This is a genomic window from Rhodococcus sp. UNC23MFCrub1.1, from assembly GCF_000686025.1.
Lineage (GTDB): Bacteria > Actinomycetota > Actinomycetes > Mycobacteriales > Mycobacteriaceae > Rhodococcoides.
Map to the genome: position 1 here is coordinate 398,199 of NZ_JMLQ01000004.1, position 115,343 is coordinate 513,541.

General features: G+C 69.3%; 108 protein-coding genes, 2 pseudogenes and 1 riboswitch (2 of these 111 cut by a window edge). Of the genes and pseudogenes, 67 read left to right on the forward strand and 43 right to left on the reverse strand.

The genetic code is table 11. From position 1 onward, the window contains the following. The 3 genes from BR07_RS0112830 to BR07_RS0112845 form a co-directional block, all read left to right on the forward strand. Positions 1-292, forward strand: partial view of an alpha/beta hydrolase gene (locus BR07_RS0112830; protein ID WP_027505788.1) — the 3' end only. Its footprint begins 1,298 nt before the window's first position; only the last 292 of its 1,590 coding nucleotides appear in the window; its start codon lies off the left edge, out of view; it ends in the stop codon at positions 290-292. A 103-nt stretch (positions 293-395) separates the two neighbouring features. Next, positions 396-1,736 (forward strand): type I glutamate--ammonia ligase, encoded by a 1,341-nt coding sequence (glnA, locus tag BR07_RS0112835; RefSeq protein ID WP_027505789.1) that lies wholly within the window; start codon positions 396-398, stop codon positions 1,734-1,736. A gap of 175 nt (positions 1,737-1,911) precedes the next feature. Beyond that, complete coding sequence (locus BR07_RS0112845; RefSeq protein WP_027505790.1) at positions 1,912-4,926, forward strand: bifunctional [glutamine synthetase] adenylyltransferase/[glutamine synthetase]-adenylyl-L-tyrosine phosphorylase; 3,015 nt, start codon at positions 1,912-1,914, stop codon at positions 4,924-4,926. Between the two features lie 87 nt (positions 4,927-5,013). On the opposite strand, the gene BR07_RS0112850 is transcribed toward BR07_RS0112845, so the two are convergent. The 5 genes from BR07_RS0112850 to glnA (BR07_RS0112870) all read right to left on the reverse strand — a co-directional run bounded on the left by BR07_RS0112850 (position 5,014) and on the right by glnA (BR07_RS0112870) (position 10,320). Continuing rightward, complete coding sequence (locus BR07_RS0112850) at positions 5,014-5,988, reverse strand: glycine betaine ABC transporter substrate-binding protein (RefSeq protein WP_027505791.1); 975 nt, start codon at positions 5,986-5,988, stop codon at positions 5,014-5,016. Next, complete coding sequence (locus tag BR07_RS0112855; RefSeq protein ID WP_027505792.1) at positions 5,988-6,800, reverse strand: ABC transporter permease; 813 nt, start codon at positions 6,798-6,800, stop codon at positions 5,988-5,990. The genes BR07_RS0112850 and BR07_RS0112855 overlap by 1 nt, the downstream gene beginning before the upstream one ends. Next, entirely contained in the window at positions 6,797-8,002 is a 1,206-nt protein-coding gene (locus BR07_RS24445; protein ID WP_051613360.1) for an ABC transporter ATP-binding protein, read from the reverse strand. Before BR07_RS24445 ends, BR07_RS0112855 begins: the two co-directional genes overlap by 4 nt. Further along, positions 7,995-8,645, reverse strand: a complete 651-nt coding sequence (locus tag BR07_RS0112865) for an ABC transporter permease (RefSeq protein ID WP_027505793.1) — start codon at positions 8,643-8,645, stop codon at positions 7,995-7,997. The genes BR07_RS24445 and BR07_RS0112865 overlap by 8 nt, the downstream gene beginning before the upstream one ends. 238 nt (positions 8,646-8,883) lie before the next feature. After that, positions 8,884-10,320 carry a type I glutamate--ammonia ligase gene (gene glnA, locus BR07_RS0112870; protein WP_027505794.1) on the reverse strand — a complete coding sequence of 479 codons (1,437 nt, stop codon included), beginning with the start codon at positions 10,318-10,320 and terminating at the stop codon, positions 8,884-8,886. Positions 10,321-10,546: 226 nt separating this feature from the next. Here glnA (BR07_RS0112870) and BR07_RS0112875 point away from each other — a divergent pair, with 226 nt between their 5' ends. Continuing rightward, complete coding sequence (locus BR07_RS0112875) at positions 10,547-11,020, forward strand: RDD family protein (RefSeq protein WP_027505795.1); 474 nt, start codon at positions 10,547-10,549, stop codon at positions 11,018-11,020. A gap of 69 nt (positions 11,021-11,089) precedes the next feature. Here BR07_RS0112875 and BR07_RS0112880 read toward each other — a convergent pair whose 3' ends face one another. The 5 genes from BR07_RS0112880 to sucB form a co-directional block, all read right to left on the reverse strand. Continuing rightward, positions 11,090-11,842 (reverse strand): DUF4191 domain-containing protein, encoded by a 753-nt coding sequence (locus BR07_RS0112880; protein ID WP_027505796.1) that lies wholly within the window; start codon positions 11,840-11,842, stop codon positions 11,090-11,092. 82 nt (positions 11,843-11,924) lie between these two features. After that, a complete protein-coding gene (gene lipA, locus BR07_RS0112885) occupies positions 11,925-12,962 on the reverse strand; it encodes a lipoyl synthase (protein WP_027505797.1) in 1,038 nt (345 codons plus the stop codon). A gap of 24 nt (positions 12,963-12,986) precedes the next feature. Then, complete coding sequence (gene lipB / locus BR07_RS0112890) at positions 12,987-13,754, reverse strand: lipoyl(octanoyl) transferase LipB (RefSeq protein WP_027505798.1); 768 nt, start codon at positions 13,752-13,754, stop codon at positions 12,987-12,989. Positions 13,755-13,778: 24 nt separating this feature from the next. Then, on the reverse strand, positions 13,779-14,666 hold the full coding sequence (locus tag BR07_RS0112895; RefSeq protein WP_027505799.1) for a TIGR01777 family oxidoreductase: 888 nt from the start codon (positions 14,664-14,666) through the stop codon (positions 13,779-13,781). 138 nt (positions 14,667-14,804) lie between these two features. Next, a complete protein-coding gene (gene sucB, locus BR07_RS0112900) occupies positions 14,805-16,664 on the reverse strand; it encodes a 2-oxoglutarate dehydrogenase, E2 component, dihydrolipoamide succinyltransferase (RefSeq protein ID WP_027505800.1) in 1,860 nt (619 codons plus the stop codon). Between the two features lie 310 nt (positions 16,665-16,974). On the opposite strand from sucB, the gene BR07_RS0112905 reads away from it, so the two are divergent. Continuing rightward, positions 16,975-17,307 carry a hypothetical protein gene (locus BR07_RS0112905; protein WP_027505801.1) on the forward strand — a complete coding sequence of 111 codons (333 nt, stop codon included), beginning with the start codon at positions 16,975-16,977 and terminating at the stop codon, positions 17,305-17,307. Between the two features lie 22 nt (positions 17,308-17,329). Here the strand turns inward: BR07_RS0112905 and BR07_RS0112910 are convergent, their stop codons facing one another. Continuing rightward, positions 17,330-18,838: a leucyl aminopeptidase gene (locus BR07_RS0112910; RefSeq protein ID WP_027505802.1), complete on the reverse strand. Its 1,509-nt coding sequence runs from the start codon at positions 18,836-18,838 to the stop codon at positions 17,330-17,332. A gap of 105 nt (positions 18,839-18,943) precedes the next feature. Between BR07_RS0112910 and gcvT the strand changes: the two genes are divergently transcribed. Further along, the gene (gcvT, locus tag BR07_RS0112915; protein ID WP_027505803.1) at positions 18,944-20,059 is read left to right on the forward strand and encodes a glycine cleavage system aminomethyltransferase GcvT; all 1,116 of its coding nucleotides are present in this window, start codon (positions 18,944-18,946) and stop codon (positions 20,057-20,059) included. Between the two features lie 33 nt (positions 20,060-20,092). Then, a complete protein-coding gene (locus tag BR07_RS0112920) occupies positions 20,093-21,196 on the forward strand; it encodes a branched-chain amino acid aminotransferase (RefSeq protein ID WP_027505804.1) in 1,104 nt (367 codons plus the stop codon). Between the two features lie 4 nt (positions 21,197-21,200). Here BR07_RS0112920 and cobS read toward each other — a convergent pair whose 3' ends face one another. From cobS to BR07_RS0112940, 4 genes are read right to left on the reverse strand one after another with little or no spacing between them, the layout of a single operon-like run. Beyond that, a complete protein-coding gene (gene cobS, locus BR07_RS0112925) occupies positions 21,201-21,947 on the reverse strand; it encodes an adenosylcobinamide-GDP ribazoletransferase (protein WP_197027798.1) in 747 nt (248 codons plus the stop codon). A gap of 5 nt (positions 21,948-21,952) precedes the next feature. Next, positions 21,953-23,008: a nicotinate-nucleotide--dimethylbenzimidazole phosphoribosyltransferase gene (gene cobT / locus BR07_RS24450; RefSeq protein ID WP_037185716.1), complete on the reverse strand. Its 1,056-nt coding sequence runs from the start codon at positions 23,006-23,008 to the stop codon at positions 21,953-21,955. After that, positions 23,002-23,568: a bifunctional adenosylcobinamide kinase/adenosylcobinamide-phosphate guanylyltransferase gene (locus BR07_RS0112935; RefSeq protein ID WP_051613362.1), complete on the reverse strand. Its 567-nt coding sequence runs from the start codon at positions 23,566-23,568 to the stop codon at positions 23,002-23,004. The genes cobT and BR07_RS0112935 overlap by 7 nt, the downstream gene beginning before the upstream one ends. 11 nt (positions 23,569-23,579) lie before the next feature. Continuing rightward, positions 23,580-24,248 (reverse strand): DUF3043 domain-containing protein, encoded by a 669-nt coding sequence (locus tag BR07_RS0112940; protein WP_027505807.1) that lies wholly within the window; start codon positions 24,246-24,248, stop codon positions 23,580-23,582. 85 nt (positions 24,249-24,333) lie between these two features. On the opposite strand from BR07_RS0112940, the gene BR07_RS0112945 reads away from it, so the two are divergent. From BR07_RS0112945 to BR07_RS0112955, 3 genes are all read left to right on the forward strand, one after another. Then, positions 24,334-25,383 (forward strand): glycerate kinase family protein, encoded by a 1,050-nt coding sequence (locus BR07_RS0112945; RefSeq protein ID WP_027505808.1) that lies wholly within the window; start codon positions 24,334-24,336, stop codon positions 25,381-25,383. A gap of 97 nt (positions 25,384-25,480) precedes the next feature. After that, positions 25,481-25,861 (forward strand): HesB/IscA family protein, encoded by a 381-nt coding sequence (locus BR07_RS0112950; protein ID WP_027505809.1) that lies wholly within the window; start codon positions 25,481-25,483, stop codon positions 25,859-25,861. A gap of 166 nt (positions 25,862-26,027) precedes the next feature. After that, positions 26,028-27,002, forward strand: a complete 975-nt coding sequence (locus tag BR07_RS0112955) for a carbohydrate kinase family protein (protein ID WP_027505810.1) — start codon at positions 26,028-26,030, stop codon at positions 27,000-27,002. A gap of 14 nt (positions 27,003-27,016) precedes the next feature. Here the strand turns inward: BR07_RS0112955 and asnB are convergent, their stop codons facing one another. Then, complete coding sequence (gene asnB, locus BR07_RS0112960; protein ID WP_027505811.1) at positions 27,017-28,942, reverse strand: asparagine synthase (glutamine-hydrolyzing); 1,926 nt, start codon at positions 28,940-28,942, stop codon at positions 27,017-27,019. 295 nt (positions 28,943-29,237) lie between these two features. Here asnB and ctaC point away from each other — a divergent pair, with 295 nt between their 5' ends. The 3 genes from ctaC (at position 29,238) to BR07_RS24455 (ending at position 32,004) form a co-directional block, all read left to right on the forward strand. Then, positions 29,238-30,284 carry an aa3-type cytochrome oxidase subunit II gene (gene ctaC, locus BR07_RS0112965; protein ID WP_371831725.1) on the forward strand — a complete coding sequence of 349 codons (1,047 nt, stop codon included), beginning with the start codon at positions 29,238-29,240 and terminating at the stop codon, positions 30,282-30,284. Between the two features lie 6 nt (positions 30,285-30,290). Further along, complete coding sequence (locus tag BR07_RS0112970; RefSeq protein WP_027505813.1) at positions 30,291-30,707, forward strand: cytochrome c oxidase subunit 4; 417 nt, start codon at positions 30,291-30,293, stop codon at positions 30,705-30,707. A 214-nt stretch (positions 30,708-30,921) separates the two neighbouring features. Further along, complete coding sequence (locus tag BR07_RS24455; RefSeq protein ID WP_081821260.1) at positions 30,922-32,004, forward strand: alpha/beta fold hydrolase; 1,083 nt, start codon at positions 30,922-30,924, stop codon at positions 32,002-32,004. 113 nt (positions 32,005-32,117) lie between these two features. On the opposite strand, the gene qcrB is transcribed toward BR07_RS24455, so the two are convergent. The 4 genes from qcrB to ctaE all read right to left on the reverse strand — a co-directional run bounded on the left by qcrB (position 32,118) and on the right by ctaE (position 36,657). Further along, entirely contained in the window at positions 32,118-33,854 is a 1,737-nt protein-coding gene (gene qcrB, locus BR07_RS24460; protein WP_037185718.1) for a cytochrome bc1 complex cytochrome b subunit, read from the reverse strand. Beyond that, on the reverse strand, positions 33,851-35,086 hold the full coding sequence (gene qcrA, locus BR07_RS24465) for a cytochrome bc1 complex Rieske iron-sulfur subunit (protein ID WP_081821261.1): 1,236 nt from the start codon (positions 35,084-35,086) through the stop codon (positions 33,851-33,853). Before qcrA ends, qcrB begins: the two co-directional genes overlap by 4 nt. Continuing rightward, positions 35,083-35,964 (reverse strand): cytochrome bc1 complex diheme cytochrome c subunit, encoded by an 882-nt coding sequence (gene qcrC, locus BR07_RS0112990; protein WP_027505814.1) that lies wholly within the window; start codon positions 35,962-35,964, stop codon positions 35,083-35,085. Before qcrC ends, qcrA begins: the two co-directional genes overlap by 4 nt. A gap of 78 nt (positions 35,965-36,042) precedes the next feature. Next, positions 36,043-36,657: an aa3-type cytochrome oxidase subunit III gene (gene ctaE, locus BR07_RS0112995; protein ID WP_027505815.1), complete on the reverse strand. Its 615-nt coding sequence runs from the start codon at positions 36,655-36,657 to the stop codon at positions 36,043-36,045. Positions 36,658-36,944: 287 nt separating this feature from the next. On the opposite strand from ctaE, the gene BR07_RS0113000 reads away from it, so the two are divergent. Both BR07_RS0113000 and trpD read left to right on the forward strand, forming a co-directional pair. Further along, positions 36,945-37,436, forward strand: coding sequence for a hypothetical protein (locus BR07_RS0113000; protein ID WP_027505816.1), 492 nt, complete (start codon positions 36,945-36,947; stop codon positions 37,434-37,436). Between the two features lie 11 nt (positions 37,437-37,447). Further along, positions 37,448-38,491 carry an anthranilate phosphoribosyltransferase gene (gene trpD / locus BR07_RS0113005; protein ID WP_027505817.1) on the forward strand — a complete coding sequence of 348 codons (1,044 nt, stop codon included), beginning with the start codon at positions 37,448-37,450 and terminating at the stop codon, positions 38,489-38,491. Between the two features lies 1 nt (position 38,492). Here trpD and BR07_RS0113010 read toward each other — a convergent pair whose 3' ends face one another. Further along, positions 38,493-38,768, reverse strand: coding sequence for an Lrp/AsnC family transcriptional regulator (locus BR07_RS0113010; RefSeq protein ID WP_027505818.1), 276 nt, complete (start codon positions 38,766-38,768; stop codon positions 38,493-38,495). Positions 38,769-38,832: 64 nt separating this feature from the next. Beyond that, entirely contained in the window at positions 38,833-40,575 is a 1,743-nt protein-coding gene (locus tag BR07_RS24470) for a DEDD exonuclease domain-containing protein (RefSeq protein ID WP_231476318.1), read from the reverse strand. A gap of 259 nt (positions 40,576-40,834) precedes the next feature. Here BR07_RS24470 and BR07_RS27620 point away from each other — a divergent pair, with 259 nt between their 5' ends. The 5 genes from BR07_RS27620 to BR07_RS0113040 all read left to right on the forward strand — a co-directional run bounded on the left by BR07_RS27620 (position 40,835) and on the right by BR07_RS0113040 (position 45,635). After that, positions 40,835-41,041: a hypothetical protein gene (locus tag BR07_RS27620; RefSeq protein WP_231476319.1), complete on the forward strand. Its 207-nt coding sequence runs from the start codon at positions 40,835-40,837 to the stop codon at positions 41,039-41,041. A gap of 113 nt (positions 41,042-41,154) precedes the next feature. Further along, positions 41,155-41,320: riboswitch (cyclic di-AMP (ydaO/yuaA leader) on the forward strand. 16 nt (positions 41,321-41,336) lie between these two features. Further along, a complete protein-coding gene (locus BR07_RS0113025; protein WP_027505820.1) occupies positions 41,337-41,906 on the forward strand; it encodes a C40 family peptidase in 570 nt (189 codons plus the stop codon). Between the two features lie 290 nt (positions 41,907-42,196). Further along, complete coding sequence (locus BR07_RS0113030; protein WP_081821287.1) at positions 42,197-43,198, forward strand: C40 family peptidase; 1,002 nt, start codon at positions 42,197-42,199, stop codon at positions 43,196-43,198. After that, entirely contained in the window at positions 43,168-44,484 is a 1,317-nt protein-coding gene (locus BR07_RS0113035; RefSeq protein WP_027505822.1) for a hypothetical protein, read from the forward strand. The genes BR07_RS0113030 and BR07_RS0113035 overlap by 31 nt, the downstream gene beginning before the upstream one ends. A gap of 26 nt (positions 44,485-44,510) precedes the next feature. After that, positions 44,511-45,635 (forward strand): glycosyltransferase family 4 protein, encoded by a 1,125-nt coding sequence (locus tag BR07_RS0113040; RefSeq protein WP_027505823.1) that lies wholly within the window; start codon positions 44,511-44,513, stop codon positions 45,633-45,635. Here BR07_RS0113040 and BR07_RS0113045 read toward each other — a convergent pair. After that, a complete protein-coding gene (locus BR07_RS0113045) occupies positions 45,623-47,431 on the reverse strand; it encodes an AMP-dependent synthetase/ligase (RefSeq protein WP_027505824.1) in 1,809 nt (602 codons plus the stop codon). The genes BR07_RS0113040 and BR07_RS0113045 overlap by 13 nt on opposite strands. Before the next feature lie 135 nt (positions 47,432-47,566). Between BR07_RS0113045 and BR07_RS0113050 the strand changes: the two genes are divergently transcribed. The 6 genes from BR07_RS0113050 (at position 47,567) to BR07_RS0113075 (ending at position 52,102) form a co-directional block, all read left to right on the forward strand. Next, the gene (locus BR07_RS0113050) at positions 47,567-47,944 is read left to right on the forward strand and encodes a hypothetical protein (RefSeq protein ID WP_027505825.1); all 378 of its coding nucleotides are present in this window, start codon (positions 47,567-47,569) and stop codon (positions 47,942-47,944) included. A gap of 124 nt (positions 47,945-48,068) precedes the next feature. Further along, complete coding sequence (locus BR07_RS27625; RefSeq protein ID WP_027505826.1) at positions 48,069-48,506, forward strand: SRPBCC family protein; 438 nt, start codon at positions 48,069-48,071, stop codon at positions 48,504-48,506. A gap of 29 nt (positions 48,507-48,535) precedes the next feature. Next, positions 48,536-49,762, forward strand: coding sequence for an ArsA family ATPase (locus BR07_RS24475; RefSeq protein WP_269320099.1), 1,227 nt, complete (start codon positions 48,536-48,538; stop codon positions 49,760-49,762). Continuing rightward, positions 49,755-50,153, forward strand: a complete 399-nt coding sequence (locus BR07_RS24480; protein ID WP_051613367.1) for a hypothetical protein — start codon at positions 49,755-49,757, stop codon at positions 50,151-50,153. Before BR07_RS24475 ends, BR07_RS24480 begins: the two co-directional genes overlap by 8 nt. Positions 50,154-50,190: 37 nt before the next feature. Next, positions 50,191-51,174 (forward strand): ROK family protein, encoded by a 984-nt coding sequence (locus BR07_RS0113070; protein WP_027505827.1) that lies wholly within the window; start codon positions 50,191-50,193, stop codon positions 51,172-51,174. Positions 51,175-51,364: 190 nt separating this feature from the next. Further along, the gene (locus BR07_RS0113075) at positions 51,365-52,102 is read left to right on the forward strand and encodes a lysophospholipid acyltransferase family protein (RefSeq protein ID WP_027505828.1); all 738 of its coding nucleotides are present in this window, start codon (positions 51,365-51,367) and stop codon (positions 52,100-52,102) included. Position 52,103: 1 nt separating this feature from the next. On the opposite strand, the gene BR07_RS0113080 is transcribed toward BR07_RS0113075, so the two are convergent. Next, positions 52,104-53,381, reverse strand: coding sequence for a glycosyltransferase 87 family protein (locus BR07_RS0113080; protein ID WP_081821264.1), 1,278 nt, complete (start codon positions 53,379-53,381; stop codon positions 52,104-52,106). A gap of 39 nt (positions 53,382-53,420) precedes the next feature. On the opposite strand from BR07_RS0113080, the gene BR07_RS0113085 reads away from it, so the two are divergent. Both BR07_RS0113085 and BR07_RS0113090 read left to right on the forward strand, forming a co-directional pair. Continuing rightward, a complete protein-coding gene (locus BR07_RS0113085; RefSeq protein WP_027505830.1) occupies positions 53,421-53,930 on the forward strand; it encodes a polyadenylate-specific 3'-exoribonuclease AS in 510 nt (169 codons plus the stop codon). Positions 53,931-53,976: 46 nt separating this feature from the next. Continuing rightward, positions 53,977-55,362 (forward strand): class II 3-deoxy-7-phosphoheptulonate synthase, encoded by a 1,386-nt coding sequence (locus BR07_RS0113090; RefSeq protein WP_027505831.1) that lies wholly within the window; start codon positions 53,977-53,979, stop codon positions 55,360-55,362. A 15-nt stretch (positions 55,363-55,377) separates the two neighbouring features. Here the strand turns inward: BR07_RS0113090 and pknB are convergent, their stop codons facing one another. Further along, positions 55,378-57,399, reverse strand: a complete 2,022-nt coding sequence (pknB, locus tag BR07_RS0113095) for a Stk1 family PASTA domain-containing Ser/Thr kinase (protein WP_027505832.1) — start codon at positions 57,397-57,399, stop codon at positions 55,378-55,380. Positions 57,400-57,560: 161 nt separating this feature from the next. Between pknB and BR07_RS0113100 the strand changes: the two genes are divergently transcribed. Further along, on the forward strand, positions 57,561-57,929 hold the full coding sequence (locus BR07_RS0113100; RefSeq protein ID WP_027505833.1) for an Rv2175c family DNA-binding protein: 369 nt from the start codon (positions 57,561-57,563) through the stop codon (positions 57,927-57,929). Positions 57,930-57,941: 12 nt separating this feature from the next. Here BR07_RS0113100 and BR07_RS0113105 read toward each other — a convergent pair whose 3' ends face one another. The 4 genes from BR07_RS0113105 to BR07_RS0113120 form a co-directional block, all read right to left on the reverse strand. Beyond that, positions 57,942-58,934 (reverse strand): phytoene/squalene synthase family protein, encoded by a 993-nt coding sequence (locus tag BR07_RS0113105; protein ID WP_027505834.1) that lies wholly within the window; start codon positions 58,932-58,934, stop codon positions 57,942-57,944. Continuing rightward, positions 58,931-60,595, reverse strand: coding sequence for an alpha-(1->6)-mannopyranosyltransferase A (locus BR07_RS24485; protein ID WP_051613368.1), 1,665 nt, complete (start codon positions 60,593-60,595; stop codon positions 58,931-58,933). The genes BR07_RS0113105 and BR07_RS24485 overlap by 4 nt, the downstream gene beginning before the upstream one ends. 101 nt (positions 60,596-60,696) lie before the next feature. After that, positions 60,697-62,265, reverse strand: a complete 1,569-nt coding sequence (gene crtI / locus BR07_RS0113115; RefSeq protein ID WP_027505835.1) for a phytoene desaturase family protein — start codon at positions 62,263-62,265, stop codon at positions 60,697-60,699. Continuing rightward, positions 62,262-63,365 carry a polyprenyl synthetase family protein gene (locus tag BR07_RS0113120; RefSeq protein WP_197027790.1) on the reverse strand — a complete coding sequence of 368 codons (1,104 nt, stop codon included), beginning with the start codon at positions 63,363-63,365 and terminating at the stop codon, positions 62,262-62,264. The genes crtI and BR07_RS0113120 overlap by 4 nt, the downstream gene beginning before the upstream one ends. A gap of 222 nt (positions 63,366-63,587) precedes the next feature. On the opposite strand from BR07_RS0113120, the gene BR07_RS24490 reads away from it, so the two are divergent. Beyond that, positions 63,588-64,634, forward strand: a complete 1,047-nt coding sequence (locus tag BR07_RS24490; protein ID WP_081821267.1) for a methylenetetrahydrofolate reductase — start codon at positions 63,588-63,590, stop codon at positions 64,632-64,634. Here the strand turns inward: BR07_RS24490 and BR07_RS0113130 are convergent. Genes BR07_RS0113130 through BR07_RS24500 form a run of 5 tightly spaced genes read right to left on the reverse strand, consistent with a single transcriptional unit; the run spans position 64,566 to position 69,532 of the window. After that, positions 64,566-65,744: a glycosyltransferase gene (locus tag BR07_RS0113130; RefSeq protein WP_027505837.1), complete on the reverse strand. Its 1,179-nt coding sequence runs from the start codon at positions 65,742-65,744 to the stop codon at positions 64,566-64,568. The genes BR07_RS24490 and BR07_RS0113130 overlap by 69 nt on opposite strands. Beyond that, the gene (locus tag BR07_RS0113135; protein ID WP_027505838.1) at positions 65,741-66,472 is read right to left on the reverse strand and encodes an LppM family (lipo)protein; all 732 of its coding nucleotides are present in this window, start codon (positions 66,470-66,472) and stop codon (positions 65,741-65,743) included. Before BR07_RS0113135 ends, BR07_RS0113130 begins: the two co-directional genes overlap by 4 nt. 23 nt (positions 66,473-66,495) lie before the next feature. Next, the gene (locus BR07_RS0113140) at positions 66,496-67,347 is read right to left on the reverse strand and encodes a carotenoid biosynthesis protein (RefSeq protein ID WP_051613369.1); all 852 of its coding nucleotides are present in this window, start codon (positions 67,345-67,347) and stop codon (positions 66,496-66,498) included. Then, positions 67,344-68,960, reverse strand: a complete 1,617-nt coding sequence (locus BR07_RS24495; protein ID WP_051613370.1) for a phytoene desaturase family protein — start codon at positions 68,958-68,960, stop codon at positions 67,344-67,346. The genes BR07_RS0113140 and BR07_RS24495 overlap by 4 nt, the downstream gene beginning before the upstream one ends. After that, positions 68,957-69,532: a GNAT family N-acetyltransferase gene (locus tag BR07_RS24500; protein ID WP_231476337.1), complete on the reverse strand. Its 576-nt coding sequence runs from the start codon at positions 69,530-69,532 to the stop codon at positions 68,957-68,959. The genes BR07_RS24495 and BR07_RS24500 overlap by 4 nt, the downstream gene beginning before the upstream one ends. Before the next feature lie 397 nt (positions 69,533-69,929). Here BR07_RS24500 and BR07_RS24505 point away from each other — a divergent pair, with 397 nt between their 5' ends. The 26 genes from BR07_RS24505 (at position 69,930) to BR07_RS0113285 (ending at position 99,099) form a co-directional block, all read left to right on the forward strand. Then, positions 69,930-70,370, forward strand: coding sequence for an SAV_6107 family HEPN domain-containing protein (locus BR07_RS24505; protein ID WP_231476320.1), 441 nt, complete (start codon positions 69,930-69,932; stop codon positions 70,368-70,370). Between the two features lie 167 nt (positions 70,371-70,537). Next, complete coding sequence (locus BR07_RS0113160; protein ID WP_027505840.1) at positions 70,538-70,966, forward strand: DUF3040 domain-containing protein; 429 nt, start codon at positions 70,538-70,540, stop codon at positions 70,964-70,966. Positions 70,967-71,478: 512 nt separating this feature from the next. Further along, positions 71,479-71,910: a division/cell wall cluster transcriptional repressor MraZ gene (gene mraZ / locus BR07_RS0113170; protein ID WP_027505841.1), complete on the forward strand. Its 432-nt coding sequence runs from the start codon at positions 71,479-71,481 to the stop codon at positions 71,908-71,910. A 201-nt stretch (positions 71,911-72,111) separates the two neighbouring features. Continuing rightward, complete coding sequence (gene rsmH / locus BR07_RS0113175; protein ID WP_027505842.1) at positions 72,112-73,116, forward strand: 16S rRNA (cytosine(1402)-N(4))-methyltransferase RsmH; 1,005 nt, start codon at positions 72,112-72,114, stop codon at positions 73,114-73,116. Beyond that, the gene (locus BR07_RS0113180) at positions 73,113-73,913 is read left to right on the forward strand and encodes a hypothetical protein (protein ID WP_027505843.1); all 801 of its coding nucleotides are present in this window, start codon (positions 73,113-73,115) and stop codon (positions 73,911-73,913) included. The genes rsmH and BR07_RS0113180 overlap by 4 nt, the downstream gene beginning before the upstream one ends. After that, on the forward strand, positions 73,910-75,817 hold the full coding sequence (locus BR07_RS0113185; RefSeq protein WP_081821268.1) for a peptidoglycan D,D-transpeptidase FtsI family protein: 1,908 nt from the start codon (positions 73,910-73,912) through the stop codon (positions 75,815-75,817). The genes BR07_RS0113180 and BR07_RS0113185 overlap by 4 nt, the downstream gene beginning before the upstream one ends. Positions 75,818-75,903: 86 nt before the next feature. Beyond that, complete coding sequence (locus BR07_RS0113190; protein ID WP_081821289.1) at positions 75,904-77,601, forward strand: UDP-N-acetylmuramoyl-L-alanyl-D-glutamate--2,6-diaminopimelate ligase; 1,698 nt, start codon at positions 75,904-75,906, stop codon at positions 77,599-77,601. Beyond that, the gene (locus BR07_RS0113195; RefSeq protein WP_027505846.1) at positions 77,598-79,049 is read left to right on the forward strand and encodes a UDP-N-acetylmuramoyl-tripeptide--D-alanyl-D-alanine ligase; all 1,452 of its coding nucleotides are present in this window, start codon (positions 77,598-77,600) and stop codon (positions 79,047-79,049) included. The genes BR07_RS0113190 and BR07_RS0113195 overlap by 4 nt, the downstream gene beginning before the upstream one ends. Next, a complete protein-coding gene (gene mraY / locus BR07_RS0113200) occupies positions 79,046-80,125 on the forward strand; it encodes a phospho-N-acetylmuramoyl-pentapeptide-transferase (RefSeq protein WP_027505847.1) in 1,080 nt (359 codons plus the stop codon). Before BR07_RS0113195 ends, mraY begins: the two co-directional genes overlap by 4 nt. Before the next feature lie 7 nt (positions 80,126-80,132). After that, positions 80,133-81,623 carry a UDP-N-acetylmuramoyl-L-alanine--D-glutamate ligase gene (gene murD / locus BR07_RS0113205; RefSeq protein WP_027505848.1) on the forward strand — a complete coding sequence of 497 codons (1,491 nt, stop codon included), beginning with the start codon at positions 80,133-80,135 and terminating at the stop codon, positions 81,621-81,623. Then, the gene (gene ftsW / locus BR07_RS27375; RefSeq protein ID WP_081821269.1) at positions 81,620-83,179 is read left to right on the forward strand and encodes a putative lipid II flippase FtsW; all 1,560 of its coding nucleotides are present in this window, start codon (positions 81,620-81,622) and stop codon (positions 83,177-83,179) included. The genes murD and ftsW overlap by 4 nt, the downstream gene beginning before the upstream one ends. Next, positions 83,176-84,297 carry an undecaprenyldiphospho-muramoylpentapeptide beta-N-acetylglucosaminyltransferase gene (gene murG, locus BR07_RS27380; RefSeq protein WP_027505849.1) on the forward strand — a complete coding sequence of 374 codons (1,122 nt, stop codon included), beginning with the start codon at positions 83,176-83,178 and terminating at the stop codon, positions 84,295-84,297. Before ftsW ends, murG begins: the two co-directional genes overlap by 4 nt. Continuing rightward, positions 84,294-85,769, forward strand: coding sequence for a UDP-N-acetylmuramate--L-alanine ligase (murC, locus tag BR07_RS0113220; protein WP_027505850.1), 1,476 nt, complete (start codon positions 84,294-84,296; stop codon positions 85,767-85,769). The genes murG and murC overlap by 4 nt, the downstream gene beginning before the upstream one ends. Before the next feature lie 14 nt (positions 85,770-85,783). Then, positions 85,784-86,575, forward strand: coding sequence for a cell division protein FtsQ/DivIB (locus tag BR07_RS0113225; RefSeq protein ID WP_081821270.1), 792 nt, complete (start codon positions 85,784-85,786; stop codon positions 86,573-86,575). A gap of 174 nt (positions 86,576-86,749) precedes the next feature. Beyond that, on the forward strand, positions 86,750-87,931 hold the full coding sequence (gene ftsZ, locus BR07_RS0113230) for a cell division protein FtsZ (protein WP_027505852.1): 1,182 nt from the start codon (positions 86,750-86,752) through the stop codon (positions 87,929-87,931). A gap of 2 nt (positions 87,932-87,933) precedes the next feature. After that, a complete protein-coding gene (pgeF, locus tag BR07_RS0113235) occupies positions 87,934-88,659 on the forward strand; it encodes a peptidoglycan editing factor PgeF (RefSeq protein WP_027505853.1) in 726 nt (241 codons plus the stop codon). Further along, the gene (locus BR07_RS0113240; RefSeq protein ID WP_027505854.1) at positions 88,656-89,381 is read left to right on the forward strand and encodes a YggS family pyridoxal phosphate-dependent enzyme; all 726 of its coding nucleotides are present in this window, start codon (positions 88,656-88,658) and stop codon (positions 89,379-89,381) included. The genes pgeF and BR07_RS0113240 overlap by 4 nt, the downstream gene beginning before the upstream one ends. A gap of 81 nt (positions 89,382-89,462) precedes the next feature. Continuing rightward, positions 89,463-90,170 carry a cell division protein SepF gene (locus tag BR07_RS0113245; RefSeq protein WP_027505855.1) on the forward strand — a complete coding sequence of 236 codons (708 nt, stop codon included), beginning with the start codon at positions 89,463-89,465 and terminating at the stop codon, positions 90,168-90,170. A 139-nt stretch (positions 90,171-90,309) separates the two neighbouring features. Further along, positions 90,310-90,588, forward strand: coding sequence for a YggT family protein (locus BR07_RS0113250; protein WP_027505856.1), 279 nt, complete (start codon positions 90,310-90,312; stop codon positions 90,586-90,588). A 216-nt stretch (positions 90,589-90,804) separates the two neighbouring features. Next, entirely contained in the window at positions 90,805-91,665 is an 861-nt protein-coding gene (gene wag31, locus BR07_RS0113255) for a DivIVA-like cell division protein Wag31 (RefSeq protein WP_027505857.1), read from the forward strand. Positions 91,666-91,731: 66 nt separating this feature from the next. Beyond that, complete coding sequence (locus BR07_RS27385; protein WP_027505858.1) at positions 91,732-91,890, forward strand: hypothetical protein; 159 nt, start codon at positions 91,732-91,734, stop codon at positions 91,888-91,890. 245 nt (positions 91,891-92,135) lie between these two features. Further along, complete coding sequence (ileS, locus tag BR07_RS0113265) at positions 92,136-95,270, forward strand: isoleucine--tRNA ligase (RefSeq protein ID WP_027505859.1); 3,135 nt, start codon at positions 92,136-92,138, stop codon at positions 95,268-95,270. A gap of 55 nt (positions 95,271-95,325) precedes the next feature. After that, complete coding sequence (locus tag BR07_RS0113270) at positions 95,326-96,618, forward strand: DNA polymerase IV (protein WP_081821271.1); 1,293 nt, start codon at positions 95,326-95,328, stop codon at positions 96,616-96,618. Positions 96,619-96,756: 138 nt separating this feature from the next. Then, positions 96,757-97,395, forward strand: coding sequence for a hypothetical protein (locus tag BR07_RS0113275; RefSeq protein ID WP_027505861.1), 639 nt, complete (start codon positions 96,757-96,759; stop codon positions 97,393-97,395). A gap of 232 nt (positions 97,396-97,627) precedes the next feature. Beyond that, complete coding sequence (locus BR07_RS0113280; protein WP_027505862.1) at positions 97,628-98,275, forward strand: cutinase family protein; 648 nt, start codon at positions 97,628-97,630, stop codon at positions 98,273-98,275. A gap of 311 nt (positions 98,276-98,586) precedes the next feature. Further along, positions 98,587-99,099, forward strand: coding sequence for a hypothetical protein (locus BR07_RS0113285; RefSeq protein WP_027505863.1), 513 nt, complete (start codon positions 98,587-98,589; stop codon positions 99,097-99,099). Positions 99,100-99,161: 62 nt separating this feature from the next. On the opposite strand, the gene BR07_RS24515 is transcribed toward BR07_RS0113285, so the two are convergent. Next, positions 99,162-99,917: a sensor domain-containing protein gene (locus BR07_RS24515; RefSeq protein ID WP_037185720.1), complete on the reverse strand. Its 756-nt coding sequence runs from the start codon at positions 99,915-99,917 to the stop codon at positions 99,162-99,164. Further along, positions 99,908-100,849, reverse strand: a complete 942-nt coding sequence (locus BR07_RS0113295) for a hypothetical protein (protein WP_027505864.1) — start codon at positions 100,847-100,849, stop codon at positions 99,908-99,910. The genes BR07_RS24515 and BR07_RS0113295 overlap by 10 nt, the downstream gene beginning before the upstream one ends. Positions 100,850-100,918: 69 nt before the next feature. On the opposite strand from BR07_RS0113295, the gene lspA reads away from it, so the two are divergent. From lspA to BR07_RS0113310, 3 genes are read left to right on the forward strand one after another with little or no spacing between them, the layout of a single operon-like run. After that, positions 100,919-101,497, forward strand: coding sequence for a signal peptidase II (lspA, locus tag BR07_RS24520; RefSeq protein WP_231476321.1), 579 nt, complete (start codon positions 100,919-100,921; stop codon positions 101,495-101,497). Next, positions 101,494-102,420, forward strand: a complete 927-nt coding sequence (locus tag BR07_RS0113305; protein WP_027505865.1) for an RluA family pseudouridine synthase — start codon at positions 101,494-101,496, stop codon at positions 102,418-102,420. Before lspA ends, BR07_RS0113305 begins: the two co-directional genes overlap by 4 nt. Positions 102,421-102,425: 5 nt before the next feature. Then, positions 102,426-103,052: a hypothetical protein gene (locus tag BR07_RS0113310; RefSeq protein WP_051613372.1), complete on the forward strand. Its 627-nt coding sequence runs from the start codon at positions 102,426-102,428 to the stop codon at positions 103,050-103,052. Between the two features lie 2 nt (positions 103,053-103,054). On the opposite strand, the gene BR07_RS0113315 is transcribed toward BR07_RS0113310, so the two are convergent. Beyond that, positions 103,055-103,642: a CHAP domain-containing protein gene (locus BR07_RS0113315; RefSeq protein ID WP_027505867.1), complete on the reverse strand. Its 588-nt coding sequence runs from the start codon at positions 103,640-103,642 to the stop codon at positions 103,055-103,057. A gap of 92 nt (positions 103,643-103,734) precedes the next feature. Here BR07_RS0113315 and BR07_RS0113320 point away from each other — a divergent pair, with 92 nt between their 5' ends. Continuing rightward, entirely contained in the window at positions 103,735-104,388 is a 654-nt protein-coding gene (locus BR07_RS0113320; RefSeq protein WP_027505868.1) for an ElyC/SanA/YdcF family protein, read from the forward strand. A gap of 86 nt (positions 104,389-104,474) precedes the next feature. Continuing rightward, positions 104,475-104,591: pseudogene (locus tag BR07_RS27630) on the forward strand (carbonic anhydrase); the annotation flags it as partial. Between the two features lie 13 nt (positions 104,592-104,604). Here BR07_RS27630 and BR07_RS24525 read toward each other — a convergent pair. Then, positions 104,605-105,258, reverse strand: a complete 654-nt coding sequence (locus tag BR07_RS24525) for a hypothetical protein (RefSeq protein ID WP_231476323.1) — start codon at positions 105,256-105,258, stop codon at positions 104,605-104,607. Between the two features lie 186 nt (positions 105,259-105,444). Here BR07_RS24525 and BR07_RS0113330 point away from each other — a divergent pair, with 186 nt between their 5' ends. After that, positions 105,445-106,212 (forward strand): MBL fold metallo-hydrolase, encoded by a 768-nt coding sequence (locus BR07_RS0113330; RefSeq protein ID WP_027505869.1) that lies wholly within the window; start codon positions 105,445-105,447, stop codon positions 106,210-106,212. A gap of 12 nt (positions 106,213-106,224) precedes the next feature. Here the strand turns inward: BR07_RS0113330 and BR07_RS27635 are convergent, their stop codons facing one another. Both BR07_RS27635 and BR07_RS27795 read right to left on the reverse strand, forming a co-directional pair. Beyond that, on the reverse strand, positions 106,225-106,512 hold the full coding sequence (locus BR07_RS27635; protein WP_269320100.1) for a DUF3253 domain-containing protein: 288 nt from the start codon (positions 106,510-106,512) through the stop codon (positions 106,225-106,227). Then, positions 106,495-106,629 (reverse strand): annotated as a pseudogene (locus tag BR07_RS27795) (DUF2256 domain-containing protein); the annotation flags it as partial. The gene BR07_RS27635 and the pseudogene BR07_RS27795, both read right to left, overlap by 18 nt. A gap of 107 nt (positions 106,630-106,736) precedes the next feature. On the opposite strand from BR07_RS27795, the gene rarD reads away from it, so the two are divergent. After that, the gene (gene rarD, locus BR07_RS0113340; protein ID WP_027505871.1) at positions 106,737-107,636 is read left to right on the forward strand and encodes an EamA family transporter RarD; all 900 of its coding nucleotides are present in this window, start codon (positions 106,737-106,739) and stop codon (positions 107,634-107,636) included. Between the two features lie 41 nt (positions 107,637-107,677). After that, the gene (gene dnaE / locus BR07_RS0113345; protein WP_051613374.1) at positions 107,678-111,244 is read left to right on the forward strand and encodes a DNA polymerase III subunit alpha; all 3,567 of its coding nucleotides are present in this window, start codon (positions 107,678-107,680) and stop codon (positions 111,242-111,244) included. Between the two features lie 7 nt (positions 111,245-111,251). Here the strand turns inward: dnaE and BR07_RS0113350 are convergent, their stop codons facing one another. Beyond that, positions 111,252-111,869, reverse strand: a complete 618-nt coding sequence (locus tag BR07_RS0113350) for a hypothetical protein (RefSeq protein ID WP_027505873.1) — start codon at positions 111,867-111,869, stop codon at positions 111,252-111,254. 235 nt (positions 111,870-112,104) lie between these two features. Then, positions 112,105-112,344, reverse strand: coding sequence for a hypothetical protein (locus tag BR07_RS0113360; protein ID WP_027505874.1), 240 nt, complete (start codon positions 112,342-112,344; stop codon positions 112,105-112,107). A gap of 141 nt (positions 112,345-112,485) precedes the next feature. On the opposite strand from BR07_RS0113360, the gene BR07_RS0113365 reads away from it, so the two are divergent. Next, on the forward strand, positions 112,486-112,920 hold the full coding sequence (locus tag BR07_RS0113365) for a nitroreductase family deazaflavin-dependent oxidoreductase (RefSeq protein WP_027505875.1): 435 nt from the start codon (positions 112,486-112,488) through the stop codon (positions 112,918-112,920). Positions 112,921-113,005: 85 nt separating this feature from the next. Then, positions 113,006-114,337, forward strand: a complete 1,332-nt coding sequence (ilvA, locus tag BR07_RS0113370) for a threonine ammonia-lyase IlvA (protein WP_027505876.1) — start codon at positions 113,006-113,008, stop codon at positions 114,335-114,337. Between the two features lies 1 nt (position 114,338). Here ilvA and BR07_RS0113375 read toward each other — a convergent pair whose 3' ends face one another. Then, positions 114,339-114,905: a TetR/AcrR family transcriptional regulator gene (locus BR07_RS0113375; RefSeq protein WP_027505877.1), complete on the reverse strand. Its 567-nt coding sequence runs from the start codon at positions 114,903-114,905 to the stop codon at positions 114,339-114,341. 89 nt (positions 114,906-114,994) lie between these two features. Between BR07_RS0113375 and BR07_RS24530 the strand changes: the two genes are divergently transcribed. Further along, positions 114,995-115,343, forward strand: partial view of an MFS transporter gene (locus tag BR07_RS24530; protein WP_231476325.1) — the beginning only. The gene runs 1,256 nt beyond the window's last position; 349 of the gene's 1,605 nt are visible here — the first part of the coding sequence; the start codon lies at positions 114,995-114,997; its stop codon lies beyond the right edge, outside the window.

Sequence of the window (115,343 nt, forward strand, 5' to 3'; positions counted from 1 at the left end):
CAACGGCACCGCGCCGCTCGAGCCGTGCGCCTTCTGGCCGGTCCCCTCGGCAGCCGACCCGGGGCCGGTCTCGATACCGGGACTCGCACCGACCGTGGTGGTCTCGACCACCGACGATCCCGCCACCCCGTACGAGGCCGGGGTCGCTCTGGCCGCGCAGCTGGGCTCGTCGCTGATCACCTACGAGGGAAATCAGCACACCGCCTCGTTCGCCGGGATCGCCTGCATCGACGACGCCGTGTCCGCCTACCTCGTCGACCTGACGCCTCCACCAGCAGGTCTGCGCTGCTGAGCCGTGACCTCACAGTCGTCGCCACCGCGCTGTGAGGTCCAGAAAGTGCGACCGGTTTCACGATGTAACACGGATTTAATGCAACGTGCCTAGCCTGACGGTCATGGATCGCCAAAAGGAATTCGTGCTTCGCACTCTGGAGGAGCGCGACATCCGGTTCGTCCGTCTGTGGTTCACGGACGTGCTCGGCTACCTCAAGTCCGTGGCCATCGCTCCGGCCGAACTCGAGGGCGCGTTCGAGGAGGGCATCGGCTTCGACGGCTCGGCGATCGAGGGCTTCTCGCGAGTCTCCGAGGCCGACACCGTGGCCAAGCCCGACCCCACGACGTTCCAGATCCTGCCCTGGACCACCAGCAAGGGCGAGCAGCACTCCGCCCGCATGTTCTGCGACATCGCGATGCCCGACGGGTCGCCGTCCTGGGCCGATTCCCGGCACGTGCTGCGTCGCCAGCTCTCCAAGGCCGCAGACCTCGGATTCAGCTGCTACGTGCATCCCGAGATCGAGTTCTTCCTGTGCAAGGAACTGCCCGACGACGGTCGGCCCCCCGTCCCCGCGGACAACGGCGGCTACTTCGACCAGGCCGTCCACGACGAGGCGCCGAACTTCCGGCGTCACGCCATCGACGCCCTCGAGTCCATGGGCATCTCGGTGGAGTTCAGCCACCACGAGGCCGCGCCCGGTCAGCAGGAGATCGACCTGCGCTACGCCGACGCCCTGTCCATGGCCGACAACGTGATGACCTTCCGCTACCTCGTCAAGGAGGTCGCGATCGACGAGGGCGTGCGCGCGACATTCATGCCCAAGCCCTTCAGCGATCAGGCCGGCTCGGCCATGCACACGCACATGAGCCTGTTCGAGGGCGAGACCAACGCCTTCCACAACCCGGACGACCCCATGCAGTTGTCCGAGACCGGCAAAGCCTTCATCGCGGGCATCCTCGAGCACGCCAACGAGATCAGCGCGGTCACCAACCAGTGGGTCAACTCCTACAAGCGTCTGATCCACGGCGGCGAGGCCCCCACGGCGGCGTCCTGGGGTCCGTCGAATCGCTCTGCGCTGGTGCGCGTTCCGATGTACACGCCGAACAAGGCGTCCTCTCGTCGCGTCGAGATCCGCAGCCCCGACTCGGCGTGCAACCCGTACCTCACCTTCGCCGTGCTGCTCGCGGCCGGACTGCGCGGGGTGGAGAAGGGGTACACGCTGCCGCCCGAGGCCGAGGAGGACGTGTGGTCGTTGACCTCCGCCGAACGCCGCGCCATGGGCTACCGGGAGCTGCCCAGCAGCCTCAACGAGGCGCTCGCCGCCATGGAGGGCTCCGAACTGGTGGCCGAGGCGCTCGGCGAGCACGTCTTCGACTACTTCCTGCGCAACAAGCGTCGTGAGTGGGAGTCGTACCGTTCGCACGTGACGCCGTTCGAGCTCAAGACCTACCTGGGTCTGTAGGGCCGGCGCGACTGCGCGATTGTCGAGTGGACGGGGCTGTCGAGTAACGTCGACACGCCATGAACATGTCGGAATGCACCACCGTCCCGAGATTCGTCGACCCGCGGTTCGTCCACCCGACGTTCGCTGACGCCGACCCGGCGGTCGACTCTTACACCGTGGTGGAGGCTCGCCCGTGATTCCGCCCAGTTCCCGTTCCACCGTGCCCAGCCCCGGACGGCTCGGTCTCGTCGAGGCGTCTGCCCCGGCGAACCTGTCGCTGCTGGGCTGGACCGACGAGGACAGCACCGAGCTGCTGTGGTCGCTGTCGCGCTCGCCCGACGCCGATCTCGCGCTGCGCACTCTCGCGCGCCTCGCCGAGGATCTCGGTGACAACTGGTCCGACCTCGACGCCCGCCTGCGCACCGACAAGAGTCTGCGCGGCCGCATGTTCGCTCTCGCCGGATCGTCCAGCGCTCTCGGTGACCACCTGGTGTCCGAGCCGGAGAAGTGGCGCCTGCTCACCACCTGCACGGAGTCGTTGCCCACGGCCGACGAGCTGCGCGACTCGATGCTCGCGAGCGTCGGTGCCGTCGCGGAGACGGGCGACGACGCCCTCGGCCAGGTGTTCCGGGCCGAGCTGACTGGACCCAAGGCCATCATCGCGCTGCGCACGGCGTACCGCGACCACCTCATGATCCTGGCCGCCGCCGATCTCGCGGCGACCGTGGAGAACGAGCCCGTCGTGCCCTACGAGGTGGTCGGTCGTCAGCTGTCCGATCTGGCGGACGCGGCGCTCACCGCGGCACTGTCGGTGGCCGTCACCGTCACGTTCCCCGACGGGCCCTGCTCGGTCCGACTCGCGGTCATCGCGATGGGCAAGTGCGGTGCGCAGGAACTGAACTACGTGAGCGACGTAGACGTCGTCTTCGTCGCCGAACCCTCCAACTCCCTCGCCACCCGCATTGCCGGCGAGATGATGCGCATCGGCTCGTCCGCCTTCTTCGAGGTCGACGCCGCACTGCGTCCCGAGGGCAAGCAGGGCGAACTGGTCCGCACTCTCGACTCGCACCTGGCGTACTACCAGCGGTGGGCGAAGACCTGGGAGTTCCAGGCGTTGCTCAAGGCGCGCGCCATGACCGGTGACGCCGAGCTGGGCCAGGCCTACGTCGACGCGGTGACGCCGATGGTGTGGGTGGCCAGTGAGCGCGAGGACTTCGTCCCCGAGGTGCAGGCGATGCGCCGCCGCGTCGAGGAGATGGTGCCGGCCGAGCTGCGCGAGCGCGAGATCAAGCTGGGGCGCGGCAGCCTGCGTGACGTCGAGTTCGCCGTCCAGTTGCTGCAACTCGTGCACGGACGAGCCGACGACTCCCTCCACGAACGCGGTACCGTCGCCGCGCTGTCCGCTCTTGCCACCGGCGGCTACATCGGGCGTGACGACGCGGCCAACCTCACCGCGTCCTACGAGTTCCTCCGCCTCATCGAGCACCGGCTGCAGCTGCAGAAGCTGCAGCGCACGCACCTGCTGCCGCCGGACGACGACGACGAAGCGATGCGCTGGCTCGCCCGCGCCGCCCACATGCGTCCCGACGGCAACCACGACGCGACCGGCGTTCTGCGCCAGGAGATCCGTCGCAACGCGCAGCGGATCCGGCGGTTGCACGCTCGGCTGTTCTATCGCCCTCTGCTCGAATCGGTGGCCCGGCTGGACAGCGACTCGCTGCGCCTCAGTTCGGATTCCGCGATCCGGCAGCTCTCGGCGCTCGGCTACTCGGCTCCACAGAACGCGCTCGGACACCTGAGCGCACTCGTCGGCATGGGTGCGCGCAAGGGTCGCATCCAGTCGCTGCTGCTGCCGACGCTGCTCGAATGGCTGGGCGACACACCGGATCCCGACGCGGGCCTGCTGGCCTACCGACGGCTGTCCGAGGAGGTCGCCGAGCAGTCCTGGTTCCTGCGGCTGGTCCGCGACGAGGGCCCGGTGGCGCAGCGCCTGATGCAGGTGCTCGGGTCGTCGGAGTACCTGCGCGGTGTGTTGGTCAACGCGCCGGAGGTCATCCGGCTCTTCGCCGACGGATCGACCGGCCCCAAACTGCTCGACGTCGATCCCACCGAGACGTACGGCGCCATCCTGAAGTCCTCTGCGCGCTACGACGATCCGGTACGCGCGGTCGCGGCGGCGCGGTCCCTGCGTCGCTACGAACTGGCGCGGGTCGCCTCGGCGGACATCCTCGGACTGCTCGAGGTCCCCGAGGTGTGCCGGGCGCTGTCCTCGGTGTGGGCAGCGGTCATCAACGCCGCCCTGGACGCGGCGGTCCGTGCGTCCGTCGCCGAGCGCGGCGGCACCGCTCCCGCGTCGATCGCCATCATCGGCATGGGTCGACTCGGTGGTGGTGAACTGGGCTACGGGTCCGACGCCGACGTGTTGTTCGTGTGCGAGCCGGCCGAGGGCGCCGACGACAGCGACGCCGTCAAGTGGGCCAACGCCATCGCCGATCGTGTCCGCAAGCTCCTGGGTTCGCCGAGCCAGGACCCGCCGCTGGAGGTGGACACCGGACTGCGTCCCGAGGGGCGCAACGGGCCTGTCGTGCGCACACTCTCTGCCTACGACGCGTACTACTCGCAGTGGGCGCAGCCGTGGGAGGTGCAGGCCCTGCTCCGCGCCCACCAGGTCGCCGGCGATCAGGACCTGGGAATCCGGTTCCTGCTCATGGCCGACCGCATCCGGTACCCCGAGGGCGGAGTCTCCGAGGACGCCGTCCGCGAGATCCGGCGCATCAAGGCCCGGGTCGACGCGGAGCGACTGCCCAAGGGAGCCGACCCGAAGACGCACACCAAGCTGGGGCGCGGGGGACTGGCCGACGTCGAGTGGACCGTGCAGTTGCTGCAACTGCGTCACGCCCACCGCATTCCGGCGCTGCACAACACGTCGACCCTGGAGTGCCTCGACGCGATCGGCGCCGCGGAGCTCATGAGCCCTGGCGACGTCGACCTCCTGCGCCAGGCGTGGCTCACGGCCACGAAGGCCCGTAACGCGCTGGTCCTGGTGCGCGGCAAGCCGACCGATCAGTTGCCGGCTCCCGGCAAGGTGCTGTCGGCCGTCGCGCAGGTGGCCGGCTGGCCCAGTGGCGACGCGGGGGAGTTCCTCGACAACTACCTGCGCGTCACCCGTCGGGCCAAGGCCGTGGTGGAACGCGCGTTCGGTTCCTGACCCGTACCGGTTCTGCACAGAGAACGACCCCGCTCGGCCGACTGTGCCGGGCGGGGTCGTCTTCTGTGCAGTATGTGTACCTCGGTGTCAGTCGGCCCCGGCGGTGACGAAACCCTGCTGCACCATCCAGTCACGCGCCACCTCGGCGGGTTCCCGGCCGTCGACGTCGACCTGCTTGTTCAGCTCGGTGATGGCGTCGATGGTGAGCGCCGCGGACACCGGTGCGGTGATCTCCGCGATCTCCGGGTAGCGGTCGGCGATCTCCTGACGCAAGTTCACCGTCGCGTTGTAGCGCGGGAAGAACAGCTTGTCGTCCTCGACGACCACCAGGTCGAGACCCTTGATGCGGCCGTCGGTGGTGAACACCTCGCCGAACTTGCACTGCGAGCCGTCCGCCGTCGCCTGGTAGATGATGCCCGTCTGCAGGATCTGGCGGTTCACCGCGTTCGCGTCGAAGCCGTACGCCGCCGCCATGCCGGGGAAACCGTCCTGGCGGGAGTTGAACTCGGTCTCCACGCACACCGCCGCGGCGGCGGGATCACGCTGCACCAGGGCGGCGTAGTCGGACAGCGTCTTCACGCCGGTCTCCTGCGCCGTCTGCTGGTTCATCGCGAGTGCGTACGTGTTGTCCATCGGCGCCGGGTTGACCCAGACGATGCCGTTCGCCTTGTCCGCGTCGCGCACCGCGTCGTACTGCTCTGTCGCGTCGGGAATGGGAGTCTCGTTGCCGAGGTAGTTGATCCAGCCGGTGCCGGTGTACTCGTAGGTGACGTCGACCTGGCCGCTGATCATGGCCTGCCGCGTGCTGTTGGATCCCGAGATGTTGGTCAGGTCGCGGACGTTCGCCCCCGCCGCCTCGAGCGCGAACTCCAGGATGTAGCCGAGGATGATCTGCTCGGTGAAGTCCTTGGAACCGACGGTGAGCTCGGCGCCTTCGAGACCCGGCTGCGCCGTGATGCTTCCGGGTTCGACGGCCAGGGGCACCGCGCTGCCGGACTGCAGCCCGCAGCTGGTGAGGGCGAGGGTGGAGACCGCGCACAGTGCGATCAGGGTACGGCGCATCAGCGCAGTCCTTTCGGTCCGAGGAAGGCCTCGGCGAGAGCGCCCAACCAGTCGACGAGCAACGCCAACGCCACCGCGAGCACGGCGCCCACGACGAGGATGAGCGGCTGATTGAGCTTGTACCCGGTGTCGATGAGCACGCCGAGGCCGCCGGCGCCGACGAGGAAGCTCAGCGTGGCGGTACCGACCGCCAGCACGAGAGAGGTGCGCAGGCCGGCGAGGATGTACGGCACCGCGAGTGGGAACTCGATGCGCCACAGGATGCCGGAGCCCGACATGCCCTGTCCGCGTGCGGCATCGATGTAACTGGCGTCCACCTGCTGGAACCCCAGCATGGTGTTCCGCAGCACCGGCAGCAGCGAGTAGAACGCGATGGGCAGGACACCGACCCAGAACCCGGTGCTGCCGGTTGCCAGGAACAACAGCACCAGCAGGCCGACGGCAGGGGCAGCCTGGCCGATGTTCGCGATACCGATGAAGACGGGAGCGAGCCGTCGATAGCCGTTGCGAGTGAGGATGATTCCGAGGGGCACCGCGATCAGCACGACGAGTGCCGTCACGACGAACGTGATCAGGACGTGCTCGAGAACGCGCTGGGAGATCGTGGCGACGTTGATCGTCGCCGCCTGCGTCGCCGTGAGATCACGCGTGAGGGCGTAGACCAGCGTGACCACCACGAGGACGAGAACCAGTGCGGGCTGGACGACCAGACGGATCCGTTCGGCTCGCCGCGCTGCCCTGGCCGCGGACTTCGCATCGCCCTCTGCGTCGGCGGGATCGTCGACGACGGACGCCTCGACCGACGCCGTCACGACGACGCGCCCGAGACGGACGCCGCGCCCGCGTCGACCACGTCGTCGTGGTCGTGCGCGTGCTGCGAACGGATGGTCTTGATGGTGTCGATCAGTGCCTCGATGGTGACGGTGCCGACGTACTCGCCGCGCTTGCCCGTCACGGTCGCCGTCGCGTTGCCCTCGGCGAGCAGGGCCTCGAGCGCGTCCTGCAGCGTGGACTGGATCGACACGAGCTCACCGATCGGCACACCGACGTCGCGGAGGCTGCCCACGCCGGCGAGGTGACGACGGTCGGTCCACCGGATGGGCCGCTTCCGAAAGTCGAGGATGAGACCCCACGCCTCCGGATCGGTGCCGAGCGCCCGGTTCATCGTCTCGACCGGCTCGTCCTCACCGAAGGCGGGAACATCGCTGAGCTCGATGTCGCGCACACGCATGAGGGTGAGCTGCTTGAGAGCCGCACCGGCGCCGACGAAGCCGGCCACCGTCTCGTCGGCGGGATTGGCCAGCACGGCCTCGGGGGTGTCGTACTGCAGGATGCGGGACTGGTTGCCCAGGACGGCGATCCGGTCGCCCAGCTTGACGGCCTCGTCGAAGTCGTGTGTCACGAAGACGATCGTCTTGCCCAGCTCGGCCTGCAGGCGCATCAGCTCGTCCTGCAGGAGGCCGCGGGTGATGGGGTCGACGGCACCGAACGGCTCGTCCATCAACAGCACCGGGGGGTCGGCCGCCAGAGCGCGGGCCACACCCACGCGCTGCTGCTGCCCACCGGAGAGCTGGCGCGGGTAGCGCTCGCGGTACTGGCCCGGATCGAGTCCGACCAGATCGAGCATCTCGTCGGTGCGGTCGGAGATCTTCTTCTTGTTCCAGCCGATGAGCCCGGGGACCATGCCGACGTTCTGCGCGATCGTCATGTGCGGGAACAGGCCGGCCTGCTGGATCGAGTAGCCGATGGTGCGTCGCAGTTCGTTCGGATCGATGGACAGCGCGTCCTTGCCGCCGATCGTGATCCGGCCGGACGTGGGCTCGATGAGGCGGTTGATCATCCGCATCGTCGTCGTCTTGCCGCAGCCCGACGGTCCCACCAACACGACGACCTCACCCGCGGGGATGGTGAGCGACACGTGGTCGACCGCGGCGGCCTTCTGGTTGGGGTAGGACTTCGTCACGTCCTCGAGGACGATCTCTGCTCCGGTGGTGGTGCGAGTCGTGTCAGTCACGGATACCCCTCGAGGTGGTGAGTTTGCCGATCAGGACGTAGATCCCGTCGAGGATCAGCGCCAGGATGACGATCAGGACGGTGCCGGTGAGGGCCTGGGGAACTGCGGTGGGGCTGCCGACGCGGGCGAGGCCGGAGAACAGGAGATTGCCGAGACCGGGGCCCTTGGCGTACGCGGCGATGGCGAGAATGCCCATCGCCATCTGAGTGCTGACGCGCATCCCGGTGAGAATCGACGGCCACGCGAGAGGAATCTCGATGCGACGCAACACGGTGGCTCGGCTCATGCCGATACCGCGTGCCGCATCGCTGACCGCCGGGTTCACCGCGTCGAGTCCGACCACCGTGTTCCGGATGATCGGCAGCAACGAGTACAGCACCAGCGCGGTGACGGTCGGCTTGACGCCGAGACCGAGAATGGGAATCAGCAGTCCCAGCAGCGCGAACGACGGGATGGTGAGCACCGTGCTCGCGAGAGCGGTGGCGACGGCGGAGCCGGCGGGACTGCGGTAGACGAGAACTCCGATGGCGACACCCAGGATGGTCGCGATGACGACACACTGGACGACGGCGGAGACGTGAAGATAGGAATCGATCGCGAGCTGCCTTCGGCGGCCGACGATGAAGTCCCACAGAGCATCCATCAGGTGCAGATCCTTCGCTCGGCAACAGGAGAGACGCGACTGTGGTGGTGCCACGACGTCCGGCGGCCGGGTGGATCGTCACCCGGAACACAGCGGACACCCGTGTCTACCCCGAAAGTTCGGAGTTCAATCCAGCTTTCGGTCGAGTCGTGTCCGCATCGTTCCCGAATCGTCCCGGAAACGACGCGAGCCCGCGCCGGACAGGGTCCGGAGCGGGCTCGACGTGGTGGAGCGTGACTCAGCAGTCGTAGTACAGCTGGAACTCGTACGGATGCGGACGGAGGTTCACCGGCGCGATCTCGTTCTCACGCTTGAGCGAGATCCAGGTCTCGATCAGGTCGGTGGTGAAGACGCCACCGGCGGTGAGGTACTCGTGGTCGGCCTCGAGGCGGTCGATCACGGCAGGCAGCGAGGTGGGTGCCTGCGGGATGTTCTTCGCTTCCTCGGGCGGGAGCTCGTAGAGGTCCTTGTCGACGGGAGCGAGCGGCTCGATCTTGTTCTTGATGCCGTCCAGGCCGGCCATCATCTGCGCGGCGAACGACAGGTACGGGTTACCGGACGCGTCGGGCGCGCGGAACTCGAGACGCTTGGCCTTCGGGTTGTTGCCCGTGGTGGGGATACGGACGGCGGCCGAGCGGTTACGGCCCGAGTACACCAGGTTGATGGGGGCCTCGTATCCCGGCACCAGGCGGTGGTACGAGTTGATCGTCGGATTCGTGAACGCCAGCAGCGACGGCGCGTGGTGCAGGATGCCGCCGATGTAGTGACGAGCGAGATCCGACAGACCCGCGTAGCCCTTCTCGTCGTAGAAGAGCGGCTTGCCGTCCTTCCAGAGCGACTGGTGGACGTGCATGCCCGAGCCGTTGTCACCGAAGAGCGGCTTCGGCATGAAGGTCGCGGACTTGCCGTGCTGCCAGCAGGTGTTCTTGACGATGTACTTGAACAGCTGCAGGTCGTCGGCTGCACGCAGCATGGTGTTGAACTTGTAGTTGATCTCCTGCTGACCGCCGGTGCCGACCTCGTGGTGGCCGCGCTCGAGCTCGAAGCCCGCGTTCTGCAGGTTGGTGGAGATGGCGTCGCGGATGTCGACGTAGTGGTCGTACGGCGCGACGGGGAAGTAGCCGCCCTTCGGGCGGACCTTGTAGCCGAGGTTGGGGGACCCGTCGGCCTCGGTCTCGGCGCCGGTGTTCCAGGCGCCGGAGCTCGAGTCGAGCTCGTAGAACGCGCCGTTCATCTGGGAGTCGTAGCGCACCGAGTCGAAGATGTAGAACTCGGCCTCGGGACCGAAGAACGCGGTGTCGGCGATGCCGGTGCTGGCGAGGTACTCCTCGGCCTTGCGCGCGACGTTGCGGGGGTCGCGGCTGTAGGACTCGCGGGTGTACGGATCGTGGACGAAGAAGTCCATGTTCAGCGTCTTGGCGTGACGGAACGGGTCGATCTGAGCGGTGCCGTAGTCGGGCAGCAGCATCATGTCCGACTCGTGGATCGACTGGAAGCCACGCACGGACGAGCCATCGAACGCGAGACCGTCTTCGAGGGTGTCCTTGGTGAACGCCTTCGCCGCGATCGAGAAGTGCTGCTGGATGCCCGGGAGATCGGTGAAACGGATGTCGACGTACTCGACGCTCTCATCCGCTATGTACTTGATGACCTCTTCGGCCGTGGTGAAATCCACGCTGGAACTCCTTCTTGTCGAGTGCTGGTCCGCGACGTCTGTGTGAGTGCGGCAGCTGCGCCACGCCGACGGTAGGGAAGTGGTGTTGCCTCACCGTCAAGACCGTGTTTCGTCGGTGTTACGCGTCCCGTCGTCGCAGCTGGTGGCCGGTGGGAAGACCCTCCCGCCGGGGCGACACCTATCCTGGAGCAATGGCCCCGCACGCACACCAGTATGGAGAACACTCATGGCACGGATGACCGGATCGTGGCTCTCGGGCCCCGCCGCCGCGCTGCCCGACGGTGACCACGAGCAGCAGGCCTACCAGGGCGAGTACCTGGGACTTCCCAAGGTGGGGCCGGGTTCGCTCGCGCCGACACCGAGGCGTGTCGCGGCGTTGGCCATCGACTGGCTGATGTCGATGGGTGTGTCCGCGCTGTTCCTCGGCGGCAGTGTCGCCGGGGGCAACCTGTCGACCCTGACCCTGGGAGTGTGGTTCCTGCTCGGATTCGTGTCCGTGAGCTTGTTCTCCTTCACGCCCGGTCAGTTCTGCATGGGCATGCAGGTGGCGCGCATCGACGCTCCGGGCCGCGTGGGAGTCGTGCGCGCGCTGGTGCGTCAGGTCTTCATCGCCTTCGTGGTGCCCGCCGTCATCACCGACATCGACAGCCGCGGCATGCACGACCGCGCGACGGGCACCGCACTCCTCATGTCCCGGTAGTGGGGCTCACCCCTCGTGCGCCCTTTGCGCATCCCTGGGTACGCACAAGGCGCACGGGGCCGGAGGCCACTAGCGACGCTTGATGGTGCGCTGCACACCCTTCATCTTCGCGCCGCCCGGCATCGGTCCCTTGGGGAGTGCCGGGCCACCGCGCGCGCCCAGCGCCGAGAGCCGTGACTCGATGGTCTCCATGCGCTTGCTGTCGATGTTCTTCGGCAGCTTGGTCAGGTACTTCTGCAGCTGCGAGAGCGGCACCTGGCCCTCGTCGTTGCCGACGACGACGTCGTAGATCGGGGTGTCGCCGACGAGGCGTGCGGTCTTCTTCTTCTCCTGCGCCAGCAGTGCCTTCACGCGCTGCGGTGCGCCCTCGGCCACCAGGATGACGCCGGGACGACCGATGACGCGGTGCACGGCGTCCAGCTGCGTGGTGCCGGCGATGGCGGTCTTGACACGCCACCCGCCCTGCAGGTTGTCCAGTGCCCACGCGGCGGCGCCGGCCTGGCCCTCGGCCTTGCCGTACACCGACTTCTGCACGCGGCGACCGAAGATCACGAACGCGATGAGCACACCGATGAGGAGCCCGAACGGCAGCAGGAGCCACTCGATCCCGAAGATCAGCCCGATCAGGAAGAACAGCACCGCCATACCGACGACCGATCCGATCATCAGCGGCAGGAGGAGCTTGTCCTCCTTGCGCTGCATCTGGAAGGCCTGCCACAACTGGGAGCGCCGTTCCTTCGAGGCCTGCTTGCGTGCTGCCTTCGCCGCGGCCTTCGCCTCTTTCGAGGCCTTGCCCTTGCCTACTGTACCGCCGTTCGCCATGGCTCCCAGGATAGGCGCAGACGCAGCGCGGCCCGCCATCCGGTAGGACGGCGGGCCGCGTGGTGTCGCTGGGGGTGTGGGGTCAGCGGGCTGCCAGGCGCGCCATCAGCGAGCTGGCTTCCTGGGACGCCTCGCCGCCGTGCTCGAGGTGGGACATGTTCTCGGAGATCGCACGGCCGTGGTGAGCCATGGCCTGCGCGTAGAGGCGACCCGCGCGGTACGAGGAGCGGACCAGGGGACCGGCGAGGACGCCGGCGTAGCCCATGGCCTCGGCGGCCTTGGAGTGCTCGACGAACTCCTCCGGCTTGGCCCACCGGTCGACCGGATGGTGCCGCGGCGACGGGCGCAGGTACTGGGTGATGGTGAGGATGTCGCAGCCGGCGTCGTGCAGGTCCTGCATCGCCTGCGTGACTTCCTCGTAAGTCTCGCCCATGCCCAGGATCAGGTTCGACTTGGTCACCAGGCCGGCGTCGCGCGCCGCGGTGATGACGTCGAGGCTGCGCTGGTAGCGGAACGCGGGACGGATGCGCTTGAAGATGCGCGGCACCGTCTCCACGTTGTGCGCGAGCACCTCGGGGCGCGAGGAGAAGACCTCGGCCAGTTGGTCGGGGTCGGCGTTGAAGTCGGGGATCAGCAGCTCGACACCGGTGTTGGGGTTGAGGCGCTTGATCTCACGGACGGTCTCGGCGTACAGCCAGGCGCCGCCGTCCTCGAGATCGTCGCGGGCGACACCCGTGATGGTGGAGTAGCGCAGACCCATCGCCTGCACCGACTCGGCCACGCGGCGCGGCTCGTCCCGATCGAGGTCGGCAGGTTTGCCGGTGTCGATCTGGCAGAAGTCGCAGCGACGGGTGCACTGCTCACCGCCGATGAGGAACGTGGCTTCGCGGTCTTCCCAGCATTCGTAGATGTTGGGACACCCGGCCTCTTCGCACACCGTGTGCAGTCCCTCGCGCTTGACGAGTCCCTTGAGTTCGGAGTACTCGGGGCCCATCTTCGCGCGGGTCTTGATCCACGACGGTTTGCGTTCGATCGGGGTCTCCGCGTTTCGGATCTCGAGGCGGAGAAGCTTGCGTCCGTTCGGAGCTTGTGCAGGAGAGTTCTCGGGTGCGACGGTCACCGCATCGATGCTACTCGCGGGGGGTCATCCGCCGAAGTTCACCGTGGTGAAGCGTGGCGTGGGTGCGACGGGCGTTCTGTCCAGATCGTGCACCGCCAACGGCAGGCGACCGTCGAGTGCGTCCAGGATGCGCTGCGTGACCGCCGGAGTGACCTCGTCGACGGTCACGTCGCGGCCGAGTTCGTCCGACAGTGTGGTGACGCCGGCGTCCGCGATACCGCACGGAACGATGATGCCGAATCCCTCCAGGGACGCATTGCAGTTCAGGGCGAAGCCGTGCAGAGCCACACCCCGCTGCACGCGAACCCCGATGGCAGCCACCTTGCGTTCGGGCTGCCATCCCGGACCAGAATTTCGGGCTCCGCGCACCTCGCCGGCCGCGAGCCAGACCCCGGAACGGCCGTCGATACGCCCGACCTCGAGGCCCAGATCGGTGCACACGGCGATGAGTGCCTCCTCGATCAGCCGGACGTACCGAACGACGTCGACGGGCTCCGCGAGCCGCACGATGGGATAGCCGACCAGCTGCCCGGGACCGTGCCAGGTGATCTTGCCGCCACGGTCGACGTCGATGACGGGGGTGCCATCGCGCGGCCGATCCTCGGGAGCCGTACGCCGACCCGCGGTGAAGACGGCGGGATGCTCGAGAAGCAGCAACTCGTCGGCGCCGACGTTCTCGGCACGACGGCCGGCGACCTCGCGCTGGATCTCGAGAGCGTCGAGGTAGTCGATCGTGCCGAGCGAACGCACGAGCATCGGCCGGGAGTCGGCGCGGGCGGAGCGGGTGATCATGACATCGAAGAGTACGCCGCCGGGTCAGCCGACGGTGTCCGCGAGCGCCTCTCCGATGGTGTTGTGCTCGAACGTGAATCCGTGCTTCTCGAGCACCGCGGGGATGGCTCGCGGATTGTGCAGGATGGCCTCGTTCGCGAACTCGCCGATGATCGCGGAGATCGCGAACCCGGGCACCATCCACGGTGCCGGGCGATGCACCGCTCGCGACATGGCGCTGTTGAACTGGGCGTTGGTCACCGGTGCGGGCCCCTGGAGGTTGACCGGTCCGGTGATGTCCTGATTCTCTAGGGTGAAGACGATCGCCCGGACCTCGTCCGTCAGTGAGATCCACGGGAAGTACTGGCGGCCGCTGCCGAGCCGACCGCCCAGCGCGAAGAGGTACAGCGGGCGGAGCTTGCCCATCATGCCGCCGTGCCGGGACAGGACGGCAGCGCTGCGCAGGAACACCACCCGGACGCCGTTCGAGGCCGCGAAGGACGTGGCGTCCTCCCAGTCGCGACACACCTCGGCGAGGAAGCCCGTACCGACCGGCGCCGTCTCGTCGACCACGGTGTCGCCGGTATCACCGTAGAAGTTGATGCCGCTGGCGTTGACGAGCGTCGGCACCTTCGCCTCGACGACGGCGCGGGAGATCACCTCTGTGGGGACGATGCGACTGTCGCGGACGGCCTGCTTGTACGCGCCGGTCCACCGCTTGTCACCGATCCCGACACCGCACAGGTTCACCACGGCGTCGGCGCCCTGGAGAGCCTCCGGGTCGAGTGACCCGGCGGTGGGATCCCAGCCGATCTCGTCCGGTCCCGCGGGTGCACGGCGGACGAGGCGGAAGACGTCGTGCCCTCCGCTGCGCAACGCCGCCACGAGCGACGTGCCGATGAGTCCGGACGAACCTGCGATGACGATGCGCACGAGTGACTGCCTCCTGGGACGGCGACGGGGGCACCCACTGCACGGTGTGCAGCGAGTGCCCCCTCGTTCGACAGGTCACAGATTCCCGGAGGTCGGGGCTGCGAAGTGTCGGGGACTTCCGAGATTACCGAAGAAGCGTCAGAGGCCGAGGTCGGCTTCGAACGCGCCCTCCTCGAGGCGGTGCTTGATGGTGGTCAGGAAGCGACCCGCATCGGCGCCGTCGACGAGACGGTGGTCGTAGGTGAGCGGCAGGAACGCCATGGAGCGGACACCGATGGACTCGCTGCCCGAGGCGTCGGTCACCACGACCGGGCGCTTGACGATGGCCCCGGTGCCCAACATGGCGGCCTGCGGCGGAACAAGGATCGGCGTGTCGAACAGGGCGCCCTGGCTGCCGATGTTGGTGATGGTGAACGTGCCACCGGACAGCTCGTCCGGCTTGAGGCCGTTCGACCGTGCCCGTGCCGCGATGTCCGCGATGGCGCGTGCGATGCCGGCCAGCGACAGGTCGCCCGCGTTGTGGATGACGGGGGAGAGGAGGCCCTGCTCGGTGTCCACCGCGATGCCCAGGTGCTCGGCGTCGTGGTACGTGATCTCCTTCTTCTCCTCGTCGATGCTCGCGTTCACGTTGGGGTGAACCTTGAGCGCCTCGACGACGGCCTTCGCGAAGAACGGCAGGAACGTCAGGTTGACGCCCTCGCGCTCCTTGAACGTGGCCTTGGCGCGGGTGCGCAGTGCTGCCACCTTGGTCAGGTCGACCTCGAACACCTGCGTGAGCTGCGCCGACGTCTGCAGCGACTCGCGGGTCTTCTTGGCGGTGATCTGCCGGATGCGATTGATCTTCTGCGTCGAACCGCGCAGGTGCGCGAGTTCGGGCCGCACGCCGGCAGTGGACGGTGCCGAGGGCTTGGCGGACGCGGCGGGAGCTGCGGCAGCCGGAGCAGCCTTCTCCTCGGCCGGTGCCTTCTTCGCCTCTGCGGCGGCGAGGACGTCCTGCTTGCGGATGCGCCCACCCACGCCGGTTCCCGACAGGGAGTTCAGGTCGACGTCGTTCTCCTGCGCGAGCTTGCGCACGAGCGGCGTGACGTACGGGCTGGAACCGCCGGCGTTCGAGCCGCCGGCCGGCGCCTCGGACTCCGATTTCGAGGAGTTCTCGGACTTGCTCTCGGACTTCGGCTCCGGCGTGTAGACCTCGCCGGCGGGCTCGGGGTCGGCCTGCTTGGCGGGCCTCTCGGCGGGCTTCGCCTCCGCCTCGGGCTCCGGCTTCTTCTCCGGCTCGGGCTTCTTCTCGGGCTCCGGCTCGGGCGCGGATTCCTTCTTCGCGGGAGCACCGGAACCGATGACGGCGAGCTGGCCGCCGACCTCGACGGTGTCGTCCTCCTCGGCGCTGATCTCGAGCAGGGTGCCGGCGACCGGGGACGGGATCTCGGTGTCGACCTTGTCGGTGGAGACCTCGAGGAGCGGCTCGTCCACGGCGACCTCGTCGCCGACGGCCTTGAGCCACCGGGTGACGGTGCCCTCCGTGACGGACTCGCCCAGTTCGGGCATCGTGACGGGAGTGCCGTCGCCGCCACCGGTGGAACCGCTGCTCGCACCGCCGTCGTCGTCGCTGTCGGGTGCGGGCGCGTCGGCCTCGCTCTCGCCCTCGACGGACGCCTGCTCGGCGGCGTCGGACGGGCCTGCGTCGGCTTCGTCGCTGCTCGAGTCGTCGCTGCTCGAGTCGTCGCTGCTCGAGTCGTCGCCGTCGGACGGCGCCTCGTCCGCGTCACCGATGACACCGAGCTCACCGCCGATCTCGACAGTGTCGTCCTCCTGCGCGACGATCTTGGTCAGGACACCCGCTGCCGGAGACGGAATCTCCGTGTCCACCTTGTCGGTGGAGACTTCGAGCAAGGGTTCGTCGACTTCGACCGTGTCCCCCTCCTGTTTCAGCCACCGTGTGACAGTCCCCTCGGTGACGCTTTCACCGAGAGCTGGCATCTGGACGGAGAAGGTCATGTCTGTTGACTCCTCGACAAGTTGTAGTACGGGTGTAGCGGCTCGTGGTCGCTAGCGGGTGTGGTGTCTAGCCGGTCGCGGTACGTGGACCATTGTGGCCGCGTCGCACCGTTCTCGCGGCGAGTTGTGCCGGTAACGGGTGACGCGCACCGTGAGATGGTTCACGCGATGCCCGATCATCCTGTCACTTCGTGAGACGGTTCGCGCTCGGTGGGGTCGGCGTGCCGTCCGGATGATGGTGTGGACCGGATTGAGTGCATTTCGTGCACGCGAGAGTCGCGTGCACTGCTCGGCGGATGGAGGAGACACCGTGGGACTGTTCGACAGATTCAAGCGCCCGAGTCGATCCCGAGGCGGAGCGTCGTCGTCCGACAGAGCGCATCTCGCCGACTGGACGGCCGCCCGCATCGGCGTCGAGGCCTACGTCGAACCGGAGACGACGGTCACTCCGATCACCGTGGTGCTGGTCGCGAACGACGGTGAGTGGACCCGCCGCGCGGTGGGCGGCGAGAAGGGCGCGCGCAAGCTGGGCGAGGACCTGAAGATCCCGGTCTACGACGTGCGCAAGACCGGGTATCCCCAGCGGATGCGGGACCACGACGCCCGACAGAAGATCATCCGGAGGCGCGAGCAGGGAGCCTGAGCTCCCCGCTCGCGCGAGCGGGTCAGCCCTGCTCGGCGATGTCCTCGAGCACCGAGATCATGGTGCGCACCGGGACACCGGTGCCGCCCTTGCTCGTGTAGCCGTGCGGCCCGCCGGTGTTGAAGGCCGGCCCGGCCACGTCGATGTGCGCCCACTGGACGCCCTCGGCGACGAACTCCTTCAGGTAGAGCCCGGCCGCGAGCATGCCGCCCCACCGGTGGTTGGTGACGTTGGCGAGGTCGGCGACGCGGGAGTCGAGATCGGGTCGCAGTTCGGCCGGCAGCGGCATCGCCCAGGCGTTCTCGCCGATGCGCTGCGATATGGCGGCGACGCGGTCGCGGAACACCTCGGTGCCCATGACACCCGGGGTGCGTGTGCCGAGGGCGACCATCTGCGCTCCGGTGAGGGTCGCGGTGTCGATGAGGTAGTCCGGCTCGTCCTCGCAGGCGCGCACGATGGCGTCGGCGAGAATGAGGCGGCCCTCGGCGTCGGTGTTGATGACCTCGACCGTGGTGCCGCCGTACTGGGTCAGCACGTCGCCGGGACGCTGCGCCGTGGACGACGGCATGTTCTCGGCCATCGGCACCGTCGCGGTGACGTCGATCGGCAGTTTCAACTTGGCCGCCAGCACCACCGTCGCGACGACGGCGGCCGCGCCGGCCATGTCCGAGGTCATGTTCTCCATGCCCGCCGCGGGCTTGATCGAGATGCCGCCGGTGTCGAACGTGATGCCCTTGCCGACGAGAGCGACGGTGGGGGACTTCTTCTTCCCGCCGGACCAGGACAGCCGGACCAGACGCGGCGGGCGGGACGAGCCCTTGCCGACGCCGACGATGCCGCCGTAGCCCCCGCGCTCGAGTGCCTTCTCGTCGAGCACCTGCACGGTGAGGCCGGCCTCGGTCCCGAGGGCACGGCCGCGCTCGGCGAACTCGGCCGGGAAGAGGTGGCTCGGGGGCGTGTTGACGAGGTCACGCGCGGTGGCGACCGCCTCGGCGACGGCCTCGGAGCGCGCGAGTTCGGCGCGAGCCTGCTTGTCGCGCGGCGATCCGACGAGCAGATCCACCCGCGTGATCGGTGTCGCGTCGTCCTTGGGCGCCGACTTCTGCTTGTACTCGCTGAACTGGTAGGCGCCGAGGTAGAGGCCCTCCGCGGCGGCGGCGAGGCCGACGGCGGACAGGGTCGTCGCGACGTGGCCGATGCCGGTGAGCGCGCGCGCCGCCGATCCGGCCGCACGACGCAGCACGTCGTCGGTGCGCTCGGCGGCGGTGCCCAGACCGACGGCGAGAACGCTGGCGGCGGGCAGGGACGAGGGTGCGGGAACGCGGGTGACCTGATCGGCCCGGCCGGTGGCGCCGAGGGCCGTGACCGCGGCGAGGACGTCTGCGGCGGCGTTCCCGAGGAAGTCCTCGCCGACGATGCGGACACCGTCGTCGGTCTTCTCGAGTCCGACGACGACGACCTCGACGGCCTTGTCGATGGTTCCGGCGAGGACCAGTTCGGGTCCGAGTGTGCGCTGCGACTGACTGCTCACGTGCTGCTGCTCCTGATGGTCGGGGACGGTCGGTGAGGGTGGAGCGACGCAGTCGATCGTATGCCGACCCCGACATCGGGCTCGTCTGAGTTAGCGTTCCCCACCATGAGCGAAGAGTTGTTGCACGGTCCGGTCCACGAGGCGCACGTCGCCCTCGGAGCCACGTTCGCCCCCTTCGGCGGGTGGACGATGCCGGTGTCGTACGCGGGCACCGTCTCCGAGCACACGTCGACGCGCACCACCGCGGGGTTGTTCGACGTGAGTCACCTGGGCAAGGCGGTCGTCTCCGGTCCCGGCGCCGCGGCGTACGTCGACTCGGTGCTGACCAACGCGCTCGACCGCATCGGGCCCGGCCAGGCGCAGTACACGTTGTGCTGCACCGAGAACGGCGGAGTGGTCGACGACCTCATCGCCTACCTCGTGTCCGACGACGAGGTGTTCCTCGTGCCCAACGCGGCCAACACCGCCGCCGTGGTCGAGGTGCTCGCGCAGGGTGCCCCGGCCGGCATCGAGGTCCGCTCGGCCCACCGGGAGTACGGCGTCCTCGCCGTGCAGGGACCGCGGTCGGCCGACGTCCTCGCCGCCGTCGGGCTGCCGTCCTCCCTCGATTACATGGCGTTCGAGGACGTCGCGTTCGGATCCGGCTCGGTACGGGTCTGTCGCACCGGCTACACGGGGGAGCACGGGTACGAGCTGCTGCCGCAGTGGGACACGGCCGCGTCGCTGTTCGAGGCGCTGCTGGGCGCGGTGCGCGAGGTGGGCGGCGAGCCCGCCGGTCTCGGAGCGCGCGACACGCTGCGCACCGAGATGGGCTACCCGCTGCACGGGCACGAGCTGTCCGTCGACATCAGTCCGCTGGAAGCGCGCTGCGGCTGGGCGGTGGGCTGGAAGAAGGACGAGTTCCGCGGACGCGACGCCCTCGTGGCGCAGAAGGAGGCGGGCGCACCCCGCACCCTCGTCGGCCTCCGCGCCGTCGGACGCGGTGTGCTGCGTCCGGATCTGACCGTCCTGCGCCCGGGGAATTCGGTCGGCACCGGAGAACCGGTCGGTGCGACCACGTCCGGCACCTTCTCGCCGACCCTCAAGGTGGGCATCGCGCTCGCGTTGCTCGACACCGCGGCGGGCGTCGCCGTCGGTGACGCGGTCGACGTGGACGTGCGTGGTCGGGCGATCGCGTGCGAGGTGGTCAGGCCGCCGTTCGTCGAGGCGCACGTGCGGTGAGATGCCACACCACGCTGCTTTAGAGTGTTCGGCATGACTGGCCTGGAATTCACGCGTCACGAGCACCCGTCGCCCGCCACCGCGGAAGCGCGGGCAGCGGTGTTGCAGGCGCCCGGGTTCGGCGTGCACTTCACCGATCACATGGTGGCCATCGACTACGACGCCGGCACCGGGTGGCACGACGCGGTGGTGACGCCCTACGCGCCGTTCCCGATGGATCCCGCGGCCATGGTTCTGCACTACGGCCAGGCCATCTTCGAAGGTCTCAAGGTCTACCGCCAGCCCGACGGCAGTCTCGCGTCGTTCCGCCCCGGCGCGAACGCGGAGCGCCTGCAGAGCTCGGCCGCGCGGTTGGCGATGCCGGCCCTGCCGGTGGAGCTGTTCCGCGAGTCCATCGAGCAGCTGCTCGCCGTCGACCACGAGTGGGTGCCCGTCGCCGGCGGCGAGGACGCGCTCTACCTGCGGCCGTTCATGTTCGCCACCGAGGCGGGGCTGGGCGTGCGCCCGTCGTCCTCCTACCGCTACCTCCTCATCGCCTCGCCCGCCGGCGCGTACTTCCCGCGCGGGGTCAAGCCGGTCAGCGTGTGGCTCTCCACCGAGTACGTGCGCGCCGCGCCGGGCGGCACCGGAGCCGCGAAGTTCGCGGGCAACTACGCAGCCTCCCTGCTGGCCCAGGCGCAGGCCGCGGACCAGGGCTGCGACCAGGTCGTGTGGCTCGACGCTCTCGAGCGCCGCTACGTCGAGGAGATGGGCGGGATGAACCTGTTCTTCGTCTTCGGCTCCGGACCCGACGCGCGGTTGGTCACGCCGTCCCTGTCCGGCTCGCTGCTGCCCGGCATCACGCGTGACTCGCTGCTGGCGCTCGCCACCGACGCGGGCTTCGCCGTGGAGGAGCGCAAGATCTCCACGGACGAGTGGCAGAAGAAGGCGGAGTCGGGCGAGATCACCGAGGTCTTCGCGTGCGGCACCGCAGCCGTGATCACCCCCGTCGGCAGTGTGAAGTCGGCCGAGGGCGACTTCCGCATCGGTACCGGAGAGCCCGGCGAGGTCACCATGGCGCTGCGCGACACACTCACCGGAATCCAGCGCGGCACCTTCGCCGACACCCACGGCTGGATGAGCACGCTGCGCGACTGATCGCTCAGCCGACGAGGCAGAGCACGAGCACCACGGCGGTGGTCAGCTCGATGCTCGCCCCGAGCACGTCACCGACGAGACCGCCGAATCGCCGAACGCAGTGCCGGGCGAGCAGAGTGACGGCAGCGAGTGCCACCGCGACGGCTGCCACTCCCTGCAGCGGGACGCCGGGGACGGCGAGCAGCCCGGCGGCGAGTGCCACGAGGACCCACAGGGTGACCACGGCGGGTGACTGCGACGCCGCGACGAGTGAGCCGAAGCCACTGCCGGTGGCGGCGGGCACCGAGCGGCGGCACACGATCACGACGGCGCACCGGGACACGACGGCAGCGACCACGATCGCGAGAGCGTCTCCCCGAGAGACGAGTTCGCCCATGGCCACCGCCTGCACGCCGAGAATCAGAACGAGGGTCGCGGCCCCGAACGGTCCGGTGGACCCGGACTTCATGATCGCCAGCGCACGCTCGGCCGGGCCGTAGGACCCGAGTCCGTCCGCGGTGTCCGCGAGCCCGTCGAGATGCATTCCGCGGGTCAACAGCGCCAGGATGCCGACGCCCATCAGTCCCGCGAGCAGGGGCGGCAGGTCGGCTGCGGCGCACGACCACACCACCAGTGCGGCCGCGCCGCCCAGCGCCAGGCCCACGAGCGGGACGATCCCGATCGCGCGGCGTGCGTCGTCGCGATCGACGGCGTCCGGACCACGCACCGGCAGCACCGTCAGCCAGGAGAACGCCAGGCGCACCGGGTCCAGGAACATCAGGGCCGCGTGCTCACTCCGGCATCGGAGAACGTCGCCATGTCGGCGAGTGTCGCGACGGCACCGGACAGGATCGGCAGCGCGACCATCGCCCCCGAGCCCTCGCCGAGGCGCATCGACAGGTCGAGCAGGGGATCGAGTCGCAGGTGTGCGAGCGCCAAGGCGTGTGCCGGTTCCGTCGACCGATGGCCGGCCAGCCACCACGACGAGGCGCCGACCGAGAGATCGTTCGCGACCAGTGCCGCCGCCGTGACGACGACGCCGTCGAGCAGCACCGGTGTGCGACGCACCGCGGCCTGCACCAGGAAGCCGGTCATCGCGGCGAGATCGGCGCCGCCGACGGTGCGCAGCAGTGCGATCGGGTCGCGGGTGACGGGACGCGCACGCCGCAGGGCGTCACGGATCGCGGCGGTCTTGCGGATCCACCCCGCGTCGTCGATGCCGGTACCGCGGCCGACCGCCGCCACCGGTTCGGTGTTGGTGACGGCAGCGATCAGCACGGTGGCGGGGGTGGTGTTGCCGATGCCCATGTCGCCGGCGATCAACAGGTCGGCGCCGCCGTCGACCTCCTCGTCGGCGATGTCGCGGCCCGCTGTCAGGGCGGCGATCACCTCGTCCTGCGACAGTGCGTCCTCGCGGTCGATCGACCCACTGGAGCGACGCACCTTGTGCGACGACACGGAGTCGTCGGTGTCCGCGTCGACCGCGATGTCCACCACTCGCACGGTCGCACCGGACACCGTCGCCAACGCGTTGATCGCGGCGCCGCCGGCGGCGATGTTCGCGACCATCTGCGCCGTCACCTCGGGCGGGTACGCGGAGACCCCACCGCGGGCGATGCCGTGATCGCCGGCGAAGACCACGGCGCGAGCCCGAGCGAACCGATGCGGAGGGCTCACGCCCTGGCACGACGCGACCCACACGGCGAGGTCCTCGAGACGGCCGAGCGAGTCCGCGGGCTTGGTCAACGACGACTGCCTGGCTCTCGCCTCACGGGCGATCTCGGCGTCGGGTGGATCCACCGGACGGAACAGTGCGGAACTCTCGGTCACCACGTGCCTCTCGATCGGTCGGTGGGTCGGTCACTCGGTCGGGTGAGGGGGACGGACAACCCGGCCACCACCAACGTCACCGCGTCACACACCTGCGCGAGACGGGCGTTCGCGGCACCGATCTCGTCGCGGAAGAGTCTGCCCGCCCGCGACTCCGGGATCACGCCCAGACCCACCTCGGGGGAGACGAGCACCAGCGGACCCTCGAACCGGTCGACGGCCGTCACCAGGTCGTCGACCGCGGCCACCACCGTGCCGCGCGGCGAGTCCCACGCGCGCAGATCGTCCAGCGCGCCGGTGAGCCAGGTCCCCAGGTCGTCGACCAGTGTGGGCACGTCGTCCCGCAGGGCCTCGGACAGTGCCGCGTACGAGGTGATCTCGACCGTGGACCAGTGCTTAGGCCGCGTCCGTCGATGCGTGTCGATGCGGGCGTCCCAATCGGCGTCCGCACTGTTCCGCCGCCCGGTGGCCACGTACCGGACCTCGGCGTGACCGGCCAGCAACGACTCCGCATGGCCGGACTTGCCGGACCGGGCACCTCCGAGGACGAGCGTGCGCGTCACCGCGGGTGCGCTCAGACCGCGTCGCCGGGGCCGACGCGAGGCTTGGGGGCACGCATCTTGCGGACCTGCGACGCGCGGACGAACGAGTACCAGCCGAGCTTGAAGCCGCCGTCCGGAGTCTCGGGGAAACGGTCCCGCACCTTGTTGTTGACGCGGCGGCCGAGCAGATAGCCGTCGATACCCATGAAGATCATCATGATGAACAGCGCGAGCGTGACGATCGACTGCACCTCGGGGCTCAGGAACAGTGCCACGAGCAGGATCAGGGCCATCGGCATGAAGAGCCCGACGAAGTTGCGACGCGAGTCGACCAGGTCACGCGCGTAGGCGCGGACGGGGCCCTTGTCGCGGGGGAGGAGGAACTTGTCCTCGCCGGCCATCATGCGGGCACGCTGGTCGGCGGCCTTCGCGCGACGCTCGGCCGAGGCGGCCTTGCGCTCGTCCTTGCTGCCCCGCGTCGCCTTGCGTCGCGCCCGGGCCTCCTTGGCCGTCAGCGGTGCCGGTGCGACCGGGCCACGGCGGCGGCCCTCGGCCTCACGCCGTGAGGGCGTGGGACGGCCCTTGCCGAGGCTGACGTTGCCGCGGGTCTGCGCCGTGCTCTCGTCCAGGCTCGTCGACTCGTGGTCGACGGGGGTCTGGGTGTCGGACTTCTCACTCGACTTACCGAAGGGCAGCTTCACCCCCACAGGTTATTCGACGTTCACCACCACGCGAACACCGCAGTCGTGGGCTCTCACGACCGGCGCTCCTCGTTAGAGTGTTCCGATGCGCGTTCTCATCGCCCCCGATTCCTTCGGAGACACCCTGACCGCGGCCGAAGCAGCCGACGCCATCGCGGCGGGGTGGTCGAGCGCGCGCGACGACGAGCTGATCCTCGCGCCCCAGTCCGACGGCGGACCCGGGTTCGTCGACGCACTCGCGGCCGACGGCGGCGAGGTGATCGAGTCGACCGTGTCCGGACCCCTCGGCGACGTCGTGACCGCGCGCTGGTTGCTCGACGGCGCGACCGCCTACGTGGAGGTCGCGCAGACCGTCGGTCTCGGACTGCTCGGTCGTTCGCCGGATCCGGATTCGGCCGTCGCGGCGTCCAGCAGGGGAGTGGGGCAGATCGTCGCGGAGGCGCTGACCCGTGGTGCGACCACCGTGGTGGTCGGTCTCGGTGGCAGCAGCTCGACCGACGGCGGCGCGGGCATGATCGAGGCTCTCGGGGGACCCGACGCGGCGGTCGCGGCTCTCGCGGACGTCGACCTCGTCGCGGCCACGGACGTCGACAATCCGTTGCTGGGTCCGGCCGGTGCGGCCGCGGTGTTCGGACCGCAGAAGGGTGCGGACGCGGACACCGTGCGTGTGCTGGAGGAGCGGAACGCCGACTGGTGCGTCGAGCTCGATCGCGTCGCCGAGCGCGCGGTGGCGGACCTGCCGGGGGCGGGTGCGGCCGGCGGCCTGGGCGCCGCGTTGCTCGCGCTGGGAGCGACCCGCACGTCCGGGGCCGATCTGGTGGCCGAGCGCACCCGTCGCCACGAGGTGATGCCGACGGTCGACGTGGTGCTGACGGGCGAGGGGAAGTTCGACTCGCAGTCGTTGCGCGGAAAGGTGGTGACCGCTCTCGCGGGGTCGGCTCGCGAGCACGGTGTGCGCACGGTGGTCCTCGCCGGTCAGGTGCGTCTGGGCGAGGACGACATGCGCGCGGCGGGCATCGAGTCGGCGCACTCGGTGACCGATTTCGCCGGATCGGTCGCCCTCGCCATGTCGGACGCGCGTGCCCAGCTGACCGGACTCGCCGCGGACGTCGCCCGCACCGGCTCGTGGGCGTGACCGCCCCGGCGATCGTGTGGAATAGCGGGGTCGGGAGTACCGTTGACTGTGTTCGCCGGCGTTGTCGCCGAGAGGGCACGAACGATAGGGAGAACCCATGACTGTGCAGAACGACGTCGCCACCAGTGACGTGACCACCACCGACACCGAGACGCACGCCGTCCTGATGACCGAAGCGGCCTCGTCCAAGGCCAAGGCACTGCTCGATCAGGAAGGCCGCGACGACCTGGCGCTGCGCATCGCGGTTCAGCCCGGCGGGTGCGCAGGGCTGCGCTACCAGCTGTTCTTCGACGACCGCTCGCTCGACGGCGACCTGGTCAAGGACTTCGGCGGCGTCACGCTCGCCGTGGACCGGATGAGCGCGCCGTACGTCGAGGGCGCATCGATCGACTTCGTCGACACCATCGAGAAGCAGGGTTTCACGATCGACAACCCCAACGCCACGGGTTCGTGCGCGTGCGGTGACTCCTTCAACTGAGTCCCGAGTAGTCTCCCGCCGTCCCCGGCACCCTGCGTGGGTGCCGGGGACGACGTGTGTCCGGGGTGCGTCGTCCCGGGGCGTCCGTCTGATGGGGTTCACCCACTCGTCACCCGGGTAAGGTTCACAGCAGTTCTCCTCCACCTGCTGCGAAAGGCCCTCGGACGTGACCATTGCGGTGTCCGGCTCCATTGCTACCGACCATCTGATGCGGTTTCCCGGTCGGTTCGCCGACCAGTTCCTCGCCGATCAGCTGGCACACGTCTCGCTGAGCTTCCTCGTCGACGACCTCGTCATCCGCAAGGGCGGGGTGGGCGGCAACATCGCCTACGCCATGGGTGTTCTGGGCGGCGCACCGCTGCTCGTCGGCTCGGTCGGTCCCGACTTCGCCGAGTATCAGACGTGGCTCGAGGACAACGGCGTCGACTGCTCCGCCGTCACCCTCTCCGAGACGGCTCACACCGCGCGTTTCGTCTGCACCACCGACGAGGACATGGCACAGATCGCCTCGTTCTACCCCGGCGCGATGACCGAGGCCGGCGACATCTCCGTCCACACCGTGGCCGAGGGTCGCGACCTGGAACTCGTCCTGGTCGGCGCCAACGACCCGGCCGCGATGATGCGCCACACGGCGGAGTGCCGCGAACTGGGCATCCCCTTCGCCGCGGATCCGTCGCAGCAGCTCGCACGCCTCGACGGAACGCAGGCCACCGAGCTCATCCAGGGTGCCGAGTACCTGTTCACCAACGAGTACGAGTGGGGCCTCCTCCGTCAGAAGACCGGGCTGACCGAACGCCAGATCCGCGACACCGTCGGCCTGCGCGTGACCACGCTCGGCAAGAACGGCGTCGAGATCGTCGGCGCCGACGGCACGGACATTCGCGTCTCCGTGGTCCCGGAGACCAGCAAGGTCGACCCCACCGGTGTCGGTGACGCGTTCCGCGCCGGCTTCCTCGTCGGCCGCGCCAACGGGCTGGGCCTCGAGCGCGCCGCCCAGCTCGGATCGTTCATCGCGGTGCTCGTGCTCGAGACCACCGGCACCCAGGAATGGACGCTCGTCCGTGACGACGCGATCAAGCGCCTCACCGACGCGTACGGCGACGAGGCCGCGGCCGAGATCGCCGCGATCCTCCCGCAGTAGTTCGCGTCTGTTGGCTAGAGCCGAACCGGGTACGTGGGTTCGGCGATGGCCGGCACGATGCGCTTCTCGACGAAGATGCCGTGCCACACCATGAAGATGAGCACGGTCCACAACCGGCGGCTATGATCGCTGCGTCCCTCGCGGTGGTCGTTCAGCATGCGGGTGATCGCGGCCTTGTCGAGCAGGTGATCGGTCTGGGAATCGGCGATCTGCTGGTGCGCCCAGTCGAAGAGCTCGGTGCCCCGCAGCCAATGCCGAAGCGGCACAGGGAAACCCAGCTTCGCGCGGTTGAGCACATGATCGGGCACGATGCCGTCGAGTGCTTTGCGTAGCGCGTACTTCGTCGTCGACTTCGTGATCTTCTGCTCCAGCGGCAACTGCTCCGCCACCCGAAACACCTCGTTGTCGAGGAACGGCACGCGCAACTCCAACGAGTTGGCCATCGTGATCTTGTCGGCCTTCACCAGGATGTCGCCGCGCAGCCACGTGAACAGGTCCAGATGCTGCATCCGCGCCACCGGGTCCCAGCCGGCGGACTGCGCGTAGATCGGCGCCGTCACGTCCTGATGGGTCCACTCGGGCCGGAACTCCCGCAACACCGACCGCAACTGCGCATCGTTGAAGCTGCGCGCATTGCCGTAGTAGCGCTCCTCCAGGCTCATCGACCCGCGGTGCAGGAGACTCTTGCCGCGGGTGCCCTCCGGGATGCGCTCACTCAGTCGACCGGCGGCGCGTCGCAGGGAGGGTGGCAGCTTCTCGAACGGTGCGAGCGACAACGGCTCCCGGTAGATGGTGTAGCCGCCGAACAACTCGTCCGCACCCTCGCCCGACAGCACCACCTTGACGTGCTTCCGTGCTTCCTTGGCGACGAAGTAGAGCGGCACCAGCGCCGGGTCCGCCACCGGATCGTCGAGATACCAGACGATCTCGGGGATCGCCGCGGCGAACTCCTCGGGCCCGACGACCTTGATGACGTGCTTGGCGCCGATCGCGGCGGCCGACTCGGCCGCGACGTCCACCTCGGAGTAGCCCTCACGCTCGAAACCGGTGGTGAAGGTGACCAGATCCGGGTTGTGCCGCATGGCGAGCGCGGCGATCGCCGTGGAGTCGATGCCGCCGGACAGGAACGAGCCCACGGTGACGTCGGCACGCATGTGCTTGGCGACGGAGTCCTCGAGCGCCTCGGCGATCTCGCGGTAGCGCGCCGCCTCGGTGCCCGACGGGACGGGACGCACCGGGAACGTCGGCCGGAAGTAGCGGGTGACGGTCGGCTCGGAGCCGGGAGTCAGGCGAGCGGTGCAGCCGGACTCCAGGCGACGGATGCCCGCGTGGAGCGTCTCGGGTTCCGGCACGTACTGCAGCACCGTGTAGTGCTCCAGGGCGCGGGGGTCGAGCTCGTCGGACACGCCCAACGACTCGAGGAGTTCGAGAATGCTCTTCTTCTCGCTCGCGAACGCGGTGCCCGCGGCGCCCGTCGAGTAGAACAGCGGCTTGATGCCGAACGGGTCACGCGCGAGGAACAGTTCCCGCTTCTCGGTGTCCCACAGCGCGAAGGCGAACATGCCCCGCAGGCGTCGAACGGCGTCGTCGCCCCAGAAGTGGAACGCGGCGAGAATGGCCTCGCCGTCACCCTCGGTGGCGAACGTCGCGCCGTGCTCGCGTGCCAACGTCTCGCGCAGTTCGAGATAGTTGTAGATCTCGCCGTTGAACACCAGCGCGTAGCGCTCCGGACTCTCCGCGGGACCCCAGCGGAGCGGCTGGTGCGAGTGCTCGATGTCGATGATCGAGAGCCGGTTGAAGCCCAGCGCCAGATCGTCGTCGTGCCACGTTCCCGGCTCGTCCGGCCCGCGGTGTCGCATGCAGTGCGACGCGTGGCCGACGGCATCGACGACATCTTCCGCGGATGCGTTCGACGTCAGCAGTCCCAGCAGTCCACACACGGTCGGTACGCCTCGTTTCGTTCGGGTGTCGGCCCGGTAGCGGGCCTGGTCACAGGCGTCGCCGGGACCTCGACGGCCCGACGCGCATCGGTCCGAGTATGCCGCAGTGCGGCGGGAACGCCGAAGTGACCGGCCGGGCCCGGTGTCGCCACCCAACTCGCACCCGACCCGACACGAGAACCGAGCCCGCTTTGGTCTACGCTGCGTAGTACACGAGTACCTCGTGCGTGTGAGCGACTTCGGTGGCTCGTCCGGACGGTTCTCGTACTCTCCATCTGGCAATCAGGAAGGCGTGATCGTGGCGCAGCGTGGTGGTGGATCCGGTCGTCGGACGACACGACGAGTCGGATTGGTGGCCTCTCTTGCAGTGGCCGCCGTGGTGCTGTCGGGCTGCGGCATCGACAATTCCGTACTTCGATTCGGATGGCCTTCGGGCGTCACGCCGCAGGCCGAGCGGATGCGCGAGCTGTGGACGTGGTCCGTCATCGCGGCGCTCATCATGGGCGTCATCGTGTGGGGCCTGACCTTCTGGACGGTGGCATTCCACCGCAAGAAGAAGGACTCGCCGGAGTTCCCGCGCCAGACCGCGTACAACGTCCCGCTCGAGCTGTTCTACACGGCCGTGCCGTTCGTCATCATCGCCGTCCTCTTCTACTTCACGGTCGTCGTGCAGAACTACGTCCAGGAGAAGCAGGACAACCCCGACGTGGTCGTCGACGTCACCGCGTTCCAGTGGAACTGGAAGTTCGGCTACCGCACCGTCGACCTCAAGGACGGGCAGCCGCTGTACGACGGCACCGACCAGGAGCGCGAGCAGGCAGCAGAGGAGGCCGGCACCCCCGAGGGTGAGGAGCCGGGCCCGCTGTTCGGCCGCGAGAAGTCCGACCAGTCGTACCTGCACTACAACGAGGTCGAGACCGTCGGCTCCAGCTCCGAGGTCCCGATCCTCGTGCTCCCCACCGGCAAGCGCATCGAGTTCGAGATCGCGTCCTCCGACGTCATCCACTCGTTCTGGGTTCCCGAGTTCCTGTTCAAGCGCGACGTCATGCCGAACCCGGACGAGAACAATTCCGACAACGTGTTCCAGATCAGCGAGATCGAGCGTGAGGGCGCCTTCGTCGGGCGCTGCGCCGAGATGTGCGGCACGTACCACGCGATGATGAACTTTGAGGTTCGCGCGGTCAGCCCCGAGGCCTTCGAGAACTACATGGCGGCGCGTCGCGACGGCCAGACCAACGCTCAGGCGCTGGAGTCCATCGGCGAAGAGCCTCGCGCGACCTCCACCTCGCCGTTCAACACCGACCGCACCGTCAAGGCTGCGACCGTGGCAGAAGGAAACTGACATCCCATGAAGATCGAAGCGAAACTCTTCGAGATCCTGACCGGGTTCTTCATCCTCGTCGGAATCCTCTACGGCGTGTTCACCGGCTTCTCGCGGACCGGCATCGAGTGGGCCGGCCTCACCGCCATCGCCCTCTCGGCGGGCCTGACGCTGATCGTCGGAACGTACTTCCGGTTCGTCGCTCGTCGACTGGACACCCGTCCCGAGGACTACGACGACGCGGAGATCGCCGACGGTTCAGGCGACCTGGGCTTCTTCAGCCCCGGTAGCTTCTGGCCCATCATTCTCGCCGGATGCGCCGCCTTCATGGCCCTGGCGTTCGCGTTCTACGAGCCCTGGATGCTCGCGGTCGGCGCCCTCGCCATCATCGCCGCCGCAGCCGGACTGGTCTTCGAGTACCACGTGGGACCCGAGAAGCACTGACACAGCTCCACCCCGAACGCCCCCGGCCTGTGGTCGGGGGCGTTCGGCGTCGGTGAGGTGGGATTGCGCCCTCCTGGTGGGCTTTTCGCACCTCCGGTGTTCCCGCACCCACGCTGCGCCGTCGCACGTCGCCTTGCCGAGCAACACGCATGCGTGACGCGAGGAAGGGTGCGGGAACTGGTGCCCCGGCGGCCGCTCGCGCGATGATGACGACGTGTTCGAGAACTTCGACGAATCGATGATCGAGGTCGAGGCCGCGTCGATCCTCACCCGGCACTGCGGCGCGGGCGATCTCCCGGTGCTGTTGCTGCACGGGCACCCGCGTACGTCGGCGACGTGGCACCGTGTCGCCCCACTGCTGGTCGACGCAGGACATACGGTCGTCTGCCCGGACTTGCGCGGGTACGGACGCTCCCAGGGCCCGGCGCCGACACCCGACCACTCCGCACACTCGAAGCGGGCGATGGCCTCGGACATGGTGCAGGTGATGGCCGCACTCGGGCACCGACGCTTCGCCGTGGTCGGTCACGACCGTGGAAGCTACGTGGCCCTGCGCCTGGCCCTGGACCACCCGGGCCTCGTGGCCGCGCTGTCCCTGCTCGACTGCATCCCCATCAGCGAGCACCTCGACCGGGCGGACAGTCGATTCGCGACCCGATGGTGGCACTGGTTCTTCTACGCCCAGCCCGACCTCCCCGAGCGCGCCATCACTGCCGATCCCTCTGCGTGGTACCGCGGCGATCCGGCCCTCATGGGAGTGGAGAACCACCGTGAGTGGCTGACGGTGATCCACGATCCCGATGTCGTACGCGCGATGCTCGAGGACTACCGAGCGGGACTCACCGTAGACGCCGACCACGAACGCGCCGACCGAGCGCAGGGGAGGACGTTGGCCGTGCCGGTGCAGGTGCTGTGGTCCACACGGGACGACCTCGAGGAGTTGTACGGCGATCCGTTGACCATCTGGCGTGCGTGGGCGCCGGGCGTCGTCGGGCACGGCATCGATTCGGGACACCACATGGCCGAGGAGGCCCCGCACCACCTCGTCGACGCGCTGCTGCGGGGGACACCACATGGCCGAGGAGGCCCCGCACCACCTCGTCGACGCGCTGCTGCCGTTCCTCGCCTCGGCGGGGCGGTGGGATCCAGTGCAGTAGCCCGCGCTCCACACGGTCCAGTGCACCGGATCTGCTGGAGCGGGGCGTTCGTGTGCAGTGATCCGCGGTGGGCGCGGATCACTGCACAAGAGGGGTGGGTGGCATCCCGATCCGCCGGCGCGGATCTCGGACTGCGCTGACACCCCGCCTCGCCGAGCGACGACGGGTGCGGGAACGAGCGGTGGGGGAGGGGACAGACGAGAAGAGGCGCCACCCGAGTGGGTGGCGCCTCTTCTACCGTTCAGCGGGTCGCTCAGTGCCCGTTGGACTCCGGTCCGTGACCGTTGCCGTTGGACGAGCCGTTGCCGTTCGAGTGGCCGTTGGACGAGCCGTTGCCGTTCGAGTGCCCGTTGCCGTTCGAGTGCCCGTTGCCCTGCGACAGGATCTTCGCCTGGTAGGTGCGGAGCATGGTGAGCTGATCGTGCTCACCCTCGTGCGACAGACGCTCGTGCAGCCGGTGCTCCTCGTCCGAGTCCGGAGTGAAGATGCTGCCCGAGCCGGGCTTGCCGGCGGAACCGAGCTTGTTCATCTTCTTCGGGATCGCAGCACCCTGGTACTCGAGCGGGATCGGGTGGCCGTGATCGTCGACCGGGCCGAGGGGCTGGTGGATCTCGACGTAGGCGCCGTGGGGCAGACGCTTGATGACACCCGTCTCGATGCCGTGCTCGAGCACCTGGCGATCGCTGCGCTGGAGACCGATGCAGAAGCGGTAGGTCAGCAGGTAGACGATCGGAGGCAGGACCACGAGGCCGATGCGGCCGATCCAGGTCATCGCGTTCAGGGAGATCGAGAACTTGTACGCGATGATGTCGTTGACGCAGCTGAGCGTCAGGACCACGTAGAACGCGATCGCCATGGCGCCGACCGCGGTACGCACCGGAACGTCGCGGGGACGCTGCAGCAGGTTGTGGTGAGCGTCGTCCTTGGTGAAGCGCTTCTCGATCCAGGGGTACGCGATCATGATCGCGAACACCGCACCCATGATGACTGCGACCCAGAAGACGGCCGGGATCATGTAGTTGCCGATGTAGAGCTCCCACGCGGGCCACAGTCGAGCCAGGCCGTCCGTCCACATCATGTAGAAGTCGGGCTGCGAGCCGGCCGAGACCTGCGACGGGTTGTACGGGCCCAGAGCCCACACCGGGTTGATCTGCAGTACGCCACCCATGACCGCGAGGACACCGAAGGTCATGGCGAAGAAGGCGCCGGACTTGACCGCGAAGACCGGGAGGATGCGGACACCCACCACGTTGGTCTCGGTGCGGCCGGGGCCGGGGAACTGCGTGTGCTTCTGGTACCAGACGAGCGCGAGGTGAGCTGCGATGAGCGCCAGGATGATGGCGGGCAGGAGCAGCACGTGCGCGACGTACAGGCGCGGGATGATCAGCGTGCCGGGGAAGTCACCGTTGAAGATCAGCCAGTGCATCCACGTTCCGATGACCGGGATGGAGATCGTGATGCCCGAGAAGGCGGCGCGCAGGCCGGTACCGGACAGAAGGTCGTCGGGGAGCGAGTAGCCGAAGAAGCCCTCGAACATCGCCAGGATGAGCAGCAGCGAGCCGATGACCCAGTTCGCCTCACGCGGGCGACGGAACGCACCGGTGAAGAAGATGCGCATCATGTGCACGATGATCGAGCAGGCGAACAGCAGAGCTGCCCAGTGGTGGATCTGGCGGATGAACAGACCGCCGCGCACCTCGAAGGACAGGTCCAGCGTGGTGGCGTACGCCTTGGTCATCTCGACACCGCGCAGGGGAGCGTAGGCGCCCTGGTAGGTGGTCTCCGTCATGGAGGGGTCGTAGAAGAGGGTCAAGTACGTACCGGACAGCAGCAGGATGACGAAGCTGTACAGCGCGATCTCGCCCAGCAGGAACGACCAGTGGGTGGGGAAGACCTTGTTGATCTGACGACGCATACCCGCTGAGAGGTGATAGCGGGAGTCGACGTCCTCGGCTTGCTTCGCAGCGAGCGTGGCGATGGATGGACTCATCGTGAACCTTCCGATGACGACGCAGCAGAAGCGCTCTCCTGCTCGTGTACTCCGGCCGGACGTTCCCAATAGGCGGGTCCGAGCGGCTCGATGAAATCGCCCGCGGCGACGAGGTAGCCCTCGTCGTTGACCGTGATGGGCAGCTGCGGAAGAGCGCGGGCGGCCGGTCCGAAGATCGGCTTGGCGTACTCCAACGCGTCGAATTGCGACTGGTGGCACGGGCACAGGATCCGGTTGGTCTGCTGCTCGTACAACGATGTGGGGCACCCGAGGTGGGTGCAGATCTTCGAGTAGGCGAAGTAGTCGCCGTAGTTGAAGCTCTCCTGGCCCTTCCGCTTGATGGTGCGGTCGGCGTCCTCGGTACGCAGACGGATGAGCATGACCGCGTTGCGGATGCCCTTCAGTGCATGCGAGAGCTCCTCCTCGTTTCCACGCTCCGACTCACGGAACGGGAAGACGGTCTCCATGGCGCCGGCGTCGAGATCCTCCGGGCGGACGAGAACGATGTCGTCGACGCGTCCGGTGTAGCGACGCAGGTAGACGGTCTCGCCCTCGTAGTTCGGCGTCCAACCCGAGACCCAGAGCGAGGACTCGTCGCCCTCGGCCCACGGGTTCTTGATCAGACCGCCGAGCGGGAGGATCGACATGACGCCGAGCGCGCCGCCGCCGAAGACGAGGCTGCGCTTGATCATCTTGCGTCGACCCAGCGTGGAGGTGTCGAAGGAGTCGCTGAGCTCGGCGACGACCGTCTTCTTGTCCACCTCGCTCGATCCACCGTCGTGGCGGTCCTGGATGGACACCTCTTCGGGGATGAACTTCTTGGTGAACTGCACGGCGCCGACGCCGACACCGATGATCGCGAGACCCATGGTGAGACCGATCAGCGGTGTGTACAGGCTGTACAGCCCATAGCTGTCCTCGCCCATGCCGGCGTACTGCCACGGCCAGAACAGGTAGATGGCGATGAAGGCCACGGCCGACACACCCGCGAGGAAGAACCAGAGGCTGACGCTGCGCTCGGCGCGCTTCTCGGCCTTGGTTCCGGGGACGGGCCAGCGTGCGCGACGGAACGCCACGTCCACGTGATCGAGGTTGGTGCCGAGTGCGACGAGCTCGTCGCGGCTCATGGCGGCCAGTTCCTCGTCCGTGTACTTGCGGTCCGGGTCGAAGCCCTCGGGGAACTTGTTCGGATCGCCGGGCACGCCGTCGTCCTTGCGGTTGTCGTCGCTCATGACCTCACTCCGATCCACAGTGCTGCTGCGACGACCGCTCCGATGCCGACCACCCAGATGGCGATGGCTTCCGTACCGGGGCCGAAGCCGCCGAGTCCGTATCCACCGGGAGGCTGCGTCTCGGAGGAGGACTTGACGTACGCGATGATGTCTTTCTTCTCTTCGGGCGTGAGCTGGCGGTCCGAGAACTTGGGCATGTTCTGCGGGCCGGTGACCATCGCCTGGTAGATCTGCTGCTCGTTGGCCGGGTCGAGGATCGGCGCGAACTTGCCCGAGGACAGGGCGCCACCGCGACCGGTGAAGTTGTGGCAGGACGCGCAATTGAGGCGGAAGAGTTCACTGCCGCGAGCGATGTCATCGCCGCGAAGCGACTCCTGCGCGATCTCACCGTTGTCGGTGCGCACCACCGTGGGTCCGCCGCCGTTGGCCTGGATGTAGGCGCCGAGAGCGTCGACCTGCGACTGGTTGTACTTCGGGGGCTTCCGCTCGGCCTGGGCCTCGTTGCGCGCCATCGGCATGCGACCGGAAGAGACCTGGAAGTAGACGGCTGCTTCGCCGACGCCGATGAGGGACGGTCCGCGGTCCTGGACACCCTGGAGGTTGGCGCCGTGGCACGTCACGCAGGACGTGTCGTAGATCTGCTGGCCTTCGCGCACCATGGCCGCGCTGTCTTCCTGCGCGGTGGCGACCTGGGCGTCGGGGGTGAGGGCGGCGGCGAGGAAGCCCGCGCCGACGAGACCCATGAACAGCGCCATGGCGCCACTGACCCGGCGACGGGTACGACGCTTGCGACGCGCCTTGGTCGCCGAGGCGTCCGGCGTACCGGCGGACACGACAGTGCCGTCGTCGTCGGGAGTGGCGGGGGGAGAGGAACTCATCTGTATCCCTTGTCGTGTCGGGACGGCTTGTCGGATGCGACCGATGAGGCTGTCATCGGGTATTCGACGCCTGCTCGGTCAGCGGATGAAGTAGATCGTCGCGAACAGCGCGATCCAGACGATGTCGACGAAGTGCCAGTAGTACGACACGACGATGGCGGCGGTGGCCTGAGCCGGCGTGAACTTGCTGACCAGGGTGCGGGCGATCAGGAAGACGAAGGCGATCAGACCGCCGATCACGTGCAGGCCGTGGAAGCCGGTGGTGATGTAGAAGACGGAGCCGTAGACGCTGCTCGAGATCGAGGTGCCCTCGTGAACGAGGTGGTAGTACTCGTAGCCCTGGCCGGCGACGAAGAACGCGCCCATGGCCAGAGTGATCGTGTACCAGCGGCGCAGTCCGAACACGTCGCCACGCTCGGCGGCGAACACCCCCAGCTGGCAGGTGAAGGACGATGCGATGAGCACCGCGGTCACGGGGACGGCCAGCGTCAGGTTGAGCTCGGTCGGCTCCGGCGGCCACTGGCCGGGAGCGGCCTGAGCCCGCGCGACGAAGTACATCGCGAAGAGGCCGGCAAAGAACATCAACTCGCTGGACAGCCACACGATGGTGCCCACGCTGACCATGTTCGGTCGGTTCAGCGAGTGGACACGCTGGGTGATGGCGGATCCCGAAGTACCTACTGCGCTCGTCACATCGAGAAGTATGACTCGTCGTAGTACGGATGGCATAGCCGGGGCGGTATTGGCGAGTCGAGCATCGTTCGCGCGCGCGTGACACAGAATGCCTCCTCGTGGTCCGGTCGGCCCGTCTTCCTGGACTTTCTGTTCAATAGTACTCGTCTGTGCACGTCGGACCGGGTTCCGTCGACCCCCGCGCCCGTGATGTATCCCGCACGCCGGAGTCTCGACCCGAGCTTCAGACTCGATTCCTCCCGAGCGACTCCGGGACCGGTTCCAGCGGCATCTGGCACTGTCGTGACATGACTTCGGGCTCTGGTCGTGGGCGGACACGGTGGTGGCAGCGGCTGTTCGGCCGGGCGGCTCCGGAGCCCCTCGACCCCACTCGCACCGACCTCGTCGTGGTCGCGTCGTGCTTCGACGACGTGGAGGCGTGCTCGACGACCCTCGAGCGCGCGGCGCACACGGACCCCCTCTGGTCGGCGGACGACGACGTGGTGTTGCGCCACCACCTGCTCCTCCCCGCCGATCAGATCGCCGACGCGGTGTCGGTGGCGGCGCAGGACGGTTACAGCGAGGCGACCGCAGGTCCCATGGCGCAGACTCCCGGGCATCTGCCCGGCGGTGTCTCCGACGCGACCGTCCTGGTGCTGCAGCGGGTGCAGGTGCTCGACGCGCTGCACTGCTCGCAGGAACGGTCACGGATGGCGGGGTTGGCCCAACGGCGCGACGGGGTGGTACTGGGCTGGGACGCCCTCCAACCGGCTGCCGAGGACGCATCGCCGGAGCACTAGGCTTCCCGCTCATGAGCGCTGGGGATGGCACGCGTACATGGGCACAGGTCCTCGGGGCCCTGGCATCACGCCAGGACCTGACGGGTGCCGACACGGCGTGGGCGATGGACGAGATCATGTCGGACAACGCCACCGCGGCCCAGATCGCTGCCTTCGGTGTCGCCCTCAAGATGAAGGGCCCCACGTCGGACGAACTGCGCGGACTGGCCGACTCGATGCTCGGCCACGCCAAGCGCGTGCCCGTGGACGACGACGTCGTCGACATCGTCGGTACGGGCGGCGATCGGTCCCACACGGTGAACATCTCGACGATGGCGTCGGTGGTGGTGGCGGCCGCGGGAATCCGGGTGGTCAAGCACGGCAACCGGGCCGCCTCGTCCAAGAGCGGTGGAGCCGACGTGTTGGAAGCGCTGGGCGTGCGTATCGACCAGGGGCCGGAGCGGGTCGCGGCGAGTGTCGCCGAGCTGGGCATCGGGTTCTGCTTCGCGCCCGTGTTCCACCCGGCGCTGCGCTTCGCCGCGGCGCCTCGCAAGGAGATCGGCATCCCCACGGCGTTCAACGTCCTCGGGCCGCTGACGAACCCTGCGAGTCCGCGCGCCGGTCTGGTGGGATGCGCGTTCGACGATCTGATCGACGTCGTCGCGGGCGTGTTCGCGGCGCGCGGCAACTCCGTCCTCGTGGTGCGCGGCGACGACGGGCTGGACGAGATCACCACGTCGACGACCACGTCGGTGCGCGTCGTCCGGAACGGTGTCGTCGACCACGCGGTGCTCGATCCACGCGATCTCGGTATCGAGCGGGTCTCCCTCGATGCCCTCCGAGGCGGGGACGCCGCACACAACGCGGACGTGGCGCGTCGGGTGTTCGGCGGCGAACGAGGCCCCGTGCGGGACGCGGTGCTGCTCAATGCAGCAGGTGCCATCGCGGCGTTCCGCGGCGTCGACGGTTCGCTCGAGGACGCGATGGCCGGTGCGTTGACGACGGCAGCCGCCGCGGTGGACGACGGAGCCGCTCAGACCCTGCTGACGCGGTGGGCGGCGTTCACGTCGGCCTGAGTCACTCGCCGATGGAGAAGCCCGCGTCGACGTCGGCGCTCGAGTAGGACTTGAACGCGATGTGCGTGTCTGTCCGCACCACGCCGGTGACGCGGTTGACGCGCTCGGTGATCACCTCGGCGATCTCCTCGTGCGTACGCACCTTGACCACGGCGATCAGGTCGACGTCGCCGGCGCACGAGTACACCTCGGACACACCCGGTACGTCGGCGACGGCACGCGCGGTCTCCGGAATGGAGTGCACCTCGGCGTGGATCAGAACGATGGCGGTGATCATGGTGAACCTTCCGAACGGTCGTGAGAGGGCGAACTGCGGGTCAGCCTAGTTCTCGGCCGTGCGGTCATCCCCAGGCCATCGTGCGTTCCTTCTCGCGGCGTCCGACGTCGCGCACGGCGGCGCACCACTGTGCCCATCGCCCCGCTCCGTGCGCCGGTTCGCACCATCCGTCCGTGGTGTCGACGATGCGGACGCCACCCGACTCGAGCCACCGCGCGATCAGCGCCACCTCCTCCGGCGTGGCACCGCGTAGGGGAGTGGCGTCCGGAACGACGGTCTCCGCACCGGCGACGAGTGCTTCCACCACGGGCATGGGCGCGACGCCACGGCGGGAACGACCGGCACTGGCGAGACGTCCGTGCCGGACGACGACGAACTCCCACCCGCCGTCGTCGGCGCGGCGCGCGGCGATCAACTGCTCGATGGCCGCGAGTGCCTGCAGCCGCTGCACCGACCGCAGGGCGGTCAACAGGGTGGCCGCGCGGTCGCGCAGGCGGGCCGCGGACTCGAAGAGCAGATCCTCGGACAGTGCGTCGATCCGGGCGGCGACGGCATCGAGCACCGCTGCGTCGGCACCCTCGGTGAGAGCGCGGAAGGCGACGGGCGCGTCGGCGTACTCCTCGGGAGTGAGCGGGCTCGCCGTCGCCGCCGTGCATCCACCGACGGCCTCGGTGGAACAGTCGTGCACCGCCGAGGCGGCGATGCGGTGGGTGCAGGAGCGCAACCGCGTGTGCTCGGCGACGAGAGCGGCGGCCTCGGCTGCCGCCCCGCGAACGGAGAACGGTCCGAGCGCGCCGGGCGCCGGTGTCCGCACGATGGAGATGCGCGGGAACGCCTCGCTCGTCAGGGTCAGCCACCAGCCCTTGCGGGGGTACTTCGATCGACGGTTGTACGGGGGCGTGTGCGCACTGATGAGCCTCAGTTCGCGTACGCCGGCCTCGATGGCATGGCTGCACTCGACGTGGTCGACCCGGGTCGCGAGGGCGACCATCTCCTTCATGCGTCCGCGGGTCTCGGATCCCGTGAAGTAGTTCCGTACACGGCGGTGGAGGTTCCGTGAGGTGCCGACGTAGAGCACCTCGTCGGACGGGCCGCGGAAGAGATAGACACCGGGGGCGTGCGGAAGGCCCGCCGCGAGCGTGCGTTTGGCGCGGTGCGCCGAGGACACCGTCGGCAGGTAGTCGACGAGTTCGGCGTAGCTGTGGACGCCCTGGTTGCCCACCCGTTCGATCAGCCCGTGCAGGACGTCGACGGTGGCCCGGGCGTCGTCGAGTGCCCGGTGGGTGGGCCTGGTGGACACCTGGAAGAGGGTGGCCAGCGAGGACAGCTTGACCGACGGTGCCTCGTCGCGCGTGAGCACCCGCCGGGCGAGCGTGACGGTGCACAGCACCCGGAACGACGGCCACGCCAGATCCATTCGCGTCGCCGCCGCGCGGAGGAACGCGGTGTCGAAGCGCGCGTTGTGCGCCACCAGCACGCTGCCGCGGGCGAACTCGACGAAGGTGGGCAGGACCCGCTCGATACGAGGGGCGTCGAGAAGCATCGCACCGGTGATGCCCGTCAACGCGACGATGGCGGGCGGAATGGACCGGCCCGGGTCCACGAGCGTCGCCATCTCACCGATCACCCGGCCGCCGCGAACCTTGACGGCACCGATCTCGGTGATCGCGTCCTCGCCCGGTCGGCCCCCGGTGGTCTCGAGGTCCACCACCACGAAGGTCGTGTCCCGCAACGACTGGTCCAGTTCGTCGAATGCGAGCTGCACACCGCGTGCATGCCCCGACACCACAGTCGCCCCATCAGTCACGTGCGTCACCGTAGGTGGTCCCACCGACAGGAACCCGGTCCGTCCACGACGAGCACGCCGTGTCGGTGCACGTCGTTAGCGTCCGTTTCCGAGGCGTGATCGAGCGTCGGATCGGGTGTGATCCGGGCTGAACATCACGGCGAGAGACCGTGAACCACAATGAGACGGAGATCACATGATTGTCGATTGCGGCAGTTGCACCGTGCGCGGAGACGCGTGTTCGGACTGTGTCGTCTCGGTGTTGCTGGGGGTGCCGGGCATGCCCGCGGCGTCGGCCGGCGGCCCGCGTGACACCCCCTTCGCCACGCGCAGAATGCGTCTCGAGCAGGACGAACGGGAGGCGATGGCCGTTCTGGCGGAAAGCGGGTTGGTGCCCCGGTTGCGGTTGGTAGGCAGAGAAATTCCCTCACCGCAGGAGACCGGCCACGACCGACCCGCTGCGGGGCCGGAGCACGCCGCGGGGTGAGTCGGACCGTGATCGTTTCGCGACACGAGTCGGCTGGGCTCGACATCGGGGATGCCGTTTCGTAATCTTTCCGAGACATTGCGGAGTCGAGCAGAGCCACCAGGGACTGCGCCGCAAGGTCACCGCCTAATCGGCCACCTCTTCCGGGTGGTCGTACCGGGAACCCACCGTTACACCGGGGTGAATCCCGTCGCAGTCGCACCAGCGGCTCGTCGGGTAGGGCTGATCTTCCCAGCCCGAACCCGTCAGCTAACTCGGTCGGCGGATATCAGGAAGAAACGGAGCACATCTTTTCGTGGCGAAACACCGCAAACCCAGCACTGCCTCGCGGCCGGTCCGCAACGTTCTCGTCGCCGGCGCGCTCACCGCAGGCGCTGTCGCCATCCCCGCCGCCCCCGCCTTCGCGGCACCGGTGGAGATCCCCGGTATCGGCACCTTCGAGGTCCCGGACCAGATCCTGAGCCAGCTTCCCCCCATGCCGCAGGTCCCCGCGCTTCCCGGCCCGGCCGCACCGCAGTCCAGCGCCGCGCAGGTCGCCGTGCAGGCAGCCGAGAGCAAGGTCGGCGCACCGTACGTCTACGGAGCCGCAGGCCCCAGTGCGTTCGACTGCTCCGGTCTCATGAAGTGGGCGTACCAGCAGGCCGGTATCGAGCTTCCCCGCACGAGCTACGACCAGGCCGCGGCCGGCGTGCCCGTCTCGCAGGCGGATCTGAAGCCCGGCGACGTCGTGTCCTTCTACGGCGGCTCGCACTCCGGCATGTACGTGGGCAACGGCAACGTCGTCCACGCGTCCACCGAGAGCCAGCCCGTCAAGATCGCTCCGCTGTCGTCGATGCCCTTCGACGGCGCACGTCGCTACGCCTGACGCAGCGACACCTTCGCTCGACACCCTGACGCCGCACTAAACCGATCGCCCGGTCGGTTCTGTGCGGCGTCAGTCGGTGAATCCGCCGTTTTCGACGGGTTCTCGGGCTTCGTGGACAGAATCATCGTTCGCGTCGTAATCTTTCCGTGACGTCCTCGGCCATCATCCGCGCCGCCGAGCGACCCGGACTCGTCCAGATCGGAGAACCGTTCATCGTGCCGTCATCGGTCCACCCCCGCGTTCGTCCCACTTCTCGTACGAGACTGCGTGGACTGGTGATCGCGAGTGCGATGACAGCGGCGATCGCCGTCCTCCCCGCCGGTCCCGCCGGCGCCGACCCGGTTCCCGGCGCGTCCGCCTCCGAGGCGGTCACGAAGCTCACCGATCTCTCGCGCGAGTCCGAGCAGACCACCGAGGCGATGCACAACGCCCAGATCGAGCTCGACGCGAAGCTCGCCGCCCAGCAGGAGGCGGACGCTCGACACGACGCCGACCGTGCCGCCCTCGACGCGGCCACGGCGCAGATCGACACGGTGCGGCCCGCCGTCGACAAGATCGCCCGTGCCAACTACCAGGGCGCTCGGACGAACCGGCTCTTCGCGGTCATGGTCAGTGATTCCCCGCAGCAGTTGCTCGACCAGATGTCCGCTCTCGACATCATCTCCACCGACGCGGCCGCCACCGTCGGCACCTTCCGGGAGGCCAGCGACGCCGCAGCGGCAGCCGAGGCGGCGTCACAGCAGTCCGCCGACGCGGCCCGGGTGGCCACGGAGCAGGCGAAGGCTGTCAGCGACGACCTGCAGGGCAAGCAGAGCCGTCTGCAGAGCGAGATAGCCGATGTCGTCGCCGCGTTCGGTTCGCTGTCCGACACGGAGAAGCAGGGGCTGGCCGGCGCCGCGTTCCCGCCGGGCTTCGATCCCTCCGCCATCCTCGGCGCCCTCCCGCCGGGATCGCAGGCCGGAGCACTGTCGGCCGCGTTCACGCAGATCGGCAAGCCGTACGTGTGGGGTGCGACCGGCCCGGACGGGTACGACTGCTCGGGCCTCGTGGTGTGGGCCTACAAGCAGATCGGTAAGACTCTCCCGCGGTCGAGTCAGGCGCAGGCCGCCGGCGGCACCCCCGTCGACAAGGCGAACCTCCAGCCCGGCGACGTGGTCCTGTTCTATCCCGACGCATCGCACGTGGGTCTCTACGCCGGTAACGGCAACGTGGTCCATGCATCGACCTTCGGTGTTCCCGTTCGTGTCGAGTCGATGGCATCGTGGCCCTTCTACGGCGCTCGCCGCTACTGACGGTCCGCGCCCTGGCGGCGCTGGGCCTGGTTCTCTCCCTTCTGGTGGCGTGTTCGCCGTCGGCACCCGACGAGCAGACGCCCACGACGACTGCGGGCCCGGACGCCCGCACCGTCGGTGTCACGGCACTGCTCGACTCATGGACGGCCGCACTCCGCTCCGACGACGAGGCCGCGCTGCGCGAGTTGATCGACTCCGACGCTGACCCGGGATTCGCTGATCGCGAGATCGCCCGCGCGCAGGCGCTGCGCGGTATGCCGCTGTCCGACTTCGGCTACGAGATCACTCCGGGTCCGGAGACTCCGGTGCCGGTCGATCGGGCGGATGCACTCGCGGCCACCGAGGTGTGGGCGCCGAACGTCGCACTGCGCTACGCCTGGGCCGACGCCGACATCGGTTCCACGAGTCGCGACATCGCACTCGTCGTCGCTCGTCGGGGCGACACGTGGCGTCTGGTCTCCGATGCCGACCTGCCGCAGTACGGGCGCACCACGTGGCGTGGCCCGTGGGACTTCGGGCCGGTGGTCACGGAGCGAGTCGCCACCGGGTCGACCACGTCGCTCGTCGTGGGTCACGAGGCGCAGCGCGCCTTCATCGACGACCTCGCGGCGGAGCTGCCCTCCGCGGTGGCGGCCGTGACCGAGTTCGCCGGTCTCGGATGGTCTCGCCGCGCGGTCCTGACGGTCACCGGTTCCGATGCCGAGTTCATCAGCGCGGCAGACGGATTCACGTCCACCGATGTCGCGGCCTCGACGATCGCGGATCCGGTCCGCGGGGGCCTGGTCACCGGCCAGCGCATCGTCTTCGGCCCGACTGCGCCGGACCGGCTCACCGACTCGACCCGCCGCACCGTGCTGCGCCACGAGCTCACCCACGTGGCCATGCGCGCGGTCACCGGGGAGGACGCGCCCCTGTGGATGCTCGAGGGTTTCGCCGACTACTCGGGCTATCGAGGCTCGGGACTGTCCTTCGACGAGATCGCGCCCACCCTCGCGGCCGTGGTCCGCGCGGCGGGACCGCCCAGGGTCCTCCCGGAGGACTCGGACTTCGCCGCGGGTGGCAGTCGCGGATCGATCGCGTACGAGTCCGCCTGGTCGGTGGCCTCGTTCGTCGCCGACCGGTTCGGGGAGCCGGTGCTCCGGCAGCTGTACGACCGTTTCGCGGCCGGACCGACCGATCCCACCGTGACCGACTCGGTCTTCTCGGCCACGCTGGGCTTCGGCACCGTCGACTTCCTCGCGCAGTGGGGGCAGTGGGTGGCGGAACAGGCCGCCGGGCAGAGCTGACGGCGGTCTCCGTCTACGGTGGTCCCATGCGTCGAACGCTGCTGGTGACCAATGACTTTCCTCCGCGGCGCGGCGGCATCCAGTCGTATCTGCACACCTTCGCCCAGCTGTTGCCCGCGGACGAACTGGTGGTCTACGCACCGCGGTGGCGTGGCGACTCCCACGTGCGGTTCGACGCGGAGCAGCCCTTCGAGGTGGTGCGGCACCCGACGACGTTGATGCTTCCGACACCGGCCGTTGCCCGTCGGGCGGCCAGGCTGGTGGCCGACCGACAGTGCGACACGGTGTGGTTCGGGGCCGCTGCTCCGCTCGCCGTGCTCGGACAGCACCTGCGCCGTGCCGGAGCCGAGCGCGTCGTGGCCTCCACCCACGGTCACGAGGTGGGCTGGTCGATGCTGCCGGCGGCGCGGCAGGTGCTCGGTCGTATCGGCTCGACGGCGGACGTCGTCACCTTCGTCAGCCGTTACACGCGGGGCCGATTCGCCGCGGCCTTCGGGGCGGACGCGGCCCTCGAACACGTGCCGCCGGGGGTCGACTCGACCGTGTTCGCGCCCGACACGTCGGCACGGGAGACACTGCGCGCGCGCTACGGCCTGGGTGATCGGCCGACCGTCCTGTGCCTGTCGCGGTTGGTGCCGCGCAAGGGACAGGACATGCTGATCCGGGCGCTACCGGGGATTCGCGCGGAGATCGACGGGGCCGTGTTGGTCGTCGTCGGCGGCGGTCCGTACGGCGACACCCTGCGGGCTCTGGCGCAGTCGTGCGGGGTGGCGGATCACGTCGTGTTCACGGGGTCGGTGCCGGCCGAGGAACTGGCGGCACACCACACCCTCGCCGACGTGTTCGCCATGCCGTGTCGCACCCGCGGTGCCGGTCTGGATGTCGAGGGCCTGGGCATCGTGTTCCTCGAGGCGTCCGCGTCCGGCGTGCCGGTGGTCGCGGGCCGGTCGGGTGGAGCGCCGGAGACCGTCGTCGAGGGCGTCACCGGCACAACCGTCGACGGCACCTCGGTCGACGACGTCCGGCGCGCCGTCGTGGACGTGCTGTCCGATCGTGACCGCGCCGCGGCGATGGGGGCCGCGGGACGCGAGTTCGTCTCCACCGAGTGGCGGTGGGACGACCTCGCCGCCCGACTGGCTCACTTGCTGTAGATGGCCTCGATGTCGCTCGCGTAGGACTTCTGGACCACGGCGCGCTTGAGCTTCATCGTCGGGGTCAGCTCGCCGCCCTCCTCGGTGAAGTCCGCCGGCAGGATCCGGTACTTCTTGATGGACTCCGCGTGCGAGACCGTCTTGTTGGCTTCGGCCACGGCAGCATCGATCTCCGCGACGAGGTCGGGATCCTTCGTCAGGTCGGCGACGGTGGCCCCCTCGTCCTTGCCGTTGCGCTGCTTCCAGCCGGGGAACGCGTCGGGGTCGATGGTGATGAGCGCGCCGATGAACGGCTTCTGGTCACCGACGACCATGGCCTGACCGATGAGCGCACTGGCCCGCAGCGAGTCCTCGAGGCCGGCGGGTGAGACGTTCTTGCCACCCGCCGTCACGATGATCTCCTTCTTGCGCCCGGTGATGGCGATGAAGCCGTCCTCGTCCACGGCGCCGAGATCGCCGGTGTGGAACCACCCGTCGGTCAGCGCCTCGGCGGTGGCGTCGTCGTTCTTCCAGTAGCCCTCGAAGACCACGCCGCCCTTGAGCAGGATCTCGCCGTCGTCGGCGATGCGGACGGCGTTGCCCGGCAACGGCTTTCCGACGGTGCCGATGCGCTGTTCGTCCGGCGTGTTCACCGCTGCCGCGGCGGTGGTCTCGGTCAGGCCGTAACCCTCGTAGATGGTCACACCGATGCCGCGGTAGAAGTGCGCGAGGCGCTCACCCAGCGGGGCGCCGCCCGAGATGGCGAGTTCGCACTGCCCACCGAGCGCTGCGCGAAGCTTGCCGTAGACCAGACGGTCGAACAGAGCGTGCTTGGCGCGCAGCACGATCGACGGGCCACCGGTGTCCCGCGCCGCGCTGTAGGCGACGGCGGTGTCGGCGGCCGCGTCGAAGATCTTGCCCTTGCCGTCGCCGTGAGCCTTCTGACGCGCGGTGTTGTACACCTTCTCGAACACGCGCGGGACGCTGAGGATGAAGTGCGGTCGGAACGAGCCGAAGTTGTCGACGAGGTGCGGGATGTCGTGGGTGTGCCCGAGTGTCGCGCCCTGGTCGAAGGCGGCGATGGACACCGCACGTGCCAGCACGTGGGCCATCGGCAGGAACATCAGGGTGGTGCGTCCCTCGGTGAGCATGCGGCCGATGGAACTGGCGGCGATACCGCGGGACTCGGCGATCAGGTTGGAGTGCGTGAGCACGCAGCCCTTCGGCCGTCCCGTGGTGCCGGAGGTGAAGACGAGCGTCGCCGGGTCCGAGGAGCGCAGCGCCGCGACGCGGTCGGCCACCGTCGCGTCGGTGATCTGGGCACCGGCGTCGGTGAGGACGTCGATGGCGCCGGGCCGCTCGGCGGAGGCGTCGATCTGCAGGACCGTCGCGACACCCGGCAGCACGGGAAGGATGTCGGTGAGGATGTTCGTGTGGGCCACCGTCTCGGCGATCATCGCGGCGGCGCCCGAGTTCTCGAGGATCCACCGCACCTGGTCCGACGAGGACGTCTCGTACACCGGAACGGTGACGGCGCCGGCGGACCAGATCGCGTAGTCGAGCAGGGGCCACTCGTAGCGGGTCGACGACATGAGGGCGACCCGGTCGCCCTGCTTGACGCCGGATGCGATGAGCCCCTTGGCCACTGCGCGAACCTGGGCCGCGAAGTCCGCTGCGCGGACGTCCGACCACCCGTCGCGGGTGGCGCGGCGGTACACCACGACGTCGGGCCGGGTCTTCTCGTGCGCGAACACGGCGTCGACCACCGACGCGTCGTCCTCGATGGTGAATGGTGCCGGGACGGTGAACTCGCGCACGGATTCCTCCGATGTCGTAGCGGTTTCGGACGAGGCTTCACAGTAATCCTGTCCATTCCCAGGATGTCACCGGCACGTGCTCGTCGACCGAGGTCGTCGACGCCGTCGACGAGGGCACGTGGGATTCTGGTCCGCATGAGCAGTGTGCAGGTCGCCGACCAGACGTTCGTCGCAGCGCGGGCCGAGGACGTCGCGGCGCTCGTGTCGGACACCCGTCGATGGCGGGCCTGGTTCCCGGGTCTCACCGTCACGGTCCAGGAGGACCGGGCCGAGAAGGGTGTCCGCTGGGTCGTCGGGGGACAGCTCCAGGGAACCATGGAGGTGTGGCTCGAGCCGATGCTCGACGGCGTCGTACTCCACTACTTCCTGCACGCGGAGCCGACCGACGGAGTGCAGGAACCGTCCACCCACCGCCGACGAGTACTGGGCAAGCAGATGTCGTTCGAGATCAAGGCGCTCCTCGAGGCCGGGCGGGCGGCGGGAGAACCGCCGGTCCCGGGGCTTCGGTCCTGACTCGCGGGTACTCGCGGCGACAGGAACCGACCCCGCCGTTCGGGCGGTGCCACCGGACGGTCGATCATGTGGGTACACGGACGCCGATCAGGTGACGGCACGCGGCGCGGAGGGAACGAGTTCCATGGCAGACAAGACCACGAAATCGATCGTCGTCGGAGCGGCGCCGGACGAGGTGATGGCGGTCATCGCCGATTTCCCCAGGTATCCGGAATGGGTCACTGCGGCCAAGTCGGTCGAGATCCTCGAGGAGGGGGAGTCCGGCCGGGCTCGCCGGGTCCGGTTCGTGCTCGACGCGGGCATGGTCAAGGACACCTACGAGCTCGAGTACGACTGGCGGCCGGACGGCACCGCGGTGTCGTGGACGCTCGTCGCGGGGGAGATGCAGAAGTCCCAGGTCGGGTCCTATGTGCTCACCGAGAAAGGTGCCGGAAGCACCGAGGTGACCTACGAACTGACGGTCGATCTCGCCATTCCCATGATCGGCTTGTTCAAGCGCAAGGCGGAGAAGGTCATCACCGACACCGCGTTGAAGGAATTGAAGAAGCGAGTCGAAGGCTGAGCGATCGCGTTCCCGAGACCGCCGCGCGGATCACGTTCGTCGTCGGAGCCGGCGGTGCGGGCAAGTCCACCGTCGCCGCGGCCCTGGCCGTCGACGCACACCGCGCCGGTCGGCGTGTGCTCCTCGCGTCGGTCGACGGCGCGGATCCGTCGGACCTGTTGTCCGACGTCGCAGTCGAGGTGCTGCGCATCGACCCCTCGGCCGTTCTCGAATCGCAGTACCGCCTGCTGACCACGGCTCTGGCGATGGCCGGACGCCACGACCACGGCGCCGGTCCGACGCTGCCGGATCCCGAGGAGCTGACGTCGCTGCCGGGCGCCGAGCCGCTCACCGCGCTGCTCGAGGTGGTGCGCGTCGCCGACAGCGGCGAGTGGGACGACGTGATCGTCGACTGCCCCGGACCGATGTCCTGGCGGGAGATCGTCGCGATCCCCGGAGCTGTCGCGGGGTACGTCGAACGCATCTGGCCACGTCATGCCCGCGTCGTGGCCTCGACGGGCCAGGACGTCCGCGCGGCCGTCCTGGTGGAGCTCGTCGATCGTGTCGTGGCGGCGGCGACGTCGGTCACCGCCGTGCTCGAGGACGACGGACGGACCTCTGCGGTCGTCGTCTCGCGTCCGACCGCGCGGTCCTTCGCAACGGCGCGAGAGCTGGTGGCCGTCACCAGTTTCCACGGCGTCCGCGTCGATCGTGTGGTGGCCGTGGGGGTGATCCCGGACCTCGGGGCCGGGGCGCCGTCGTCCGTGCTGGGCACGCATCCCGGCGTGTTCTGGATGGACCGGGCGCACGCGGAGCATCTCGCGGCGCTGGCGGAGTTCCGCGGCGCGGTGGGCGACCTCCGCGTCGACGTCGTGTCGGCCCAGCCCACCGAGCCGGTAGGGTCGACTGCTCTGGGGGCCGTCGCGGCCGACCTGAACGGGCAGGTGGCGGCCGGACACGGCGGCGCGCTGCCCGCGCTGTCGCCGCGGGTGCGGCACGAGTCCGGGCAGGGCCTGGACTCGGTGTACGTGATGGACGTCCCGCTGCCGTTCGTCGACACGGACTCGGTGGCGGTGGGTCGGGTGGAGGACGACGTGATCGTGAGTGCGCAGGGCAGTCGACGACGACTGCGGTTGGCGTCTGTGCTGCGTCGGTGCGTGGTCACCGGTGCCGGCGTCGACGACGGCGTGCTGTCCGTGACCTTCGCTCCCGACCCGGCGCTGTGGCCGGAGAACCTGCAGAAGGCGGACGTACCGGGAGAGTCCGGCAATGGATGAGGGCCGGCGGGACCTGGCGGCCGAGCTCCGGGTGCTGGCCGAGTTGCTCATCGATCGGGTCGAGCCGGTGCTGCGCCGCCTCGACACCGAGGACGCGCCCGAGTGGCAGGGCTGCTCCTGGTGCCCGTTCTGCGCTCTCGCCGCCGCCCTGCGCGGGGAACGCCACGATCTGCTGACGCTGGTCACCGGTGAGATGGACGGTCTGATCGACGTGCTCCGGGACTTCCTGCAGACCCACGGTTCGGGGCGACACACGCCCGGCGCCGCGGAACGAGCCGACGCGCCGGAGGGCGCTGCGCCACCCGTCGTTCGCCCCGCGAGCTACCAGCCGATTACGGTGACCAGGACGCGTGAAGCCGACCCGGCACGCAGACCCGATCGCGACCGGTGACACCGGTCGCCCGCCACCACGTGAGGATGCCGCAGACGTGAGCGCCCAGTCCCGGTCCAGCCGGCCTCTGACCATCGGCATCGACGTGGGCGGCACCAGCATCCGCGCGTCGGTGGTCGACGTCGACGGTCAGGTGCTCGACTCCACCCAGGCGCCCACGCCGCAGTCTTCCCGCGCACTCGAGAACGGCATCGACCGGGCCGTGCGCGAACTCGCGAGCCGCCACGACATCGCGGCCGTCGGTCTCGCCGTCGCCGGGTTCATCAACTCCGACCGCACCGTCGTGCGCTTCGCCCCCCACCTGCCGTGGGTGAACCGCCCGGTCGCGCGGGAGATGACGGAACGCCTCGGCATCCCGGTCATCCTCGAGCACGACGCCAACGCCGCCGCGTGGGCGGAACACCGCTTCGGTGCGGCCGCGGGCGGTGGGAACGTCGTCATGATCGCGATCGGCACCGGCATCGGCGCCGCACTCCTCATCGACGGCAAGCTCTACCGCGGCAGCTACGGCATCGCGCCGGAACTCGGCCACCTGCAGGTGGTTCCCGACGGGCGTCAGTGCGCGTGCGGCAAGCGCGGCTGCTGGGAGCGCTACTGCAGCGGGACCGCGTTGGTGGACACGGCGATCGAGCTCCTCGCCGCCAACCCGCGGGGATCGACGGTGCTCGCGCGTGAGGCCTTCCTCGATCCCGGATCCCTCACCGGTCGACGCATCGCCAACGCCGCGCAGGACGGTGACCTGGTGGCCATCGAGACGATGTCCGAGTTCGCACGGTGGCTCGGCATCGGACTGGCGCTGGTGTCGGACGTCTACGACCCCGACCGCATGGTCATCGCCGGCGGCGTCGCCACGTCGTCCGCGCTGTTCCTGGACACCGCCCGTGAGCACTACGCCGCGCAGATCACGGGCGCCGGCCACCGGCCCCTCGCCCGGATACGCGGAACCCAGTTGGGGGAGGCCGCGGGCATGATCGGCGCGGCCGAGCTGGCGCGCGTCGAGGTGGGCGCGGCACGCGCCTGACCGCCTCGGCGGAGGGATTCGTGTCCGGCCGATGGCCGGGTGATGACGGCGGTGTGAGATGTGTCCGAGCTGACGCTCGAACTGTGGCTGGTGTCATAAAGCCCCGGTACAGTTACGCCCACGAGATGTCCGAGCGGGCCGCGGGCATCGCGGTGCGGGTCGCGGGTACTTCGAGAAAGGCATGTCGGGCATGTGGTACTGGATATTCAAGTACGTCCTTCTCGGGCCGGTGTTGCAGGTGATGGGCCGTCCTCGCGTGGAGGGCCTGGAGAACATCCCCGACGACGGGCCGGTGATTCTCGCCAGCAACCACCAGGCGGTGTTCGATTCGTTCTACGCGTGCCTGGTCGTGCCGCGTCGCATCACGTTCCTCGCGAAGAGCGAGTACTTCACCGGCAAGGGCCTCAAGGGCCGCTTCCAGAAGTGGTTCTTCTCGTCGGCGGGACAGGTCCCGATCGATCGCACCGGTGCCTCCGCCGCGCAGGACGCGCTCGACGCGGGACTGCGCGTGCTGGCGAAGAACAAGGTGCTGGGTATCTACCCGGAGGGCACGCGCTCGCCGGACGATCGGCTCTACAAGGGCAAGACGGGTATGGCGCGTCTGGCTCTCGAGAGCGGCGTCCCGGTGATTCCGGTCGCGATGATCGGCACCGCGAAGATGAATCCCATCGGCTCGCGGATTCCGCGCCCCACCAAGCTCGGCGTGAAGTTCGGTAAGCCACTGGACTTCTCGCGGTACGAGGGCATGGCCGGCAACCGGTTCGTCGAGCGCGCCGTCACCGACGAGGTGATGTACGAGCTCATGAAGCTCAGTGGTCAGCAGTACGTCGACGTGTACGCGGCGAGCATGAAGAAGACGCCCGCCCCCGTGGTGGATCCGGCTCCGTCGACCGAGGCCGCGCGCATCCCCGACACCCGCGCGGGCTGAGTCAGACCGCCTCGGCGGTCACCCCCGGGCGCTCGGGACTGCGTCGATCGCGCAGCGGCACCGCCGCCACCGCGATCACGAACACCAGTCCCCACCACACGTAGGAGGAGGCCTGGATCTGGTCCCACAGGGGCCAGCCCAGGCCGTTCCAGCGTCCGGGCGCGAGGCGCCAGTGCGACGGATAGTGCAGCAGCACTGCGCCGATCACGGCGAGGGCCACCAGTGCGGGGGCGCGCCGCGTCACGCCGACGTGCACCAGGACCATCAGCATCGGCACCGTCCACACCCAGTGATGCGACCACGACACCGGTGAGACCAGCAGGCCCAGAGCGGCATTGACGCACAGGGCCAGCAGGTACTCGTGTGCCGCCAGAGCGCGTCGCATCGCGACGAGGGCCACCAGCCCCACGACGGCGCTGCACACTATCCAGACGATCGTCCGCGGGCCGTCCGCGAGACCCAGCCGCGCGAGCATCCCGGTGAGGGACTGGTTCGAGATGTACCCCGGCCCGCCGATGCGGTCGGAGTCGAGCAGCACCTCGGTCCAGTACTGCACCGAGTCGCGGAACGTCGCGACGAATCCGAGTGCCGTGAACCCGAGGAACGACAGGCCGGTGACCACGGCCGCCCGGTACTGCTTGCGCAGCAGGAAGTAGAGGACGAACACCGCCGGCGTGAGCTTGATGGCCGTGACGAAGCCGATGAGCAGACCGCGCGGCCACGGGGTGCGCTTCAGCAGGACGTCGAGGACGACGAGGCACATCAACACGACGTTGATCTGCCCGTAGTCGAGGGTGGACCACACCGGTTCGAGCGCGAACGCGATCGCGGTGATGCCGCCCGTGACCCACGCCGTCGTCCCGGCCGACAGGTGCACCAGAGAGCGCAGGCACACCGCCACCGTGACGGCGAGCAGGATCATCGTCATCGCCGTCATGATCAACGAGGCCGCCGGCAGCGGGAGGACCGCCATCGGCGCGAAGGACACCGCGGCCATCGGGGGATAGGTGAACGGCAGCGGGATGTTCACCGAGGTGCGCGGCAGGACTCCGTAGAGATTCACGCCGTCGAGCAGAGCCCGGCCACCGATGCGATACACGTCGAGGTCGAGCCGGTAGATCGCACCCCACTCCCGCAGCGGGGGCAGACCGACCACGTTGAACGCGATGCCCGCCACGAGCCCGACGCACACCGCGACCTTCGCGATCACGGCGACCGGTCGGGGCAGCGACGCCCCCGGCCCGGTGTAGGGAGGGGCGGACGGCAGAGTCCACGTCATGGTCGGGGTGGATCCTTTCGGTGACCTAGGCTCGCAGACGTGCGTTACTTCTACGACTGCGAGTTCATCGAGGACGGCCGCACGATCGATCTGGTGTCCATCGGGATCGTGGCGGAGGACGGGCGTGAATATTACGCCGTGTCCACGGAGTTCGATCCCGAGCGCGCGGGCACCTGGGTCCGCCGCAACGTCCTGCCGAAGCTCCCGCCGTTCTCGTCGCCGCTCTGGCGCTCGCGCAGCCGCATCCGCGACGACATTCTCGAGTTCGTGTCGGCGCCGCACGGCACCGTCGGACCGACCGTCGAGATGTGGGCCTGGGTGGCGGCGTACGACCACGTCGCGCTGTGCCAGCTGTGGGGTTCGATGACGGCGCTCCCGCGGATCATGCCGCGGTACACGCGGGAGTTGAAGCAGTACTGGGAGGAGCACGGCTCGCCCGCGCTGCCGCCGGTGCCGGACGACTCGCACGACGCGCTCGCCGACGCCCGGCACAATCTCGCGAAGTTCCGGGCCGTCGAGGCCGCGAGAGCGTGGTCCGGTCGGGAGTGACACACCGCTGGTCCCGGCCGTCGGAGCGGGCGACTACTCTGTACGCGTGAACTGGACTGTCGACGTTCCGATCGAACGCTTGCCCGAGCTTCCCCCGCTGCCCGAGTCGATGCGCGAGCAACTCGACGTGGCGCTGGCCAAGCCGGCGGCGCAGCAGCCCAGCTGGCCCGCCGATCAGGCGGAGGCCATGCGCAAGGTCCTCGAGAGCGTGCCGCCCATCACGGTCGCCAGCGAGGTCGAGGCGCTGTCGGAGAAGCTCGCGTCCGTCGCCCGCGGCGAGGCGTTCCTGCTGCAGGGCGGTGACTGCGCCGAGACCTTCGTGGACAACACCGAGCCCCACATCAAGGGCAACATCCGCACGCTGCTGCAGATGGCCGTCGTGCTCACCTACGGCGCGTCGATGCCCGTGGTGAAGGTCGCGCGCATCGCCGGCCAGTACGCCAAGCCCCGCTCTTCCGACGTGGACGCCCTGGGCCTGAAGTCCTACCGCGGCGACATGGTGAACTCCCTCGTGGCCGACGACGCCGTCCGCCAGCACGACCCGTCGCGCCTGGTCCGCGCCTACGCCAACGCCAGCGCCGCGATGAACCTGGTGCGCGCGCTCACCGGCGCCGGCATGGCCGACCTGCACAAGGTGCACGACTGGAACCGCGAGTTCGTGCAGAACTCGCCGGCCGGTGCCCGGTACGAGCAGCTCGCCTCCGAGATCGACAACGGTCTCAAGTTCATGGACGCGTGCGGCGTCACGGATCCGAACCTGCACCAGGCCACCATCTACGCCTCTCACGAGGCGCTCGTGCTCGATTACGAGCGCGCGATGCTGCGTCTGGACAACGACGACGAGCACGCCAAGCTCTACGACCTGTCGGCACACTTCCTGTGGATCGGCGACCGCACGCGGCAGCTGGACGGCGCGCACATCGCGTTCGCCGAGCTGGTCTCCAACCCCATCGGACTGAAGATCGGTCCCAGCACGACGCCCGAGATGGCCGTCGAGTACGTCGAGCGGCTCGACCCGACCAACAAGCCCGGCCGGTTGACGCTGATCTCGCGCATGGGCAACGGCAAGGTCCGGGACCTGCTGCCGCCCATCATCGAGAAGGTGCAGGCCACCGGTCACCAGGTCATCTGGCAGTGCGACCCCATGCACGGCAACACGCACGAGGCGTCCACCGGCTACAAGACGCGCCACTTCGACCGCATCGTCGACGAGGTCCAGGGCTTCTTCGAGGTGCACAACGAGCTCGGGACGCACCCGGGTGGCATCCACGTCGAGCTCACCGGTGAGAACGTCACCGAGTGCCTCGGCGGCGCCCAGGACATCTCGGACCTCGATCTGTCCGGACGGTACGAGACGGCCTGCGACCCGCGACTGAACACGCAGCAGTCCCTCGAGCTGGCCTTCCTCGTCGCGGAGATGCTGCGCGGCTGATCGCCGGAGCAGAACTCAGGGCAGCGCGGTCAGAGTGACCGTGCTGCCCTTCTGCACTCGGTCGCCCTGACCGGGCGACTGGGCGATGACGAGCGAGCGATCCGTCTGCGCGACCTGGCGCACCACCACGGTGAGCCCCAGGCGTTCGAGTTCCGACCGCGCCGAGCCGACGGTACGTCCGAGCATCGAGGGCACCTCCACGGCCGTCGACACCCGCAGCGTGACGGTCGATCCCGCGGTCACGGACGTGCCGCTCGCCGGGTCGGTCCCGATGACACGGCCACCGTCGACGTCCTCGTCGAAGACGGAGTCCACCGTCGCCACGGTGATGCCGACCCGATCGAGTTCTGCGCGCGCCTGCTGCTCCGTCCCGCCCCGGACGTCGGGAACGTCGACGGGGGGAGCGCCCTTGCTGGTCACCACCCGGACCTCGCTGCCCACCGGCAGGACCGTCCCGGGCGCGGGGTCGAGTGCGGCGACCGCACCGACGGGTGCGGCGCTGCTGAAGGCGTCACCGCCGTCCACGGGGACGAACGTCCGCTCCCGCAGTGCCGCCTCCACCGTGGTCGAGTCCGCGTTCCCGAGGGCCGGAACGGTGGGCCTGCCCTGAGAAACGAGAAGGGTCACGGTCTCGCCCCGGGCGATCCGTGACCCTGCGGGAGGATCGGTTCCGAGTAATCGGTCCACGGGATCGCTGTCGGTGTAGCGGCCCTCGACGGTCGCCGAGAGATCGGCCGCCTCGATGGCGGAGACGGCGGTGGATCGGTCGAGCCCGTCGATGGCCGGCACCGCGGTGAAGCGGCCGGACCCGGCCCACCAGCCGACGGTGCCGAGCAGGACCGCCACGATCACGACGATCGCGAGCCACGTGAGTGCGACTCGACGCGACCTGCGCTTGTCCGCGTCGAAGTCCGGGAACGCGAAGGCTTTCCGGTCCACCGGCTCGGCGGCGGTGGACCGCGGTTCGTCGGCGCCGCGGGGAGTCGCGGTGGTCACCATCCGCGTGTGCTGAACGCCGCCGGTGGACGGCTGCCCGCGGTCGGAGGCGGCGGAGAAGTCGTCCGCGGGGACCGACACGATCTCCGTCTCCGGAGTACGCGGAGCCTGCGGAGCGTAGGGGCGCGGAGCGTTCAGCGTCTCGGCGCTCAGATGCTCGGCCGACCGCGACGGGGACGGCACCCGGTAGTGGGGCAGAGCGAGGGTCCTGGTGACCGAGCGCACCGCGTCGCCCATCGTGCCGGCGTCGCGGAACCGCTCCTCGGGCCGCCGCGCCGTCGCGTCGCGCACCAGTGCGTCGAAGTGGGGCGGCACCCCTGCGATCACCGAGCTCGGCGGCGGAACGTCGTTCTCGATGCGCTGGTACGCGATCGAGAGGGAGGTGTCTCCCTGGAACGGCGTGCGTCCGGTCAGCAGTTCGAAGAGCAGGATGCCCGCCGAGTACACGTCGCTGCGCGCGTCGGCCGATCCGGTGGTCACCTGCTCGGGGGAGAGGTAGGCGGCAGTGCCGAGGATGACGCTGTTGGACGTCGTCGTCGACGCGGCCACGGCGCGCACCAGACCGAAGTCGGCGATCTTGACCTCGCCCGCGTCGGAGATCAGCACGTTCTCCGGCTTGACGTCGCGGTGCACGAGGCCACCGCGGTGCGCGACCGCGAGTCCGTCGAGCGCCGGTTGGAGAACGGCGGCGACGGCGTGCGGGGGCATCGGTCCGCGTTCGCGGAGCAACTCGCGCAGCGTGCCGCCCTCGACCAGTTCCATGACCAGGAAGGCGTGCTGACCGTCGCGACCGTGATCGTGGACGGCGACCAGACCCGGGTGGCTGAGCCGGGCGACCGCGCGCGCCTCGAACTCGAAGCGACGCACGAACTCGGGGTCGGCGGCGAACTGGGGATCCATGATCTTGATGGCCACGGGCCGGTCCAGACGCAGGTCCAGACCCCGGTAGACCGTGGACATACCGCCGCGGGCGATCGGCGCGTCGACGCGGTAACGACGGTCCAGCAGCGCGCCGAGCAGCGACGGACCTGACGTTGTCACCTGCGTCCACTCTCCTGTCGTGTTCTCGCATCGATCGATGCCGATCATTCGATGGTAGCCAGTGTGACGCATGAGGTAGCAGTCACGTGTGCGGGAACACGGCGCGGGAGGCGGGCGTCGGCGAATTGTCCTGGCGGCGGGCCGTGACTACCTTTGACCGCGTGAGTGCCATTCCCTACTGCGACGACGTCCTGCCTGCCGACGAGGCCGTGATCGCGATTCCCGACGCCGCCGAGATCATGGGCGTCCCCGTGACGAAGCTCTACCAGATGGTGCGTGAGCACAAGCTGATCGCGGTGCGCCGCGATCGAGTGGTCTCGATCCCCGCGAAGTTCGTCGGCGAGGACGGCGAGCCGATCAAGTACCTCGCCGGTGCGATCGCGGTTCTGCTCGACGGCGGCTACAACCACCCGTCGATTCTGCGGTGGCTCTTCACCCCGGACGACAGTCTGCCGGGCATGCCGGCCGACGTGCTGCGCGGCGACCACGCCCGCGAGATCATCCGCCGCGCCCAGGCCATGGCCTTCTAGCGCTCGATCGGATCAGGCGGCGCGTGACCCGGGCCGCGGTAGCCGTTCTCCGGCTCTGACGAGAAGACCTCGACCGGCCGCGGTCGCGGCGACACGAGCGCGCCGAGGAGTGCCCACGCGAGAGCGGACGGACAACGACCGGTACCCGTCGTTCTCCACGGCCTCGAGGATGTCCTGGTACAGCGCGAACGCGACCCGGATGCCCTCGCGCGCCCGCGGTTCCAGCAGGGCGATGCCGGGCTCGGCGGTGCGGTAGAGCGCGCGGGTGGTGGCGATGATGTCGGCCAGAGCGCGGCGGACCCTCGGATCGACGGAGTCCGTACGGCGGCACCACCACAGCAGGTCCTCGTCGACGCCGTAGGCGGTGAGCACGTCGCCGGGCAGATAGATGCGGTCGCGCGCGAGATCCTCGCCCGCGTCGCGAACGAAGTTCGTGACCTGGAAAGCCTCGCCGAGAGCGGACGCCATCGGGCGGGCCTCCTCGACCGGACACACGGTGCCGAGGACGGGGAGCATCTGCAGCCCGATCACGGCGGCGGAGCCGTACATGTACGTCGACAACTCGTCCATGGTGGCGTAGCGATCCTTGTAGATCGCCGAGTGCGGTACGTCCATCAGCATCGATGTCATGAAGGCAGTGAAGTACTCGGACGGGATGTCGTAGCGACGTGCGGTGTCGAACAGGGCCGCCAGGATCAGCTCGTTGCGCCGGTCGGGTCCGGGCGGGACCGACGTCGGCGGGGCGATGGTCGAGGCGAGACCCTCGTTCAGTCGCTCCTCGATGCGGGTGAGCAGCGCCAGGTCGAGTGCGACCGCCGTGTCGTCGCCGCGCTCGGCGATCATGTCGACGTCGATGATGTCATCGACCATGCGTGCGAACGCGTACAGCGCGTGCACCGCGGGCCGACGGTCGGTCGGCAGCAGGCGGGTGGCGAGGAAGTACGTCTTACCGTGTTCGGCTGCCACGTCCCGGCACAGCGCGTAGGCCTCGGGAAGATCGGTCACTCGGTCAACTCCTGGCTGGGCTGGTCCGGACGGGGCTGGTCCGGGCGGGCGGTCTCGGCGCGGACGCGCGGGGCCGGGACGAACGTGTTCTCGTGCTCCGGGTGTGTGACGGCCCGCAGGCGGAGGGGATCGACCGTCCGGAGCGACAGCGCGGCGACCACTGCGGCGAACGTCGCCAGCACGACGTGCGGGAACGTGTATAGACCGATGGACCCGTCCGGCTGGAACACCAACATGAGCCAGGCGGACAGGCCGACCAGCACGGTCAGAGTGGTCGCCGACATGGTGAGACCCGCGGCGACGGCGAGAGGCCACGAGTAGTACCAGGGGAGAGCGGCCGGGGACAGGATCACGATGGCCACCAGCGACACGAGGATGCCCAGCAGTGCGCCGCGCTCCGAGTGGCGCGATCGCCACCACGCCGCGGCCAGGATCGCGGCCAGAGCCACCGCGCACAGCATCCTGGTCACCTCGAGCACGGGGCCGAGCCGAGCGCCCGTGAACCACCCGGTGAAGACCGTGACCAGGTGGGCGAGGATGGTCGGCAGCGAGAGCCAGTTGATGATCTTGGCCGAGCCCGAGAGCGCCGTCAGCCAGCCGATGCCGACGCCGGCCACCAGGGACGCGACGACGAACACCGCGACGAACACGGCGAAACCGATACCTGCGGTCTTCGCGAACACCAGCAGGACGTGCTGGCGTCGCGGCGGGTCACCACGCTCGGCCCGCGCCTCGTTCTCGGTGCGGAGCCGGTCGCGCTCGTGGAGCATCCAGATCCACACCAGGAAGGGCAGCGCGATGCCCGCGGTGGCCTTGATCGCCACGGCGACCGCGACGAGCCCCATCCCGGCGACGTGGTGCCGGTCGAGGACGGCGGCGATGCCGGCCGTCATGAGACCGACCATGAGCATCTCGTTGTGGACGCCGCCGATCAGGTGGATCAGGACCAGGGGATTGAGCACGGCGAGCCACAGGGCCACGGCAGGATCCGCGCCGAAGTGTCGGGCGATGCGGGGAACTGCCCACATGGTGAGGGCGAGCCCCGGCAGCATGGTCAGGCGCAGGAGCATCGTCCCGGCGATCACGTTGTCGCCCGTGAGCGAGGTGATGCCCTCGCCCAGCAGGAGGAACAGCGGGCCGTAGGGCGCGGTGGTGGTGGTCCAGACGTTGCTCACGTTGTCCAGCAGCACACCGGGATTGGCGACGGGACCGACGGCGTACGGGTCGAACCCGTCCCGGAGGAGGGCGCCCTGTGCGAGGTAGGAGTACGCGTCGCGGCTGAACATCGGGACCGCGAGCAGGAGCGGCGCGATCCAGAGCGGCACCACCCAGCGCAGCTGCCGCACCGTGGTCCGGTGACCGAGAGTGGCGCGTCCGAGACGGACCCACGCGGCGATCATGAGCAGCACGCCGATCCACACCATGACGGTCGACAACACGAGTCCGTGCCCGAAGCGGAGCCAGGACAGGTGCATCGCCTCGAGCAGCGGGTCACGACGGCGCACGGCACCCGAGCCGAAACCGCCGAAAGTGATGAGCGCGGACCCGGCCAGACCCACCAACGTGGCGCGGCCGGCGCGTCCCCCGAAGAACCGTCGTGTCGATCGCCACGACGACTCGTCGGTGGCGTCCGCGGCCCGGAGTGGGGAGGACGTCGTCATGTTCCTCCCCGGAAGACGCGACATGCCGGCGACCGTGCGGAAGCCGGGCTGAACTCACGTGAGTTTAGAGGCTCCGGACCGGAAGACGAACCGGCCCGCCGTCAGACGGCCACACGGGCCGAGCGACGCACGGACGGATCGATGCGTTCGGCGGCCAGTCGACCCGAGATCAACACCGTCGGCACACCCACTCCGGGGGTGGTCCCACACCCGGCGAGGACGACGTTGTCGATGCCCTTGACCAGGTTGCGGCGCCGGAACGGGCCGGTCTGGCGGAAGATGTGCGACGCCGAGAACGGGGTTCCCGCGACCATCCCCTGCGCGAGCCAGGTGGCCGGCGTGTCGATGTGGTCGATCTCGAGGTGCTCGGACACGCCGGTGTAACCGCGGCGATCCATCTCGAGCAGGATCTCCCGCACGTAGGGGTCGGTGATGGCGGACCAGTCCAACGGCGCGCTGTCGAGATTGGGGCAGGGCGCGAGGATCGAGATGGGCTCCTGCTCGACGCCGTCGTGCGTGACGCGCAGAGCCGGATCGGTCAGCGAGGTCCGGGTGATGAGCAACGACGGGTCCGACATGAGTGTGCCGCGCCCGCGCGAGGCGGTGAGCTCCTCGAACGTCTCGTTCCAGTTGTGCCCGAAGTCGATGACGTGGTGCGAGCGGGACGACCACCGCGCGGTGACGTCCACCGGCACGCGGCCGTGCACCACGACACAGGACGGTGACGCCCGGATCTTGCGGCGCACCGTGATGCCGGCGGTGGCGAGAAGGCGATCCGTCACCAGGAGATCCGGCGTGAGGATCAGGGAGTCGCACGTGTGCCGCTCGCCGTTCTCGGTCACCACCGCGCGAGCGCGGGTCCCGCCCTTCTCGATGGCGGCCACGCCGGTGGAGAGCAGCAGCGTGCCGCCCGCACTCACGAACGCGTCGGCCATCGCGTTCGCGATCGACTGCATTCCGCCGTCCGGGAACGACACACCCAACGACGTGTCCATGTGCGAGATCGCGGAGTAGACCCCGAGAGCTTTGGCGGGCGCGACACCGGCGTAGAGAGCCTGGAAGGTGAAGATGCGGCGCAGTCGCGGGTCGTCGATGAGCTTGTCGATCCGCTTTCCGAGTTTTCCGAACCCCCCGAGACGCAGCAGGGTCAGCGTGTTCGCTCGCGCCCTGCGCTCGCCCACGAGGTCGAGCGGTGAGTCGAAGTTGTCGTCGATGTAGCGGTCGAACTCCGCGTCGAACATCGATCCGATCCACGCGCGGAGCGTGCGGTAGCGCCGAGCCTCGTCCGGCCCGCACTTCTCGCCGACCTCCGCGATCATCCGCTCGGGATCGGAGTGGACGTCGATGGTGGTGCCGTCGGCGAAACGGGTGTGGTACGCCGGATGCAACGGTGTCAGACGCAGGGGAGGCGTGGTGGACTCGCGGGTCGCACCCACCGCGGCGAGCGCCTGATCGATCAGGTCGGGCATCGTGAGAACGCTCGCGCCCGTGTCGATGCGGTAGCCCGGCGCCGCGACGGAACCCACCCGGCCGCCGACGGTGTCGGACTTCTCGATCACGGTGACCTCGCGATCGGTGCCGCGGAGGTGGAGCGCCGCGGCGAGGCCGGACAGACCGGCGCCCACGACGATCACGTGATCGGTGGGTCCGGACACGGTGGCATGCGTCATGAGGTTCTCCTGGTGGCGGTGTAGGCCATGGCCGTGAGCCGCCTCTTGGCGTCCTCGGTGACATCGGACGCGTTCAGCGCCGCCAGGGCGCTGTCGGTCAGTGTGGTGATGCGGCGCTCGACGTCGTCGACGGCACCGAGATCGATCATGTGCGCACGCAGGTCGTCGACGGCAGCCTCGGAGAGGTCCGTGCCGATTCCCGCGCGCAGAGCAGCCGCGGTGGCGGGATCGCGTTCGTCCGCCGCGTCCAGGGCTGCGGCGAGGAGCACCGTCCGCTTGCCCTCACGCAGATCGTCGCCGGACGGCTTGCCGGTCACGGACGGATCCCCGAACACTCCCAGCAGGTCGTCCCGCAGCTGGAAGGCGATGCCGATGTCCGCACCGAACGTGCTGTAGACCTCCAGCAGGTCGGGGCCGGCGCCGGCGAGCGTGCCGCCGATGAGGAGAGGGCGTTCCACCGTGTAGGCCGCCGTCTTGTAGCGGTCGATCTGGAGCGCGGCCTCGACGGAATCGTCTCCACTGGCCTCCACGGCGATGTCGAGCAGCTGTCCGCCGAGCACCTCGGTGCGCATCGCGGACCACACCGGAGCGAGGCGTGCCGACGTGGCGGAGTCCAGTGCCGCCGCGCGGACGAGATCGTCGGCCCAGCAGAGCGCGATGTCGCCCAGCAGGATCGCGACCGACTCGCCGAACTTGTCCGAGTTCCCGCGCCACCCGGCCGCGCGGTGCCGTTCGGCGAAGGTGACGTGGACGGTGGGGAATCCGCGACGGGTCGAGGACGCGTCGATGATGTCGTCGTGCACCAGCGCGCACGCCTGAACGAATTCGAGGGCGGAGCACACGTCGAGGACGGCGTCGGCCTCGGCGGCGTGCGGATCGCCGCCCGCACCCAGGAAGCCCGTCCACGCGAAAGCGGGGCGGATCCGCTTGCCGCCGCGGAAGACGAAGGAGGTGAGCTCTGCCACGGCGTCGGTGTAGATGGGACCGACCGAGTCGACCGTGGCCTGTTGCGTCGCGACGAAATCGCGCAGGGACGTCTCGACCGCATCGACGAACGTCCCCAGCGGCCACTGATCACGGTCGTCCGCGGCGGACTCCACGTCGAGCGGTCGGTGGGCGGCGGGGCTGTGCGGTGCGGCGGACAGAGTTTCCTCCGGTGTTCGGGGCGGCGGACGGTGTCCGCGGGCAGTCGGTCGGGATGCGGTCGGGTCTCGGGCGCAGCGTCCTGGCAACCCCGACTCTATCCGGGTATTCGGACACGGCGCCGGTGCGGACGACCTGGGGGCCCGAGCAGGTCGGCGCGGGAATCTATGCTGTGAGGCGTGACAGACGAATCCTCCCGCGCGCGGGTCAGCCGCACTCCGTCGGTGATCGACCGGTTGAATTCCGCGGCGCACGGGAGTGTTCCGTTCTCCGTCGAGTTCTCGCCTCCTCGCGACGAGGCCGCCGAGGACCGCCTGTGGCGTGCCGTGCGCACCTTCGAGCAGATGCATCCCGCCTTCGTGTCCATGACGTACGGGGCGGGCGGATCCACGCGTGATCGCACGGTGCGGGTCACCGGCGAGCTGGCGGAGGTCACCAACCTGCTGCCCGTGGCCCACCTCACGGCCGTGGGGCACAGCCGCACCGAGCTGCGCGCGATGGTCGGGGCCTACGCGGACCGCGGCATCTCCAACATTCTCGTGTTGCGCGGCGACCCTCCCGGCGATCCGCTGGGTCCGTGGGAGAAGCATCCGGACGGCGTCGAGTACGCGGAGGAACTGGTGCGGTTGGTCTGCGAGCTGGGCGACTTCCACGTCGGTGTCGCGTCGTTCCCCGAGGGACATCACCGCGCGCCCGATCTCGACCACGACACCCGCCATCTGGTCGCGAAACTGCGTGCGGGCGCCGAGTACTCGATCACCCAGATGTTCTTCGACGTCGAGGACTATCTCCGCCTGCGTGACCGTGTCGCCGCGTTCGATCCGGAGCAGGGCGCCAAGCCGATCATCCCCGAGATCATGCCCATCACGTCGCTGCGCAGCGTCAAGCGTGCGATGGAGCTGTCGGGATCTGCGCTGCCCGCATCCGTCGAGAAGCGCCTGTCCGCCGCGGCCGGGTCCGACCCGGACGAGAACCGGGCCGCCGTGCGCGCGGTGGGCATCGAGATCGCCACCGAGATGGGGGAGCGACTGATCGCCGAGGGCGCCCCCGGCCTGCACTTCATCACGCTGAACTTCGCGAAGGCCACCAGTGAGGTCGTCGGCAATCTCGGGCTCGCCCGCCCGGTTCCGGAGGGCACGGGTGGGATCGGTACTGGATCAGTGCCGGGTGGCCAGAACGCGCGACTTCCACACGAGAGTGCCCTGGCGGCGTCCCCGGTCCGATGAGGCCAGCAGCGCCGAGCCCGCCGCGATGGACAGTGGGTGCAGCGCCGAGGTGACGACGTCGCGGGCCAGCGAGTCGTCGCTGCCCTCCGCGCGCCGCGCAGCGATGCGCGACACCCATCCCGCCAGGTACCCGGCGACTCCCCACCGGCGGGTCGATCCGCGCGCGGCCATCGCGATCGGTGGCAGGACCCATACGGCTGTGGCGATCGCCGAGACGGCGAGAGTGCCTGCAGCGCCGCCGAACTGGGACCAGAGCCACTTCGCGTGACCGGCACGCACCTGCGCGGCGTCGGTGTACATGCGGCACGTCGCGACGCGCCCGCCGTACGCCACTGCCGTCGGGAGACCGCGGGAGCGGACGTGCCGCACCAGCGTCAGATCGTCGGCCACCGCGAAGCGTGTGCACTCGTGTCCGCCGACCACGCGGTAGGACGGTGCGTCGAGCACGAGGAACTGCCCGTTGGCCACGCCCATCGACGGCCGACGGCCTCGATTGGCGGCCCGGACGAGGAGGGTCACCGACCACGACCACGACAGCAGAGGCTGGACGACCCGCTCGATCGTCGTCACCGCCGTCTCCGCGGGCCACGGGCAGAGCATGGCCACGTCGTGCTCGCGGAGAACGGACGCGGCGGCGTCCAGTGCATCAGGATGCAATCGCACGTCCGCGTCGAGGAAGACGACGAGGGTCGGATCGGTGGTCGCGAGCGCGCGGCGGCCGAGGTCGAGGCAGGCGAGGGACTTGCCCATTCCCGGCGCGTCGGCCGGCTCGGTCGTGCGGCCCGCCAGGATCCGGAAACGCGGATCGTCACCCACGGCGGCCCGGGCGACGTCCGCGGTCCCGTCGGACGAGTCGTCGTCCAGCACGAGCACGGTCATCGCGGACCGGGAGCGCTGAGCCATCAGATCCCGCAGCAGGTCGGGGAGACGGTCTGCCTCGTCACGGGCAGGAATGCAGACCGTGATGCGCTCACCGGCCCGCACCGTCGCCGCGGACGAGGGCAGCACGCGGGGTGCGGTCGCTGCGTTGATCAGGGCGATGCCCGCGGTGGCGATCGAGGCGAGAGAGCCGACTCGGACCGCGTTCCGGGCTCGGCGCCGGGCGGTCACCGGCGGCCGGCCGACTCCGCATCGCGTCGGCGTCCGCCGGAAGCGTCGCGGGCGACGTAGGCCATGCCGCCGACGATGGCCGCGATACCCACGGTGACACCGAAGACGATGCCGGCCCACCCGGCGAAGCTGCGCGTGTTCGGATCCGAGTAGCGCACCTCGGCGCGCAGGGTGCTGCGCTCGCCGGCGGGGAGCTTCCAGGACACCACGTTGTCGCCCTCGCGGGCGCCGTTGGTGGTGGTGACACGAGCGGGGAAGGCGATGGTGAACTGCACGTCGCTGCCCTCGGCGGGTACGGAGCTCAGATCGACCTGGCCGGCGAGAGTGACGAGGTCACCCGCGCGGACCAGGGACAGCTGGTAGAGGCCGACCGACTGGTCGGACAGTGCCGCGAGCTGCTGCACGTCACCGAACGTGAGGTCGCTGAACAGCGCCTCGCTGCCGACGTACCCGTCCGAGTCGTACGGCTGCACCCGGATCTTGCTGCCCAGGCTGTCGGGGACCTCCATGCCCGGTCCGGTGTCACCCTCGGCCGTCGGCACCGTCGCGGCGACGATGCGGCCGGACACCCGGTCGTTCGAGGACACGCCCATGGACACCTGTGCCCGGAGGCACCCGGCCAGCAGCGGAACCGTCAGCAGGGCGAGCACGAGGACGGAGACCACGCGGCGCGGTACGGGAACGCGCGGCGACGTGCGAGGAGCAGCGGGGTGGGGCACAGCGGTCATCGTGCCAGGCCGCCGCGACACCGTCAGTGAACGGGTCGGTCGGCGCGGCGTGGCGCGTCGCGAGCGATGTCCGACCGGGGTCGGGACAGGGCGAGGAGGAAGGGGACACCGACGACGCCCATGGCGACGAGGCCGTACAGAGCGGACCAACCGAGGTCCGGCAGGAAGACCGCATGGGCGAGAGCAGAGCCGAGCCACGTCCACACGAACAGCCCCCACGGCACCAGCGGGCTCACCGTGGGCGTGCGCATCGGTGACCGCCCCAGGACCTCCATGGCGACGGCCATGAGCGCCGCGACGAGTAGCCATCCCACATAGTTGGTCCACGGGATGCCGTCGAGCCCGGGCAGGGGAGCGAAGGGACTGCACCAGGTCCACTGACCGTCGGCCACCATCTGAGGGTCGAGATACAGATCCCACCCCACGACGCCGACGGTGGTGAGTCCCACGCGGGTGAGCACCGGTCGGCGCATCCGCTGCGCGACGACGGTGGCGGCGCACCACACCGGGTACAGGCCGGCCGTCCAGGCGAACGGAACCACCACCGGCACGTGGGCCAGGGAGGGTCCGATGCGGTCCTGCGCGTACTCGTAGCACCCGAAGGGCATGCCGGTTCGCGTGCCGATGATCTCGGCCGTCAGACCGATCCCGGCGGTGAGCAGCACCATGAGCGTGGCCCACCCGGCCCCGCGTGCGCTCGCCGCGTGCGTGACGCAGGCGGCGGCGAGCAGAGCGACGACACAGAACGTCACGGCGTCCTTGACGCCGCCCGAGACGAGCGGGTAACTGATCTGCGCGAGGACGGCCGCGACGGCGAAGCCCACCGCGACGGGTGTGGCTCGCCCCGACGCGCGGAGAGTGTCTCCCGACCTCATCGGCGGCCCGGGAGAGCGGCGCCCAGACGCGACGCCACGCGCTTCAGAGGACTGCCCGCGCGTTCGGCGATCGCGAGCCGGGCGGCACTGCGGCCGCTGGATCCGGAGACACCGCCGCCGGGGTGCATCGAGGCGCCGGTCAGGAAGAACGACGGGGCTCCGGGCACGGTCATGTCCGCGAGCGCCGGCATGGGGCGCCACATCATCATCTGGTGCAGTGACATCTCGACGTGCATCACGTTGCCCCCGACGAGCCCGAGTTCCTGTTCGAGGTCCCACGGGGACTGGGTGTGCCGCTGCAGGATGCTGTCGGCGAAGCCGGGGGCGTACTTGTCCACCTCGGCGACGATCCGATCACCCTCCAGTTCCGCCACCTCGGGGCTGCCGCCTCGCCAGCTCCGACCGTCGGCCAGTCGGTACGGGTGCCACTGCGACCACAGCGAGACCTGGTGTTCGCCGGGCTTCGCGATCGACGGGTCGACCGCGCTGAAGCTCATGGCCAGCACCACCGGCGCCGGCGGGAGATCGCCTGCCGATGCCGCTCCGTGCGCCCGACGGAGCTGGGCCCGGTCGTGTACCAGCAGTTGCAGTCCGCGGCTGGACGACTCGACGCCGGGAGCGCCGGGATACTGCGGCAACGACGACGTCGATGCGCGGACCACCATGCCGATGCCCGGCCCCACGTCGATCTGCCGTCGCCACGACTCCGTCGTCGCCGTGTCGAAACCGCCGGCGTCGAGGAGGTCGAGCGTAGTCAGGATGTGGCACCCGGCGATGACCGTGCGTGCGCGCACCTCCTCGCCACTCGCGGTGCGGACCGACCATCCGTCTCCGACACGCGTGACCGACACGACGGCGTCACCGAGGGTGACGGTGCCTCCGTCGGCCTCGATCTTCGTCTGCAGCGCGACGCTCAGCGCGCCACTGCCGCCGACGGCGCGGCCGGGCGGGGTCGTGTGCATCAGAGCGTTGAAGGCCACCATCGGGGCCGTGCCGGGCTCGGACATCGGCGGACCGGACTGGGCGCCGAACCACGCGAGAGCCGCTTTCAGGCGCTCGCTGTCGAACCACCGGTTCAGAAGCGAGTCGCCCGACGCGAGGAACTCGCGGGACAGGGCCGCCGCACCGTCGCTCGCGTCCATGCCCCAGAAGGAGGACAGCAGAGCCCTCCCGGTGGGCGGACTCCCGAACGACGTCATGACACGTGCGCTGCGGGGCCCCCACAGTGCGACGAACGCGCGGTACGCGTCCGCGTCCTTGCGTCCGCACGCCGCCTCGATCGAGGCACAGGTGGCGTCCAGGTCCACGGAGAACACGATGCCCGGCTCGTCGGTGCCGGGCGGAGGCGGCGCGAACGCCCACGGGTCGCAGTCGAGATAGCGCAGGCCGTGATCGGCGAGACGCAACTCCTCGATGATGCCGGTCTGCCGGATCATGATGTGCGCGGACGAGCCCCGATCCACCTTGTGGCCGGGGAAGCGCTCGACCGTGGAGGCCGCGCCTCCGACGACGGTGTCTCGTTCGAGGACGCGGACGGACCATCCGGCATCGGTCAGGTAGGCGGCGGAGACGAGTGCGTTGTGACCCGATCCGACGACGGCGGCATCGATCACGTGGTCGGCCCCTCTTCTGTGGTGGTGTCGAGACCGAGTCCGGTCCCGGGTGTCAGGGGTAATTCGCGGCCGAGCACCGCGAAGGGTCGGGCGTCCCCGGCGAAGTGGAATCGGCGCACGACGTCCTGGAACCCCGTCCGCCGGTAGAGACGCCATGCTCGATTGTCCTCGCCGGTGACCTCGGGGGTGGAGAGCAGCACGGAACTCTCCCGGCGGCCCGCCATGAGGGCGAGCAGGAGCCGTTCGCCGAGACGGTGCCCCTGAGCCTCGGGGGAGACGTGCAGCTCGGTCAACTCGACGTAGTCCGAGAGGACCCGCTCGGCGTTCTCGGCGGACCACCCCGCTCGTCGCATCCCGTCGCGGACCTGCTGATGCCACCACTGATGTGGCGCTCCGCGATAGCAGTAGGCGATCGCCACCAGGTGGTCGTCGTGTGAGACTCCTCCCACCGCGCCCCACCCCGGCCGCAGGATGTGCTCCGCCCACATCGGCGCCCGATGCAACTCGGTTCCGCGCGGGTAGCCCATCGCGGCGACGTAGACGGACAGGGCTTCGGTCAACCGTCGGCGCATGTCCTGCGGGGTGAGTTCGATCAGACGAATGCCCTCGTCGGAGGGGCCGCCTCGGGCGTCGTGAACGGTACTCACCTCGATCCCTCGCATCGTGTCGGACGTCCGCGCTACAGTGAAGTCATCGAACACGCGTTCGAACGAATCGACCTCGGGTCGATCGGCCCGACATCGGGTCGATCGCGCGAGACGGTCCGGAGAACATGTCCGACCTCCATGCTTACATCGCGCTCGATCGGCCCGCTCAGGGGAGTAACCGACAGGCCGACGGTGTTGAGAAGGACGTGGGACGCCGATCGGTTCACGTGTCGGAGAGGGAGGTAGCGCAATGGCTCGGAGCACGGGTGGTCACACTGCGGCACGCCGCAGCTCTGCAGACCGCACGGAGGGTGGTGAGACGATGACGAACGGCACGGTGGTCTCGTTCGACGCCTCCGCGGCGCCGTCGCGCACGCATGCCCGCGCCCGCATGTTGCTGCGTCGTGCGGACGCCATTCTCGGTGACGCGGCCGGTGCACCGTCGGCGGCCGACATGTTCCTCGAGTCCTACGTCGCCGCGTTGCGCGGTGCCGGCGCCCTGCTCGACGCGGTCGATCCGGTGCCCAAGCGTGGGGCGTCCCGCAGCGCCTGGGTGCGCATGCGGACGGCTGCGCCGGAGTTCACGGAGTGGGCGTCGTACTTCGCCGCGTATTCCACGCTGCGTGCGTCCATCGAGGCGGGCTCGGCCGATCGGCTCGACGCGGCCGAGGCGGACGAGTTCTTCTCGCAGGTGGGACGCTTTCTGCACCGCGTCGAGGACCGTGTGACCTCGCGGTCCGACGCGGTCGCGGTGCCCGCGTAGGCCTGGTCGCCACCACGGAGCGACTTTTTCTCGCATACTGGTGGTGCAGGTAGGTGGCTCGCCGCCGATTCTGCTCGTATCATCGACAACAGGTAGCCGGACCGATCGGCTACCTCTCACTTCTGGCCAAGAAGTGAGAGCCACCATCCAGTGCCGGGGGAGGTACCGTGCCACTCTCCGAGCACGAGCAGCGCATGCTCGACCAGATCGAGAGCGCTCTCTATGCCGAGGACCCCAAGTTCGCGTCGACCGTGCGCGGCGGACGGATTCGAGCCGCATCCACGCGGCGTCGTTTTCAGGCCGTCGCTCTGTTCGTGATCGGCCTCATTCTGCTCATTGCAGGCGTGGCCCTCCCGTTCAAGCCCGGTGGATTCCCGATCATCAGTCTCGTCGGCTTCGTGTTCATGTTCGGCTCCGGCGTTCTGCTCTTGCTGCGCAAGCCCACCGCGCCCCAGTCCGAGCAGTCCGAGGGCGACAACCCGCCGGCACCGGGAAGCGGCCCGCGCCGTTCCGGTTCCGCACCGCGCCGAGGTCCTCGCAAGGGATTCTCCTCGCGGATGGAGGATCGTTTCAAGCGACGGTTCGACCAGGAATGAGAGAGACCGGAGCGGTCACATCGACCGCTCCGATTCTCGCGTGAGGGGCAGCACGCCTCTCACACCGATGCTGTGACACATCAGCGCGGCACCCACCACGGGTGCCGCGCTGATGCCGTTCAGGGCCCCGTGGGTGTCGATCCCCCCACCGCGCCCCACCGAGGGTGGTCTCGGCCCCCGGATCCCCACCACGCCCCACCCGGCACCCCTGGCGACTCTGCCGCGCGCGGTCACCCGGGCCCGTGACGCGCGAACGTGCCGTTCGACCTCGGATTATCCGGTTCACGGGTGCCGCGGAACGGTGGGGGACACCTCCACCACGCGCACGTGGGTCTTCCCGCTGCCGGATCGACTTCGCCGCTCTTTGTGCGTGCGACCTGCCCCTTTAGTGACGAGTCACTAATATGTTCCGCCGTGTCGATTGAATGTGGGGGAAAGTGGGGTAATGTGGCGGACAGCGGGGATCGATGGAGTCCCGCGAACTGCACGACACAGGGTCGAGGAGGTGCCGAGTGTTTCTCGGTACCTACACGCCCAAGCTCGATGACAAGTTTCGACTGACGTTGCCGGCGAAGTTTCGCGAAGACCTGGCGGGAGGAGTGATGGTGAGCAAAGGGCAGGACCACAGCCTGGCCATCTACCCCCGTGACGTGTTCGCGGAGCGGGTGGCGAAGCTGTCGAAGGCCTCGCGGTCGAACCCGCAAGCGCGCGCGTACATCCGCAACCTCGCGGCCGGTACGGACGAGCAGCGGCCGGATTCGCAGGGTCGCATCACCATCGGGTCCTCGCACCGCGAGTACGCGGCGCTGTCGAAGGACTGCGTCGTCATCGGCTCGATGGATCATCTCGAGCTGTGGGACGCCGCGTCGTGGGAGCGGTACTCGCAGGAGCACGAAGAAGATTTCTCGCAGGCAGTGGACGAATCGCTCATGGACATGTTGTAGCCACACCCGGCCGGCGGCGAGTGCCGCGTGGCCTCTGCCCGAACCGGGCCTTGACGTACTTCCCCAACGCCAAGTACCGGTCGGACCCTGACGTACTTCCCCAACGCCAGGTTCCACTGTCGGACAGAGACCTCGACGCACTCACCGCTCCACCTGGCACGACACACAGCTCGAATGCGAATCAGGCGGGAGATCACCACCATGGCGGAGGACGAGCAGGCATCCGCCTCGCCTTTCTCGCACGTTCCGGTCCGTCTTCCTCGGGCCGACGAACTTCTCGGACCGGCGTTCGTCGCCGCTGCTGCGAACGACCGTGATCCCGTCTACATCGACGCCACTCTCGGCCTCGGCGGTCATGCCGAACACTTCCTCACCGCGTATCCGCGGTTGCGTCTCGTCGGTCTCGACCGCGACCCGGACGCGTTGGCCATGGCCGGAGAACGGCTGGCTCCCTTCGGTGACCGCGTCTCGCTGGTCGCGACCACGTACGACGGTATCGAGGACGCGCTGGCGTCGGTCGGCCTCGGCGCGACGGACAGCGTCGACGGGATCCTCTTCGATCTCGGCGTCTCGTCGATGCAGCTCGACTCCGCCGATCGTGGCTTCGCCTACTCCGTGGACGCACCGCTCGACATGCGGATGGATCCCACGACGGGTCGGACCGCCGCGGACATCCTCAACACCGCGTCGCACGGTGAGATCGCCCGCATCCTCAGCACCTACGGCGAGGAGCGCTTCGCCGGCCGCATCGCCTCGGCGATCCTGCGCCGCCGGGAGACGGAACCGTTCGTCACCAGCGGGCCTCTCGTCGAACTGCTCTACGCGAGCATCCCGGCGGCGACGCGTCGCACCGGCGGACATCCGGCGAAGCGGACCTTCCAAGCACTGCGGGTCGCGGTGAACGAGGAACTCGACTCGTTGCGAGACGCCATCGCACCGGCTCTCGACTCGCTGGTCGTCGGGGGACGCATCGTCTTCATGTCGTACCAGTCCCTCGAGGACCGCGTGGTCAAGCAGGAGCTGACACCGCGCACCCGGTCCACCACGCCGGAGGGGCTCCCGATGGAGCTGCCGGGAAGCGGACCCGAGTTCCGGCTGCTCACTCGCGGCGCCGAGAAGGCCTCGCAGGACGAGATCGACGACAACCCCCGCGCGGCTCCGGTCAGACTGCGCGGCGCAGAACGCATTTCCAGGAGGTCGTCATGAGTGTTCCGGTGGACGTGACCGGATCGGACGGCAGCCGCCGCGCCGGGTCCTCGCTCGAGACGGTGCGCGCACCGCGGCCTCCCGCTCGCACGGGCGCGGCCAAGCGCGCGTACGACAAGCGTCGCCAGCGTGCGATGTCCCACGAGTCCGACCCGCGCGCGCAACGACCCACCCGATCTGTCGCGGCTCGGATCCCGTTCGTGGCCAGCATCATCGGGCTCCTCGCCATCGGACTCGCCTCGACACTGCTGTTGAGCACACGCGCTGCGGAGGACTCGTACCTGCTCAGTGCGGGGCGTGCCACCAACCAGGAGCTGACGGAACGGGCCGCCGCGCTGCAACGTGACGTGGAGACAGCGAACTCGGCTCCCGAGCTGGCCCGTCGCGCGACCGCACAGGGAATGATCCCGACGAAGGACGTTCCGCGACTGGTGGTCCTGCCGGACGGCGTCGTCCAGGTGATCGGTACGCCGGCACCGGCCGCCGGTCCACCGGCTCCCGACTTCGCGGCCGCCACCCCGTCGGGCGGTGCGGCCACTCCGAGTGCGCGCCCCGGGGCACCCGCGTCCGGCGGGGAGGCGCTCACACCCGTCGGGCGCCCGGGTACGTCGCCGAGTGCGTCCGCGACCCCGACCACGTCGGCACCGGCAGCATCCACCACGCCGGCCCCCACGACGTCCGCGCCCGCGGCACCGACGACCACGCCAGTGCCGGAGAATGCTGCGCCGCAGCCTCTTCCGGCTCCCGCCGCCGCGGTGGGCGAGCAGCAGGTACCCATCGCAGGAGGCGCTCGGTGACCACTCGACAGCCGTACCGGAGCACCGGCCGCGACCACGGCGACCCACGCGCTCGGCCGGCCACCGGCTCCGGTCCTCGTCCGCCGCGTCGACAGGGTCCACGCAAGTCCGAGACGTTCGACTTCCGGTTCCGCTACGGCCGTTTCGCGATGTTCGCGATCCTGGGCGTCGCGACGCTGCAGTTGCTGTGGATCCAGGGCATCGACGCCCCGTCGCTGTCGGCGCAGTCGGCCAGTCAGCGCACCACCACCATCGTCGATCCGGCGACGCGAGGGTCCATCACGGACCGGGACGGCAATCCCATCGCGTTCACGATGGAGGCGAAGGCGCTGACCTTCCAGCCGCAGCGAGTGCGTGTGGAGCTCGAGGAGGCGAAGGCGAAGGACGACACGAAGCCGGATCCGGACGATCGCATCCGGGAGGTCGCTGCCGGTGTCCACGGCATCCTGGGCGACCTGGTGTCGGAAAAGGACCTTCTCGACAAGATGACCGGAGCCTCGTCGTTCGAGTACCTCGTGCGCAGCATCGATCCCGCGGTCGCGGCGACCATCGCCGAGCAGTACCCCGAGGTCGGCCTCGAGCGGCAGGACATCCGCGAGTACCCGGGTGGGGCGCTCGCCGCCAACATCGTCGGGGCGACCGGCTGGGACGGCCACGGCCTGCTCGGCCTCGAGGACTCCCTCGACCCGGTGTTGGCCGGTACCGACGGCTCCCGCACCTACGACCGCGGCAGCGACGGCGCGGTGATTCCCGGCAGTTGGCGCGACCAGCAACCCGCCATCGACGGCTCGAATGTGGAGCTGACGCTCGACAGCGACATCCAGTACTACGTTCAGCAGCAGGTCCAGCAGGCCAAGGATCTGTCGGGCGCCAAGAACGCGTCGGCCGTCGTCCTGGACTCGCACACCGGCCAGGTGCTGGCCATGTCGAACGACGGCACCTTCGACCCGGCCATCGGCGTGGGCAACAACTCGCCGACGGCGCAGATGGGCAATCTCGCGGTGTCCAGCCCGTTCGAGCCGGGATCGGTGAACAAGATCGTCACGGCGGCGGCCGCCGTCGAGGACGGTCTGACGAACCCCGACGAGGTGCTGCAGGTTCCCGGCAGCATCACGATGTCCGGTGCGACGGTCAAGGACGCCTGGGATCACGGCGTCGCGCCGTACACGACCACCGGTGTGTTCGGTAAGTCCTCCAACGTGGGCACGCTGATGCTCGCGCAGCGGGTCGGCGAGGATCGCTACGCGGACATGCTGGACAAGTTCGGGCTGGGACAGCGCACCGACGTGGGCCTGCCCGGCGAGAGTGCCGGCAGTGTCCCGGCCCGCGACCAGTGGTCCGGCGGCACGTTCGCGAACCTCCCGATCGGGCAGGGCCTGTCCATGACCCTGCTGCAGATGACCGGTATGTACCAGGCGATCGCCAACGACGGCGTGCGCATCCCGCCGCGCATCGTGTCGGCGACCGTCGGCAAGGACGGTCAGCGCACCGCGGAGCCGCAGCCCGAGGGCGTGCCGGTGGTCAGTGCCGACACCGCGCGCACCGTGCGCGACATGTTCCGGGCCGTCACGCAGAACGACACCGGCAACCAGCGCGGCACCGGTGTCGCCGCCGGTATCGAGGGATACCAGGTCAGTGGCAAGACCGGCACCGCGCAGCAGGTCGATCCGGAGTGCAAGTGCTACTCCAACTCGAACTACTGGATCACCTTCGCCGGCATCGCGCCGGCGGACGATCCGCGCTACGTGATCGGCATCATGCTCGACGCCCCGACCCGCAGCTCCGACGGATCGGGCGGGCAGTCCGCCGCTCCGCTGTTCCACTCGATCGCGTCCTGGATGCTGCAGCGTGACGCGGTGCCGCTCTCGCAGGAAGGTCGTCGGCTCCTCCTGCAGGCGGACTGATCCGACGACGGTGCAGGGCGTTCACCTGCACCGGGGCGGACTTCGCCATGGCACGTCTCGTGGCGTGCCGACTCGCCGGTAATCTGATGCGTCGGCCGCCGACCACCGGTCGGCGGCACTCGCATGTTCGGCGCCGAGGCAGTCACCGCACCGGCCCGAACACCCACCGTCCGCCCGTCACCACACCAGAGGAGCGTCTCGAAGTGCCCAGCTCGACTCTCCGCCCGCAGCGGCCCACGGTCACGTCGGCGACCGAGCTGGCCGGAGAGATCGGTCTGCGCCACGGAGTGCTCGTCGACGGTGCGCTGGTCGACGCGACGGACGACGTCGGCGTCACGGGCATCGAACTGCGCGCGCAGAGCATCCTGGCGGGCGATCTCTTCGCGGCCCTGCCGGGCGCTCGGTCGCACGGCGCCGCCTTCGCGGGCGAGGCGCTCGAACGCGGAGCGGTCGCCGTGGTCACCGACGACGAGGGTGTGGCCCTCATGATCGGTTCCGGCGTGCCCGACGGCACTGCCGTCCTGGTGCATCCGCAGCCCCGCTCGATCCTCGGCACGCTGTCCGCGGCGGTGCACGATCGGCCGTCCGACAAGATGACGGTCATCGGCATCACCGGCACCTCGGGGAAGACCACCACGTCCTATCTGGTGGAGGCGGCGCTGCGCGCTGCCGGACGCACTCCCGGGCTCATCGGCACCATCGAGACCCGTATCGGCACCGAACCGGTGCCGTCCGCGCTGACCACGCCCGAAGCTCCGAATCTGCACGCGATGTTCGCGGCGATGTACGAGCAGGGGGTGGACACGGTCGTCATGGAGGTGTCCTCCCACGCGCTGTCCCTCGGCCGGGTCGACGGCACCACCTTCGCGGTGGGCGCGTTCACAAACCTCTCGCAGGACCACCTCGACTTCCATCTCACCTTCGAGGACTACTTCGCGGCCAAGGCCCGGTTGTTCGCCGAGGACTCGCCGGTCCGCGCGGATCGCGCCGTCGTCTGCGTCGACGACCGGTGGGGCCGGCGCATGGCGGAGATCGCGGCGGCCGGGGGCCGAGCCGCCCCGCTCACCGTGGCGACCACGACCGAGGGGACGGCCTCCTGGTCGGTGACGTCCTGGTCGTCCGGGCCGGACGGCACCCAGCAGTTCGAGGTCGCCGCACGGGACACCGTCGTGTCGGCGTCACTCCGGATGCCGGGGCGCTACAACGTCGCCAACGCCGTGGTCGCCGCCGCCGTGTGCGCGGAGGTCGGGGTGGATCCGGCGGTCGCCCTCGCCGCGATGGCCGAGGTCGACGTGCCCGGCCGCATGCAGCGCGTCGAGCGTGGTCAGGACTTCCTGGCCGTCGTCGACTACGCCCACAAACCCGCCGCACTCGAGGCGGTGCTGGCCACTCTGCGCGCTCAGACCGACGGCCGCATCGCCGTCGTCGTCGGCGCCGGCGGAGACCGCGACGCCGAGAAGCGGCCGCTGATGGGCGAGGCCGCGGCGCGCGCCGCAGACCTGGTCGTCATCACCGACGACAACCCCAGATCCGAGGACCCGGCCGCCATCCGCGCGGCCGTTCGGCGAGGCGCCGACGCCGTCGGCGGTAGCGCCGAGGTGCGCGAGATCTCTCCGCGCGACGAGGCGATCCACGCCGTGGTGCAGTGGGCGAAGGACGGCGACGTCGTCCTGATCGCCGGCAAGGGCCACGAGGTGGGGCAGGACGTCGGCGGCATCAAGTACCCCTTCGACGACCGCCGTGTGCTCGCCGACGCCCTCGACCGACAGAAAGGCTCGATGTGATCCGACTGTCCCTGTCCGCCGTCGCGGACATCGTGGAGGGCACACTGCACGACGTCCCCGATCCCTCCGTGGAGATCACCGCCGGCGTCGAGTTCGACTCCCGGAAGATCACCGAGGGCGGACTGTTCCTCGCTCTGCCCGGTGAGCGCGTGGACGGCCACGATCATGCCGCCGGTGCCGTCGCCGCCGGTGCCGTCGCGGTGCTCGCAGCGCGGCCGGTGGGCGTTCCCGCCATCGTCGTCGAACACGAGGACGGACCCGGCGCGGCTGTTCTGGACGCACTCGGGAAGCTGGCCGCGGCGTCCGTCGCCGAACTGGCCGCCGGCGATCTCACCGTCGTCGGTGTCACCGGAAGCTCGGGGAAGACATCGACCAAGGATCTGATCCGCGCGGTGCTCGAGCGTGCGGGCACCGTGGTCGCACCGCCCGGCTCCTTCAACAACGAGCTCGGGCATCCCTGGACCGTGCTGCGCGCGGACGCCTCGACACGGTTCCTCGTCCTCGAGCTGTCGGCGCGGGGACGCGGCCACATCGCCGCGCTGGCCGCGATCGCACCGCCGCGGATCGGTGTGGAACTCAACGTCGGCACCGCGCACCTCGGCGAGTTCGGCTCGCGCGAGAACATCGCCGAGGCCAAGTCCGAACTGGTACAAGCGCTTCCGGCTGCGGAGGCCGGTGGTCTGGCGATCCTCAACGCCGACGATCCGCTGGTGGCAGCGATGGCGTCGAAGACCACCGCTCGCGTCGTCACCTACGGGTCGGACACCAGTGCCGACGTCCACGCGCTGGACGTCCGCCTCGACGAGACCGCGCGCGCGTCGTTCACCATGGTCACGCCGTCGGGGAGCGCTCCGGTGTCGCTGCTGGTCCACGGCGAGCACCAGGTGGGCAACGCATTGGCGGCGGCGGCCGTCGGCCTGGACTGCGGCATGGACGTCGAGACCGTCGCGGCCGCGCTGTCGGGCGCGGAGGCCGCCTCGGCCCGGCGCATGGACGTGCGCACGCGCGCCGACGGCGTCACCGTCGTCAACGACTCCTACAACGCCAACCCGGATTCGGTACGCGCCGCGCTGAAGGCGCTCGTCACGATGGCGCGCAGTGGCCGCGACAGGGGTCGGCGGTCCTGGGCCGTGCTGGGTGAGATGGCCGAACTCGGCGACGAGTCGGTGATCGAGCACGATCGGATCGGGCGCCTCGCGGTGCGTCTGGCCGTCAGCAAGATCATCGTCGTGGGAACGGGTCGCCCGTCGCACGGCCTGTACCAGGGTGCCGTCATGGAAGGGTCCTGGGGCGAGGAGGCCCACCTGGTTCCCGATGCCGACGCCGCGATCGCGCTGCTGCGCGACGAGGTTGAGCCGGGTGACCTGGTGTTGGTGAAGGCGTCCCAGTCGGTGGGGCTGTGGACCGTCGCGGAGGCATTGCTGAGCGAGCAGGGGGAGACTCGGTGAGACAGATTCTGTTCGCGGGCGGTATCGCGCTGGCGGTGGCGATCCTGCTGACGCCCGTGTTGATCAAGGCGTTCTCGAAGCAGGGGTTCGGCCAGGAGATCCGGGTCGAGGGTCCTGCGAGCCACCAGTCCAAGCGCGGCACGCCCACCATGGGCGGCGTCGCGATCCTCGCCGGTCTGTGGGCCGGCTACTGGGGCTCGCACCTCATCGGCATCGGCTACGACGCGGACGGGCCGTCGGTGTCGGCGCTCCTGGTGCTGGGTCTGACGACGGTGCTGGGCGTGGTGGGCTTCCTCGACGACTTCATCAAGATCCGCAAGCAGCGCAACCTCGGACTGAACAAGACGGCCAAGCTGGTGGGTCAGCTGTTCGCCGCGGTGATCTTCGGTGTCCTCGCACTGCAGTTCAACGGTGCCGGCGGACTGACGCCGGGCAGCGTCCAGCTGAGCTACGTGCGCGACATCGCGACCGTCTCCATGGGCGGCATCGTCTTCATCCTGTTCTGCTACCTCCTCGTCAGTGCCTGGTCCAATGCGGTCAACCTGACCGACGGCCTCGACGGACTCGCGGCCGGATCGATGACCCTCGTGCTGGGTGCGTACACCGTCATCACGTTCTGGCAGTACCGGCAGGCGTGCACCACGAGTCCGGGACCCGGCTGCTACGACGTCCGTGATCCGCTCGACCTGGCCCTGATCTGTGCCGCTGCGGCGGGTGCGTGCATCGGCTTCCTGTGGTGGAACGCGGCGCCCGCCAAGATCTTCATGGGCGACACGGGCTCGCTCGCGCTCGGTGGCCTGCTCGCCGGCCTGTCCATCGTCACCCGGACCGAGCTGCTGATGGTCGTCATCGGTGCGCTCTTCGTGGCCGAGGCCGCGTCCGTCGTGATCCAGGTGGCGGTCTTCCGGTCGAGCCGCCGACGAGTGTTCCGGATGGCCCCGTTCCATCACCACTTCGAGCTCGGAGGATGGGCCGAGACGACGGTGATCATCCGTTTCTGGTTGTTGGCCGCCATCTCGTCGGCAGTCGGACTGGCTCTGTTCTACAGCGAGTACCTCTCGGCGATCGGCGACTGACGTGGTGTTGCACGATCCCCGCGAACCCCTCACGTCACCGCTCGACCTCCGGGGTCGCCGGGTTCTCGTCGCCGGTGGTCGGGTGTCCGGTCGCGCCGTGATTCCCGCGCTGCTCGAGGTGGGAGCCTCGGTGACGGTGGCCGACTCGGACACGTCCTCACTCGAGGCCTGCGCCGATCTCGGCGTGGACACGGTGTCGATGGACGCGATCGCCACCGACCGCGACGCGGTGGCCGAGAGCGCCCTCGTCGTCACCAGCCCGGGATTTCGCCCCGATTCGCCGTTGCTCACCACCGCGCTCACGGTCGGCGTGCCGGTGTGGGGCGACATCGAGTTCTCCTGGCGTATCGATCAGGCCGAGGTCTACGGGCCGCCGCGCACCTGGTTGGTGGTCACCGGGACCAACGGCAAGACCACGACGACGTCGATGCTCGCGGCCGTCCTCGACGCGGCGGGAGTGGCGTCCGCGGCGTGCGGCAACATCGGCGTACCGGTCGTGGACGCGCTGCGACGCGACCCCCGGGCGGACGTGCTCGCCGTGGAACTGTCCTCCTTCCAATTGTTCTGGGCGCCGTCGGTGCGACCCGCGGCCGGGGTGGTGCTCAACATCGCCGAGGACCATCTCGACTGGCACGGCGGCATGGAGGCCTACGTCCAGGCGAAGCTCCAGGCGCTGCACGGCGACGTCGCCGTGGTGGGGCTGGACGACGCGATCGCGTCCACGCTGCGAGCGCGCGCCGCGGCTCCGTTCACGGTCGGGTTCACTGCGCACGACCCTGCTGCCGGCGATGTCGGTGTCGTGGACGGCACGATCGTGGACCGCGCGTTCGGTGACGCCGAGTCGCTGGTGGAGACGGACGCCATCGAACCCGCAGGGCCCGCGGGACTGCAGGACGCGCTCGCCGCGGCGTCGCTCGCGCGCGCGGCCGGGGTCTCGGCCGAGCACATCGCGGCCGGTCTGCGGTCGTTCCGCGTCGGACCGCACCGCGCCGCCGTGGTGCGTGAGCTCGGTGGGGTGCTGTTCGTCGACGACTCGAAGGCCACCAATCCGCACGCCGCGAGGTCGTCGATCCTCGCGCACGAGCGCGTCGTGTGGCTCGCGGGCGGTCTGCTCAAGGGCGCGGAGGTCGACGATCTCGTCACCGAGGTCGCCCCGCGGCTCGTCGGTGCCGTGGTGTTCGGCCAGGACGGCGACGTGATCGCGGCAGCACTCGGGCGACACGCGCCGGATGTGCCCGTGGATCGGGTGCCGTCGGGAGACGATGCTGGAGTGGCCGATGCGACTGATGTGACTGACGGTGACGAAGTGATGGCACAGGCGGTGCGGGCAGCCGCGCGCCGCGCCGAGCCGGGAACCACCGTGCTCCTGGCACCCTCGACCGCCTCGTTCGATCAGTTCCGGGACTACGGGCACCGCGGTGACAGCTTCGCCGCCGCCGCCGCGAACCTCGGCCCGCACGATCTCGCTCCCACCGCCGACCACGGCACGCCGGCATGAGCCCGGCCCGCGGCGCCACGACACCCCCGTCGCGCGCCGGCGGACCCGTGACCGAGCCGGTCACCTCCGCCCGCCCCGGCCGTACGGCTCCGCGTCGACGACCCGTCCGCGCAAAATTCGAGACGTGGGTCGACCGGCCCCTCGCGTCCTTCCACCTCATCGTCACCGTGGCGGCGCTGCTCACCATCCTCGGACTCGTCATGGTGCTGTCCGCGTCGTCCGTCGAGGCCTACGCCGAGGACGGTTCCGCGTACACGATGTTCACCCGGCAGGCCATCTTCACCGTGGTCGGCCTGGTGCTCTTCGTCGTGGCGCTGCGCCTCCCCATCCGGATCCTGCGCGAGATGTCGTTCCCGATGTTCGTGGTGTCGGTGATCCTGCTGGTGCTCGTGCTGATCCCCGGCATCGGAACGGTCGCGCAGGGCACCCGCGGATGGTTCACCATCGGCGGAGTCGGCCTCCAGCCGTCGGAGATCTCGAAGGTGACCTTCGCCGTGTGGGGCGCGCACCTGCTGGCGTCGCGCCGGGCGGAGCGTGCCGACCTCAAGGGTCTGCTGATTCCCCTGGTGCCCGCCGCGATGGTGATCTTCTTCCTCATCGTGATGCAGCCCGACCTAGGTACCACCGTGGCCCTGGGCATCATCCTCATGGCTCTGCTGTGGTTCGCGGGTCTGCCGGTCAAGGTGTTCGGATCGGTCGTCGGCGGCCTCTTCCTGGCGGCGGTGGTGCTCGCCCTGACGGCCGGGTACCGCTCCGCGCGTATCCAGCAGTGGCTGAACCCCGGCAGCGACCCGCAGGGCACCGGGTACCAGTCGCGGCAGGCGCTGTACTCCCTGGCCGACGGTGGGTTGTTCGGTCTCGGCCTGGGTCAGAGCCGAGCCAAGTGGAGCTATCTTCCCAACGCGCACAACGACTTCATCTTCGCGATCATCGGCGAGGAACTCGGCCTGGTCGGGTGCATCGCGGTCATCGGACTGTTCGGGCTGCTGGTCTTCACGGGCCTGCGCATCGCGGCGCGGGTGCCCGATCCGTTCATGAAGATCCTGGTGGCGACGTTCACCGTCTGGATCCTCGCGCAGGCCGCCATCAACATCGGCTACGTCATCGGGCTCCTGCCCGTGACGGGACTGCAGTTGCCCCTGGTGTCCGCGGGCGGAACGTCCACCGCCATCACACTTCTGGTGCTCGGGCTGCTCGCCAACATCTCGCGACACGAACCCGAGGCGGTGGCCGCACTCGCGTCGGGTCACGACGGGAAGTTCGGCAGACTGCTCAGACTGCCGGTGCCCGAGCCCTACTCGCCGGTCAAGGCGTCGCAGGCGCGAGGCGGGCCGCGTGGTCCGGGCCGACAGGGGGTGGCGGGACCCGCTGCGCGCCAGGCGTTGCCGCCACAGGCGCGACGACGCGAGTCCGAGTCCCGCGCGGCACGCCCCGCTCCCGAGCGACACGCGTCCGGACGCCCGTCCGCGCGGGATCCCCGACGGGGCGCCGCGGACATGGCACGCAGCGCCGCTGCCCGCGACGCACGATCACGAGAACGGAGACATCACCGGTGACAGGCTCTTCCGGCGTGTCCGTCGTCGTCGCCGGCGGCGGCACGGCGGGACACATCGAACCAGCTCTCGCAGTGGCCGACGCCCTGCGGGAGCTGGACCCGTCGATACGGGTGACGGCACTCGGAACCGAACGCGGGCTCGAGACGACGCTGGTACCCGCCCGCGGTTACGAGTTGGCACTCGTTCCGCCGGTGCCGTTGCCGCGCAAGCTGACCCGGTCGCTGTTCGCGTTGCCGGCGAACGTCGTGCGATCGGTCCGCGCCACGCGTGCGGTCCTGCGCGACGTCGACGCCGACGTGGTGATCGGCTTCGGCGGGTACGTCGCGCTGCCGGCCTACCTCGCCGCTCGCGGCACGGTGCCCGTGATCGTGCACGAGGCGAACGCGCGGGCCGGTATCGCGAACAAGGTGGGCGCCCGCCTGGCGACGAGAGTCCTCGCCGCCGTCGCCGGCTCCGGGATCCACGGCCGCGGGTCGTCGGAGGCCGAGATCGTGGGCATCCCCGTCCGGCCGACCATCACCGAGCTCGACCGGGCCGGACTGCGCGCCGAGGCGCGTGCGCACTTCGGACTGCCGCAGCACGGTCCCGTGCTGCTCGTGTTCGGTGGGTCGCAGGGCGCCCGATCGCTCAACCTCGCGGTGTCCGGCGCGTCGGCCGCGCTCGCGGCCGCCGGCGTGTCGGTGCTCCACGCGCACGGCCCGAAGAACACCCTCGACGTTGCCACGGCCGATCCGGACGCCCCGTACGTGGCGGTGCCGTACCTGACCCGCATGGACCTCGCCTACGCCGCCGCCGATGCCGTCGTGTGCCGGTCGGGCGCGATGACCGTCGCGGAGGTCTCGGCCGTCGGTCTGCCCGCCTTCTACGTACCCTTGCCCCATGGCAACGGGGAACAAGAACTCAACGCGGGCCCGATCGTCGCGGCCGGCGGTGGTGTCGTGATCGCCGACGCCGACCTCACGCCGGAGTTCGTGGCCACCGACGTGGTGTCGCTGCTGACCGATCCCGATCGCGTGTCGGCCATGAGTGCGGCCGCCGCGGGCGCGGGTCATCGAGGCGCCGCCGCGGAGGTCGCGCGCATCGTTCTCGAGGTCGCCGGACGAGGTGGTCGGGCATGACGCGACACACCGTTGACGCGACCCTGCCGCCCGAACTGCAGCGCGTGCACATGGTCGGCATCGGGGGAGCGGGCATGTCGGGGATAGCCCGGATCCTGCTCTCGCGCGGTGGCCAGGTGTCGGGCTCCGACGCCAAGGAGAGTCGCGGCGTGAAGGCGCTGCGCGCCCGCGGTGCCCAGATACGGATCGGGCACGACGCGTCGGCGCTCGACATGCTCGAAGGCGGCCCGACGGCGTTGGTCACCACGCACGCGGCCATCCCGAAGACGAACCCGGAGCTGGTCGCGGCCGCCGAGCGTGGTGTGCCCGTCCTCCTGCGTCCGGCCGTGCTCGCCTCGCTGATGAAGGGTTTCCGCACCGTCCTGGTGTCGGGGACGCACGGCAAGACCTCCACCACGTCGATGCTCGTCGTCGCGCTGCAGCACTGCGGTGCGGATCCGTCCTTCGCCGTGGGCGGCGAGCTGAACGAAGCGGGTACCAACTCTCATCACGGCACCGGCGAGGTCTTCGTCGCGGAGGCGGACGAGAGCGACGGGTCGCTGCTGCAGTACGACCCCGACGTCATCGTCGTCACCAACGTGGAGGCGGATCACCTCGACTACTTCGGCAGCGAGGACGCCTACGTCCAGGTGTTCGACGATTTCGCCGCTCGTCTGTCCGCCGGCGGTGCGCTGGTGGTGTGCACGGACGACCCCGGGTCGCGGGAGCTGGCGCGTCGGGTCGCCGCGAAGGCGATCGACGGTGTGCGGGTTCTGACGTACGGCTCCGAGGACGCGCAGGTCGACGGCGCCGAGGTGTCCGCGACGCTGCTCGGGTGGGAGCCCGAGGACACCGGCGGCGTGGTGCAGTTCCGGCTGGCCGGCGAGGACCGTGCCCGCACCGTGCGCCTGGGTGTGCCCGGCCGGCACATGGCGCTGAACGCGCTGGCCGCCATCGTCGCCGCGCGCGAGACCGGGGCCGGAGTCGACGAGATCATCGAGGGGCTGGCCGGGTTCGCCGGTGTGCACCGACGGTTCCAGTTGCAGGGCCGTGAGCGCGGCGTGCGCGTGTTCGACGACTACGCCCACCATCCCACCGAGGTCCGCGCGGTGCTCGGTGCCGCGGCGGACCTGGTGCGCACCGCGGACACCGCGACCCCCGGTCGCGTGATCGTCGTGTTCCAGCCCCACCTGTACTCGCGCACGGTGACCTTCGCGGACCAGTTCGCGGCCGCCCTGGATCTGGCCGACGAGGTGGTCGTGCTCGACGTCTACGGCGCGCGCGAGGAGCCGGTTCCCGGTGTCAGCGGAGCGACGGTGGCCCGGTCGGTGACCAAGCCGGTGCACTACCAGCCCGATCTGTCCGCGGTGCCGCGTCAGGTGGCGCACCTGTGTGTCGCCGGCGACATCGTGGTGACGATGGGCGCGGGCGACGTGACCATGCTGGGAAGCCAGATCCTCGACGCTCTCCGCTCCACCCCGGCGCGGCGCTGAGTTCGGGACGTGACATGGCAGGACGACAGACCGTGAACGCGCGCGGTACCGGCCGCACCCGACCCGCGGCCACACCGCGTCGTGTCGGTGCGGAGCGGTCGACGCGGTCGCGCACGTCGACGCGGGCGCCGGCGCGCGAACCGCGTGTCGGTCGCCGCAGCAAGCTGTTGATCCTTCTCGCGCTCGTCGCCTCGGTCGCCTTCGTGGCGGTGTCGTACTTCGGTCCGCTGTGGGCGGTCTCCTCCGTGCAGGTGAACGGCAACGCCGCGGTCTCGCGCGAGCAGGTCGTGCAGACGCTGCAGGTCGCGGAGGGGACACCCCTGCCGAGAGTGGACACGGATGCTGCCGCGGCGCGGGTCGCCGCCATCCCGAAGGTCGCGTCGGTCCGGGTCCAGCGCGTGTACCCGTCAACGGTGCGGGTCACGGTCGAGGAGCGCGTTCCCGTCGTCTTCTTCGACGCGGCGGACGGTACCCATCTGATGGACGCCGAGGCCGTCGACTTCGCGGTGGAACCGCCCCCGCCCGGGGTGGTGCGCATGGTGGTGGCCAGCCCGTCCTTCGGCAACCTCGAGACCCGTGCGGCCCTGTCGGTGCTCACCGCGCTGCCCGGTCCGCTGCGATCGCAGGTGGCACAGATCGACGCGCCGACCATCTCGGCGGTGTCGTTGACGTTGTACGACGGCCGGGTCGTGGTGTGGGGGAGCAGTGAGGACACGGAGTACAAGGCGTCCATCGCTCTGCCACTGCTCACGCAGCCGGGTCAGACCTACGACGTGTCGAGTCCGGATCTGCCGACCATTCGGTGACGGTGACGTCCCACATATTTTTCCTGCGCGTGTCGGCGCGCCTAATGGAACCCGCCGAGCGGTGTCTCTAGCGTTTCACCCAGTCGATCACTTGACATAACTATGAACCTATGGTTCAGGTTGAGGGTTTGCCTCGACTGCATCATGCACACCAACCACGGAAGGCGAGAGCCCATGACGCCCCCGCACAACTACCTCGCCGTAATCAAGGTCGTCGGCATCGGCGGCGGCGGCGTCAACGCGGTCAACCGCATGATCGAGCAGGGACTCAAGGGAGTCGAGTTCATCGCGGTCAACACGGACGCGCAGGCGCTGCTCATGTCGGACGCCGACGTCAAGCTCGACGTCGGTCGCGAACTCACCCGAGGCCTCGGCGCGGGTGCCGATCCCGAGGTGGGCCGCAAGGCCGCCGAGGATCACAAGGACGAGATCGAAGAGGTGCTCAAGGGCGCCGACATGGTGTTCGTCACCGCGGGCGAGGGTGGCGGCACCGGCACCGGTGGAGCCCCCGTCGTCGCGAGCATCGCGCGCAAGCTCGGCGCCCTCACCGTCGGTGTGGTGACACGCCCGTTCTCCTTCGAGGGCAAGCGGCGCGGCGGTCAGGCCGACGTCGGCATCCAGGGTCTGCGCGAGTCGTGCGACACCCTCATCGTCATCCCGAACGACCGGCTGCTGCAGCTCGGCGACGCGGCCGTCAGCCTCATGGACGCGTTCCGCTCCGCCGACGAGGTGCTGCTCAACGGTGTCCAGGGCATCACCGACCTCATCACCACTCCCGGCCTCATCAACGTGGACTTCGCCGACGTCAAGGGCGTCATGTCCGGTGCGGGCAGCGCCCTCATGGGCATCGGGTCCTCGCGCGGCGAGGGGCGCGCCATCAAGGCGGCCGAGTCGGCCATCAACTCGCCGTTGCTCGAGGCGTCCATGGAGGGTGCACGCGGAGTCCTCCTCTCCATCGCCGGCGGATCCGATCTCGGTCTGTTCGAGATCAACGAAGCGGCATCGCTGGTGCAGGAGGCCGCGCACATCGACGCCAACATCATCTTCGGCACCGTGATCGACGATTCGCTGGGCGACGAGGTGCGCGTCACCGTCATCGCCGCCGGTTTCGACGGCAGCGGTCCGGCCCGTCGCCCCATCGAGGCACCGCAGAGTCAGTCTCGCGGCGCCACCGTGGGAACGGCCCGCGCGGGCGAGACGCGTACCGAGGACGACGGTCCCGCCGTCTTCCGCGACGCGCCGTCCTCGTCTCTTCCCCCCATCGGCGAGCGCGCCGCGCGTGCCACCGGACATCCCGTCCGGGTGGAGGACGAGGGCGACGACGACGTGGACGTGCCCTCCTTCATGCGTCGGTGAGCATCTCCGACCGCGGCTACCGTGTCCGGCGCGTGACGACGTCACGCGCCGGAGGCGTGTCCGAACCGCCCTACGATTCCTTCAATCTCGGTGATCACGTCGGTGACGACCCGGCGCACGTGGAGGCCAATCGGCGTCGTCTCGCCGAGAAGATCGGTCTGTCTCCCGAGCGTCTCGTGTGGATGGACCAGATTCACGGTCGATCCGTCGCGACGGTGGACGGACCGGTCTCCGGACCGGTCGAGGCCACCGACGCCCTCGTCACCACCCAGCGCGACCTCGCGCTCGTCGTCCTGGCCGCCGACTGCGTGCCGCTCCTGTTGTCCGACGATGCCGCGGGCGTCGTCGCCGCCGTTCACGCCGGCCGCGTCGGTGCTCGGATCGGCATCGTCCCGCGCGTTCTCGACGCCATGGTGGCCGCGGGCGCCGCCGTCTCCCGGATCGAGGCGTTCCTCGGCCCGGCGGCCGGGGGAGACGACTACGAGGTGCCGCGCACCATGCAGATCGACGTCGAGACCCACCTGCCGGGCAGCGCGACGCGTACTCGCAAGGGCACACCCGGTCTCGACATCCGGGCGGGCCTGCGTCGCCAGTTGCTCGAGGCCGGCGTCGCCGGAGTGGCCGCCGATCCGCGCGAGACCATCACGGACCGTTCGCTGTTCAGCCACCGCCGGGGGTCGCCCACGGGGCGGCACGCCGGTGTCGTGTGGATGGACACGACCTCGTGACCGCGCCGGACGATCGGCGGACGTATCTCGCGGACCATCTCGCCGAGGTCCGCGATCGACTGTCGCGCGCCTGTGCGGCCGCGGATCGCGCACCCGATTCCGTGACCCTGCTTCCCGTCACCAAGTTCTTCCCGGCCTCCGACGTCGCACTGCTGCGCGAGCTCGGGTGCACCGAGTTCGGCGAGTCGCGCGAGCAGGACGCGTCTCCCAAGGTCGCCGAGATCGGCACCGACGGTGTGCGCTGGCACATGATCGGCCGCCTGCAGCGCAACAAGGCGAAAGCTGTTGCCGCCTGGGCACATGCGATCCACTCGGTGGACACCGACCGTCTGGTCACCGCACTCGGCAAGGCGGTCGCGGGCGCGGTGGACAACGGTGACAGGACTGCGGATCTGGACGTCTACGTGCAGGTGAGTCTGGACGGTGACACGCATCGCGGAGGCGTGGACCGCGAAGACCTGGAGGCACTCACCGCGCAGGTGTCCGAGACCTCGGGTCTGCGACTCGCCGGGCTCATGGCGGTGCCCCCGTTGGGTGCGGACGCCGACGCGTCGTTCGAGGATCTGCAGCGTCTTCACACGCAGGTCCTCGCCTCACATCCGGGCGCGACCGGACTCTCGGCCGGGATGACGGGCGACCTGGAAGAGGCTGTCCGACACGGGTCCACGTGTGTGCGTGTCGGAACCGCAATCCTCGGTCCACGGCCGATAACCTCGCCTTGACGACATGAACACCATCGTCACCACGGACTTACTCCAGTCACACGAGTACCAGCCACACCGCCACGCCAGGAAGGTCGACCGATGAGCACGTTGCACAAGTTCAAGGCTTACTTCGGCATGGTCCCACTCGACGATTTCGAGGACGACTACCTCGACGACACGGATGCGCCCGTCGCATCCCGGTCGTCGCGTGGCGGATACGGAAAATCGATGGACGACCATGATTACGCCGATCGCGACTACGCCGAGCCGGCGTTCGTCGGTGGTCGCCGGGACGAGGACGACGACTACGAGCGTCCCGAGCCCCGGCACAGCGCTCGGGTGGCGCCGCTGTCGTCGCGCTCCGGTGGCGGATCCCGCTCCGGCGGCGCGATGCGCACCTCCACCCGCGGCGCCCTCGCGATGGACACTCGCATGGACCCGCACTCGGAGCTGCGTCGCAGCGAGCCCCGTCACGCCGAACCGCGCGTGTCCGACCGCCGCCAGGCCGCACTCGACGACGGGGGCCCCATGTCGACCATCACCACGCTGCGTCCGCGTGACTACAGCGAGGCGCGCACGATCGGCGAGCGCTTCCGTGACGGCACGCCCGTCATCATGGATCTGGTCGAGATGAGCAACGCCGACGCCAAGCGCCTCGTCGACTTCGCCGCGGGCCTCGCGTTCGCGTTGCGTGGTTCGTTCGACAAGGTCGCCACGAAGGTGTTCCTGCTCTCACCGGCCGACGTCGACGTCTCCGCCGAAGAGCGTCGCCGGATCGCCGAGACGGGCTTCTACAACCAGCAGTGACGTCTCACACGGCGCGGTGGGCCGGTCTCGCAGTGCGAGATGGCCTCCCCGTGTCGCGAGATGGCATTGTGGTGTCGTGCGTGATCAGAAAGTTGTGTCGGTGTCGGTCTCTCCTGCGTTTCGCAGGACGGTGAGCTGAGTGTTCGCGGTCCTGTACTTCATCCTGTTCGTCTTCTGGCTGTTGCTCATCGGCCGGATCATCGTCGAGTTCATCCGTTCGTTCGCACGTGACTGGCGTCCGACGGGTGTGGTCGTGGTCGTACTCGAAGCGATCTTCACGGTCACCGATCCGCCGGTCAAGCTGCTGCGGCGCATCATCCCGCCACTGAATCTGGGCGGTGTCCGGCTCGACCTGTCCATCATGGTGCTGCTCTTCATCGTCTTCATCCTGATGCGCGTGGTGCAGGGCGTCGGCTGACGGTGAGTTCCGTCGACGGCGACAATGTCCCGTGTGACAGAATGTTGCTCGAAGGTGCACGATGAGTGACCATCGCTCTTTGTGCGATATAACTGAATGTCCTGGTTGCCCCCACTACGGCAGCCGGGTGCCACTGCCACTGTTGATCGAACGAATGCTCGCGTACATCGCTTGTCGATGCTCCACCGCTCTCGAGACGCGTGAAGGGACCCTTCCATGCCGCTGACTCCCGCCGATGTGCACAACGTCGCGTTCAGCAAGCCGCCCATCGGTAAGCGCGGATACAACGAGGACGAGGTCGATGCATTTCTCGATCTCGTCGAACAGGAGCTGTCGCGCCTGATCGAGGAGAATGCCGACCTGCGTCAGCGGGTCGGAGAGCTCGATCAGGATCTCGCCGAGGCCAAGAGCTCGGCAGCGTCGCGTCAGAGCACCCCTGCCCCCGCGCCTGCTCCCACCCCCGCACCGGCACCGCGTCCGGAGCCCGCCAAGCCGGCACCGGTCGTCCAGGCCGCTCCGGCACCGGCTCCTGCCCCCGCCGCGGCGTCGTCCGCCGGCGATTCGAACATGCAGGCTGCGAAGATCCTGGGTCTCGCCCAGGAGATGGCCGATCGCCTCACCGGTGACGCGAAGACCGAGTCCGAGCAGCTGCTCGGGAGCGCTCGCGCCAACTCGGACCGTCTGGTCAGCGAGGCGCAGAGCCGCGCCGAGTCCCTCGTCTCCGAGGCTCGCCAGAAGGCCGACGCACTGCTGTCCGACGCACAGACGCGCTCGGAGACACAGCTGCGCCAGGCCAAGGAGAAGGCCGACGCGCTCGAGAGCGATGCCGAGCGCAAGCACACCGAGATCATGGCGACCATCAACCAGCAGCGTTCGGTACTCGAGGAGCGCATCGAGCGCCTCAAGACGTTCGAGCGCGAGTACCGGGTCCGCCTCAAGTCCTACCTCGAGTCCCAGCTGCAGGAACTCGACCAGCGTTCGTCCGCACTGCCGGTCGACAGTGGTCAGGATCCGTTCAGCAAGGACAACGGCCAGTCGTCGAACTTCGGACAGTCGTACGCCAAGGGCAACAACTGATCCGTCCTCGTCGAGGCTGTTCCGGGGGGGAACCAGCGGGGGGATCGAGGGTGAACGGATGAGTGCGTGCTTGTTCTGACGCTGGTTCTGGCGGGCGTCGGGTTCGCGTTACTCGTCGTCTCGCTCGTCACGGGATCCGTGGTGTGGGCCTGGGCCTGCATCGCGGTGTGTCTCGTGGGTGCGGTCCTGCTGCTCGCCGGTGCCCTCGCGGGACGGCGGCGGTAGACTGCCTCACGTCGAAGTACAGGTAGGTCCAGCGATGATCCGGCCATCACCGGGGAGCTGTCCGGAAGAACGGTCTCGGCCCGCACGGGTCGGTGCTCAGTAGAACCGGACGGGTCGAGCCCGTCACAGCTCGATCGGAGAGTGGGTCGCCTCGGCGGCCAAGCGGGGTGGTACCGCGGCTTCCGGCGCAGAGTGCCGGTCGTCGTCCCCGTGCCGCATCGAACGGGCACAGGAGCACCGCAGCCATGACCACCACCGACGACACCACGACGCCCGACGCGGGGTACCCCCGCGTCCGCTACGCCTCGGAGTCCGGCAGTCCCGATTTCCCGGCTCTCGAGCAGCAGGTCCTCGCGCACTGGGACGCGGACGGCACGTTCCGAGCCAGCGTCGACGCGCGTGCCGACGCGGATGAGTTCGTCTTCTACGACGGGCCGCCCTTCGCCAACGGCCTCCCGCACTACGGCCATCTCCTCACCGGCTACGTGAAGGACCTGATCCCGCGTTTCCAGACCATGCGCGGGCGCAAGGTGGAGCGACGGTTCGGCTGGGACTGTCACGGTCTCCCCGCCGAGCTCGAGGCGGAGAAGCAGCTCGGCATCACCGACAAGAGCCAGATCGACACGATGGGTCTGGCGGAGTTCAACGCGTACTGCAAGCAGTCCGTTCTGCGGTACACCGGCGAGTGGCGCGACTATGTCACGCGCCAGGCGCGGTGGGTGGACTTCGACAACGACTACAAGACGCTCGACCTGGACTTCATGGAGTCGGTCATGTGGGCGTTCAAGGAACTGCACGACAAGGGCCTGGTGTACCAGGGCTTCCGCGTGCTGCCCTACAGCTGGTACGAGCAGACGCCGCTGTCGAACCAGGAGACCAGGCTCGACGACGCCTACAAGATGCGTCAGGACCCAGCGGTCACGGTGCGGATGACGTTGAGCGCGCCCGGCTCCCCGCTCGACGGTGCGGACGCACTGATCTGGACCACCACCCCGTGGACCGTGCCGTCCAACCTGGCGATGGCCGTACGCCCCGACATCGACTACGTGCAGATCGAGGACGGCGCGGGCGGCCGTGTCGTGCTCGCCCGAGATCGGGTGTCGCACTACGCCCGTGAGTTCGGCGACGAGCCCGTGGTGGTGTCCGAACACACCGGTGCCGATCTGATCGGTCTCGCCTACGCGCCGCCGTTCGATTTCTTCCTCGGTCACGAGAACAGTCACCGTGTGCTGTCGGCCGACTACGTGACCACCGACTCCGGTACCGGAATCGTCCACCTCGCACCGGCTTTCGGTGAAGAGGACATGGACGTCGCCACGGCCAACGGCATCGAGGTGGTGCAGCCGCTCGATGCGGGCGGCAAGTTCACCGCGATGGTGCCGCCGTACGAGGGGCTGATGATCTTCGATGCCAACCCGGTGATCATCAAGGACCTCAAGGCGTCGGGAAAGCTGGTGCGGCACGAGACGATCGAGCACTCGTACCCGCACAGCTGGCGTTCGGGTCAGCCGCTGATCTACATGGCGGTGCCGTCGTGGTTCGTCTCCGTCACCAGTTTCCGCGACCGGATGGTCGAGCTGAACCAGGACATCACGTGGGTGCCCGAGCACATCCGCGACGGCCAGTTCGGCAAGTGGCTCGAAGGTGCGCGTGACTGGAACATCAGCCGAAACCGGTACTGGGGCAGCCCCATCCCGGTGTGGGTGTCGGACGACCCCGCGTACCCGCGCACCGACGTGTACGGCAGTCTCGACCAGATCGAGGCGGACTTCGGCGTCCGTCCGAACGACCTGCACCGGCCGTTCATCGACGAGCTGACCCGTCCCAACCCGGACGACCCCACGGGCCGGTCCGTCATGCGTCGAGTCCCCGAGGTACTGGACTGCTGGTTCGAGTCGGGCTCGATGCCGTTCGCCCAGGTGCACTACCCGTTCGAGAACGCCGAGTGGTTCTCCACGCACAACCCGGGCGACTTCATCGTCGAGTACAACGGTCAGACGCGTGGGTGGTTCTACACCCTCCACGTCCTGGCGACGGCGCTGTTCGACCGGCCCGCCTTCCGGACGGTCGCGGCACACGGCATCGTGCTGGGCGAGGACGGGCTCAAGATGAGCAAGTCCAAGGGCAACTACCCGGACGTCAACGAGGTGTTCGACCGCGACGGCTCCGATGCCATGCGGTGGTTCCTCATGTCGTCCCCGATCCTGCGGGGCGGCAACCTGATCGTCACCGAGCAGGGCATCCGCGAGGGTGTGCGGCAGGCACTGCTGCCGATGTGGAACGCGTGGAGTTTCCTGCAGCTGTACGCGTCGAAGCCGGGGACGTGGCGGACCGATTCCACCAACGTGCTCGATCGCTACATCCTGGCCAAGTTGGCCGAGACCACGCGCGTCATCACCGAGGCGTTGGAGGCGGTCGACATCGCGGGGGCGTGCGACGAGTTGCGTCAGTTCTGCGACGCGCTGACCAACTGGTACGTGCGGCGTTCGCGTCAGCGCTTCTGGAACGAGGACGCCGACGCGATCGACACTCTGCACACGGTGCTCGAGGTGCTCACCCGCGTCGCGGCCCCGATGCTCCCGCTCGTCAGCGAGGTCGTCTGGCGGGGACTCACCGGTGGGCGCTCCGTGCATCTCGCGGACTGGCCGGTGGTCGGTACCGAGTTGCCGGCCGATCCCGAGCTGGTCGCGGCGATGGACGAGGTCCGCACCGTCTGCGGCGCGGCACTGTCGCTGCGCAAGGCGAAGAACCTGCGCGTCCGCCTGCCGCTGCAGGAGCTCACCGTCGCCGCCGACGACGCCGAGCGGCTGCGCCCGTTCGCGGACCTCATCGCCGACGAGGTGAACGTCAAGCGTGTCGATCTCACCGAGAACGTCGACGTGCACGGCCGTTTCGAGCTCGTCGTCAACGCCCGCGTGGCCGGTCCGCGTCTGGGCAAGCAGGTGCAGGCGGTCATCAAGGCGGTCAAGGCAGGGGAGTGGAGCGAGACCGACGGCGTCGTCACGGCAGCAGGTCTCGAGCTGCTGCCCGAGGAGTTCACCCGGCGCCTGGTCGCGGCGGAACCGGAGTCGACGGCGGCGCTCCCGGGCAATGCCGGGCTGGTCGTGCTCGACTCGGAGGTCACCGAGGAGCTCGAGGCCGAGGGGTGGGCCAAGGATCGCATCCGCGAGTTCCAGGACGCCCGACGCTCCGCGGGTCTGGACGTGTCCGACCGCATCGCGGTGACGGTCGACGTTCCCGCCGAGCGCCGGTCCTGGTTCGACACGCACCGCGATCTCATCGCCGGCGAGATCCTGGCCACCGATCTGCAGGTCGGCGATCCGGGTTCGGCAGCAGTCGATCTCGGCGACGGAGTGCGGGCATCGCTGGTGAAGGCCTGACGGTGTGAGCGGCGGGTCGGCCGAGCGCAGCAGACGCTGGGTGTTGCATCTCGACATGGACGCGTTCTTCGCGTCGGTCGAGCAGCTCACCCGGCCGACGCTGCGGGGCCGACCCGTGCTCGTCGGCGGTGGCGGTGGTCGAGGCGTCGTGGCGGGATGCAGCTACGAGGCACGCGTGTTCGGTGCCCGGTCGGCGATGCCGATGCACCAGGCTCGACGACTCGTCGGATCCGGTGCGGTGGTGGTGCCGCCCCGCGGCAAGGTCTACTCGGCTCTCTCCACCGTCGTCTTCGACACCGTGCGGCGCGTCGTGCCGGTGATCGAACAGCTCTCGCTCGACGAGGCGTTCGGTGAGCCCGCGGAGTTGGCGGGAGCGACCGTCGCCGAGGTGGAGGAGTTCTGCGCCGCGCTGCGTGCGTCAGTCCTGGACGCGTCCGGGCTCGTCGCCTCCATCGGAGCAGGAGCGGGCAAGCAGATCGCGAAGATCGGCTCGGGTCTCGCGAAGCCGGACGGCATCCGGGTGGTCTCTCCGGCGGACCAGGCCGCTCTCCTCGAGACTCTGCCGGTGCGGAAGTTGTGGGGCATCGGGCCGGTGGCCGAGGACAAGCTCCGCCGACTGGGAGTGCACACGGTCGGTGCATTCGCCGCGATGCCGGAGGCGGAGGCCGCGTCCGTACTCGGTTCCGCCGTCGGCCCCAGCCTGCACCGTCTCGCACGTGGTCTCGACGATCGACCCGTGGCGGAACGCGCCGAGTCCAAACAGGTCAGTGCCGAGACCACCTTCGCCACCGACATCGTCGACATGGCCGGGTTGCGATCCGCCATCGTCGCCAGCGCGGAGGCCGCCCACACCCGATTGGCGAAGGACGGGCGGGCGGCCCGCACCGTCGTCCTCAAGCTCCGCAAGTCCGACATGAGCATCGTGACCCGTTCGGCCACACTGCCGTACGCGACGGTCGATCTGGCGACGATCGTGGCCACCGCGCAGCGGCAGGCTCTCGATCCGCGCGAGCTCGGCAGTATCCGACTTGTGGGCGTGGGCCTCGCCGGGCTGTCGACGGTCCGGCAGGAGTCGCTGTTCCCCGAACTCGACCAGGAGGGCCTCGACGTCGACTCCTCGGTCACCGCGGCCGAGCCCGCGCCGGTCGTCACGAGCGACGTCCTGCTCTGGCGGCCGGGGCTCGACGTCCGACACGACGAGTACGGCCACGGGTGGGTGCAGGGCGCAGGGCACGACGTGGTGACCGTGCGGTTCGAGACGCGGAGCACGGGCCCCGGGGTGGCGCGGACCTTCTCCGGAGACGACGAGCACCTCGCGGTGGCGGATCCGATGGACAGTCTGGCCTGAGGCTCACCGATCGAGTCCTGTGACCCATCCGCGGGGCGCGCACCGCCGAATACGCGTGACTGCGGCGTCTGTCGCCGCACCCGTACGACGAGGAGTGCCCGTGCCCGGCACCGAGTTCACGCTGCGAGCCTCGCTCCCATGGTGAGCGATCAGCGGCACCCGCTAGCGGGTCTGCGCGGAGCCGAGTGGGTCGCCGTCTGTGCAGATCTCCTGCACGCGGACGGAGCGACCGCGGTACTCACCTCCGCGCACGCCCCGGACAGCAGGCGCGTGCTGTACCCGACCGCCCACGATGCCGTGCAACTGGCGGATCTGCAGTACCTCCTGGGCGAGGGACCCCACGCGGAGACGATGGCGGACGGTCGGATGCACAGTGTGTCGGTCGACTCGGCGGCGGATTGCGCGCGATGGCCCCTGCTGGTCGACTGTCTCATCGAGTCTGGGGTGCGATGGGTCCGGACCGTCGCGCTCGGAACAGCCAGCCGGGTCGGCACCCTGCAGTGCCACGGACGCGGTCCCCTCGGCACACCCGACGAGAGGACCGTCGCGGCGGTGGGCAGACTCGCCGATGTGCTGGGCGACGAACTGGTCACCTCCGGCCTGGCAGGCGTACCGGCGGATCCGGGCGGTGAGTGCGACCTGATCGACGAGGCCATCGGTGTCCTGGCCGGTCGTCACCGGATCGACGCGCCCGCGGCGTCGGCCGTGCTGCGGGCGGCGGCGTTCGCGGCGGATCGCACGGTGGCACTCCAGGCCCGAGCCGTTCTCGACGTCTGAGCGGTGTGTCGGCAGCATCTGTCGACGCCCGGGACGACACGAGGAGGTTTCGGCGTCCGAACTGCTCGTCGTGACGGTCTTCCGGCGCTCGTTCCTTCCGTGTCTTCGGCGTTACCGGTGACATGCGGGAAATGCGTTCGTGCAATTGTGATGTGTGCGAACAAGTACTGTCACCCGACATTTCCGTCCGTTACTGTGACCGAGTCCACTGACCTTCGGGGAAAGGCTCGTCATGAATGTCAGACTTCTCGCTCGGGCGTGTGCAGCGGCGTCTGTCGCCGCTGCGGCCCTGGTCGTTCCCAGCGCTGTGGCCACCGCGGCGCCGTGTACGGACGTCGACGTCTCGTTTGCACGCGGGACCGGTGAACTGCCCGGACTCGGCATCACCGGTGGACCTTTCACCAGCAGTGTCACCTCCACGCTCGCCGGACGGTCCGTCAGCACCTACGCCGTGAACTACGCTGCCGACTTCTCGCAGGCCAGCGCCGGGCCCGGCTCGCGTGACCTGGTCGCGCACATCACCTCCGTCGCAGCAGCATGTCCTGCAACGCAATTCATCATCGGTGGGTACTCACAGGGTGCCACTGTGGTCACCAATGCCGTGGGTCTGCGCACCCCGAGCAGTCTCACCGGTTCCGTGCTGCCCGCCGGTGTCGCCGACAGGGTCGAGGCCGTCGTCGTGTTCGGCAACCCGTTCGGTCTGACCGGGAGGACCATCGAGTCGGCGAGCGGAACCTACGGCCCGCGCGCCCGCAGTTTCTGCAACTTCGGAGACCCGGTGTGCCAGATCGGCGGATTCAATTCCTTTGCGCATCTCACCTACGCGAGCAATGGCAGCGCGGGTCAGGGTGCGACATTCGCAGCCTCCCGAATCAGCTGAATCGCTCATTGTTCGACTGATCGGAGCTCGGTGGACTGAATGTGCGCGGTGCATGCAGGTTCGGCGTCGAACCCGGCATCCTCCACCCGGCCAGGGGTTCGCCCCGTGCGCAGCGCGTGGTGTTCTGCGCAGGATGCAGAGTGCGCGCTACCCCGTGCGGTGCGCGCGGCGGCCACCGCGCCGGCCGACGCCGCCCACCCTGTGACCCCTCTCGAGAGCGCGACGAGCTTTACCGTTTCCTCAGAACTGGTCGGTAAGGTCTGGCCCGACGCTCGATACCGAGTCAACTCACGAGATGTAAGGACGTACACGTGAAGCTTCCCCGTACCGGACGCGCACTGGTGGCAGGCATGGCAGTCGCCGCCGCCCTGACGATGACGGCGTGCAGCAGCGGCGAGGACGGCGGCACCACCGACGCCACCACGTCGGCAGCCACCACCTCCAGCGCAGTTGCCGAGGCACCGTCCGATCTCCCCCCGGTTCCCACCGCCGAGGAGCTGAACACGCGCCTGCAGGAGAGCCTCGATCCCAACGTGCCGCTCGAGCAGAAGGTCCAGTACGTGCAGGGCGCGGAAGCTGATCCGGAGCTCATCAACAAGGTCGCCGAGGCCGCTCGCGTGAACAACGCGAAGATCCAGGTCCTCGACGTGACCGATCTGGGCGACGGCACGCTCAGCTCCAACGCCACCATCGATCTCGGTGGCCAGGTCAACCCGCTCCAGGTCGCCTACGTGGCCGAGGACGGGGAGTGGAAGCTGTCGAAGGACAACGCTTGCGCGATCGTGTCGCTGGCGCAGCTGACCTCGCCTGCCTGCACCGCCTGACACCGCAGTACCGACCACACGACGCCGGCATCACCTTCGGGTGGTGCCGGCGTCGTCGTGTCTCAGCGCAGCCGGTCGGCGGCGGTGCGCGCGAGCGTCCGCACCAGGTCGGGGTCGACGGGCTCGGTCCCGGTGGCCACCAGTTGGCTCAGGGTGGATCCGGAGACGGTGAGGATCGCGTCCGTCGTCAGGGACACGCCGTCGCTGCTCACCGCGAGTCGCACCGCCACGGAGGCGTCGCCGATCGGGGCGACGTCGGTGAGCAGGGTCGAGGAGCCGACGCGGTAGTCCACCCGCACACCGTCGGCGTCCGTGCCGCTGAAGGTCGCGCATCGTGTGAGCGAGTCCTGCACGGCCGCGAATGCGGTGAGGGCGCCGGGACCGTCGTAGCTCGCGGCGTCCTGGTCGATCGACGAGAAGTCGGGTCCGCCGTAGGAGACGGATGCGGCGCTGATGACGCCGGGCACCTGGGTGGCGATGGGCGCCAGCACCGCGGCGCACTCGGCGGGGTCGGTGCTCGACCGGTCCTCGGCCGTCGCGCCCGGAGCGCTGGGGTCGAGCGGAGGCAGGTCGTAGCCGGTGTAGCCGGGTGGGAGGTCGGCGATGCTCAGGAGCCGACCGGCGAGCAGAGCGTTGTCGGTGATCGGGCCGGTGCCGGTGGCCGACGGCGGAGGGACCGGAGTGAAGGCGGGGAGCCCGACGGTGGGCGCCTCGGGCGTGGCCTCGCTCGGTGTGTCGCCGACGTCCCGATCGGTGCCGCATCCGACGAGCACCACCGCGAGCGCTGCCGTGACCGCGCCCAGTCGTCTCAACTCCACGTCACCGTGTTGCTGGTGGTCTGCTTCAGCGTCGTCTGGCTGTTGGCGTCCCGGTAGACCTGGTCGCCGCCGACGGCGACCGTGCCGCCCAGGGGAAGCGGCTTGGACGGATCGATCCGCAACTGCCCCTGGCCGGTCATCACGAACGACTCGATGTTCAGGGTGCCCTGCTCGTCGGGCAGCTGCCAGATCGGTTCCTCCGGCGACTGGGTCACGGCGACGTCGACCGTCGCGACGCCGTCGTCGAACGAGGTGAGTGTCGCCGTCGTCGTCTGCAGCAGCGAGATCCCGCTGACGACCTCCTGGGTGACGGTCCATCTCGCGCCGACGCCGATGGGCTCTGCCGGGAACGGGACGGCGCGGTACACCGCCTGGGACAGCGCCTGCTCGACGGCTGATCGAGCGATGTCCCGGGCGTCCGGCGACGGATCGATGGTGAGTGCGGTGACGGCACCCGACGGCGTGGTCGCGAAGCCTGCGGACGATCCCGCGGTGGGCCCGAGGCTCGCCTGCAGGGTGGCGTCCGACGTGGTGGCCGCACCGAGTGTCATGTCGACCTGGAGTCCGTCGGACCCGGCCGCCGAGCGTGAGGTCGCCGTCATCGGCAGCGTCAGCGGCGGGGTCGAGAAGTCCTGCGACTCGGCAGCGTCGATCTGCTGGCTGATGGTCGACTCGGCCACGAGGGTCGCGGTCTGCTCTGCTTCCGACGGGGTCGCGGTGACGACGGTCCGCGGCTCGGCTCCGGCATCGACCAGCGTGGTGGTGACGGCGGAGACCGGGAGAGTGACCGCGGACGTGCTGGGGGTCAGCTCCTCGGTCGCGGGTACGTCGGTGTCGGTCCCGCACGCCCCGAGCGAGAGGACGACGGTGACCGCTGCCGCGGCGACGAGGGTGGTGGAGCGTCGGCGGGGTCGTGTCGAGAGCAGTGTCACGCGCCCGAGGTTAGCGTCGGATCCTGAGCGGCCGGTGAGCGGTGAGGGCAGGTAGTGGACAATGGTGGGGTGACCGACGTGGAGAATCCGGACCGACCCCTGGCCCGACGTACCCGACGGCTGTTCGCTGTCGCGGCGGTCGTGCTCGCCCTGGACCTGCTCACGAAGATCGTCGCGGTCGCCGTCATCGAGCCCGGTCGACCGATCGAGATCATCGGTGACACCGTCACCCTCCGCATGGTGCGCAACGCGGGCGCGGCGTTCTCGATGGCCACGGGCATGACCTGGCTGTTGACGCTGGTGGCCGTCGCCGTCGTGGTGGGTGTGATCCGCATCGGACGCACTCTTCGCTCCGGCTGGTGGGCCGTGGGCCTCGGCCTGGTGCTGGGCGGCGCGCTCGGCAATCTGATCGACCGATTCTTCCGCTCGCCCGGCCCGCTGCAGGGTCACGTCGTGGACTTCGTGTCCATCGGCTGGTGGCCGGTCTTCAACGTCGCCGATTCCTCCATCGTCTGCGGGGCCGTCCTGCTGGTGATCATCACGCTGTTCGGGATCGAGCCGGACGGGACTCGCCGTGCCGACGACAAGGGTGACGACCCCGCGGTGACCGAGAGCGCAGCGGCGACGGAGTCGGAGAAGAAGGCGTGAGGGAGACACGGTCGATGCCCGTTCCGGACGGGCTCGACGGCATGCGCGTGGATGCGGGACTGGCTCGGCTGCTGGGGTTGTCGCGGACCGTCGTCGCGACCCTCGCCGAGGAGGGCGCCGTCCAGGTCGACGGTTCCACTGTGGCGAAGTCCGACCGTCTCGGCGGCGGCACGTGGCTCGAGGTGGAACTGCCCGAGCCCGCGCGTCCGTTGACCATCGAGGCACAGCCGGTGCCGGGCATGGAGATCCTGTACTCGGACGACCACATCGTCGTCGTGGACAAGCCGGTCGGAGTGGCCGCGCACGCGAGCGTGGGCTGGACGGGACCGACGGTGATCGGTGGTCTCGCGGCCGCTGGATTCCGCATCTCGACGTCCGGGGTCCACGAGCGTCAGGGCATCGTGCACCGTCTCGACGTCGGGACGTCCGGCGTGATGGTGGTGGCGACGTCGGAGCATGCGTACACCGTGCTCAAGCGCGCGTTCAAGGAGCGCACGATCGACAAGCGCTATCACGCTCTGGTGCAGGGACATCCGGACCCGAGCAGCGGAACCGTCGATGCGCCCATCGGACGACACCGCAGCAACGACTGGAAGTTCGCCGTCACGGCCGACGGCAAGCCCAGCATCACCCACTACGACACGGTCGAGGCGTTCCAGGCCGCGAGCCTGCTGGACGTGCACCTCGAGACCGGGCGCACTCACCAGATCCGGGTGCACTTCTCGGCGCTGCGGCATCCGTGCTGCGGTGATCTGACCTACGGTGCCGATCCGCGCCTGGCCGAACGACTCGGCCTCGAACGCCAGTGGCTGCACGCCCGCGCACTCGGGTTCACTCATCCCGGTGACGGCCGCTACGTGGAGTTCTCGAGCCCGTACCCGGCGGATCTGCAGCACGCACTGGACGTGTTGAGAGCGGGCTGAGACGCGTGCGCGCCGTGTCCGCGGCGTCGGTCGTCGCGTTGATCGTCGCGGTGCTCGTGCTCGGTGTCCTCGACCCGGTCCGTGGTTCGTCGGTTCGCACCGATGCCCTTGGTCCCGACAACGACGAGACCGCCGCGCAGTACGTGGCCCGGGTGGACCCGCCCTCCGGCGACGGAGATCGGTGGGCGCTGGTGTCCTTCACCCGGTCGATGCGTGCCGACGAGATCGCGCCCACCGTCGACGGAATCAGGGTCTCGGTCGTCTATGCGCACGTGCCGATCGACCGCGTGCAGACCCCGCTCGTGGTGGTCCCGGTGCCGGACACCGACTCCGTGCTCGCGTCGTCCGTCCGTCTCGCCGCCGGCCTCGTTCCGCCCGGACGCGACCAGCGCGGGAACGCGATCGCGACGGTGGTGCGCGCACGCCTGCAGGCCGACTGTGACTGCGCCGCAGGAGTTCTGGTACGTGCGAGTGTTCCGGAACTCGCCGCGCTCGCGGGCCTGGACGGCATCCGCGCGGTCGAGGCATTGCCGGGGGACGCGGTCTACGGCCGGTTCGCGGTGGCACCGCTGTATCCCGAACGCGACGGCGACGCGGTGCAGCCCGACGACGGCCCGGTTCCCGCCTCCTGACCTCAGGACCCGAGCAGGCCGAAGCCGAGCACCGCCGAGTCGTCCGCCCAGTCCAGATCGTGAATGCGGATCCCGCCCATCTCGTTGCCGCCGACGGTCGTGACCGTGTCCCCGTCCACCGCGACCACGATGTTCGTGTGCTGCCCGACGAGCAGATCCCCGACGGGCCCACCCGACTCGTACAGGACGACGTCGCCGACCGCGGGGGAGTGGTCGCCGACCGGCGCGAAACGGCCCTGTTCCTGGTAGTACTCCGTCAACGTGTAGACACCGGGAATGCGCCACCCACCCGAGTGCGGATTGGTGAACGGCTGTCCGGCCTGGCGCATCACGTGACTGACGAAGTCGGCGCACCAGGCCTCGTCGACGCCCTCGGAGTAGAACGTGGCGGGACGGGGATCGCGGTACTCACGCTCCACCACCTCGAGCACACGCTGCTGCGCCGGGGACAGGGACGCGTCGGCCGCGGGGAAGTCGGCGGTGTCCCACGGGTACCACCGCTCGGGCGCGGTCCACAGCACCGCCGCGACGGCGACCACCGCGAGGGCGACGACGCCGGCGACGGTACGGCGGAGGCGGGTGGTGGGCATGCCTCGACGCTACCGAGCCGGGCCTCCGTGGTCAGGATCGCGGCGCCGATCTTCACGGAACCCTCACATGATGGACTGGGGACATGAGACGTGTGGGGCACCGACATCTGATCCGTGCCGTCGGCGGGTCCGCCGCCGCGGTGCTCGTCGTCGTGCTCGGATCGGCGGCGTGGGTCGCCGCCTCGTCCCACGGTCGGCTGTACACGGCGGACACCGCGCCGCGTGCTCCCGTCGCCATCGTGCTGGGCGCTCGGGTCCAGGAGGGCGAACCTTCGTCGTTTCTCGCCGGTCGGCTCGACGCGGCACTCGATCTGGTGCGTCGCGGTACCGTGCGCGCACTTCTGTTGTCGGGCAACGCCGCCGGCACATCGGGTGACGAGGTGGAGGTGATGACGCGCTACCTGGTGCGCCGCGGCGTCGATCCCGACCGCATCGTGGCCGACCCGTACGGTCTGACGACCCACGACACGTGTCGACGCGCCGTGGCGACGTACGGAGTGTCGACGGCCCTGATCGTCAGTCAGGACACCCATGCCGCACGTGCGGTGGCCCTGTGCCGAGCTGCGGGGATCGATGCCGGCGGCGTCGTCGCTCCCTGTGACTGTTCCCGGCGCTCGCTGCTGCGGCAGTTCGTACGCGAGATGCTCGCGCGTCCCAAGGCCGTGCTGGACGTGCTCCGCGGCTCCGCGCCCGCGGTGCAGTCGCCATCGACCGACGCGGTGCGCCGCGCCGTCGAGATCGGCTGACCCGAGTCACTCGGATCACCTCGAGCCCAACCCTGTTCGCACCGTCGCACCGCGAGCAGTCCGGAGACCCGAGCGCGAGTTGATGCTTGCGGCAACAGCTCCGGCGTATCGAGCTCAGTCCGTCTGTCTCGCGGACGACGTCGTTGCGTGGCTTCGTGTTCGGCGCGGCGACCGGTGCGCTGCGTGAGGTTCAGCCGGCCTGATCGAGCGTGTCGGTCAGCCCGCGCTGCCGCGGCGGGCCTTCTCCAGCGCGGCCAGTGTCGACATGACGGTGGCGCGCTGACGTTGCAGGTCGCTGAGCCGGGCACGCGCGGGCAGACCCGACGACGCCTCGGCGTCGGCGATGCCGGCCTCGATGGCGGTGAGCTGCTCGAGCAGACCGGTCACGCGATCGGCGAGCACGGCGACGTCCACCGTGCTGACGGCACCCGACGGAGCGGAGGACGCCGAGCGGGACGGGGTGGTGCGGACGGCGGCGGACGCACCGGCGCGGGCCGAGGCCTTCCGGACGTCGGCGGCCGCGGGACGCTTCGGCAGGCGGACCCGGTCGAGAGCGGCACGCGCACTGCGAGCCGCGGTGCGGTGCTCGAGCTCCTCGTCGTCGTCGGACGTCACCGCGCCGCCCAGGGGACGCAGGCCGTACATGCCGATGAAGCGACGCGCCGCGTCGATCGTGTTCTCGTGTTCACGGCACTCACCGCACCGGGGCTCGTCCCGATAGATCTCGATGTCGGTCCGGCTGCCGCACCACACGCAGCCGCCGGGACTCCACCGCCGGGTGACGGGGGTGTCGTCCGCAGCGGTGTCGTGGGGTGAGGTGGTGGTCATCGTGGAGGAGGCGCCGGAGCCGAGATTTCGATCGTCGATCACGTCGAACCAGCGTAGTGCACGACACGAGGCCCGAGGAGCGGGAGCGGCTGTCGCCTCGTGCTTTTCGCGTCGTCGGTGACCAACGTCATGACACACCCGGCTCCGCTCGGTCGTGTCATCGGCGTGTCGCGTCAGCAGACTCGTCGGCCTTCCCCCGGGGCTCCCGACCGTCCATACTCGGCAGTCGTGAGCACACTCGAAGTCACGACCGTCGCCGACGGCGTGCACGTCGCGTTCGGGCCGGACGTCAACTGGACACTGTTGGTCGACGGCGAGGACGTGACGCTGGTCGACTCGGGATATCCGCGGTACGTCGGTGCGGTCGTCGAATCGCTCCGTCGTGTCGGTCGGCGTCCGGAGGACGTGCGGGCGATCCTGCTGACACACGCGCACATCGACCACATCGGCGGCGCCGGCCACTTCGCCTCGACCTACGGCACGCCGGTGCTCACCTCGGACACCGAGGCGCGGCATGCCCGACGTGAGTATCTCGAACAGGCATCGCCGCTCGACGTGGCGCGTAACGTCTGGCGCCGCGGTGCGCTCGCATGGACGGTGCGCATCGCTCGCGCGGGCGGAACCGAATCGGGCGCCGTCGCCGATGCCGAGGGGTTCGACTCGGTCGTCGGATCCGTGCCGGGTGGGCCGCTGGACCTGCCGGGCGGGCCGGTGCCGCTCGACAGTTCGGGTCACACGTCCGGTCACACCGGGTATCACGTGCCGGGTGCGGGGGCCGTTCTGTCCGGTGACGCTCTGGTCACCGGCCACGCTCTGAGCGTTCGGACCGGACCGCAGATGCTGCCGCCCCTGTTCGCGCACGACCGGCCGCGGGAGTTCGACGCGCTCGACGCCTTCGTCGGCCTGGACGCCGACGTCCTGATTCCCGGACACGGGGGAGTGCATCGCGGGTCCGTCGACGACGCGGTGCGGCGGGTACGGTCCGCACGCGCCTGAGTCGACTCCGGGTCAGCGGGGTCGCCGAATGCGGATGGGGCCCTTCGCCGTCGACGGGTCGACCACGTTCCCGCCCTGCGTGATCTCCGCCTCGCCCGCGGCGACGAGGCGGCGGGCGGCGCGGCGGACGGGTTCCATCAGGGGGCGCCAGTCGTCCGGCGCCACGTCGCGAGCCACGTCGGAGGGGCAGATCGACGAATCGCGGGCGCGACTGTCGAGCAGCCGCCGGATCGCGTCCTCGAGGCCGTCGTCGGCTCCCGCGGAGCCGGTGCGTCGGCACGCGTCGCTGCAGTACTTCACCGAGTCCCAGTCGCGTTCCCACTTCTTGCGCCACTCGATCCGTCGACCGCAGACGGCGCAGGTCTTGTCCGCCCGAGCCTCGGCCTCGCCGCTCGGCGCCTTCTTCCTGTGTGCCACCTCGTCGATTGTGCACCGGTCGGGGATAGCGTGAGCGCGTGCGCAGTCTCACGTCCTCTCTCGGCTCCCGGCGCGGTGGAGCTCCCCGGTCGTCCTCCAGCGTCGGCATGGCCAGCGGTGTCGGTGCGTACGGACTGTGGGGACTGTTCCCGGCCTTCTTCGGCGTGCTGTCCTTCGCCGGACCCGTCGAGGTCCTCGCGCACCGCATCGTGTGGACGTTGGTGCTCATGCTCGTCGTCCTGGCGATGTTGGGACGACTGTCCACGCTGCGCGGTCTCCCGGCGCGCACGTGGGGTGTGGTGGCGTTGTCGTCGGCGTTCATCTCGATCAACTGGGGCGTCTACATCTTCGCGGTCTCGCAGGACCGTGTGGTCGAGGCAGCCCTCGGATACTTCGTCAATCCGCTCGTCAGTGTCCTGCTCGGCGTCGTGGTGTTCCGGGAGCGGTTGGGCCGTGCGCAGATCGCGGCCCTCGCGCTGGCCTTCGTCGCGGTGGTCGTGCTCACCGTCGACTACGGACGGCCTCCCGTCATCGCCCTCACCCTGGCCTTCTCGTTCGCGCTGTACGGCGTCATGAAGAAGGTGGTCCGGCTCGAACCCACCACGTCGCTGACCGCGGAGGGGCTCGTGGGGGCGCCGATCGCGATCGGTTACCTGGTGGTGCTGGGCGTCACCGGGGGAGCGAGCGCCCTCTCGCTCGGGGTGCCGCACGCCCTGCTGCTCGTCCTCGCCGGGCCCGTCACCGCACTGCCGCTGCTGCTGTTCGGGGTTGCCGCGCAGAAGCTGCCGTTGGTCACCCTCGGTCTGCTGCAGTACCTGACACCGGGCCTGCAGCTCGCGTGGGGAGTGCTGGTGCTGAACGAGGACATGCCCGCGTCGCGGTGGATCGGTTTCGCGCTCATCTGGTGCGCGCTGGCGATCTTCACGGTCGACTCCGTGCGGCGTCTGCGGGCGCATCGCGTGGCGTCGGTGCCGGTCGAGGCGGCGTCCGCGGACACCCCGCGCTAGTCCTCATCCGTCACAGTCGTCACACGCCGCGTGTGCGGAGAATGTTGTCGGCCCGACGACCTAGAGTGGCTCCCGTGTCGGACTTCGTTCATCTCCACAATCACACCGAGTACTCCATGCTGGACGGGGCGGCGAAGATCGCGCCGATGTTCGCGGAGGCCCAGCGCCTGGGGATGAGCGCGGTCGGGATGACCGACCACGGCAACATGTACGGGGCCAGTGAGTTCTACAACGAGGCCAAGAAGGCCGGGGTCAAGCCCATCATCGGGATCGAGGCCTACATCGCGCCGGAGTCCCGTTTCAACAAGAAGCGCGTGCTGTGGGGAGACCGCAGCCAGAAGTCGGACGACGTCTCGGGCAGCGGCGCGTACACGCACATGACGATGGTGGCGGAGAACGCGACGGGTCTGCGCAACCTGTTCAAGCTGTCGTCCCTCGCGTCCACCGAGGGTCAGCTGGGCAAGTGGGCGCGCATGGACGAGGAGATCATCGCCAACCACGCCGAGGGCATCATCGCCACCACCGGTTGCCCGTCCGGCGAGATCCAGACCCGGCTTCGTCTGGGCCACGAGCGTGAGGCGCTCGAGGCGGCGGCCAAGTGGCAGGAGATCTGGGGCCCCGACAACTTCTTCCTCGAACTGATGGACCACGGTCTGTCGATCGAGCGGAGGGTGCGAGAAGGACTGCTGAGCATCGGGGAGCAGCTCGGCATCCCGCCGCTCGCGACCAACGACTGCCACTACGTCACCAAGGACGCGTCGGTCAATCACGAAGCGCTGCTGTGCATCCAGACCGGTAAGACGCTGAGCGATCCCACCCGGTTCAAGTTCGACGGCGACGGCTACTACCTCAAGTCCGCGGAGGAGATGCGCGCCCTCTGGGACGACGAGGTGCCCGGCGCGTGCGACTCCACGTTGCTCATCGCCGAACGCGTCCAGTCCTACGACGAGGTGTGGGAGCACCGCGACCGGATGCCGGTGTTCCCGGTGCCGGAGGGCTACACGCAGGGCACCTGGCTCCGCAAGGAGGTCATGGACGGCCTGCACCGCCGCTTCCCCGACGGTCCGACGGAGGAGTACCTCTCCCGTGCGGACTACGAGATCAGCGTCATCCTCGAGATGGGCTTCCCTGCCTACTTCCTCGTCGTCGGTGACCTCATCAACCACGCCAAGGAGGTCGGCATCCGCGTCGGCCCCGGTCGAGGTTCGGCGGCCGGGTCGCTCGTCGCCTACGCGATGGGGATCACCAACATCGACCCGCTCCCGCACGGTCTGCTGTTCGAGCGGTTCCTCAATCCCGAGCGCGTCTCCATGCCCGACATCGACATCGACTTCGACGATCGCCGACGCGGCGAGATGGTGCGCTACGCCACCGAGAAGTGGGGCAGTGATCGTGTCGCGCAGGTGATCACGTTCGGCACCATCAAGACGAAGGCCGCCATCAAGGACTCGGCCCGCGTGCAGTTCGGGCAGCCGGGCTTCGCCATCGCCGACCAGATCACCAAGGCACTGCCCCCGCCCGTGATGGCGAAGGACATCTCGGTCGCGGGCATCACCGATCCGACGCACGAGCGGTACAAGGAGGCCACCGAGGTCCGCTCGCTGATCGACTCGAACCCCGACGTCGCGAAGATCTACCAGACCGCCAAGGGTCTCGAGGGGCTGATCCGCAACGCCGGCGTCCACGCCTGCGCGGTCATCATGTCCTCGGAGCCGCTGACCGACGCCATCCCGGTGTGGAAGCGTCCGCAGGACGGCGCCATCATCACCGGCTGGGACTACCCTTCCTGCGAGGCCATCGGCCTGCTGAAGATGGACTTCCTGGGGCTGCGCAACCTCACGGTCATCGGCGACGCCATCGACAACATCAAGGCCAATCGCGGCATCGACATCGATCTCGACGCCCTGCCTCTCGATGATCCGGCGACGTTCGAACTGCTCTCGCGCGGAGACACTCTCGGCGTGTTCCAGCTCGACGGCAGCGCGATGCGGGACCTGCTGCGCAAGATGCAGCCCACCGGATTCGAGGACATCGTCGCCGTCCTGGCGCTCTACCGGCCCGGTCCGATGGGCATGAACTCGCACAACGACTACGCCGATCGCAAGAACGGTCGTCAAGAGGTCAAGCCGATTCACGCGGAACTCGAGGAACCGCTGAAGGTCATCCTCGGCGAGACGTACGGCCTGGTGGTCTATCAGGAGCAGATCATGCAGCTGGCGCAGAAGGTCGCCGGCTACTCGCTCGGCCAGGCCGACCTGCTGCGGCGCGCCATGGGAAAGAAGAAGCTGTCCGAGCTGGAGAAGGCGTACGCCGGATTCCGCCAGGGCATGCTGGACAACGATTTCTCCGAGGCCGCCATCAAGGCGCTCTGGGACACCGTGCTCCCGTTCGCCGGCTACGCGTTCAACAAGTCGCACTCGGCGGGGTACGGGCTGGTGTCCTACTGGACGGCGTATCTCAAGGCCAACTACCCGGCCGAGTACATGGCCGGACTGCTCACCAGTGTCGGCGACGACAAGGACAAGGCGGCGATCTATCTCGCCGACTGCAGACGGCTCGGCATCACCGTGCTGCCGCCGGACGTCAACGAGTCCGAGCTCAACTTCGCCTCGGTGGGCGAGGACATCCGCTTCGGTATGGGCGCGGTGCGCAACGTGGGCGCCAACGTCGTGGCGTCCATCATCTCGGCGCGCAAGGAGAAGGGGAAGTTCACCGACTTCTCCGACTACCTGGCCAAGATCGATGCGACTGCCTGCAACAAGAAGGTCACCGAGTCTCTCGTCAAGGCCGGTGGTTTCGATTCGCTGGACCATCCACGCAAGGGTTTGATGCTGATCCACGCCGACGCGATCGACTCGGTGCTGGGCACCAAGAAGGCGGAGGCCATCGGCCAGTTCGACCTGTTCGGCGGCGTCGACGCCGACGAGTCCATCACCTCCGTCTTCAACGTGAAGATCCCGCCCGAGGAGTGGGACAGCAAGCACCGTCTCGCTTTGGAGCGGGAGATGTTGGGGCTGTACGTGTCCGGGCATCCGCTGAACGGAGTCGAGCACGTGCTCGCGGCTCAGTCGGACACCGCCATTCCCACGATCCTCGAGGGCAGTCTGAAGGACGGCACGCAGGTCACGGTGGGCGGCATTCTGGCGTCGGTCAACCGACGGGTGAACAAGAACGGTCTGACCTGGGCGTCCGCCCAGCTCGAGGATCTCACCGGCGGTATCGAGGTGCTGTTCTTCCCGCAGGCGTACTCCGTGTTCGGTGCGGACGTCGCCGAGGACGCCGTGGTGCTGGTGAAGGCCAGGGTGTCGGCTCGGGACGATCGGATCTCGCTCATCGCGAACGACATCGCGGTTCCCGATCTGTCGTCCGTCGGTGTCGCCAAGCCCGTCGCCGTCAGCTTGCCGACGCGTCAGTGCACCGCGGACAAGGTCGGGGCGCTCAAGCGGGTGCTGGCCAGCCATCCCGGCACCACCGACGTGCACCTGCGCCTCATCAGTGGCGACCGGGTCACCATGCTCAAGGTGGACGAGAAGCTGCGCGTCACACCGTCATCGGCGCTGATGGGCGATCTCAAGGCGCTGCTCGGACCCGGCTGCCTCACCGTCTGACGCTGCCTCACCGTCTGACGACGGCCGACCGCTCGACGGCTGCCGCGAGGTAGGCATCGGGATCGACGCCGAACGGGTTGTCCCGCAAGCCCTCCGCGATGACGTCGCGGTAGCGGTCGGCCGGCACTCCGCGTTCTCGCACGTGGCTCGACGTCAGAGTCATCGCCGGGACGCCGTCGATGTCGTCCAGGCGCAGCGCCGCGTCGTACTTGCCGCGGTGCGGCTCGGGGGACACCTCGACCGGCAGCAGCGCCCACGCTCCCGGCCGTGTCGGTAGGGACGCGCGGACGTCGAGTGTCTGCTCCGTCTGCGCGTTCTCCACCGTCGAGATGTGGTCGAGGGCGGCCCAGTCGAGCAGGTAGGCGCGGGCGATGCTGTCGGAGTCGGGGGAGGGTGTGAGCGAGAGGAACGCGGACGCTCCGGTCCACCGGGCCGAGACGCCGGCGAAGTACACCGCATGCGGCACGGTGATCCACCGGTGTTCGCGAGGAAGCGAGAGTGTCCGCGGGGCGGCGTGCGCACCGAATCTGCTGTCGGCCGCGGAGCCGCCCAAGTAGGCGTCGAGGCGTGCGGGCAGGGTGTTCGAGCCGTAGCCGACGTACCAGACGAGTTCGTGACTGTTCACAGGGACGGACGGTACCGTCGGATCGTCACGTCGAACTCGACCGAGAGGGATGATCCCATGATCACGAACTTCATCAACGCCGTGCTCGAACTCGTCGGTGGCATTGCCGCCGGAAGCAGCGGTCTCTACCTGGCCCCCGGTGTCCTGCCGTTCGGTTCCTGACATACGGCCGGACCACACGAACGCCGACGGGGCGCCCACGTGGAGTGGGCGCCCCGTCGGTGTCTGTCCGTGATCAGTGTCGGGTGCGGAACCGCTCGGTCGCGCCGAGGGCCCACCACAGCGTCACGCCGACAGCGGCGGAGGTGAGGACTGCCGTCTGCATGCTGACTGTCAGTGCGAGAGCGGCGAAGAGGATGACGGCGACCATGATGCTCTCGAGCTTGTAGAGCGGCCAGTCGGTGCCGGCCACGTCCACGGTACGAACGCTCGTCGAGTGCCGCGGGCGTGTGAACTGCAGGTCGACCGTGGTCATATTCGCCTCCCGAACCATTCGTGTTCCGTGTGCCGTGCGTTGGTCCCCAGGCTACACGTACATGGAAGTTAGGGCGACCGAAACCTCCTGATCACCCTGCGGATGGTTGCCGGAGACCGCCGAGGTGTGTGTACTGGGATCATGCCGCTGCACGGAGAGTACGAGCCGAGTCCGTCCACCTGGGCCGCCGATCAGGCCGACCTGTACGAGAGCTCGGGAGGGACCGAGGGCACCGAGATGCGGGGGATGCCCGTCATCCTCCTCACGACCATCGGGAACAAGACGGGCAAGCTCCGTCGGACCCCTCTGATGCGCGTGGAGCACGACGGTGCGTACGCCGCCGTCGCGTCGCTCGGCGGCGCGCCGAAGCACCCCGTCTGGTACTTCAACGTGCTCGCGAACCCCCACGTCGAACTGCGGGACAAGACCGAGAAGTGGGACATGGTCGCGCGCGAGGTCCACGGCGAGGAGAAGGCGCAGTGGTGGGAGCGCGCGGTCGCGGCCTACCCCGACTACGCGGACTACCAGAAGAAGACCGACCGCGAGATCCCTGTCTTCGTGCTCGAGCGGGCCTGAGCGCAGATTCGTCACCCCCGCCGGCGGCCGCTCCGCAGGTGAGGGTGGGTCGGTGGTCGTCGCACCACCGTGGCAGCATGTCCGTGTGACCGAGACGACGAGCCGTACCGACGCCGCTGCGCCGACCGCAGACGACATCGATGCCGCGGCCGTCCGGCTGCGGGACGTGGCCACCCGCACCCCGCTCGAGTTCTGCGAGCGGTTGTCCGAGCAGACGGGTGCGCGGATCCACCTCAAGCGCGAGGATCTCCAGCGCGTGCGCTCGTACAAGTTGCGCGGCGCGTACAACCTCATGCTGCAACTCGACGACGACGAGCGTGCGGTCGGTGTCGTGGCGGCGAGCGCCGGCAATCACGCGCAGGGTGTCGCGTTCGCGTGCCGGGCGCTCGGCATCCGCGGTCGCATCTACGTGCCGACCAACACCCCGAAGCAGAAGCGCGATCGCATCGCCTTCCACGGCGGCGACATGGTGCAGGTCATCAGCGTCGGTTCCACCTTCGATGCGGCCGCGGCGGCCGCCCTCGCCGACGTCCGCACCACCGGTGCCACCATCGTGCCGCCGTTCGACGACCCGAGAACCGTGGCGGGACAGGGAACCATCGCCGCGGAGATCCTGGAGCAACTCGGTGCCGCTCCGGACGTCGTCGTGGTCGCGGTGGGCGGTGGTGGGTGCATGACGGGCATGTCGGCGTACCTCGCCGAGCGGTCGCCGAACACCTCCGTCGTCGGTGCGGAACCCACCGGCGCCGCATCCATGGCGGCGGCGCTCATGGCCGGCGGCCCCGTCACACTCGACGAGATCGACCCGTTCGTCGACGGCGCCGCCGTGCGCCGGATCGGCGATCTCCCGTACCGGGTCGTGTCGTCGCTCGGCGCGACCGTCGCCTCGCATGCCTCGGTGACGGTCGGTGCGGGCCACGACGGACGCGGGTCGGTGGTGGTCACGCAGGTGGACGAGGGTGCCATCTGCACCGCGATGCTGGATCTGTACCAGAGTGAGGGCATCATCGCCGAACCCGCCGGAGCGCTGTCGGTGGCCGCGCTGTCGCAGATCGACATCCCGGCCGGCTCGTCCGTCGTGTGCCTGATCTCGGGCGGTAACAACGACGTCTCGCGCTACGGGGAGATTCTCGAACGGTCGCTCGTGCACAAGGGGCTCAAGCACTACTTCCTCGTCGATTTCCCGCAGGAGCCGGGCGCACTGCGCACGTTCCTCGACGTCGTTCTCGGTCCGGAGGACGACGTGACGCTGTTCGAGTACGTCAAGCGCAACAATCGCGAGACGGGTGCCGCGCTGGTGGGTATCGAGCTCGGTTCGGCCGCGGGCCTGTCGTCCCTCCTCGAGCGGATGGAGACGTCGCCGATGCACGTCGAGCATCTCGAGCCCGGGTCTCCCGCATACCGCTACCTGACCTGAGTCATCCGGCCGACCCCTGACCGCTCGGGTCGACACTGCTCGAACCGCCACCGAGGAGCCGTTCGACCACGTCACGGTGCAGGTCGGGCGGTGTGTGGGGGAGGCCGAGCAGCGCGGCGAGATAGATGCCGTCGCCCACCAGCCGCACGATCTCGGCCTGCACCGGATCGGTCACCTCGCGCTGCAGCGCGCGGTCCCACATGCCCATGACGTCGATGACGGCCTGCTGCACCTCGCCGGGTCTGCCGTCGATGCTGCGCAGCGCGGCGAGAGTGGAGCGGTAGAGCGCCACCTCCTCGGCGGACGAGGCGTCCGGTGGCTGGAGATACCACTGCGCCAGCGAGGTGCCGGCGGCCTCCGCCTCGACGCGTTGGACGTCGGATCGTTCACCGAGGCGACGCACCAGCGCGGCCATCATCGCGTCCTTGCTGGGGAAGTGGTACAGCAGACCGCCTTTCGAGACGCCGGCCCGAGAGGCCACCGCCTCGAGGGTGGCCTTGTCCGTGCCGTCGTCGAGGAGCAGCGTCTCGAGGGCGTCCAGGATGCGGTCGCGTGTGTCGGCTGCCATGACACGCACTGTACCGGCCGGACGGTTGTTGCTACGCTGTCGGTGTCCGTCGACTGTACCGTCCGGACGGTAAACGAAAGAGGTGCCTCGTGTCCGTGTCCCCGGCAGCGTCCGTGCAGCCGAATCCCGACGATCTCGTACCGGCCGGCGCCACCCGCCGCGACTGGCTCGGTCTGGTGGTGCTGGCCGGTGCCGTGATGCTCATCGCCGTCGACGGCACCGTCCTCGACATCGCGCTGCCGTTCCTCAGCGCGGATCTCCGCCCGAGCAGCACCGAGCTGCTGTGGATCATCGACGTCTACTCGTTCGTCCTCGCCGGCCTGCTGGTCACCATGGGCACCGTCGGCGACCGCATCGGACGACGGCGGTTGCTCCTGATCGGCGCGGTCGGTTTCGGGCTGTCCTCGGTGCTCGCCGCCTTCGCGGTCGACCCCGCGA

Bases quoted from the DNA above. Each gene is read 5' to 3' on its own strand.
- trpD (WP_027505817.1), top strand. From the start codon at position 37,448: ATGAGCGCTGGGGATGGCACGCGTACATGGGCACAGGTCCTCGGGGCC.
- wag31 (WP_027505857.1), top strand. From the start codon at position 90,805: ATGCCGCTGACTCCCGCCGATGTGCACAACGTCGCGTTCAGCAAGCCG.
- BR07_RS0112850 (WP_027505791.1), bottom strand. From the start codon at position 5,988: ATGCGCCGTACCCTGATCGCACTGTGCGCGGTCTCCACCCTCGCCCTC.
- rarD (WP_027505871.1), top strand. From the start codon at position 106,737: ATGGCCAGCGGTGTCGGTGCGTACGGACTGTGGGGACTGTTCCCGGCC.
- BR07_RS0113180 (WP_027505843.1), top strand. From the start codon at position 73,113: ATGAGTGTTCCGGTGGACGTGACCGGATCGGACGGCAGCCGCCGCGCC.
- BR07_RS0112875 (WP_027505795.1), top strand. From the start codon at position 10,547: ATGGCACGGATGACCGGATCGTGGCTCTCGGGCCCCGCCGCCGCGCTG.
- BR07_RS0113225 (WP_081821270.1), top strand. From the start codon at position 85,784: ATGGCAGGACGACAGACCGTGAACGCGCGCGGTACCGGCCGCACCCGA.
- BR07_RS0112970 (WP_027505813.1), top strand. From the start codon at position 30,291: ATGAAGATCGAAGCGAAACTCTTCGAGATCCTGACCGGGTTCTTCATC.
- BR07_RS24500 (WP_231476337.1), bottom strand. From the start codon at position 69,532: ATGCGCCGACGGTTGACCGAAGCCCTGTCCGTCTACGTCGCCGCGATG.
- BR07_RS0113030 (WP_081821287.1), top strand. From the start codon at position 42,197: ATGACAGCGGCGATCGCCGTCCTCCCCGCCGGTCCCGCCGGCGCCGAC.
- qcrC (WP_027505814.1), bottom strand. From the start codon at position 35,964: ATGAGTTCCTCTCCCCCCGCCACTCCCGACGACGACGGCACTGTCGTG.
- murC (WP_027505850.1), top strand. From the start codon at position 84,294: ATGACGCGACACACCGTTGACGCGACCCTGCCGCCCGAACTGCAGCGC.
- BR07_RS0113000 (WP_027505816.1), top strand. From the start codon at position 36,945: ATGACTTCGGGCTCTGGTCGTGGGCGGACACGGTGGTGGCAGCGGCTG.
- rsmH (WP_027505842.1), top strand. From the start codon at position 72,112: ATGGCGGAGGACGAGCAGGCATCCGCCTCGCCTTTCTCGCACGTTCCG.
- BR07_RS0112865 (WP_027505793.1), bottom strand. From the start codon at position 8,645: ATGGATGCTCTGTGGGACTTCATCGTCGGCCGCCGAAGGCAGCTCGCG.
- BR07_RS0113245 (WP_027505855.1), top strand. From the start codon at position 89,463: ATGAGCACGTTGCACAAGTTCAAGGCTTACTTCGGCATGGTCCCACTC.
- lipB (WP_027505798.1), bottom strand. From the start codon at position 13,754: ATGATCACCCGCTCCGCCCGCGCCGACTCCCGGCCGATGCTCGTGCGT.
- gcvT (WP_027505803.1), top strand. From the start codon at position 18,944: ATGAGCGAAGAGTTGTTGCACGGTCCGGTCCACGAGGCGCACGTCGCC.
- BR07_RS0113375 (WP_027505877.1), bottom strand. From the start codon at position 114,905: ATGGCAGCCGACACACGCGACCGCATCCTGGACGCCCTCGAGACGCTG.
- BR07_RS0113190 (WP_081821289.1), top strand. From the start codon at position 75,904: ATGCGTCGGCCGCCGACCACCGGTCGGCGGCACTCGCATGTTCGGCGC.
- crtI (WP_027505835.1), bottom strand. From the start codon at position 62,265: ATGACGCATGCCACCGTGTCCGGACCCACCGATCACGTGATCGTCGTG.
- BR07_RS0113360 (WP_027505874.1), bottom strand. From the start codon at position 112,344: ATGACCACGGTCGACCTGCAGTTCACACGCCCGCGGCACTCGACGAGC.
- dnaE (WP_051613374.1), top strand. From the start codon at position 107,678: ATGTTGTCGGCCCGACGACCTAGAGTGGCTCCCGTGTCGGACTTCGTT.
- BR07_RS0112920 (WP_027505804.1), top strand. From the start codon at position 20,093: ATGACTGGCCTGGAATTCACGCGTCACGAGCACCCGTCGCCCGCCACC.
- BR07_RS0112950 (WP_027505809.1), top strand. From the start codon at position 25,481: ATGACTGTGCAGAACGACGTCGCCACCAGTGACGTGACCACCACCGAC.
- BR07_RS0113075 (WP_027505828.1), top strand. From the start codon at position 51,365: ATGTGGTACTGGATATTCAAGTACGTCCTTCTCGGGCCGGTGTTGCAG.
- qcrB (WP_037185718.1), bottom strand. From the start codon at position 33,854: ATGAGTCCATCCATCGCCACGCTCGCTGCGAAGCAAGCCGAGGACGTC.
- ftsZ (WP_027505852.1), top strand. From the start codon at position 86,750: ATGACGCCCCCGCACAACTACCTCGCCGTAATCAAGGTCGTCGGCATC.
- glnA (WP_027505789.1), top strand. From the start codon at position 396: ATGGATCGCCAAAAGGAATTCGTGCTTCGCACTCTGGAGGAGCGCGAC.
- BR07_RS0113140 (WP_051613369.1), bottom strand. From the start codon at position 67,347: ATGAGGTCGGGAGACACTCTCCGCGCGTCGGGGCGAGCCACACCCGTC.
- ftsW (WP_081821269.1), top strand. From the start codon at position 81,620: ATGAGCCCGGCCCGCGGCGCCACGACACCCCCGTCGCGCGCCGGCGGA.
- BR07_RS27620 (WP_231476319.1), top strand. From the start codon at position 40,835: ATGCCCGCGGCGTCGGCCGGCGGCCCGCGTGACACCCCCTTCGCCACG.
- BR07_RS0112880 (WP_027505796.1), bottom strand. From the start codon at position 11,842: ATGGCGAACGGCGGTACAGTAGGCAAGGGCAAGGCCTCGAAAGAGGCG.
- BR07_RS27625 (WP_027505826.1), top strand. From the start codon at position 48,069: ATGGCAGACAAGACCACGAAATCGATCGTCGTCGGAGCGGCGCCGGAC.
- BR07_RS0113365 (WP_027505875.1), top strand. From the start codon at position 112,486: ATGCCGCTGCACGGAGAGTACGAGCCGAGTCCGTCCACCTGGGCCGCC.
- BR07_RS0113050 (WP_027505825.1), top strand. From the start codon at position 47,567: ATGAGCAGTGTGCAGGTCGCCGACCAGACGTTCGTCGCAGCGCGGGCC.
- BR07_RS24505 (WP_231476320.1), top strand. From the start codon at position 69,930: ATGACGAACGGCACGGTGGTCTCGTTCGACGCCTCCGCGGCGCCGTCG.
- BR07_RS0113135 (WP_027505838.1), bottom strand. From the start codon at position 66,472: ATGACCGCTGTGCCCCACCCCGCTGCTCCTCGCACGTCGCCGCGCGTT.
- BR07_RS24485 (WP_051613368.1), bottom strand. From the start codon at position 60,595: ATGACGACGTCCTCCCCACTCCGGGCCGCGGACGCCACCGACGAGTCG.
- qcrA (WP_081821261.1), bottom strand. From the start codon at position 35,086: ATGAGCGACGACAACCGCAAGGACGACGGCGTGCCCGGCGATCCGAAC.
- BR07_RS0113275 (WP_027505861.1), top strand. From the start codon at position 96,757: ATGGTGAGCGATCAGCGGCACCCGCTAGCGGGTCTGCGCGGAGCCGAG.
- BR07_RS0112945 (WP_027505808.1), top strand. From the start codon at position 24,334: ATGCGCGTTCTCATCGCCCCCGATTCCTTCGGAGACACCCTGACCGCG.
- BR07_RS0113315 (WP_027505867.1), bottom strand. From the start codon at position 103,642: ATGCCCACCACCCGCCTCCGCCGTACCGTCGCCGGCGTCGTCGCCCTC.
- BR07_RS24480 (WP_051613367.1), top strand. From the start codon at position 49,755: ATGGATGAGGGCCGGCGGGACCTGGCGGCCGAGCTCCGGGTGCTGGCC.
- BR07_RS0113080 (WP_081821264.1), bottom strand. From the start codon at position 53,381: ATGACGTGGACTCTGCCGTCCGCCCCTCCCTACACCGGGCCGGGGGCG.
- sucB (WP_027505800.1), bottom strand. From the start codon at position 16,664: ATGACCTTCTCCGTCCAGATGCCAGCTCTCGGTGAAAGCGTCACCGAG.
- ileS (WP_027505859.1), top strand. From the start codon at position 92,136: ATGACCACCACCGACGACACCACGACGCCCGACGCGGGGTACCCCCGC.
- BR07_RS0113010 (WP_027505818.1), bottom strand. From the start codon at position 38,768: ATGATCACCGCCATCGTTCTGATCCACGCCGAGGTGCACTCCATTCCG.
- BR07_RS0113280 (WP_027505862.1), top strand. From the start codon at position 97,628: ATGAATGTCAGACTTCTCGCTCGGGCGTGTGCAGCGGCGTCTGTCGCC.
- BR07_RS0113040 (WP_027505823.1), top strand. From the start codon at position 44,511: ATGCGTCGAACGCTGCTGGTGACCAATGACTTTCCTCCGCGGCGCGGC.
- BR07_RS0113270 (WP_081821271.1), top strand. From the start codon at position 95,326: ATGGACGCGTTCTTCGCGTCGGTCGAGCAGCTCACCCGGCCGACGCTG.